The following is a 111466-nucleotide window of genomic DNA, read 5'->3' as shown; positions in this document are numbered from 1 at the left end:
AGCGAGTCGGCGGGCGCCTCTTCGGGCGTGAACTCGTGCCCGGTGGGGGCCGGTTGGGCGTAAGGCTCGGGGGAATCGGGGGAGTGCGGCCCGGAGGGGTAGGGCTCGGAGGCGTAGGGCCCGGTGCCGTAGGGCGAATGCGAATACCCGTGCGGTTCGGGCGACATGTGCGGTTCGGGTGCCTCGTACGTGTCCGGCGCTCCGGGCGTGTCCAGAGCGTCATACGTTCCGTGGGTACCCTGCGCTCCGTGCGCCTCGTGGGTCCCGTAGGCCTCGTGGGTTTCAGGGGCGCCGTACGGCTCGTGTGCCTCGGGGGTGCCGTACGCGGCTTCCTGGCCGACGGAGTTCCACGCGGTCGCGTCGTACGCGCCGGTGTCGAAGGGCTGCGCCTGCCACTGGCCTGTCTGCTGGGGCTGGTTCCAGGCGGTGGTGTCCCACTGGCCGGTGGTGTCCCACTGGCCAGTGGTGTTGTCCGGGCCCAACTGCGCCGGGATGTCGGCGGAGAGGTGCTGATAGCCGCCGGTCGACCACGCGGTCTGGGTTTCGTAGCTGCCGGTCTCGTAACCACTGGTGCCGTACGCGGCCTGGTGCTGCGCGGCGTACGGGTCGTAGGTGAGTGTCTGCTGCGTGCCCGTGGTGGACCACTGGCCGGTGTCGTACGGACTGCCGGGCATGTCGCCGAAGAGCGGATCGGCCGCGAAGCTTCCGGTGGAGTGGCCGTCGTACCCGGTGTAGCCGCCGTGTTGAGCGCCATGCTGGTCATACGCCGCGTAGGACGCATAGTCGGCGGGTGCCGAGGCCGGGGGAGTTGAGCTCCCCGACGGGGGACGGTCGTTCACCAACTTCTCTTTCGCCTCGGCAGCAGGGGCAGAGCAGTGCGGTGACTGTACCCGGCGGTAAGCGGGCACGACAATCTTCGGCAGGTTTCCCGCTCTCAGGAAACGGGCATTCGGCCGCCTTTCGGCGGACTGTGGGCACAGCTTTGGCCCTGCGTTCGAGATCCGTTCGACGGAATTCCATGAATGCGGGGTGCGGAAGCCGCTCGTCAGGCCACGGTCAGTCCGTCCACCGCGCCCGTCGCACGGGTCCCCGCGGCAGGCTGGTCGAGGGACTGGCGGATTCCGGCGGCGACCGCGGGGTGCACGGGCAGGGCGAGGTGGCCGATTCCGGAGACACGTACGTTGTGCGCGATCAGGTCGGGGTGGTTGACGCAGGCCGTCTCGAGGGGGTCCATCAGCTGGTCGAGGTCGCTCCAGAAGCTCACGAAGCGGGTGCGGCAGCCCGGTGCGGGCTCGCGCAGCTCCTCGATCACGTCCGAGCCGGGGCGCATCTGGCGCACGATCGGGTGCGCGTCGGCCAGCGGTACGACGCGGGTTCCCTCATGTGGGGTACCAAGGGTGACCAGTGTGCGGACGCGTGCGTCGCCGCCCAGGCGCTGCGCGTAATAGCGGGCTATCAGGCCGCCGAGGCTGTGCCCGACGATGTCCACCTGGTGATGGCCCGTGCGCTCGCAGATCTCCTCTATATGGCGGCCGAGCAGCTCGGCGGCGGTACGGATGTCGCACGTCAGCGGTGAGTAATTGAGGGACTCCACGTGCTGGCCGCCGTGCTGGGCCAGGGAGCGGCGCAGGAGGACGAAGACCGAGCGGTTGTCGATGAAGCCGTGCAGGAGGACGACCGGTGTCTTGCTCTCCGCCGGGAGACGGGGGGCGTCGGGCGACGGCGGTTCGGGGGCGGTCCTGCGTTCCTGGACGATGCCCGACGGGTAGAGGAGGAGATGCCCGGCGAGGATCGCCACCTCGAGTGCGGTCGCTTTCAGCAGGGTCAGGGAGAGCCCCGCCAGTCTGGCGGGCAGCTGAAGGCAGGGCGGGCGAAAGGGCAGGACCCTCATAACGGCCATGATCGACCTCCCGGTCGGCACGCCGGGGGACAACTCTGGCCCCCGTGTGCCTGTAGCGGAGAAGCGTGACGGAGGTCGTACGACGATGCGTGGTCAGCGCTGGTGGCGCCCCGTAGACCGGCGCGATCGCCGATGCGCCGCGTCACCATGCCGCGCGGCTGACGGCTCGGTGGTGCGGCGACCTCGTCACGGCTCCCCTTGCGCCGTCCCGGAGGCGGTCCGTATACCGCTGGATACGGGAGTGGCGCGCAGCGAACGTGTCCCATCGTGTGATTTCCCCCTCGCTCTCCACCGTGAAACTGCCGGGTGCGAGATGCTGGAGATAACGTTCGTTCACTTCCCCGGCCGGTGCGGCACGGGGTGCCAGTGCTCGGACAGATGGATATCGGTACATGGAGGCAGTGATGGGTGTGGCAGCCGGACCGATCCGCGTGGTGGTGGCCAAGCCGGGGCTCGACGGTCATGATCGCGGGGCCAAGGTGATCGCGAGGGCACTGCGTGACGCCGGTATGGAGGTCATCTACACCGGCCTCCATCAGACGCCCGAGCAGGTCGTGGACACCGCGATCCAGGAGGACGCCGACGCGATCGGCCTCTCCATCCTCTCCGGTGCGCACAACACGCTCTTCGCGCGCGTGATCGAGCTCCTCAAGGAGCGGGACGCGGAGGACATCAAGGTCTTCGGCGGCGGCATCATCCCGGAGGCGGACATCGCCCCGCTCAAGGAGAAGGGCGTCGCGGAGATCTTCACTCCCGGGGCGACGACGGCGTCGATCGTGGACTGGGTCCGGGCGAACGTCCGGCAGCCCGCCGGGGCCTGAGCGGGTCCGCTTTCCGGTGGGGGTGCCTACGATGACGGCACCCCCGGGTCCCCCGGATCCGCTGGGTCTCCCGGATCCGCTGGGTCTCCCGGACCCACGCCAAGCTCCGCCCGCATCGCCGCGCGCAGGCGCAACGTACTGACCAGGCGCTGGAAGGCCTCCGACCAGTAGCCGCCCGCGCCGGGCGCGGCGTCCTCCGGCTCGTCCGGTATCGCCGTCAGCACGTCGAGACGGACCGCCTCCGCCGGGTCCAGGCACCGTTCCGCGAGGCCCATCACACCGCTGAAGCTCCAGGGGTAACTTCCGGCGTCCCGCGCGATGTTCAGCGCGTCCACCACCGCTCGCCCCAGCGGTTCCGACCAGGGCAGCGCGCACACCCCAAGGAGCTGGAACGCCTCCGAGAGCCCGTGCGCCGCGATGAACCCCGCGACCCAGTCGGCCCGCTCCCCGGCCGGCAGCGCGGCCAGCAGCTTCGCGCGTTCGGCCAGCGACGCCGCGCCGGGGCCCGCCGCATCGGGGGACGCGGGAGCGCCGAGCAGCGCCCGGGACCAGATCGCGTCGCGCTGTCGCACGGCGGCGCGGCACCACGCGGCGTGCAGCTCGCTCTGCCAGTCGTCGGCCACGGGCAGTGCCACGATCTCGGCGGGGGTCCGGCCGCCGAGCCGCCGCGACCAGGTGCCGAGCGGGGTGGCCTCCACCAACTGGCCGAGCCACCAGGAGCGTTCGCCCCGGCCGGTGGGCGGCTTCGGTGTGACGCCGTCACGCTCCATGCCCGCGTCGCACTCGTGCGGCGCCTCGACCGTGAGCGTCGGCGTGCTCTTCGTGCCGTTCGTGTGGTCGATGGCCACGCAGGAGGCGGCGCGGTCCGCCATCCGTGCGGCGAGGGCGGACGCTGGGAGAGCGGAGAGGAGCTCGGCCGCCGTGGCGCGTACGTTCCGGCTGCGGTCGGTGAGGGCCTGTTCCAGAAACGGCTCGTCCGCGTCGCACAGTTGGGTACGCAGCGAATCGAGGAACATCAGACGGTCCTCCGCCCGCTCCGTGCTCCAGGTGGTGGCGAGCAGTTCCCGCGCGGCGGCCGGATCGTGAGCCCGTACCGCGCCGAGCAGGGCGACGCGCTCGGCGAACAGACCCTCTTCCCAGAGCTGTTGGACCTGGCCGGTCTCCTCCGGGGCGGGCAGGGCGACCCCACCGCCCGGCGTGGAGCGGAGTGCGAACTTCCAGTCCGGGTTGAGCCTCGCGAGCCACAGGGCTCGGGGGCCCGCGAAGGTGAGGGCCTGCGGGCGCAGGTCCGTCCGCCCGCGGGCCGCGTTCAGGAGGGCGGGCAGCAGCTCCGGCGGCGGCGCGAAGCCGCGGTCGTTGGCCAAGGCCAGCCATTGCGGGAGCAGTTCCATCAGGTCGGGCACGGCGCCGCGGCGCCCGCCGGTGCCGGCGCCGGGGTGATCGGTGAGCAGCGTGGCCAGCCTGCGCCGTGCCGTCGGCGGGACCAATGGCCTGGGGTCCTCCGCGGCAGGCTCGGGCGGGGCGGCGGCGGGCGCGGGGCGCAGGCCGGCCCTCCGCCGGACGGTCTGTACGGCGGCCGCGTCCAGCAGGGCGGCTGGCGCGTCCTTGCCCGGGGTGCGTACGGGGAACGGGCGGCGGTCGGTACCGAGGAGCGCGGCGGTGACCAGGTCTTCCCAAGGGGTGAGTTCGGCGATCCTGGTGGGTCCGGCGATCCTGGTTGATTCGGTGGGTTCGGTGGGTTCGGTGGGTTCGGTGAGTCCGGTGAGTCCGGTAGGTCCGGTGGATTCGGTGGATTCGGTGGAATCGGTCGTGCCGGTCATTTGGTCCCCTCTCTTAGAGAAGGCGGGGAGCTTGCAGCGGGCTTGGTGGTGGGTGCGGCCGTGGGTGCGGCCGTGGCCGTAGGCGCGGGCGTCGTCGTGGGTGCAGGCGTCGTCGTGGGTGCGGTCAGCACAGGGCTACCGCCTCTCCCTGGCCGCGCGGCCAGGCCGTCAGAGGGGTGAAGCCCTGGTGGCCACATTCGCCGAACACCGTCACCGGAGCGCCTCCGGAGAGTGCCATCAGGCGCCACAGCCCCGGCCGGGACGCCGCGGACGCCGTGATGGGCAGCGCCACATCGCCTCCCGCGTCCGCCAGTTGCCAGCCATGGGTGTCGGGGGTCGCGTCAGGGGTCGGTATCACTTCGCCCAGCGTCACCGGCCAGGAATCCAGCCAGGGGTCGTCCCGCAGCATCTCTCCGTAGCGCGCCGCCGCCTCCGCCGTCCGTATGCCCGGTGGCCGGGCCGCCGTCGGCGCGGGGGTGCTGAACTGTTCGCCCAGGTCCGTGCGCAGCTGCCCGCCGCCCGGGTACGCGGTCAGCTCGGCGTCGAGCGCGAGGCCGACCGGCAGCGCGAGCGCGGGTGCGCGGCCCGCGGCTCCGTAGGAGAGGAGCAGGGCCGTCCGGCCGGACCTGGCGCCGTGCAGCCAGATCCGGCGGGTGGTCAGCCTGCTGTCCGCCGTGTCGTACTGCGCGAGCACCAGCCAGTGGTCCCGCACCGGCGGGCCCGCCGCCGACGTGGGCAGACCTATGCGCGAGCGCACCGTGGCCGCCAGGTCGTCCGGAAGGTGCTCGCGGTGCAGCCAGCCCTGGTCGAGGAGGTGGAGGAGCGCGCACTCCTCCAGCATTCGCACCGGCCAGCCCGGCCCGGAGGAGGGGATCGCCCCCAACTCCCGTACACGTGCGGCAAGTCCGGGCGCCTGCGCGTCGACCATCCGGGCCGCTGTCTCCTCCCACAGCCCGTACCCAGTCTGCTCGGCGGAGGCTATGCCGCCGCGCACCAGATCGGAGAGGCGCTGCTCGAGCTCTGCCGCCCCCGCCGTGACCCGCTCGGCCCGCCGCTCCGCCCTGCGGCGCGCGGCCTCGGGATCAGCGGGCGATGAACCGGGCACCTCGCCCGAACTCCGCTTCGTATCCGCTCTCTTGCGGCGCCCTTCCAGCCACTCCGCCGCCCAGGCAGGCGGCTGCTCGTCCGGCACCGATCCGTCCGCCGCCGCCCAGAGCAGCAGCAGCCCGAGCGCGTGTTTGCACGGGAACTTGCGGCTCGGGCAACTGCACTTGTACGCCGGGCCCGCCGCGCCGGTGACGTCCGCGATGTCGACGACTGTCTGATACGGCTTGCTGCCACTTCCCTTGCACAGGCCCCACACCGTCCCCTCGCCCGAACTGCCTGCCTCCGACCATGGCCCTGCGACGCCGAGTTTGCTTCCCGCCTTGCGCGACGGGGCGTCAGGCGCCATGGCAAGGACCTGATCCGCCGTCCAGCGCACCCCCTGCTGAGTCATGTGATCGAAGGTAGGTCCCGCCACTGACAATCGACCTGACGGTCGATGTCTGCGCAGGTCAGGGGCGTGCTAGGGGCAATTGTCAGTGGCGTGGTGCACGGTTGGAATCACAGCCGGGCCAGATGCGTCCGGACAAGCTGGAGGGGGATCGCTCCATGACCGTGTCCGTCGACTCGATCGCCTCGACGACCTTGGCAACGCCGACAACCGAGAACCGGGCCGCGGGTGAGGCGGAGGTGCTGCGGCCGCACGCCGAGCACACCTTCGCCGCCGAACTGGCCGCGCTCGCCGCGCAGGACGACCGGCCCCGGCCCGCCCGCTGGCAGCTCTCGCCTTGGGCCGTCGCGACGTATCTGCTCGGCGGCACGCTGCCCGACGGGACGGTGATCTCGCCGAAGTACGTGGGCCCGCGCCGTATCGTCGAGGTCGCCGTCACCACCCTCGCGACTGACCGCGCCCTGCTCCTTCTCGGCGTGCCCGGCACCGCGAAGACCTGGGTGTCCGAGCATCTGGCGGCGGCCGTCAGCGGTGACTCGACGCTGCTCGTGCAGGGCACGGCCGGGACGCCGGAGGAGGCGATCCGGTACGGCTGGAACTACGCGCAGCTGCTCGCGCACGGCCCGAGCCGCGACGCGCTCGTGCCGAGTCCCGTCATGCGGGCCATGCGCGACGGCATGACGGCACGGGTCGAGGAGCTGACACGCATCCCCGCCGACGTGCAGGACACGCTGATCACGATCCTGTCGGAAAAGACCCTCCCCATACCGGAGTTGGGTCAGGAGGTGCAGGCCGTCCGGGGCTTCAACCTCATCGCCACGGCCAACAACCGCGACCGCGGGGTCAATGACCTGTCGAGCGCGCTGCGCCGCCGCTTCAACACGGTCGTCCTTCCGCTGCCGGAGAGCGCCGAGGCCGAGGTGGACATCGTCTCGCGCCGCGTGGACCAGATCGGGCGCTCGCTCGACCTGCCCGCAGGGCCCGAGGGAATCGACGAGATACGCCGCGTCGTCACCGTCTTCCGCGAGCTGCGGGACGGCGTCACGGCTGACGGGCGTACGAAGGTGAAGTCGCCGAGCGGCACGCTCTCGACCGCAGAGGCGATCTCCGTCGTCACCAACGGCCTTGCGCTTGCCGCCCACTTCGGGGACGGCGTGCTGCGCCCTGGCGATGTCGCCGCGGGCATCCTTGGCGCGGTCGTCCGCGATCCGGCGGCGGACCGGGTGATCTGGCAGGAGTACTTGGAGGCGGTGGTCCGTGAGCGTGACGGCTGGAAGGACTTCTACCGCGCTTGCCGTGAGGTGAGTGCGTGACGGGTGACGGGTGGCGGGTAACGGGTGCGGGCGAGTTGTGGGTGTGGGTGTGGGTGTGGGGCTGACGGTGGCCGGTAGTTAGGACAGAGAGGGGGCGGACATGAGCGATGAGGTGCGTGAGGCGCGGAAGCGGTCGGGCGAGGGGCCGTTGCTGCTCGGGGTGCGGCATCACGGGCCGGGGTCGGCGCGCGCGGTACTGGCCGCGCTCCAGGAGAGTGCGCCGAGTGTGGTGCTGATCGAGGGGCCACCGGAGGCCGACGCGCTGGTGGAGCTCGCGGCGGACGAGGGGATGCGGCCGCCGGTGGCGCTGCTCGCGCATGTGGTGGACGAGCCGGGGCGGTCGGCGTTCTGGCCGCTTGCCGAGTTCTCGCCGGAGTGGGTCGCGATCAAGTGGGCGGCGGGGGTCGGGGTTCCGGTCCGGTTCATGGATCTTCCGGCGACGCATTCGCTGGCGCGGGCGGAGGAGGGGGCAGAGGAGGAAGGGGTAGAGGAGGGGGAGTCAGGGGCGCCGGACACGGTGCGGATCGATCCGCTTGCTGTGCTCGCCGAGACGGCCGGGTACGACGACCCCGAGCGGTGGTGGGAGGACGTCGTCGAGCACCGGGGTACTGGCGGGGACGCGTTCGCGCCGTTCGACGTGCTCGGCGAGGCCATGGGGGTGCTGCGCGAGGAGTACGGGAGCGGGGGGCACGACCGTGACCTGGTGCGTGAGGCGTACATGCGGATCCAAGTGCGGGCGGCACAGCGGGAGTTCGGTGGAGGCGACGAGGTGGCTGTCGTGTGCGGGGCCTGGCATGTGCCTGCCCTGCGCCGCAAGGTGACCGTGGCGGCGGACCGGGAGCTGCTCAAGGGGCTGCCCAAGGTGAAGGTGGACATGACCTGGGTGCCCTGGACGCACCGCCGCCTCTCCAGGGCCAGCGGATACGGCGCGGGGATCGCGTCGCCCGGCTGGTACGGGCATCTGTTCAGCGCACCCGACCGCCCCGTGGAGCGCTGGCTGACCAAGGTCGCGCGGCTCCTCAGGGACGAGGACAGGCTCGTGTCGTCCGCGCACGTCATCGAGGCGGTGCGGCTCGCGGACACGCTCGCCGCGATGCGGGGTCGTCCGCTGCCGGGGCTCACCGAGACGACGGACGCGGTCCGGGCGGTGATGTGCGAGGGCTCGGACGTCCCGCTCTCCCTCGTGCACGACAAGCTGGTCGTCGGGGATGTCCTCGGGGAGGTGCCGGACTCGGCGCCGGCGGTGCCGTTGCAGCGTGACCTCACACGCCTCCAGCGGAAGCTTCGGATCAAGCCGGAGGCTCTCGAGCGGGAGTTGGAGCTCGACCTGCGCAAGGAGACGGACGCGGGGCGCAGCAGGCTGCTGCATCGGCTCCGGCTCCTCGGGATCGGCTGGGGCGAGCCCGTCGAGTCGCGGGGGAGTACGGGTACGTTCCGGGAGACCTGGCGGCTGCGGTGGGAGCCGGAGCTTTCCGTGCGGGTCGCGGAGGCGGGGGTGTGGGGGACCACGGTGGTGGCGGCGGCCACCGCGAAGGCGGAGTCCGACGCCATCGGGGCCCGTGCTCTCGCCGACGTCACCTCGCTCGCCGAGCGGTGCCTGCTGGCCGAACTGCCGGATGCGTTGCCCGTGGTGATGCGGGTTCTCGCGGACCGGGCTGCGCTGGACGCGGACGTGGGGCATTTGGCACAGGCGTTGCCCGCGTTGGTGCGGTCCCTGCGGTACGGGGATGTGCGGGGGACGGACACGGTTGCCCTCGGCGAGGTGGCCGTGGGGCTCGCTGAGCGGGTCTTCGTCGGGCTGCCGCCCGCGTGCGCGGGGCTCGATCAGGACGCGGCGCTCGAGTTGCGGGGGCATGTGGACGCGGTTCACCTGGCGGTGGGGCTGCTGGGGGAGCTTGGTGCCGGTGCCGGTGCCGGCACCGATGGCGGGCCTGCCGAGGGTGGCCGTCCGGGCGGTATGCAGGGGCGGTGGCGGGGCGTTCTGCGGGTGCTGGGGGAGCGGGACAGTGTGGCTGGGGTGGTGCGGGGGCGGTGTGTGCGGCTGTTGTTGGACGGCGGAGGGCTGGCGGAAGGGGAGGCCGCTCGGTTCATGGGGCTCGCGTTGTCCCGGGGGACCGAACCCGCTGAGGCCGCCGCGTGGATCGAGGGGTTCGTCGGTGGCGGGTCCGGGGGCGGCATGTTGCTCGTCCATGACGAGCGGCTGCTCGGCCTTGTCGATGACTGGCTGAGCGGAGTTCCGGACCGCGCCTTCATTGACGTACTGCCCCTGCTGCGGCGCACCTTCTCAGCGTACGAACCAGGCGTGCGGCGGACGCTGGGTGAGCTGGTGCGGCGGGGGGCGGGGGCCGGTGGCGGCTCCGTGTCCGTCGCCAGCGGGATACCCGGCTTCGGGGCTGAGCTTGATGAGGGGCGGGCGGATGCTGTTCTGCCGGTGCTGAGTCTGTTGCTCGAGGGAAGGGCCGGGGCCGGGGTCGGGATGGAATCCGGGGCTGGCGTCGGCGTCGGTGATGGCAGTGGCAGTGGCAGTGGCAATGAGCTTGTGGGGGCGGGCTGATGACGCAGGATGTGGCTCGGGGCAGGGCTCAGGGTCTGACGGTGGGCGTGGGTCGGGGCGTGACGGGAGATGAGGTGGTGGGCGTGGCAGAGGGCGTGAGGGCAGGTGTGGTTCGGGGAGGGGCTGCGTGTGTGGCTCAGGGGGAGGCTGGGGGCGCGGCAGAGGGTGTGACGGTGGGGGTGGCCCGGGACGGGGCCGCAGCTGTGGTTCAGACGGAAGCCGCGGGTGTGGGTCTGGGCGGGACCGCAGGCGTGGCTCAGGGCGAGGCTGGAGTTGGGGATCGGGGCGTGACGGGAGATGAGGTGGTGGGCGTGACGGTGGGCGTGGGTCGGGGCGGGACTGCAGGCGTGGCTTCGTGCGGGGCCGTAGCTGCGGTTTCGGGTGGGGCCGTAGTCGCGGGTTTGAGTATGGCGGCAGGTGGGGCTCAGGGCGTGGCTTCGGGTGCGGCAGGTGGGGCTCAGGGCGTGGCCTCGGGAGCGGTGAGTGGCCGGGCGGGGGGGCCTGCGGAGGAGCGGATGCGGCGGTGGCGGCTTGTGCTGGGGGGAGATGCGGCGGACGGTACGGGATGTGCGCTTGCCGGGCAGGATGCGGCGATGGATGGGGCGCTCGATGCGTTGTACGGGGGCGGGGGGAAGAAGGATCGGGGGCGGGACCGGTCGGCGGGGCTCGGAGCCTCCGCGCCGTCCGTCGCGCGCTGGCTCGGGGACATCCGGACGTACTTCCCTTCGTCCGTCGTCCAGGTCATGCAGCGTGACGCCATCGACCGTCTTGGGCTTTCCGCGTTGCTTCTGGAGCCGGAGATGCTGGAGGCCGTGGAGGCCGATGTGCATTTGGTGGGGACGTTGCTGTCCCTCAACAAGGCCATGCCCGAGACCACCAAGGAGACCGCACGCGCCGTCGTGCGCAAGGTGGTCGAGGACCTGGAGAAGCGGCTCGCCACGCGCACTCGCGCCACCCTCACCGGCGCGCTAGACCGCAGCGCACGCGTCAGCAGGCCGCGCCACCACGACATCGACTGGAACCGCACGATCGCGGCCAACCTCAAGAACTACCTGCCGGAGTACAGGACGATCGTGCCCGAGCGGCTCATCGGGTACGGGCGGGCATCGCAGTCGGTGAAGAAGGAGGTCATCCTCTGTATCGACCAGTCGGGCTCGATGGCCGCGTCCGTCGTCTATGCCTCGGTGTTCGGTGCCGTGCTCGGTTCGATGCGGTCGCTCAACACGCGGCTCGTCGTCTTCGACACGAACGTCGTCGACCTGACCGATCAGCTGGACGATCCGGTGGACGTGCTGTTCGGCACGCAGCTGGGGGGAGGGACCGACATCAACCGGGCGCTCGCGTACTGCCAGTCGCAGATCACCAGGCCCGCCGACACAGTCGTCGTCCTCATCAGCGACCTCTACGAAGGAGGCATACGCAACGAGATGCTGAAGCGGGTCGCGGCGATGAAGGCGTCCGGGGTGCAGTTCGTGACGCTGCTCGCGCTCTCCGACGAGGGGACGCCCGCGTACGACCGCGAGCACGCGGCAGCGCTCTCGGCGCTGGACGCGCCGGCCTTCGCGTGTACCCCGGATCTCTTTCCGGAGGTGATGGCAGCGGCGATCGAGAAATGTCCCCTTCCCATACCGGACATGAGTACCCATCGGTAACGGGGGACTTGCGCGAGGGCGGGCGCTCCATGCGAGGATCGGCGGGCTTCATTCCGCCTTGCCTCAGTGCTTGTCTCGGTACTTGTCTTGGTACTTGTCTTGGTTTGCTCAGTATCAGTAGAGGATCTACTTCGTCTTGAATCCCACAGCAGTCGCGGTAGCTCTGCCTGATGCCGTCGTGCGCATGGTGCGCGCGGTGGCCGGGCGGCGTGTGCTGCAAGTGCTGCTGCTGCTCGCCGGATTGCTCGTGCTCGGCTTCCTCTGCGGAGAGCGGGCGCAGGCGGCGGACGGGCTGTCCGCTCCCGATGGCGTGGAGCGGGTGGAGCCCGTACGTGATGCGGTGCGGGCCGGGCACGAGGTGGCGCGCGAGGCGCCGGTCAAGTCTGCCGCCGAGCCTGTCGTTCGTACTGTGCGTGGCGTTGTGCGGCCGGTCCTCGATGAGGCCACCGGAGCTCGAGTCCCCCTCCCTGTCCCCGCCCCTGACAGTGCGCCGCCTCGGGGGTTGCCCGAGGCGCCCGCCATGCCTGAGCTGCCGAGCCTGCCGAAGCCTGGTCCCGGTGATAGTGACGGTCCCAGCGCCGGTGATGGCGGCGACTCGGATGCCGGGGCCGGCGACTCCCGTACCGAACCTCAGGCACACAAGGCGCGGAAAGAGTCCGGGGCGCGGGGCGAGTTCTCGTACGGCACTGGCACCGGCACCGGCACCGGCACCACGTGTCCGGGCGGCCGGCCCGTGGGTGGCGTTGTCTCGTCCGGCGGTGACACCTCGGACGATGCGCACCGCACCGGGCACGAGCCGTTCCCCGCGCCCGGTGATCCGGGGCGGACGCTGAGCGGTCAGGCGGCCGGTGACGGCAATTCCACGCGGCACGGCGATCCGGGTGCCGCCTCGCTCGGCAGCAATGGTGCGCCGGTGCGGCTTCTGCAGGGTGCCGGGGCCTCTCAGGTCGCCGTGCCGATCCGCGACAGACACCGGGACATTCTCGAATTCCCTGGCTAGGGCAGCCCTTTCCCCGCGAAGACCTGCCGCGCGGGGGTGGCAAAGGTCTGCCCGCCGACCGGACGTCGTATGGACGTATCCGGGTCGGATTCACAGCCAGAGTTCGAAGGATCTGAAGCACGCATGAACAAGAACATCCGTCGTTCCATCGTCATAGCCGCCGGTGTCACGGGCGCGTGGGCGCTCGGTTCCGCCGTGGCCAGCGCGGACGAGCTGCCCCAGCACTCAGTCGCCCTGCCGGACAACACGTCCGACGCGGTCGCGGACGTCACCGGTGATGTAGCCGGTGATGTCACCGGTGACGTCGCCGACGTCCAGGGCAAGGCGAAGTCCACTGTCGCCGAGGCGAAGTCCACCGTGGCCGGCGCGAAGGCCGCCGCCCACAAGGCGGCAGCTCCGAAGGCCGCCGCCCCCAAGGCCGACCTCCCCCAGGTCGAAGCCCCCGACGTGACCACCCCCAACGTCACCACCCCCAACGTCACCACCCCCAACGTCACCACCCCCGACGTGACCACCCCCGTGGACTCCGTCGACTACCTCTTCGGACCTCTGTCGGCCTTCGCCCCGGAGGTCGAAGCCGCCGCGACGCAGGCCCCGGCGACCGCCACGCAGACCGCCACTCCCATCGTCGACGAGACGGCCACGGCCGTGCTGCCGCCCGTCGCCGGAACCGCCGTCGACGGTGTCGTGCCGGTCGCCGGGCAGGCGGTGAATGACGTCACCTACCTGGCGCAGGGCGTCGTGGGCGATGTGCAGCCGTTCGCCGGTGGGGTCGTCGGTGAGGTTCCGCCGTTCGCGCAGGGTGTCGTCGGCGACGACGTGCAGCCCTTCGCGGACGGTGTCGTCGGCTCGGTATCGCCGCTCGTGCAGACCGTCGCCGACCAGGTGCGGCCCGTCGCGCAGGGGGTCGGCGGCAGCGCGGACCAGCTGGCGTACGGCGTCACGGGCGACGTCCGCCCGTTCGCCGGTGGCGTCACCGGCCAGGTCTCGCCCTTCGCGCAGGACCTGACGGGCACCGTCTCGCCCGACGCGCAGTCGCTCGCCGGTAACGCCGTCACGGGCGTCCAGGGCGTGGCGGACTCGGTCGCTCCGAGCTACCTGCCGACGTACGAGCAGGCGTACAACGCGACGTACAACGCAGCGCACAACGCAGCGCACAACGCAGCGCACAACGTCTGACAGCGCGAGCTGTATCAGGTGTACCAGGTGTATCAGGCGTAACAGGTGCAAACGGGCGGTCCCTGTCACCGCAGGGGCCGCCCTCCCCATATGCGGATTCGAAGGTGGATTCGTATGCCGATTCGCGATCTGTGACAGTCATCACCGCCCAAATGTGATCTGCGATTTAGGGACCCACGGTCCACGGCGATAACCTGCGAGACGGACATGCCGCGTACCGGACTCCGTCCTACGCCTCTCTTGTGACAGCGCAGTCACGTTGCCCTCCGCGGCACGCCCACGCAGACAGCTGACCACAAAGCAGCGAGATCGCAGCGAGATCACGGAAAAGGGACGGACGCGCGTGGACCTGTTCGAGTACCAGGCGAGGGACCTCTTCGCCAAGCACGGTGTACCGGTGCTGGCCGGTGAAGTCATCGACACGCCTGAGGCGGCGCGCGAGGCCACCGAGAAGCTGGGCGGCAAGTCGGTCGTCAAGGCACAGGTGAAGGTCGGTGGCCGCGGCAAGGCCGGTGGCGTGAAGCTGGCAGCCAACCCCGACGAGGCCGTCGCTCGTGCGACGGACATCCTCGGCATGGACATCAAGGGCCACACGGTCCACAAGGTGATGATCGCCGAGCTGTCCCCGGAGATCGAGGCGGAGTACTACGTCTCGTACCTCCTCGACCGCACCAACCGCACCTTCCTCGCCATGGCGTCGGTGCAGGGCGGCATGGACATCGAGGAGGTCGCGGAGAAGACTCCCGAGGCCCTCGCGAAGGTCCCGGTCAACGCCGTCGACGGCGTGAGCATCGAGAAGGCCCGCGAGATCGTGGCCCAGGCGAAGTTCCCGGCCGACGTGGCCGAGGGTGTCGCCGAGGCCATGGTGACCCTGTGGGACACCTTCGTCGCCGAGGACGCGCTCCTCGTCGAGGTCAACCCGCTGGTGAAGACCAAGGACGGCCGCATCCTGGCCCTGGACGGCAAGGTCTCGCTCGACGAGAACGCCGACTTCCGCCAGGCCGACCACGAGGCGCTCGAGGACAAGGACGCAGCCAACCCGCTCGAGGCTGCTGCCAAGGCCAAGAACCTCAACTACGTCAAGCTCGACGGCGAGGTCGGCATCATCGGTAACGGTGCCGGTCTGGTCATGTCGACCCTCGACGTCGTCGCGTACGCCGGTGAGGCGCACAACAACGTCAAGCCGGCCAACTTCCTCGACATCGGCGGCGGCGCTTCGGCCGAGGTCATGGCGAACGGCCTGGAGATCATCCTCGGCGACCCGGACGTCAAGTCCGTCTTCGTCAACGTCTTCGGTGGCATCACCGCGTGCGACGAGGTCGCCAACGGCATCGTCCAGGCGCTTGAGCTTCTCAAGTCCAAGGGCGAGGCAGTCACCAAGCCGCTGGTCGTGCGTCTCGACGGCAACAACGCGGAGCTGGGTCGCAAGATCCTGAGCGACGCCAACCACCCGCTCGTGCAGCGTGTGGACACCATGGACGGCGCGGCCGACAAGGCCGCCGAGCTCGCGGCCGCGAAGTAAGGACGAGGGACTAAACAGCCATGGCTATCTTCCTCAACAAGGACAGCAAGGTCATCGTCCAGGGCATGACCGGTGCCACGGGCATGAAGCACACCAAGCTCATGCTCGGCGACGGCACGAACGTCGTCGGCGGCGTGAACCCGCGCAAGGCGGGCACGAAGGTCGACTTCGACGGTACCGAGGTACCGGTGTTCGGCACCGTCAAGGAGGCGATGGAGGCCACCGGCGCCAACGTCTCCGTCCTCTTCGTGCCGCCGGCCTTCTCCAAGGCCGCCGTCGTCGAGGCGATCGACGCCGAGATCCCCCTCGCGGTCGTCATCACCGAGGGCATCGCCGTCCACGACTCCGCCGCCTTCTGGGCGTACGCGAAGTCGAAGGGCAACAAGACCCGCATCATCGGCCCGAACTGCCCCGGTCTCATCACCCCGGGTCAGTCGAACGCCGGCATCATCCCGGGCGACATCACGAAGCCGGGCCGCATCGGCCTGGTCTCGAAGTCCGGCACGCTGACGTACCAGATGATGTACGAGCTCCGTGACATCGGCTTCTCCTCGGCCGTCGGTATCGGTGGCGACCCGGTCATCGGCACGACGCACATCGACGCTCTCGCGGCGTTCGAGGCGGACCCCGACACCGACCTGATCGTCATGATCGGCGAGATCGGCGGAGACGCCGAAGAGCGTGCGGCCGACTACATCAAGGCCAACGTGACGAAGCCGGTCGTCGGCTACGTCGCCGGTTTCACGGCGCCCGAGGGCAAGACCATGGGTCACGCCGGGGCGATCGTGTCGGGCTCGTCCGGCACGGCTGCCGCCAAGAAGGAGGCCCTTGAGGCCGCCGGTGTCAAGGTTGGCAAGACGCCTACCGAGACCGCCAAGCTGGCGCGGGCCATTCTGGCTGGCTGAAGCTTGACCTAGCTGTTGAAGGTGGGCCCGCATCTCACTTATGTGAGATGCGGGCCCACCTTTTTGTCTGCGGGTCGGCTGTGGCCGGGCGCGCAGTTCCCCGCGCCCCTTGCGGGGCGCCCGCCCCTCACCTCGCTTGTGGCGTCAGTCTTTCCGGGCCGCTCGACAGGTCCTCGCGGAGTTTCCTGTGGAGGAGCTGGTCCCCGTACGTCAGAGGGCCCGGACCCATCCTCGGGGGTACGCCGCTGATGGCCTTGCCGGGAGACTGGGGTGGTTCGTAGTGCGTGGGGGCCGTGCGCAGCGTCAAGGCCGTGGCGCCGACGATCAGTGCCGTGAACGCGATCGCCGCTCGGGTCCAGAAGCGGGCGCGGGTTTCGCTGCCGGTGCGTACCAGGCCCGCGTTCGGGGGGCGCAGTTTCTCGGCGCCGCAGAGTTCGCCGAGGCGCTGGTGCAGGGCTTCGGGTGTCGTCGCGACGTCGGGCAGCCTGTCGGCGATGGCGTCGCGCGCGTTCAGGAGGCGGCCCGCCGCCGCGGGTGTGCTCGCCTCCGTCTCGGCCGCGGTCTCGGGCAGGTCGAGCCCGACGCCGTCGTAGAGCAGCAGGGTGCGGCGCTGCGCGGGCGGCAGGCTCATCAGTACGGCGAGGAAGGCGCGGTCGGCCGGATCGGCGGGCGGGGCGTCCGGCTGCCGGTGGGAGCGGCGGAGGCGGTGCCAGGGGGACATCGCGTACTCGTACGCCGCCGCGCGCACCCAGCCCTCGGGGTCACGGTCGACGGCGACCTCGGGCCAGCGCTGCCAGGCGAGCTGGAAGGCGCGCTCGACGGATTCCTGGGCGAGGGTGCGGCGGCCGGTGAGCAGGTAGGTCTGGCGTACGAGGCCGGGGGCGCAGTTCGTGCAGAGCGCGTCGAAGGCTTCGGCGGGGGTGGTGACGGGGGTGGCGACGGGGGTGGTCGCGGCCGTGGGGGGCGTGGACGGCTCGGGCTGCCGTTCGGGCTGCCGTTCGGGCTGCCGTTCGGGCTGAGCGACGGCCGGGGCCCGCTCCGGCCTCGTGTGACCGTTTATCGCCGCGCCCACCGGGATGCGAGCAGGGGACTTGCGGCCCTTGGTGTCGTCGACGGGCGGGGCCAGGTCCTTGGCCCAGCTGGGGCGCCGTACGGAGCGTCTGCCCGAGACGGAGCCCGAGACGGAGCCCGAGACGGTCTGCTCGTTCGCGAGCTCGGCGAGCAGCTTCGCGTAGACGTTACGCCGTCGCCCGCGTGGTGCCGTGCGGCCCGACTCCCAGGAGCGGACCGTTTCGCGCGTGACGCCGATCTTCGCGGCGAGCTCGGCCTGGCTCAGGGACTTCGCCTCGCGCAGACGTCGGCGTTCCTTGGGGGACGGCAACGCAGTGGCAGGGCTCTGGGTCATGTCGGACTCTCCGCGCCGTGGGCCGTGGACGTGGGCCGTCGTGCGGCGGGCAGCCGGGCGTGGCTGGTCCGACGTACGAAAAAGTACATAAACGTATCTTGTGCGACACATCCGGTATTCGCCTGTTACGGGGAGAAAGCGCGTGTCGTTGGGAGCATGGCGGTGTGACTCAAATCACCGACCGCAGCTCTCCGTTGCCGCCCCTGAAGCCGCTGTTCGTGCGGGCCCGCGACCGTTCACCCGGCCTCGCGACCTGTCTGTTCGGCGGAGCCGTCGCCGCGGGGCTCGGGCTCGGCTCGTGCGCCGTCCTGGTGATGGTCCTCTGGATCAGCTCGCCGTATCCGGACAGCGGGCCCGACGGGGCGCTGCATGTCGCCGCCGCGCTGTGGCTGATCGCCCACGGCGCCGAACTGATCAGGACGGACACGCTCTCCGGGGCCCCGGCGCCGGTCGGTGTCACGCCCTTGCTCCTCATCGTGCTGCCGGGCTGGCTCGTGCACCGGGCGGCGCGGGACGCGGCGGATCCGGAGGGGCGGGGGATGGCGCCGCGGACCGCGTGGTGCGGGGTGGTCGGCGGCTATCTGCTTGTCAGCGCCGCGGCGACGCTGTACGCGGCAGGGGGCGAGCTGCGGCCGTCGTGGCTGAGCGCCGCGTCGCACCTGCCGGTGGTCGTGGCGGGGGCGGCCGCGGTGGGCGTCTGGACGGCGCTCGGACGGCCGCCGGGTTCGCTGCCTGGCCTGGTGCGGTCCGGCCTTCGCGCGCTGCCGGAAGGGGTACGTCCCTACTTCGTACGCCGATACCTCCTTGCCGTCACGCGGGCCGCGGCGGCGGGGACACTGGTGCTCGTCGGCGGTGGAGCGCTGCTGGTGACGGTCTCGCTCGGGCTGCACGCGGGGCTGATGAGAGCGTCGTTCGCGCAGGTCACGGACGTGTGGTCGGGCCGATTCGCGGTGCTGATGCTCGCCGTGGCGTTGGTGCCGAACGCGGCGGTGTGGGGCGCGGCGTACGGGCTCGGCCCCGGCTTCGCCCTGGGCACGGGGAGCGTGGCGGGGCCGCTCGGCGTGGGCTCCGGGCCGCTCCTTCCGTCGTTCCCGCTGCTCGCGGCGGTACCGGAGGAAGGCCCCGGGGTGCCGTTGACGTGGGCGGCGGGTGCGGTGCCGGTGGCGGCGGGGATCGCGCTCGCGTGGTTCACCGTGCGGGCGGCGGCGCCTGCGTCCGGGGAGTGGGACCAGGCATGGTCGAAGAGCCGGACGGCGCTGGTCGCGGGGGCGGCGGCGGTGCTGTGCGGGGCGGCTCTCGCGGGGCTCGCGGCGCTGGCGGGCGGCCCGATGGGGGTGGCCGTCCTGGCCGACTTCGGGCCGGTGTGGTGGCAGACGGGGGCGGCGGCGCTGGGGTGGACGGCGGCGGTGGGAGTGCCGGGCGCCTTGGCGGTGCGGGCCTGGCGGTTGCGAGCTCGCCGGACTGTGCCGCGGTGGGCTGCGCCCCGCTTGGCGTGGGTCAGGGTGCCGAGGCCGCGGGTTCCGCGGCTGCGTGTGCCTCGCCTGAGCCTTCCCCGGATCCTCCGCCGCCGTCAGAAGCCACCGGTTCCGGTGCCGCCTGCTCCGGAACCGTTCGAGCCGTACGACTTCCTGCCGGTCCCTACGGGCGACACGACGGACTGGGGTGCATCGACCTGGCACGACGATGCGTCCCGCGAGGCCCGCTGGGCGGCACTGCGGGACGCGAACACGGAGGAGAGGCAGCCGCCGGAGGCTTGAGGGGGCGGGGGGTGAGGGGGGTGCGGGAGGTGCGGGAGGTGCCCCGCTGGACTGGCTGAGCAGTGCATTTCCCTTGCGCGGCGCTCGCAGCCATCCCAGCGCCAGGAAGGCGAGCTGGCTCAGCCTTTCGACCTGGCCAGCCAGCCAGCCAGGCCAGTCCTCCGGCCGGCTCAGCCCTTCGAACAGCCCAGGTCAGGCCGCCTCGGCCAAGACCAGGCCGCCTCGGCCAAGACCAGGCCGCCTCGCCCAGCCCAGGCCCCTCGCCAAGACCAGGCCAGGCCCCCGGCCAGGATCAGTCGCGGTCGCCCAGCAGCGGCCGCAGCTGCTCCGGCAGGAGGCTCTCGCACTGTTGCTTCGACTGGCTCGTGAGCGCGTCGCTCACGCACGTGTAGTAGTCCCGGTACACCAGCTGTGCCGCGAACGTCGCCGCCACCATCGCCAGCGCGAGCGACGCCGTCACCAGGCCGCTGACCGCCGCCGTGGTCTGCGGCTTCGTGCTCGCGGGCTCGGCCGGGGGCCGCTGCGCCGTCGGGTCCGGCTGCTTCGGCTTCGCCCGCAGGGCGCTGATGCCCCAGTTCAGCGCGAGCGCGCCGAGGAGCAGGGCGACGTACCGCCAGCCGAAGAGCGCGAAGAAGAAGGCCCACATACCGGAGAGCAGGGCGTAGCGCGCGCGGCGCTGGGCCGGGTCGGTCGGGTCCCAGCGCATACCGGAGCCGGAACCGGGGCCCGAAGGGCCGCCTTCCTGGCCGGGGCCACCGCCCTGCTGGCCAGGCCGCTCGCCGAAGCCGCCGTCCTGGGAGCGTCCAGGCTGCCGGTCGCTCCACTGGCTGCCCCAGGGGGAATGGTCCTGGTCGTCCGGGGTGTCGCCGCCATTGCCCGGACGGGGTCGCCACGGCTGGTCCGGCGTTCCCTCCGGCGGCGGGGCGAAGGGATTGTCGTCCTTCTTCTCCTCGGAACCGGAACCGGAGCCGGACGAACCGGACCCTGACGAGCCGGAGCCCCCCGAGTCCTGGGAATCCTGCGGCGGGGACGACGGGCGGCCGTCACGCAGCAGCGTCGAGCCGCGCTCCCCTCCATGCGTCAACCCGAACGCGAAGGACAGCGGGAGGCGGAGGCTACGGTCCGGCATCAGGTGTGCGTCTTCCCCTTGGTCGAGCTTGGTCGAGCTTGGTCGAGCTTCGTCGAGCCTGGTCGAGCCTGGTCGAGCGAACTTCTGGACGGTGTGACGTCTTATCTGGACGGTGTGACGTCTTATGACGTCTTGGTGCAGACGCTACCTTCCGGCCGCGCCCCCGTCCCGTGAGGGCCCGCATCGTGTGCCGGTATCGTTGCTGACGGTCGGCCGCTTCGTAGAGTTCCCCGTATCGCGGGGCATGAAGCTTTTGTACGACCCTACAAAGACGCACCTCCCGAGAAAGGGCCCCGCTGTGGCCAAGAGCCCTGTGGCCAAGCGCCTCGTCGTGCTGGTCTCCGGATCCGGCACGAATCTGCAGGCTCTGCTCGACGTGATCGCCGCCGAGGGGGCGACCGGCTACGGCGCCCGCGTCGTCGCGGTCGGCGCCGACCGCGAAGACATCGTCGGGCTCGAGCGTGCCGAGCGCCTCGGGATCCCCACCTTCATCTGCAAGGTGAAGGATCACGCGACCCGCGCCGAGTGGGACGCCGCTCTCGCCGAGGCGACCGCCTCGTACGAGCCCGATCTGGTCGTCTCCGCCGGGTTCATGAAGATCGTGGGGAAGGAATTCCTCGCACGGTTCGGCGGCCGGTTCGTCAATACGCACCCCGCCCTGCTGCCCAGTTTCCCGGGGGCCCACGGTGTGCGCGACGCGCTCGCGTACGGCGCGAAGGTCACGGGATGCACCGTCCACTTCGTCGACGACGGCGTCGACACCGGCCCGATCATCGCCCAGGGCGTGGTCCCGGTCGGGGATGAGGACGACGAGAGCGCTCTGCACGAGCGCATCAAGGAAGTCGAGCGAAGGCTGCTCGTCGATGTCGTGGGGCGCCTGGCCCGCAACGGCTACCGCATTGAGGGACGAAAGGTATTTATCCCGTGACCGCCGAAGGTACCGAAGGTACGCAGCGCCAGATCAAGCGCGCGCTCATCAGCGTCTATGACAAGACCGGGCTCGAGGAGCTCGCGCGCGGTCTTCACGAGGCCGGCGTCGAGCTCGTCTCGACCGGTTCGACCGCCGCGAAGATCGCCGCCACCGGGGTGCCCGTCACCAAGGTCGAGGAGCTGACCGGCTTCCCCGAGTGTCTCGACGGCCGGGTCAAGACGCTGCACCCCCGCGTGCACGCCGGGATCCTCGCCGACCTGCGCCTGGAGGACCACCAGCGCCAGCTCGCCGACCTCGGCATCGAGCCGTTCCAGCTGGTCGTGGTGAACCTCTACCCCTTCAAGGCGACCGTCGCCTCGGGTGCGACGCCCGACGAGTGCGTCGAGCAGATCGACATCGGCGGCCCCTCGATGGTCCGCGCCGCCGCCAAGAACCACCCCTCGGTGTCGGTCATCACGAGCCCCGCCCGATACACGGACGTGCTCGCCGCCGTCCGTGACGGAGGCTTCGACCTGACCGCGCGCAAGCGCCTGGCCGCCGAAGCGTTCCGCCACACCGCCGAGTACGACCTCGCTGTCGCCTCCTGGTTCGCCGACGACTACGCGTCGGACGGCACGGACCACCCCGAGTTCCTCGGCAGCGCGTACGCCCGCAAGAACGTCCTGCGCTACGGCGAGAACCCGCACCAGGGCGCCGCCCTCTACGTCGACGGCAATGGCGGCCTCGCCGAGGCCGAGCAGCTGCACGGCAAGGAGATGTCGTACAACAACTACACGGACACGGACGCCGCGCGCCGTGCCGCGTACGACCACGCCGACCCCTGTGTCGCGATCATCAAGCACGCCAACCCGTGCGGCATCGCGATCGGTGGGAACGTCGCCGAGGCGCACCGCAAGGCGCACGCCTGCGACCCGCTCTCCGCGTTCGGCGGCGTGATCGCCGTCAACCGCCCGGTCTCCAAGGAGATGGCCGAGCAGGTCGCCGACATCTTCACCGAGGTCATCGTCGCGCCCGAGTTCGAGGACGGCGCGCTCGAAGTCCTCACCAAGAAGAAGAACATCCGCGTTCTGCGCGCTCACCAGGCCCCGTCCAACACCGTCGAGGTCAAGCAGATCGACGGCGGCGCGCTCCTCCAGGTCACCGACCGCCTCCAGGCGGACGGTGACAACCCCGCCAACTGGACGCTCGCCACGGGCGAAGCCCTGAACGCGGGCGAGCTCGCCGAGCTCGCCTTCGCGTGGAAGGCGTCGCGTGCGGTGAAGTCCAACGCGATCCTGCTCGCCAAGGACGGCGCTTCGGTCGGCGTCGGCATGGGTCAGGTCAACCGCGTCGACTCCGCGAAGCTCGCCGTCGAGCGTGCGGGCGAGGAGCGCGCGCATGGTGCGTACGCCGCTTCGGACGCGTTCTTCCCGTTCCCCGACGGCCTGGAGATCCTGACCGCCGCGGGCGTCAAGGCCGTGGTGCAGCCGGGCGGTTCGGTCCGTGACGAGCTGGTCGTCGAGGCCGCGAAGAAGGCGGGCGTGACGATGTACTTCACGGGTACGCGGCACTTCTTCCACTGAGCCGCAGCAGGGTCCGGCGCCGGTGGCCTCACCGCCGCCGGACCCCCGCCGCGAGGCCTGGCGTGCGGCGGGTTCAGGTGAGCTTGCCCGACTTCACGGTGCGGAGGAGACGGGCGAGAGCGGCGGGGCTGGTGGCCAGCTCTGTTGCGGGGTGGTCGCTTTCGCGGAGGTGGATGTTCTGGGGGGTGGGGGCTGCGAGTTCCACGCAGGCGTTGCCGTCGCCACCCCCGGAGAAGGTGGACTTCTGCCATTTTTTGGGAGTGCTCATGGCCTGTCTCAAAGTTCCTTCGCCATCTGGTGGATGAAATCCCGTGATCGCTCAGGGGAGAGCGACACCTTCTCCACCTTACGGAAGAGCGTTCGAAAGCGCGCTAGTTGAGCTTCCGTATCAAGGAACCCGGTGCCGTGCGGAGCATCCCGCAGGACAGTGTCCAGCTGGGGAATCGCGCCGCCCGCGTAGACCATCGCGCTGCTGGAACCGGCGAAGCCGTCCAGGTCGAACGGGATGACCCGCACGGTGACGTGCGCCGCTTCGGACAGCTCTAGGACGCGGGCGAGTTGGGCCCGGTAGGCCGGGCGATCGCCGACCCGGAACCGTAGGGCGGATTCGTGGATCACCGTCTCGTACGGGATGGGTTCGGGACCCTCAATGACGACGCGGCGCTGCGTGCGGTGGCTGACGCGGGGCTCCAGTTCACTTTGCGGGAGCGCGGGTACGCGAAATGAGAAGAGCGCGCGGGCGTAATCCTCTGTCTGTAGAAGCCCCGGAACTTGGAGGAAGTCCACGTCACGCCTCAAGGTGGCGTGCCACTCCAGCTCGGACAGGTCCAGGAACGGAGCGGGCAGGATCCCTCGGTACTCCTCCCACCAGCCGTGCGTGCGGTCGGTCGCCATACCCGCCAGCGCATCGATCAACGCTTCGTCCGCGCATGCGTAGTGAGCTGCCAGGCGACGTAGGCGCTCCTCGCTCACACCGGCGATGCCGGACTCGATCTGGCTCATCTGGGCGGAGTCGGCGCCGATCAACGTGGCTGCTTCGCGGCCCTTGAGCCCTGCGGCTTCACGTAGTTTGCGCAGCTCGGCACCCAGGCGTACCTGACGTGCTGTTGGCTGCCGTCTTCTGGCCATGATCTCTCCTTGCTTCAACAGCCTTGGAACGGTGCCTCGTTCGAGGGCAGATTAGGGCAGCGGCTTGCGTGGGTCCAAGTTTGGACCCTACTGTCAGTGACGCGTCGCAAACGCTGCGAGACCGGGAGCCCGGAAGCGCACCACGCCGTCATGCCATGACGGCCGTGACATGGCCACCGCCCGTCGACCGCCGCGAACTCCTCACACCTTCGCACCACTTGGAGTTCAGCCATGCACGGAACCGACGAAGACCACCCGGCCCATCCCGGCCCCGATCTCGAGCCCGGCCCCGAGCCCTGGGAGTACGTCCTCTCCATCCCGCACGATCCCCGGGCCGTCCCCGTCAGCCGCCACACCCTGCGCATCATCCTCACCGCGCACGGCCTCGCCCACCTCATCGACGTGGCTGAACTGCTCGCCACGGAGCTGGTCTCCAACGCCGTACGCCACACGAAGGGCCCGGCAGCCCTGCGCCTGCGCTGGTCGTGCGGCGTGCTGCGGGTCGGCGCGTGGGACGCCGACCCGACCCCGCCCGCGCCCCCGCTGAACCTGGCAGCCGGTCTCGGCGCCGAGGAGGGCCGGGGCCTTGAGCTGGTGCGGGCCTGCGCCGATGGCTGGGGCTGGCATCCGTACGCGACGAGCGGCGACACCGGCAAGTACGTGTGGTGCGAACTCGGCGCCGCGTAGCCCTTCTCCGCGCAGTTCGTTGACCATGCCGAACAGGAAGGAGAGCTGATGGTCAGCTCGTCACACGAGGCGCTGCACCGGATCTTCCAGAAGGACCCGGCGCTGCTGACTCGTGCCTGCCAGCGCCTGCTGCACATTCCGTTCCCGGAGCCGCGTGAGATCGCGGTCCTGAACGCGGATCTCACCGAGATCGAGCCGGTCGAGCGGCGGGTGGACACCCTGCTCCGGGTGGACACCGAGGAGGGGGACTATCTGCTGGTCGTCGAGTCGCAGGGGAAGAAGGACGAGGACAAGCGGGGGAGTTGGGCGTACTACCTCTCGTATCTGTACGCGAAGTACCGATGCGAGCCGGTGTTGATCGTGCTGACCCAGAGCACGGCGACGGCCCGCTGGGCGGCGCGGCCCATCCAGCTCGGACTGCCCGGCTGGCACTCGCTGACGGTGAGACCGCTGGTCCTGGGTCCGGACAACGTGCCGCTGATCACGAACGAGCGGGATGCCGCCCGCGACGTCCCGCTCGCGGTGTTCTCGGCGATGACGCATGGCAAGGGGCCGGGGGCGGCGGCCATACTGGATTCTCTGGCCGCCGCCTTGGAAACGATTGACCCCGAAAGCGCGGCGGTGTTCGCGCAGCTTGTCGAGTCAGGCCTGGTCGACCCCCAGGCGAAGCAGATCTGGAGGGACATGATGGCGACGATCAACTACTTCTTCCGGCACGAGGTCGCCGAGAAGGTGCGTGAGGAAGGCCGCGAGGAAGGCCGTGACGAAGCTCGGGTCCAGGAGCGGGTGACGATGATCCTGCGCACTCTCGTATGGCGCGGGATCCAGATCTCGGACGCCGAGCGGGAGCGAGTGCTCGGCACCACGGATCTGGGCCAGCTCGCCACCTGGCTCGACCGCTCCTACCAGGTCGCCGACGCGCGGGAACTGTTCGCCGAGGGGAGCTGAGCCGCGCGGTGAGATCCCGCAAGTGACCCCAGCGGCACGGATTCCCCAGCGGCGCGGATTGCTGGAAAGTCCCGGTTGCACCCGCCAGGACGACGGCGCGCACCGGGACTTTCCAGCAACGCAAAGACATCGGCTCAGCGTAGGGGGAGAACCCACGGGCCGTGCCCCCTCGACAGGGTGAGCACGGCCCGTGGGTGTGAATCGCGTGTGGTGCGCGGTGGTTTCTCGCCTCAGTAGCGGGGGCGGTTGAACCACGCGGTGCCGCTCGGCACGACCGGGGCGATCGTGATGATGACGGCGAAGGTGACCCAGATCAGCGGGCCGATGATCGCGGTCGCGAGACCCGAGTCGAGGCCGATGAACAGGCCGATCAGGCCCACGACTCCGCCGAGCGCGCCGTAGATGACCGTGGTGATCCGGATACCCTGGCCGCCGCGGCTGAACTTCACGCCGAGCGTGATCGAGAGGGCCGCGAGAGCGGCCGCGATCAGGGCGACCACGATGAGGATTCCGGCAATGGCGTCGCCGCCGTCGCCCACGCTGCCGAAACCGTAGTCGTCGGCGCTGTCGGAGACATCGCTCGCGATGGCGCCGATGTACAGGTAGACGATCGCGGCGAGTATCTGCACTGCCGAGATCAGGAACAGGAAGACGCGCGCGGTGACCAGGAGCCCCGGCATCGACTGCGGCATCATGTTGCCGCCCGGGTAACCGGGGTACGCCGGCTGCTGCGGATAGCCGTAGCCCTGCTGCGGCGGGACGCCGGGCGGGGCCTGGGGATAGCCGTACCCGGGAGCGGCCGGGGGCTGCTGGGGCGGCTGCCCGTAAGGGTTGTTCGGGTCGCCGTAACTCATGGCGGTCTTCCTCCGTCGGGTAATGCGGGGACGACGCGGCACATCACGGAGGAAGTTCTACAGATGCGGTCCGTCCCCCCGACACTGCCCGCGGCACTGTGTCGCATATCGTTCTTTAGGCCAGGCTTATTTGTCCAGCCGCATTCCGTATGTGTTGTGCAAGTGCAACAAGGCTGGTCAGCTCCTGGGACACGGCCGGGACATTGCCGGGACACAGGTGGGACACAGGAGCTCCGGGGGAGCGCCCGGATTGGTACCGGGCGGGGCTCATCCGGGAAGATGGAGTCATGACCGCCCAGATTCTCGATGGCAAGGCCACCGCAGCCGCGATCAAGTCCGAACTGACCGCCCGCGTGGCGGCCCTGAAGGAGAGGGGGCACACTCCCGGCCTGGGGACTGTCCTGGTCGGTGACGACCCCGGCAGCCAGAAGTACGTCGCGGGCAAGCACCGCGACTGCGCGCAGGTCGGCATCGCCTCCATCCAGCGTGAACTGCCCGCCACCGCGACGCAGGACGAGATCGAGGCCGTCGTCCGCGAGCTCAACGAAGACCCCGCCTGCACCGGCTACATCGTGCAGCTCCCGCTGCCCAAGGGCATCGACGAGAACCGCGTCCTCGAACTGATGGATCCGGACAAGGACGCCGACGGCCTGCACCCGATGAACCTCGGCCGCCTCGTCCTGAACGAGCCCGCGCCGCTGCCCTGCACGCCCTTCGGCATCATCACGCTGCTCCGTCAGTACGGCGTGGAGATCAACGGCGCCGAGGTCGTGGTCGTCGGCCGCGGTGTGACGATCGGCCGCTCGATGCCGCTCCTGCTCACCCGCCGCTCGGAGAACGCGACGGTGACGCAGTGCCACACCGGCACACGCGACCTGGCCTTTCACCTGAAGAAGGCCGACATCATCGTGGCCGCGGCGGGTGTCCCGCACCTGATCAAGCCCGATGACGTGAAGCCGGGCGCCGCGATCCTGGACGTCGGTGTCTCGCGCGACGAGTCCGGCAAGATCGTCGGCGATGTGCACCCGGGCGTCCGCGAGGTCGCCGGGTGGATCTCGCCGAACCCCGGTGGCGTCGGCCCGATGACGCGCGCCCAGCTGCTCGTCAACGTGGTGGAGGCGGCCGAGCGCGCCGCGTCCGCTGCCGCGAGCTGACCGGGAAAGGTGCAGCCCATGAGCGCGGAAGCTGATCAGGGGGCGGCGTCTTCGGGGGAGGCCCCGGATGGTGTCGAGGCCCCGAAGGCTGTCGAGGACCCGAAGGCCGAGGAGGTCCCGAAGACCGAGGAGGTCCCGAAGACCGCAGAGGTCCCGGCTACCGACTCGGCTTCGGCGACCGACGCGGCTCCGGACGCCGCCTCAGACGCGGACCCCATCGAGGACGCAGAGGCGAAGGGCGCCGTCAGCGGTCCTGGTCCTGACGGGCCGAAGAAGACCACGCGGCGCTTCCCCCTCCTCACCCGGGACACCGCGCGGCCCGAGGGCGGCGGCCGGGCCGCGGGCGGCGACGCCCCCGCGCCCGCCCGGCAGTGGCCGCTGCTCAGCGTGCTCTCGACGGTGGGACTGGGGCTGCTGCTCACGGCCTTCGACGTGTTCCGCGTCGGCACGGTGCTGATCGGCGTCGCGCTGATCGGGGGCGCCGCCATGCGGTGGGCGCTGCCCGGCGTCGGTATGCTCGCGGTGCGTTCGCGCTTCACGGACATGGTCACGTACGGGGCACTCGGCCTCGCCATCGTGCTGCTCGCGCTGATGGCGCAGCCGAATCCGCTGCTGGAGATCCCGTTCCTCGACGACACGTTGCACTTCACGATCGACAGTTAGACGGTTCCAGGTAACTAGTGCCACGGCGGTGGCCCGTCCCCTCCCCCGAGGAGGGCGGGCCACCGCCGTCGCATGTTCGTCCTGGTGCCGTCCCGTGCCGTGTACCTGGTCCAAGAAGTTACGGCGGTGAGGCGGGGGAGTCGTCCCGTGCGGGGTTGAGGTTCGCGGAGACCCTGCGCGGTAGCTCCGCGGTTCCTGCAACTTCCGCTGTACCGCGATGGTTTGACGTACCGCCGCCCGCGCCAGGGCTACGCTGCGGCGATGCGGATCCGCCCCCTCGTCGCCGATACGTCGATCGTGGTCGCTCTCACCACGGTCGCTGTACTCCTCGGGCAGGAGTCGGCACGGCAGGGGTGGCCTGAACTCGACCCGTTCGGCTATGCGTTGGTGGCGCTCGTCAATCTTCCCGTCGCCTTCCGCTCCAAGGCCCCGCTCGCGGTCCTGCTCCTGGTGCATCTGGTGTGGACCGTGTACGTCACCGCCGGCTACTGGCCCGTCGTGAACTCCTTCGCGCCCATGCTCATGGTCTATACGGTCGCGTCGCTGCGGCCCGCCCGCGTCTCCGTCCCGTGCGCCGCGCTGATGAGCGCCGTCTGGATCTACGCGGGCCTGGTGAGCGAAGGGGCGGCGATGGCGTCCGTCGTCGGGCAGGCCATCGGTTTCCCGCTGGTCATCTGGCGGTTCGGGTCCGTCGCGCGCCGGTCCGCCGAACTGGCCCGGCAGTTGAAGCGCGAGCAGGACGAGCGGGCGCGGCGCGAGGTGGCCGAGGAGCGCGGGCGCATCGCACGGGAGCTGCACGACGTGGTCGCCCACCACATGTCGGTGATATCCGTGCAGGCGGGCCTCGCGAAGTTCGTCTTCACCTCCGACCCGGCCACCGCCCATGCCGCCCTCTCCACCATTTCCGGCACCAGCGGCGAGGCCCTCGAGGAACTGCGCCGCATGTTGCGGGTGCTTCGGGCGCGGGAGGAGGGCGACGGCGTACCCGACGCGCCGATGCCGGGTCTCGCGCGGCTCGGCGAGATGGTCGAGCGGGTGCGGGCCGGGGGAGTCGCCGTCGAGCTGCGGACCGAGGGCACCCCGCGGCAGTTGGCGCCAGGGGTCGAACTCTGCGCGTACCGCGTGGTCCAGGAAGCCCTGACCAACGTACTGAAGCACGCTCCGGGAGCGGGCGCGGAGGTCGAACTGCGCTACCAGCCGCACCATGTGACGGTTTCGGTCACCGATGACGGGGAGGGGGTGATTCCGGACGGAGTGGGCACGGGGAGCGGCCACGGGTTGATTGGGATGCGGGAGCGGGCCAAGCTCTACGGCGGGTCGATCAGCATCGGCCCGCTGCGCGAGGGAGGGTTCGCCGTACGCCTGACCCTGCCGACCACCGCGCAGACCGCTTCGCAGGGGGACGACGCAACTTAGATGACCAGGGTGCTCGTGGTCGACGACCAGTTCCTGATCCGGGCCGGATTGGTGGGGCTGCTGCGCGCCGCGCCCGGCATCGAGGTCGTCGGTGAGGCGTGTGACGGGGCACAGGCCGTCGAGCTCGCCGCGACGACCCGGCCCGACGTGATCCTGATGGACATCCGTATGCCCGGCATGAGCGGCATCGTGGCCACCGAGAAGATCCTCGCCGAGGCGCACGAACCGCCGCCGCGCGTCCTGGTGCTCACCACGTTCGATCTCGATGAGTACGTGTACGGGGCGCTGCGGGCCGGAGCGTCGGGCTTCCTGCTCAAGGACTCCGGGCCCGAGCGGTTGCTCGCCGCGGTGGCCGCGGTCGGCGGGGGCGACGCGCTCTTCGCGCCCAGCGTCACCTGCCGTCTCGTCGAGGCGTTCGCCCGGCAGGCCGGATCCGGTGACTTCGCCGAACCGCCGCCCGATCTGCGGCCGTTGACGATGCGCGAGGTCGAGGTCCTGAAGCTGATCGCCGGCGGACTTTCCAACGCGGACATCGCCGACCGCCTCTACATCAGCGAGGCCACCGTCAAGACCCACCTCAACCGCACGATGGCCAAACTCGACCTGGACAGCAGGGCGCAGGCGGTGGTGGTGGCGTACGAGACAGGTCTCGTCACGCCGGGCGGCGGTGGCGGTCGCTGAAAGCAGAGACGGCGCCCGTCCTCTCCCCCGTGGGAGGACGAGCGCCGCCGGTTCGTGGGGGGCTGTTCCAACGGGAACCAGCGTCATCCCCGCGCCGTTTCCGTACAAGGGATGCCTTGCCCCTGTGGCACGGAGGTGACCATTCCGCAATGGTGTGCGAAGCCCGCAACAGGCGGCGAGCGGCACGGAGGGAACCACTTCGGGTCGTCCTGCCGTCATGTGGGCAAACTGGGCACATGCTGGGGGTGAAGCATGAGTGCTGCCTGGCAGCCGCTTCCGGAGGCACTTCCCACGGAAGTACGGCACTTCGTGGAGCAGCTGCGGCTGCTCAAGGACCGCACGGGACTGAGCCTGATCGCGCTCGGCAAGGAGACGGCCTACAGCAAGTCCTCCTGGCAGCGCTACCTCAACGCACAGCAGCCCCCGCCCCGGCAGGCGGTCGCCGCGCTGTGCCGGGTGGCGGGGGTGGACTGCGAACGCTTCTGCGCGCACTGGGAGTTGGCGGTCCGCGTGTGGCCGCGGGGCGGGAGCGGCGGGGCAGGCCGAGCGGAATCCACCCCGGGCGTCGTGCTGAGCAAGCTGAGCAAGACGGGCGATGGGGTGGGCGATGGTGTGAAAGGTGGCGTGAAAGGTGGCGTACGAAGAGCGCGGCCGAAGGTCCACCGGACCGGCCGCTCCGGCCCTGCACGGGTCCGGTCCGTCGCCGGTGTCACCGTGTTCCTCGTCCTCATGGTGCTGCTCGAAGGGCTGCTGAGGTTCCTCGCGCGCTAGGGCCTGACGGACAGACAGGACCTAGGCCCTGACGACAGGACCTAGGGCCGCCACGAGGTGACGGCCCTAGCCGGGGGTGAGGGTGGAGTCACGGGTCAGGGATCAGCCGCGCCAGTCGTACGCCGCCTTCTTCCAGTGCCCGTCGATCTTCACGTAGTACGTGCCTGCGACGCGCTTGAAGGTGACGTCGTGCTGGTAGCCGGTGTAGCTGACCCAGCCGCCGCCGCTCGGTCCGTTCAGGTAGTCGTCGGCGATGCCGAACGTCTCCTTGCCGACGATTCCGTCGATGTCCTCCGTGTCCTCGTGCTGCTGCCACCACTTGGTGGCCGACTCGGTCCTGCGGCCGAAGCTGCCGTCGATGTCCCACTTCTTGAACGTGTGCCGCTTGCCGTAGCTGTCCTTCCACTTGGCGCCGTCCGCGTACAGGACGGTCTGCCAGAGGCGCGTGGCGTTGCTGTTGGTGTGGCTGACGCGTGACAGGTCGCCCTCGTCGCCCCAGTCGTTGTACGCGGCGCCCTTGCCGTCGATGACGTGCGGCCCGGTGGCCTGCGCGAGCGACGCGGTGCCGCCGAGCGCGATCGCCGCCCCCGCCGTCACGGCGACCGCCGAGCCGAGCAGTCGTTTCGCCTTGCCCATTCTGCTGTGCATGTAATCCCCCTAGGTTGTGCGTTGGCGTGTTCGATGCTTCCTCCCCGCGGCGTTTCGTTAAAGGGTGAAGGCGCGCAATCGGGATGCTTCGGGACGTCCCGGGCCGCTACCAGGGGTTCCGCATCGTGGACCGGGACGGCGGTGGGACACTGGACGCTGGCCCGCGTGGAGTGCGACGGTGCACGCCACTGGCCCGAACGCTCCCGTGCGCCCCGGGCCCGGGAACTGACATCCTTACTTTTGGCATCCCTCTGGGTAGTCCATGACAGGAGTAGCGGGGGCTGCCCCATGGGCAGAGCGGGGGAAACCACGCGCGGGGGCAAGCAGGCACGTACGGGGGGAATAGGGGGAGTAATGCCTCGTTGGAAGGCGCTACCGGATGAGCTGGACCCGCAGGTCAGGGAGTTCGCCAGCCAGTTGCGCAGGCTCGTCGACCGCAGTGGTCTGAGCATTGCCGCGGTGTCTGACCGCACCGGGTACAGCAAGACGTCGTGGGAGCGCTATCTGAACGGGCGACTGCTCGCGCCAAAGGGTGCGATCGTCGCGCTGGCCGAGGTGACGGGCACCAACCCCGTTCACCTCATCACCATGTGGGAGCTCGCGGAGCGCGCCTGGAGCCGCTCCGAGATGCGGCACGACATGACCATGCAGGCGATCCGGATCTCCCAGGCGCGGGCCGCGCTCGGGGAGATGGGTCCGAACCAGACCAAGAGCAAGGGGAGCGGCAACGGAACCGCGGCGCGTGATGGCGCGGCGGGCGCGGCTGCCGATTCCGCCGACCGGCCCGGACGCGGTGGCAGAAGTGCCACCGGGGTCGCGGGTCCTGCGGGCGCCGCGGGTTCTGCGGGCCCCGCGCGCACGGTGCCGCCGCAGACGCCTTCGTCGGCGTCGTCGGCATCGTCGGCGCCCAGTGCGGGAGGCGAGGTCTACGGGGCGTACGGGCCTTCTTCGTCGTACGGCGAGGGCAGTGGCGGTGGCGGCGGCCTGGGGGCCGTCGGCGCGCCGCTCGGCACGCAGGAGCCGCGCCCCGGCGGGAGCTCGCCCGACGGGCAGCGGCGGCGCAGGAAGCTGACGATGTTCCTCGCGGGCATCGTCGGCGCGCTCGTCGTCATAGCCGCCGCCGTCTTCCTGACGGACTTCGGCAAGGACGACAAGAGCGACGAAGACGCCAAGCCGCCGGCGTCGCCGACCACGAGCGACAAGGGTCTGCCCGCGGGCGTCGAGTGCACCGGCAAGAGCTGCACCGGCAAGGACCCGGAGACCATGGGCTGCGGCGGCGAACTGGCCACGACGACGACACGCGCGACGATCGGCAAGGCGCTGGTCGAGGTCCGCTACAGCAAGACGTGCGGGGCGGCGTGGGCGCGGATCACGCAGGCGGCGGTGGGCGACAAGGTCACGATCGGTGCGACTGCCGGAACCGGCGGCGGAGCCAAGCAGAACGGGACCGTGAACGCGGACCTCGACGCGTACACGCCCATGGTGGCCGTCAAGGACGGTACGTCCGCGGAGGCGTGCGCCACGCTGAAGTCCGGCCTGACGGGGTGCACGAAGTAGGGGTCACCCGGGAGGTGTGGCGGCGGCCGCCACCTCAGGGGGGGGAGCGTGGCGGCCGCCCGGGGGTGTAGCCACTCCCGTGGGGGTACTGCTGCGTGTGCCCTCGCGGGCGGCGGCCATGCGTGTCGCCGGCGCTTAACTTTGGCATGGCTTGTTCTGCCCCTGTGCGGGGCACTTCGGCCAGCCGCTTCGCGGCTGATTTTCCGCCCGCCCCCTACCCGCCCGCCCACTACTCGCCCACCACCAACCCACCCGATTGCCCTGTGGCACCGCTCGGTCCACATGACCTTTGTGGGGTGGGCCACACCCACCCGGCGTTCGGGGCTCGGCGGGGCGCGATAGCCTGAGCGGCGGATCTCTCTTGATGCCAAGAGATCGATCATCGAGTGGCGTCGGTAGGGATCCAGCACAAGGGGCAGGGACCCCCACCGCCAGCTGTCTTACGGAGATCGCCATGACCCGCACTCCCGTGAATGTCACCGTCACCGGCGCGGCCGGCCAGATCGGCTACGCGCTGCTCTTCCGCATCGCCTCCGGCCACCTGCTCGGCGCGGACGTGCCGGTCAATCTGCGACTGCTCGAGATCACGCCGGCTCTGAAGGCCGCCGAGGGCACCGCCATGGAGCTCGACGACTGTGCCTTCCCGCTGCTGAACTCGATCGAGATCAGCGACGACCCGAACGTCGCCTTCTCCGGCGCCAACGTCGCCCTCCTCGTCGGCGCCCGCCCCCGCACCAAGGGCATGGAGCGCGGCGACCTGCTCTCCGCCAACGGCGGCATCTTCAAGCCGCAGGGCAAGGCCATCAACGACAACGCCGCGGACGACATCAAGGTCCTCGTCGTCGGCAACCCGGCCAACACCAACGCGCTCATCGCGCAGGCCGCGGCCCCGGACGTACCGGCCGAGCGCTTCACCGCGATGACCCGCCTCGACCACAACCGCGCGCTTTCGCAGCTGGCGAAGAAGACGGGCTCCTCCGTCTCCGACATCAAGCGTCTGACCATCTGGGGCAACCACTCCGCCACTCAGTACCCCGACATCTTCCACGCGGAGATCGCGGGCAAGAACGCCGCGGACGTGGTGAGCGACCAGGCCTGGCTCGCCGACGACTTCATCCCGACCGTCGCCAAGCGCGGCGCCGCGATCATCGAGGCCCGTGGCGCGTCCTCGGCCGCCTCCGCGGCCAACGCCGCCATCGACCACGTCCACACGTGGGTGAACGGCACGGGGGCCGGTGACTGGACCTCCATGGGTATCCCGTCGGACGGTTCGTACGGTGTTCCGGAGGGGCTCATCTCCTCCTTCCCCGTCACCACCAGCAACGGCAAGTACGAGATCGTCCAGGGCCTGGAGATCAACGACTTCTCGCGCACGCGCATCGACGCGTCGGTGAAGGAGCTCACCGAGGAGCGCGAGGCGGTTCGCGGCCTCGGCCTCATCTAGAGCCTGACTGATCCTGACTGAGGACCGCCCCCCGGCAGCCGCAAAGGCCGCCGGGGGGCGGTTTTTTGGCGCAGGGGCGAGGATTCACTGACGAATCACTGACGAGGATTCACTGACGAATCACTGACGAGGATTCACTTATTCGAGCGGCATAATCACCTTTCTGTGGCCCTTGCGTGCACGCTCAGTTACTCTCCAATTCCGCTTCATCCAGACGGAGTTGGCCATGGCAGGTAACACCGAGGCCACCCGACTGCTGTGCGCCGGGGTCCATCTGGACGCCGTGTTCCGCAGGAGGGTCGTCTCAGAACTCGTGGGGCATGCGGAGCGCCCCGTGGCGCCGCCGCTCGGTGCTGATGTGCTCCCGGTGCTCGCACACGCGCTGCGCGCCCGGCGCGAAGAGCTGGTCACCGCGCTGCTCCTGGCGGCCGTGTGGATCGGGTTCCTCGTCACCGACGCGGTGATGATCTGGGACGCCCTCGAGGACTCCAGGGGCGGCGAGTCGGGTGTCTCCGGCGGAGATCTCGCGCTGCTCGCCTTCGACCCGGACGACTTCGTCGACGCTGCCTTCGGTGGCCTGTTCAGCTCGTTCGGCGCCTTCGTGCCGGGCGGCTGGGCGATCGCGTACGCCGTGGTGGTCCTGCTGCTGTGGCTGGCGAGGGTCGTCTCCGGCCGGGGCACGGACGGCGGGGTGCTGCGGCGGGTGGAGCTCCCCGCGCCGCTCGCCTGGCTGCGGCACCGCGTCGGCTGGCTGGTGACGGCGTTCGTGTGGTGGTTCGCCGCTTGGTACGCGGTCGCCGCGATCGCCACGGTCAAGGACAACCCGTACCCCGTGATCTTCCCGCTGCTCATCGCGGCCGTGGTGTGGCGCCACCAGTTCCTGCGCAAGCGGACCCTGCGGAGCCAGCTCGCCCGGCAGACCTTCGCCGAGGTCGAACAGCCGCGCATCCCCAGGCGGTTCACCCGCATCGCCGACTGCATCCACCGCGAGCAGAACGCGCCGATCACCCTCTACGACGCGAATCGCCCCTTCGTAGGCGCCGGAAAGCCCCGCAAGCCATGGTCGGTCGTCCTGGAGCTGCAGCGCGCCGAGAAGGGGACGGAAGGCGGCGTGCCCGCCCCGCGTGCGTACGAACCGCTCTCCGCGCGCGAGGTCATCAAGATGATCGAGCCCCGCCTGAAGGGCCTCCGGCAGTCCGCCGCGGCCACCGGCGTGGACCGGCTGCGGGACCTGGAGATCGAGGAGTTCGTCTATCTCCCCGCCGGTGTGGGCCGGGACGAGCAGCTCTACACCGGGCAGGGGTACGAGACCGCGGGTCTGTACGACAACGGGCAGGTCGCCCGGCATCTCGAACGGGCGGCAGGCGAAGGCGGGGAGGCGAGACGCCACTTCCTGCGGATCCGGGTCGGCGCCTGGAACGAACAGGTCGTCGTTTCGCTCCTGGTCAGGGTGCACACGCAGGGCGGGATGCTGGTCCTCGAAGTGGTGCCGCACGTACTCGGACCGATCGTCCCGGAGTTCCGCGAGGTCGACACGATCGTGGCCCGCGCCCCGGAGGGCCCGGTGCGCGACGCCCTGCGCGCCTGCGTGGACGGCCCCGCGGTCGGCGTGGCGATCGGCATCGCCGCCCTGAGCGCGCTGCCCTCGCTCGTCCCCTCGTTCCGGCTGTGGCTGGCCCAGCCCGGAGCCTCCGAAGTCTCCGAAGGGAAGGCCCCCGCGCGTGCCCTGCGGTCCCTTTGCGCCTGGCTCGGGATCGGCCGCCCCGTACAGGCGCCGCCGGACGCCCCGCTGGTCTCCCTGCGTCAACTGGCGAGCACCGACGACCTCTCGCTCTTCCAGGAGATGGACGTCGCCCGCTACACACGCACCCTCCAGGACCGCATCGGCGAGGGCGTCCGTGACGCACTGCGGGCCGGTGGCTTCCGCACGGACCGCCTCGAACAGAACATCACGCAGATCCACAACAGCGGGGTCTACATCGGGGAGATGTCCGGCGGCGCCCTCGCCACCGGCTCCCAGGGCCAGGCCACGCACACCGAGAGGAGCACGGTATGAGCGGCGAAGGGGACGACACGGGCGGGGGCGGTGCGCACGTCCAGATCGGGTCGATCAGCGGTGGCTCGCAGGCCTTCGGCTCGCACGGCACGGCCGAGTCCACCAACCACACGGTAGTGGTGGCCGATCAGCAGCGGCAGCACCTGCTCGCCCAGGTCAGAGCACTCCGCGGCGAGCTGGCCGGGGCCGCTGAGCGTACGGCCGACGACGAGGCGCTCGATGCCGAACTGGGCGAGGTGGAACGGGAGATCGGCCGCGGCGGGCGCGCCGACACCGGGTTGCTCGGCAGGCTGCGCACCCGCCTCGAGCAGTACGGCGCCGCTGCCGCGACCGCCGCTTCCGTGACCGCCGTCCTCCAGGCCATCGCCCAGATCACGGGCTGAGGGCTGAGGGCTGAGGGACAAGGGCTGAGGGGCGAGTCGTGCGGATCTTCGACGCCGACCGGCAGGAGTGGGTCGGCCATGATCAGGAGCGGCGGATCGCCGAGCTCCACGACCGGGACGCGGTGCGCCAGGGCAAGGCACTGCGCGCCGTCGTGAGCGTCCTCGCGGCCTGTGGCCTGGTCTTCGGCGGCTGGGCACTCGGCTGGAAGGACGAGCCGCAGCCGACGGGGTACTTGACGGTGCTCGACAAGCCGCCGCCGAGCGCGGATCCGGGCACCGAGGGCGACACGGCGGCGCCGTCCCCGACAGGCGGGCCGCCCCCCTCGTACGAGGAAGTGACGGACAGCGACGAGGGCTTCCGTCTCGCCGTGCCGCGCGGCTGGACCCGCGAGGTGATCATCCCCGACGAGGGCTTCAACGTCGTCAACTACCGCAGCTCCGACGGGCATCGGCGGCTTCAGGTCTACCAAGTGGGGGAGCCGTCCCCGTACGAATCGCTGCGGACCTGGCTCGACGAGGCGCCGATGCCCGGCGGCTTCGACCAGCTCGGCTCGCTGGAGCGCTCGGACGACGAGGGCCGCCCCGCCGCCCGGCTCGAGTATCTGGCCGACAAGTTCAAGGGCGAGCCGGACGTCGGCGGGTGGCACGTCATCGACCATCGCTTCGAGGCGTCCGACGGCAAGCTCTACGCCCTGGCCGCGTACGGCTCCGAAGCGGACGGCAGGGACGACGAGGAGGAGCTCGTGTCGACGGCCCTGACGTGGTTCTGCCCGCCCGGCGAAACCTGCTCCTAACCGGTAGCCGGTAGCCGGTAGTCCGTAGCCGGTAGTTCGTAGCCGGTAGAGGGGCACCCTCCCGATTACTGTTGTCAACGTACTCACTGATGTAGTACTTCTTATACATGAGCGAGCAAGTGCACAACAGGTTGGCGATGGTGCGCGCGGAGCGAAAGGTGTCGCGCCAGAGCCTGGCCGAGGCAGTGGGGGTCCACTACCAGACCATCGGCTACATCGAGCGCGGGCAGTACAACCCGAGCCTGGACCTGGCGCTGAAGATCGCGGTGTTCTTCGGACTGCCGGTGGAGGCGCTGTTCTCCCTCGAGCCGTTCCGCCCGCTCACGGACGAGGTCTACGGGAGGAGTCAGGGATGACGGACCAACAGGTGCGGGAGGCGCGGGAGGCGCGGGAGATGACCGGGTACGACCGGCGGATGCTCGCGCTGATGAACCGGCGCGAGGCGGCGCCCATGTATGCCACCGCCGCGCGCAGGCGCGTCGCGGTCGGCGCGCACATCGTGCTGACCGTGGCGAGCGTCGCGGCCTGGCTCCTCACCGTCGTCGGCGACCAGCGCCTGGCGATGTGGGCGATGCTCGCCCTGCTACTGCCGTGGTGCTTCGCCACCGGCGTCATCAACAGCGCCACGCGCGGCCTCCTTGAGCTGCGAAACCGCGCACTCGACGAGCGTCAGCTCGCCGAGAAGGCGCGGGTCGCGGCGCGGGCGCGGGGGCTCATGCAGGGGATGCTCTTCGCGGCTGCCGCCGGTGCCGGGGTCGCCGCGCTCCAGGGATGGGACGCCAAGGGGCTGCTCTTCCCCGCGCTGTTCACCGTCTTCGTCGTGCACTGGCTGATGCCGCTGTGGGTGGCGGGATTCGCGGCGGACGACGAGCCGATGGACGACGAGCAGGTGTACGACGAGCCGATGGACGACGAGCCGATGGACGACGTGTTCGAGAAGTAGGGCCTCAGACCCGGTAGCCGTCCTGTCCGCCCTCGTCCTGCCCGCCGCCGCCCTGCAACTGCGACACGTCCACCGAGTCCTCCTTCGAAGGCGTCTTCGAAGGGACCGGCTTGTCGTAGTCGCTGAGCTTCAGTGTCGAGTTGGTCCCCGCGCCCACCGATGTGGCCTCGACGAGGTACGGCGTGCCCTTCGCCGCCACGTACAGCGTGGTCTTCTTGCCGTCGTCCCGGCCCGTGACCGGGATGACACGGGTGCCGTCGACCTTCGTGGGCTTGCCCTTCTTGAGGTCCGTGGCGCCGCCGGACTCGCCCTTGACCTGCTTCTGGATCGTGTTGAGATCGCAGGTCTCGGCGATGCTCCGAAGCATCGGGTCGTCGGTGGTGCCGTACAGATAGCGGTCCCCGATGATGTCGGCCGCGGCCTCGCCCTGACCGCCGGGGAGCTGGGCCTTCCAGAAGGCCAGGTCGGGCTTCATCCAGACCTTCTCGCCCTGTTTGATCAGCTTCAGGCTGCCGCCGCCCTCGGCCATGCGCAGGGTGCCCGCGCAGTTGCCGTCCTGGTCGAGTGCCAGGTTCATGGCGACGGGATCGCCCTTGGCGACGTCCTTGCCCTTCTGTTCGAGGTCGAGGCGAACCGACTTGGCGTCGAGCAGTTCCTGCTGCGCCTTGTCGGTGATCTCCCGCGCGCTCAGGTCTCCCGTGTCGGCGAACGCGACCGCGGGGGCGGCCAGGAGTGCGGCCGCGGTGCAGGCCGCGCTTCCCCAGGCGTGCTTGCGTCCCCATGCGTGCCTTGCGGATATTGCGCGCATATCGCCACCTCCACGGAGAAACCCCTCTTCGAGCGTACGTTTCGCCTCCAGTGCCTGCACGCGCAGTGACACAGCGCACTTTCGGTTATGTAATGCGCATGGTTTCTCCACCTCAGGGCAGGTGGACCCGGCTACCGCGAGTGACAGGCGGGGCAGATGACAGGAATGGAAGGCAAACGGGACGTGTCCGCACAACAGACCATCCATGTGGGCGGAGAGTGGCGTAACGCCCTCTCCGGCGCCACGCGCGAGATCCTCGACCCGGCTGACGCCAAGCCGTTCGCACTGATCGCCGAGGGCGGCACCGAGGACACCGACGCGGCCATCGCCGCCGCACGCGAGGCCTTCGACCACGGAGCGTGGCCTGCCACGCCCGTCGCCGAGCGTGCCGCGCTGCTCCGCCGCGTCGCCGACCTCCTCGTACGCGACCGGGAGAAGATCGGGCTCCTGGAGAGCCGCGATGCCGGCAAGACCGTCGAAGAGGGCCGCGTCGATGTCGACTGCGTCGCCGACGCCTTCCGCTACTTCGCCGACCTGGTGATCGGCGAAGGCGCGGGCCGCGTCGTCGACGCCGGGTCCGACGACATCCACAGCGTCGTCGTGCACGAGCCGATCGGCGTCTGCACGATGATCACGCCGTGGAACTACCCGCTCCTCCAGGCCAGCTGGAAGATCGCCCCCGCGCTCGCCGCGGGCAACACCTTCGTCATCAAGCCGAGTGAGGTCACTCCGCTGACGACGGTCGCGCTGATCGAGCTGCTCGTCGAGGCGGGTCTCCCGGCCGGTGTCGCGAACATCGTGACGGGGCCAGGACACACCGTCGGCGCGCGCCTCTCCGACCACCCGGACGTCGACCTGGTGTCCTTCACCGGCGGACTCGTCTCCGGCACCAAGGTCGCCCAGGCCGCGGCCCTCGGCGTCAAGAAGGTCGCCCTCGAACTCGGCGGCAAGAACCCGAACGTCGTCTTCGCCGACGCCTGCGCCACCGAAGAGGGCTTCGACACCGCCGTCGACCAGGCGCTGAACGCGGCCTTCATCCACAGCGGGCAGGTCTGCTCCGCCGGTGGCCGCCTCATCATCGAGGAGTCGGTGCGCGAGCGCTTCGTCGCCGAACTCGCCCGCCGCGCCGGCCGCATCAGGCTCGGCCGCGGCACCGAGGACGGCGTCGAGTGCGGCCCGCTCGTCTCGCAGCAGCAGCGTGAGAAGACCGAGTCGTACGTCGCGTCCGCCCTGGAAGAAGGCGCGGTCCTGCGCTCCGGCGGCAAGCGCCCCGAGCCGAGCGAAGTCCGCCCCGCGACCGGCTACTTCTATGAGCCGACCGTCCTCGACCAGTGCCACCGCGAGATGCGCGTCGTACGCGAAGAGGTCTTCGGCCCGGTCCTGACCGTCGAGACCTTCCGCACCGAGGACGAGGCCGTAGCGCTCGCCAACGACACCGAGTACGGTCTCGCGGGCGCCGTCTGGACCAACGACGCGGGCCTCGGCCGCCGCATGGCCAGGCGCCTTCGCCACGGCACGATCTGGATCAACGACTTCCACCCCTACCTGCCGCAGGCGGAGTGGGGCGGCTTCGGCAAGAGCGGCGTCGGGCGCGAGCTCGGACCCGCCGGGCTCGCCGAGTACCGGGAGTCCAAGCACATCTACCAGAACCTCGCGCCGAAGCCGGTCCGTTGGTTCGCGGGCTGAGGCCGCCCGACAGTGACGTGCGCGGGGGTGGCAGTCCCGCCCCCGCGCACGTATGTATGTCCGTACTTCCAAGCACCTGTATGTCCGTACTTCCGAGCACCCCCCGCTCAATACGCGCAAGCACTTTGCACCACACCTCGTAGGAAGAGGAGCAGCACGCATGGCTGAGACCACCGAGTACGACTACGTCATCGTCGGCGGCGGCACCGCCGGTTCGGTGATCGCATCCCGCCTGACCGAGGACCCGGACGTCACCGTCGCCGTCATCGAGGGCGGCCCCAGCGACATCGACCGCGAGGACGTCCTCACGCTGCGCCGCTGGCTCGGCCTCCTCGGCGGCGACCTCGACTACGGCTACACCACCACCGAGCAGCCGCGCGGCAACTCGCACATCCTGCACAGCCGCGCCAAGGTCCTCGGCGGCTGCTCGTCGCACAACACGCTGATCTCGTTCAAGCCGCTGCCGTCCGACTGGGACGAGTGGGAAGAGGCGGGCGCCGCCGGCTGGGGCGCCAAGGCGATGGACCCCTACTTCGGCAAGCTGCGCAACAACGTCGTGCGCGTGGCCAAGAAGGACCAGAACCAGATCGCCACGGACTGGGTCGAGGCCGCGCAGACCGCGCTCGGCATCCCCGAGGTCGTCGGCTTCAACGACAAGCCCTTCGACGAGGGCGTCGGCTTCTTCGACCTCTCGTACCACCCGGAGAACAACAAGCGTTCCTCCGCGTCCGTCGCCTATCTCCACCCCCACATGGAGGCCGGTGACCGCCCCAATCTCCGGCTGCTCCTGGAGACCTGGGCCACCAAGCTGGAGCTTGACGGCAAGACCGCGCGCGGCGTCCACATCCGTACGAAGGACGGCGAGGAGCAGCTGCTCACCGCCCGCCGCGAGGTGCTCGTCTGCGCGGGTGCCGTCGACACCCCGCGCCTCCTGATGCACTCCGGCATCGGCCCGGCCAAGGACCTCGAAGCCCTCGGTATCCAGGTCACGCACGATCTGCCGGGCGTCGGTGAGCACCTCATCGACCACCCCGAGTCGGTCATCGTCTGGGAGACGAACGGCCCGATCCCCGGCAACTCCGCGATGGACTCCGACGCGGGCCTGTTCGTGAAGCGGGACCCGGACCACAAGGGCCCGGACCTGATGTTCCACTTCTACCAGATCCCGTTCACGGACAACCCGGAGCGGCTGGGCTACGAACGCCCGGAGCACGGTGTGTCGATGACGCCGAACATCACCAAGTCCCGTGCGCGCGGCCGTCTCTACCTGACGTCGGCCGACCCGGAGGTCAAGCCCGCCCTCGACTTCAAGTACTTCGAGGACGAAGCGGACTACGACGGCCAGACTCTGGTCGACGGCGTCAAGCTGGCCCGTAAGGTCGCGCAGGCCGAGCCCTTCGCCAAGTGGCTCAAGCGCGAGGTCTTCCCCGGCCCCGACGTCACCGACGACGCCGAGATCAGCGAGCTCGTGCGCAAGGCCGCGCACACGGTGTACCACCCGGCAGGAACCTGCCGAATGGGCGCTTCCGCTGATGAACTTGCCGTGGTCGACCCGGAGCTGCGGATCCGGGGCCTCGAAGGAATCCGCATCGCGGACGCATCCGTCTTCCCGACGATGCCGGCCGTGAACCCGATGATCGGAGTGCTCATGGTCGGGGAAAAGTGCGCAGAACTGCTGACCGGGAGTGATGTCCGATGACCACCACCACTGACAAGACGCCCGCCCCCGAGGCGACGGCGCCCGTGTTCACCGTCAGGGACCTGTGGAAGGTCTTCGGGCCCAAGGCCCAGCGCATCCCGGGCAATGACGAGTACGCGAGTCTCTCCGCCGCCGAGCTGCGCGAGCGCACCGGCTGCACGGCGGCCGTGCGGGACGTCAGCTTCGACGTCCAGCGGGGCGAGGTCTTCGTCGTCATGGGCCTCTCCGGATCGGGCAAGTCCACGCTGGTGCGGACCCTGACCCGGCTCATAGAGCCGACCAGCGGATCCATATCCATGGACAGCCAGGACGTGCTCGCCATGGACAAGAACCAGCTGCGTGAACTGCGCCGCCACAAGGCCGCGATGGTCTTCCAGAACTTCGGCCTGCTTCCGCACCGCTCGGTCCTCGACAACGTCGCCTACGGCCTGGAGATCCAGGGCGTCAGCAAGGCCGAGCGCCGCGCCAAGGCCATGGAGGTCGTTGCCAAGGTCGGCCTCGAGGGCCTGGAGGACCGCCGCCCCACCCAGCTCTCCGGCGGCCAGCAGCAGCGCGTCGGCCTGGCCCGCGCCCTCGCCGTGGACCCCGAAGTCCTGCTCTTCGACGAGCCGTTCAGCGCGCTCGACCCGCTGATCCGCCGCGACATGCAGGAAGAAGTCATCCGCCTGCACCGCGAAGAGGGCCGCACGATGGTCTTCATCACCCACGACCTGAGCGAGGCGCTCCGCCTCGGCGACCGCATCATGCTGATGCGTGACGGCGCCATCGTTCAGCTCGGCACTCCCGAGGAGATCGTCGCCAACCCGGCCGATGACTACGTCCGCGACTTCGTCCAGGACGTGTCGCGCGAGCAGGTCATCACCGTGCGCCGCGCCATGCGCCCCGCCGAGGGCGACGAGGCCGAGTCCGGTGCCGCGATCGGCCCGGACACGCTGGTCGTCGACGCGATCGAGGCCGTTGCGCGCAGCGGTCGGTACTGCCGCGTCGTGGACGGCGGACGCACCCTCGGCATCGTCGACCACGAGCAGCTCCTCGCCGTGGTCGCGGGTCTCGACGGTGACCCCCAGGACAAGGAGGTGGCAGCTGTATGAGTGCCACCCCGACTCCCGTACTGGAGAAGAAGGACGGCGTGTCCCCGCCGGGCCCTCCCTCCGATGCCCCCGGGCCGCTGGCCGGGCTGCTGCGCAACCCCAAGGCGATCCTGCTGCTCTGCGCCGTACTGGTCGCGGTCGTCTCGGCGGCCGTCACCGCGAACGGCGTCTGGCCGTCCGACTGGACCTTCGACGTGCGCTCGCCGCTCGACGACGTCAACACCTGGATGGCGGAGAACCGCGACACCCATCCGATCTTCCTGTACTTCCTGCTGCACATCAGCAACACCTCAGAGTCCGCCGTGGACGGCGTGCTCAGCGGGCTCGAGGGCCTCGGCTTCATCGGTGTGACCGTCGCCGCCGTGCTCATCTCCTGGTACGCGGGCGGGGCGAATCTGCGCCGCCGCTCGCTCACCCTCGCGGGCATCGCCTTCGGCACCTTCGCCGTGATCGGCGTGCTCGACGTGTGGGAAAAAGCGATGGAGACCGTCGCCCTGATGGTCGTCTGTGTGGCCGTCGCGGGTCTCGTCGGTGTGCTCCTCGGTCTCGCGGCCGGGCTCTCGGACCGCGCGGAGCGCATCCTGCGGCCGGTCTTCGACACCATGCAGGTGCTTCCGGCCTTCTCCTATCTGCTGCCCTTCGTGTTGATGTTCGACGTCGGCACCCCGGCCGTCTTCATGGCGACCGTCATCTACGCCGCCCCGCCGATGGCCAGGCTCACCTCGCTCGGCCTGCGCGGCGCCGACGCGGCGGCCCTTGAGGCCTCCCAGTCGCTCGGCGCCAGCGCCTGGCAGCGGCTGTGGACGGCCCGCCTCCCGCTGGCCCGCAAGCCGATGCTGCTCGGCCTCAACCAGACGATCATGATGTGTCTCTCGATGGTCGTCCTTGCCACGGTGGTCGGCGCCGGCGGTCTGGGTGACCCGATCTTCACGGCGATCTCCACCCTCGACGTCGGCCTCGCGGCGCCGGCCGGCATCGCGATCGTGCTGATCGCGATCTGGCTGGACCGTACGACCGCGGGATTCGGCGAACGTGTCGACGACCCGGCACCCGCGCGCAGTGCCTTCGTGACGCGCGTCCTGTGGGCCGTCATGGCCGCCGTGGTCGCGGGCGCCGCCGTACTCGGCCAGGTGCTCGGCCGCACCGAGTGGCCGGAGAACTGGGTCGTCTCCATCACTCAGCCGATCAACGAAGTCTTCGAGTGGATCGAGCGCGAATTCGGCTCCGGCGTACCGGTCCTCGGCGGCACCCTCACCTGGGCGAGCGGCTTCACCCGCTGGGTCATCAACCCGCTGTTCGACGCCCTGCTCGCCACGCCGTGGTGGGCGATGCTCCTGGTGGCCGGTGTCCTCGCCTATCTCGCGGGACGCTGGCGCGCGGCGGTCACCGTCGTGCTCGCGCTCGGTGCGATCGGCGCGATGGGTCTGTGGAACAACTCGATGGACACCCTCTCGCAGGTCATCGCGGCCCTGGTGGTCACCCTGATCCTGGGCTTCGCCATCGGTGTGCTCGCGGCCCGCGTCGACTGGTTGGACCGGACGATCCGGCCGGTGCTCGACACCATGCAGACCCTGCCGGCGTTCATCTATCTGATCCCGATGGTCGGACTGTTCGGCAGTGGCCCCTCCGCCGGCGCGGTGGCCGCGGTCATCTACGCGCTGCCCGCCGTCATCCGCATCACGGCCCAGGGCGTCCGCCAGATCGACCCCTCCGCCCTCGAGGCGGCCCGCTCGCTGGGCGCCTCCACCGGCCAGCAGCTCTGGCAGGTCCAGCTGCCGCTGGCCAGGCCCGCGCTGCTCGTCGCCCTCAACCAGGGCGTCGTCCTGGTCCTCTCCATGGTCGTCATCGGCGGCATCATCGGCGGCGGCGCGCTCGGTGTGGACGTGATCAGGGGCCTCACCAGGGGCGACCTCGGCCTCGGTCTGACGTCCGGTATCGCGATCGTCTGCCTCGGTCTGCTGCTCGACCGCATCTCCCAGCCCGGCGCCGACGTCAAGGAACGCGCACTGCGCTGACGCACTGACGTACGCTCTCGGGCCCCGCTTCTCCTGCTACGTAAGGAACAATCTCGTGAACTACAGCAAGCGGATACGCACTTCAGTCCTCGCCGGTCTCGGCGCCGTGTCCATGGTGGCGCTCAGCGCCTGTGGCGCCGCCGACACCAAGTCCTCCGGCAACTCCGACGAGGTCACCCTCACCGTGCCCTCCTGGGTCGGCGCGCGCGCCAACGCCGAGGTCGCCAAGGTGCTCCTCGAGGACGAGATCGGCGTCAAGAAGGTCAACCTGCAGCAGCTCGACGAGCCGATCGCCTGGGACGCGCTGAACAACGGCAAGGCCGACGCGATCCTGGAGGACTGGGACGGCCAGCCCAAGAAGCAGAAGCTCTACATCGACCAGAAGAAGACGGTCGTCAAGGGCGGCGACCTGGGCGTCACCGGCCACATCGGCTGGTTCGTCCCGAAGTACTACGCGGACAAGCACCCCGAGATCCTCGACTACAAGAATCTCAACAAGTACGCCAAGGACTTCAAGAGCGACCGCAGCGGCGGCAAGGGCGAGTTCATCGGCGCGGCCCCCTCGTACACCACGTACGACGCGCCCCTGATCAAGAACCTCAAGCTGAACTACAAGATCAAGGACACCGGCAGCGAGGCGGTGCAGATCAAGGAGATCCAGCGCAAGTACGCCGCCAAGCAGCCGTTCATCAGCTACTGGTGGGAGCCGCTGTGGGCGAACGCCGACATGGACATGGTCGAGGTGAAGCTGCCGCCGTTCAAGGAGGGCTGCAACGAGCCCGAGGCCAAGACCGCGTGCGGCTACGCCAACACCCCGCTGCAGAAGTACTTCAACGCCGACTTCGCCAAGGACGGCGGCGACGCCGCGAAGTTCCTGAAGAACTTCAAGTGGACGACCGAGCAGCAGAACGAGGTCGCCATGTCCATCGCCAAGGACAAGATGAGCGGCGAGGAAGCAGCCAAGAAGTGGGTCAAGGAGAACAAGGCGACGTGGGAGAAGTGGGTCCCGAAGAAGTGACGTCGCCGATCTCAGTCAACGGCTGAACGGCTGAACGGCTGAACGGCTGGTACGACGGTGCCGGGCGACCTCTGCGGAGGGCGCCCGGCACCGTCACGTCTACTTCAGCTACTTCAGCTACTTCAGATTCAACTACTTCAGCTACTTCAGACTTTCGGCGATCTCCCGCAACGCCTCCGTTGCCCGGATCAGCAGCCCGGGGCCGAAAGTGATCCGCGTGGCGCCCAGCGCCCCCAGCTCCCGCAGAGACGCCCCGTCCGGCTTCGCGACCATGTTGACGGGCCCGTCGATGCCCGCCCGCAACGCGGGAAGCACCGCTGCCGGCGCGCCGATCGGGTAGACGCAGTCCGCGCCCGCGGCGACGTACAGGCGGGCCCGCTCGATGGCCGCCCCGGGGTCGGCGACGCCCCGGATGAACGTGTCCACCCGGGCGTTGACGAATACCCGGTCGCCCGCGACCGCACGTACCTCCGCCAGCCAGTCCGCCTGCTCGCGCGGATCCTTGAGCGCACCGCCCGACGAGTCCTCCAGGTTGCACCCCACCGCACCGGTCTCGAGCAGCCGCTCCACCAGCTCCTTCGGAGCGAGGCCGTAGCCGTCCTCGATGTCCGCGGACACCGGCAGGGAACCGGAGACCGACCGCACGATCCGGGCCACCGCCGCGAACATCTCGTCCGGCGGCACCTCGCCGTCCGCGTACCCCAGCGACGCCGCGACCCCCGCACTCGGCGTAGCCAGAGCAGGGAACCCGGCGTCCGCGAAGACGCGCGCGCTTGCGGCGTCCCACGGCCCGGGAAGGACCAGCGGATCACCCGGCGCACGCCCGTGATGCAGGGCGCGGAAGTCATCGACAAGGCTCATGGCACGTACCCACCCGGCTCGATGCGGCGGCTGACCATCAGCCGGTTCCAGCTGTTGATGACGGTGATCACCCCGATGAGATGGGTGAGTTCGGCCTCGTCGAAGTGCTTGGCGGCCGTCTCGTACACCTCGTCCGGTACGAAGCCGTCCGTGAGGACGGTGATCGCCTCGGTCAGCGCGAGAGCCGCCCGCTCACGCTCACTGAAGAGCGGGCCCGCCTCCGCCCAGGCGTTGAGGAGCGCGATCCTCTTCAGTGTCTCGCCACCCTTGACGGCGACGTCCACATGCATGTCCAGGCAGAACGCGCACGCGTTGATCTGCGAGGCCCGCAGCATCACCAGCTCGGCGAGCACAGGATCGCCGAGCCCCTTCTTGGCGGCGGCGCTCAGCGCGACCATCGCCGACCCGACGCCGTTGTCGAGGTGGGTGGTCCGAGCGCTCACTTGTGCTCTCCGGCCTTGTAGTGGCCCGGCACCATACGCGTCGAGACGGCGAAGCGGTTCCACGCGTTGATCACCGTGATCGCGGCGATGAGCTGCGTCAGCTCCTGCTCGTCGAAGAGGGCCGCTGCCCTCCCGTACACCTCATCCGGTACGAAGCCGTCCGTGAGGACGGTGATCGCCTCGGTCAGCTCGATCGCGGCGACCTCCTTCGCCGTGTAGAAGTGCCGCGACTCCTCCCAGGCGCTGAGCTGGATGATCCGCTCGACGCTCTCGCCCGCCGCGATGGCGTCCTTGCTGTGCATGTCGACGCAGAACGCGCAGTGGTTGACCTGCGAGGCCCGGATCTTGACGAGCTCCAGGATCACCGGGTCGACGCCCTTACGGGCGGCCGCGTCGAGCCGGACCATGGCCTTGAAGACCTCGGGGGCGTGCTGGTTCCAGTCGAGGCGGGGCGTGTGCTCGTGAACGTATTCCGTTTCTTCTTCCTTGGTCATGACATCGACCTTACGGTCGGATTAGCCCAGGGGTATGGTCCATTCCTATGGAAGATTCCTGGGCCACTTTGGGCGTCGATCTCCATCTGGAGACCGGGGGAGAGGCCACGCGCTCCGGCGTGCGCAAGGGCCTCACGGACGCCCTGCGCGAAGCGGTACGCGGCGGCAGGCTCGCCCCCGGCACCCGCCTCCCCTCATCCCGTTCCCTCGCCGTCGACCTGGGCATCGCCCGCAACACCGTCGCCGACGCGTACGCGGACCTCGTCGCCGAAGGGTGGCTCACCGCACGCCAGGGCTCGGGCACCCGCGTCGCCGAACGCGCCGTGCCGCGCCCCGCGGAGCCCGCGCCGCGCCGCAGGGCGGTCGGCGGCCCGACGTACGACCTGATGCCGGGCACCCCGGACCTCGCGTCCTTCCCGCGAGCGGAGTGGCTCAAGGCCGCTCGCCGCGCCCTGTACGCCGCACCGAACGACGCCCTCGGCCATGGCGACCCGCGCGGCCGCATCGAGCTGCGCACCGCCCTCGCCGACTACCTCTCGCGCGCGCGTGGAGTGCACGCGGATCCGGGCCGCATCGTCATCTGTGCCGGGTTCGTGCACGGTCTGGTGCTGCTGGGGAGTGTGCTGCGGGCGCGCGGTCGGCGGGAGGTGGCGGTCGAGTCGTACGGGCTCGACTTCCACTGGAATCTCCTGGAGCGGGCGGGGCTGCGGACGAGTCCGCTGCCCTTCGACGAACTGGGCACGTCCACGGCGGAGTTGGGGTCGAGGGCGGCGGTGAAGGTGGCTCTGCTGACGCCCGCCCACCAGTTCCCGATGGGGGTGCCGCTGCACCCCGACCGGCGCGCGGCCGCCGTCGACTGGGCCCGGCGCGAGGGCGGTCTGATCCTGGAGGACGACTACGACGGGGAGTTCCGCTACGACCGCCAGCCGGTGGGCGCGCTCCAGGGCCTCGACCCCGACCGCGTGGTCTACCTCGGCACAGCCAGCAAGTCCCTCGCCCCCGGGCTGCGGCTCGGCTGGATGGTGCTGCCCGCGCCCCTCGCCGCGGAGGTCGTCGAGGCGAAGGGGGGTGCGGACTTGAACTGCGGGGTGCTCGACCAGCTGACGCTCGCGGAGTTCATCACCTCGGGGGCGTACGACCGTCATGTGCGGGGCGCGCGGCTCCGCTACCGGCGCCGCCGGGACCAGTTGGTCGCCGCGCTCGCCGAGAGGGCGCCGGAGGTACGGGCCACGGGGATCGCCGCGGGTCTGCACGCGGTGCTCGAACTCCCGCCGGGCACCGAGAGGTCGGTGGTCCAGGCGGCGAGCTGGCAGCGGCTCGCCGTGCAGGGGCTCGCGGGCTTCCGGCATCCCGCGGCGCGGGTTCCGGAGCGGGACGCGCTGGTGGTGGGGTACGGGACGCCGCCGGATCATGCGTGGGCGGGGGCGTTGGAGGCCTTGTGCAGGGTGCTGCCGTAGGGCGCGGGGGCCTTGCTTGCCGTCGATCACCGGCTTCGCCGAGTTCGTCCTCAAACGCCGGACGGGCTGAATCTTTTCAGCCTGTCCGGCGCTTGAGGACATCTTGTACGGGGTCTGGGGCGGAGCCCCGCCGCGGCGGAGCCGCTAATGGATGCAGCCGGGAAGGGGCGGGACTGGGGAAGCCCCGCAGGGACCGCCCCTACGGCGCCACCTCCTCCGCCGTCCCCTCCGCCGCCGCCTCCCCGAACCGCGCCAACGCCAACGCCCCCACCACAGCCACCACAAAACCCAGCACCGCGAGCCACTCCATGCCGCCCCGAGTCCGATCCCCGAGCCACACCACCCCCACCACCGCAGGGCCGATCGTCTCCCCGATCACCATCCCAGCGGTAGCGGTGGTCACCGACCCCCGCTGCAAGGCAGAGGTGAGCAGCAGAAACGCCGCACCCCCGCCCACCAGCAACGCGTACGTCGCCGGATTGCGAAGCAGATCCCCCACCGCGACGGAGTCGATGAGCCGCACGGTCACCTCCACCACCCCGAAGCCGAGTCCCGCCCCCAAGCCGAGGGCCAATGCCCGCCCCCGCCCCGGCAGCCGTCCCGCCACAGCCCCGAGCACCAACACCCCGACCGCCACGCCCAGCATCACGTACCGCAGAGCCGTCGGCCCGACCCCTTCCCCCTCGTCCCCGGAGGCGAGCCCCAGCATCGCGAGCCCCGCGCACACCACCCCCACGGCCCCCCACTCCACCCCGCTCAGCCGCACCCGCAGCATCCGCGACGCCACCACCGCCGTGACGGCGAGGCTCGCGGCGAGCGCCGCCCCGACGGCGTAGATCGGGATGGAGCGCAACGCCACGATCTGGAGCAGAAAGCCGAGCCCGTCGAGCCCGAGCCCCACGATGTACCGCCACTGCTTCACCGCGCGCAGCAGCAACGCGGGGTCGACGCCCGACCCAGTCCCCGGCGCCGTGGCGCGCGCGGCGACCGCTTGGAAGACCGAGGCCGTGCCGAAGCAGACCGCTGAACCGAGTGCGCAAAACATCCCAAGAGACACGAAGTGACTGTAGAGGAGAGGGGTTCGGCTGAGCCGGTTGGCATGGCGCACGGGCCCTTACCTACGCTGATCACCGATCACGTACGGCAGATCACGTACGACAACGGGGGAGCAGCACAGCAGATGACAGCTGAGCAGGAGAAGAAGACACAGCGGCGAAAGCTGCGGTCCAGCACGGTTGTGCTCGGCGGAATGGGCGTACTCGCGGCGGCCCTGACCTCGTGCGGCTCGGAACCGGACAAGCGGTGCGTGGACCGGGACAGTTACGACGCCCTCACCGGTTACAAAGTAGTCAGCGACAAGAACTGCAAGAGCGGTACGTCCTCCTCGTACGGCACCGGAAAATCGAGCCGCACGGAAGCCGCCTGGTACTACGACGCCGACACCGAAGGCCGCCGCGCCGACTACGGCACCTTCAGCCGCAGCGAGGCAGTGGACCGCGACGGCTTCGGCTGCTCGGGCAGCGGCGGCGGCTGAGAACATGGAACGCCGCACCCTCACCCCCCGCCCCGGCTGGCAGCGGACCGTCGAGGAGCAGGGGCTCATCTACCCCCTCACGCGCTACCCCGACGACTCCCTCCGCCCCTACTGGGACGAGTCCGCCCACTACGTCTTCTCGCTCCCCGAGGTCGAAGCCCTCGAAGAGGTCGTCGAGGAGCTGCACGCGATGTGCCTGGCGGCGGCCGAGCACATCGTCACGCACGGCCGCCTCGCCGACCTCGGCATCACCGACCCCCGAGTGGCCGAAGCGGTCACCGAGGCCTGGCGTCGGCGTGCTGAACTCCCGTCCCTCTATGGGAGGTTCGACCTGCGCTACGACGGTACGGACGGCCGCCCGGCCAAGATGCTCGAGTACAACGCCGACACCCCCACCTCCCTGGTCGAGGCCGCGAGCCCGCAATGGTTCTGGATGGAGGAGCGCTTCCCCGGCGCCGACCAGTGGAACTCCCTCCACGAGCGCCTCGTCGACGCCTGGAAGAAGCAGGCATCGCTGCTCCCGCCCGGCGGCCCGCTGTACTTCGCGCACTCCGCGGGGGACGAGCTCGGCGAGGACCTGATGACGGTCGCGTATCTGCGCGAGACCGCGCAGCAGGCCGGGCTCGACACCGAGGTGATCTCCATGGAGGACATCGGCTGGGACCGGCTCTCGGGGCGCTTCGTCGACAAGAAGCTCGGCTTCATACGCAGTTGCTTCAAGCTCTACCCGTGGGAGTGGCTGACCACCGACCGTTTCGCCCCGCACGTCCTGGAGACCCTGGACAACGGCGGCGGCACCGGTTCCACACTGTGGATCGAGCCCGCCTGGAAGATGCTGCTCTCCAACAAGGCGCTGCTCGCGGTCCTTTGGGAGCTGTATCCGGACCACCCCAACCTTCTCCCCGCCTACCTGGACGGCCCTCGGGAGCTGGCTTCCGCTTCCGGCCGGGGGTACGTCACCAAGCCCCTCCTCGGCCGCGAGGGCGCCGGAGTGACCATCCATCCGCCGGGCGCCGAACCCCTCGTACGCGAAGAGCCGTGCTGCTACCAGGAGTTGGCGCCACTTCCCGACTTCGACGGCAACCGTGTGGTCCTCGGTGCGTGGGTCGTCGAGGACGAGGCGGCGGGGCTCGGCATCCGGGAGTCGGCGGGCCCGATCACGGACGAGTACGCGAGATTCCTGCCGCACGTGATTCTCTGATGTCCGGGCGAGGCTCTGCCCGCCAAGCGACCCGCTGGTCCTCACCACGCGCGGGCCCTGCTCACCAGCACCCCCGAGGGGAAGACCGACTACCTGGACGAGGATCTGCGCAACGTGGACGCGATCCTCGAACACGCCGCCAAGGCACTGGACTTCGACCAGCCGGTCGCGCTCGTCCTGCTCGGAGTCGTCATCTTCACCGACGACGACTCCGAGGCGTACGGCAATCGTGCGCCGTCTGCTCGACGCACTGCCGGCCGGCAGCCATCTCGTCCTCTCGCACACGATCACAAGACCGGCGATGCCCGACGTCGACGATGCGGTGGAGCCCGGTCGCCCGAACCCCTCAGTATCCGACCTCTCAGTAACTGAACTAGCTCAGCACCCCCCGCAGTTGATCAAGCCCCCAGTCCAGGTCCTCCTTGCTGATCACCAGCGGCGGAGCGATCCGGATCGTCGACCCGTGGGTGTCCTTGACCAGCACCCCCCTGTCCATCAGCTTCTCGGAGATCTCGCGGCCCGTGCCGTGCGACGGGTCGATGTCGACGCCCGCCCACAGACCACGGCCCCGCACTTGCGTCACCGCTCCCGTACCGGCGAGCAGCGCCAGCTCGGCGTGCAGATGCTCGCCGAGCTCGGTGGCCCGCTGCTGGAACTCGCCCGTGCTCAGCATGTCCACCACCTCGAGCGCGACGGCACACGCCAGCGGATTGCCGCCGAACGTCGACCCGTGCTCACCCGGCTTGAACACCCCGAGCACATCGGCGTCCGCCACCACCGCCGACACCGGCACGACACCACCGCCGAGCGCCTTGCCCAGGATGTACACGTCCGGCACCACCCCGTCGTGCTCGCACGCGAACGTCCTGCCCGTCCTGCCGAGCCCCGACTGGATCTCGTCCGCCATGAACAGGACGTTCCGCTCCCGCGTCAACTCCCTTACACCCGCGAGGTATCCGGCCGGCGGCACCAGGACCCCGGCCTCGCCCTGGATCGGCTCCAGGAGCACGGCCACGGTGTTCTCGGTGACCGCGTCCCGCAGCGCCGTCAGATCGCCGTACGGCACGATCTCGAAACCCGGCGTGTACGGACCGAAGTCCGCCCGCGCCTCGGGGTCCGTCGAGAAGCTGACGATGGTCGTGGTCCGCCCATGGAAGTTGTCGCGCGCGACAACGATCTTCGCCCGTCCGTCGGGCACCCCCTTGACCTGGTACCCCCACTTCCTGGCGGTCTTCACGGCTGTCTCCACCGCCTCAGCCCCGGTGTTCATCGGGAGCACCATCTCCTTGCCGCACAGCTCCGCGAGCCGCGTACAGAAGTCGGCGAACCGGTCGTGGTGGAAGGCCCGCGAGGTGAGCGTCACCCGTTCGAGCTGCGCCTTGGCGGCGTCGATCAGGCGGCGGTTGCCGTGCCCGAAATTCAGCGCCGAGTACCCGGCGAGCATGTCGAGGTAGCGGCGCCCCTCGATGTCCGTCATCCACGCACCCTCCGCCGACGCCACCACGATGGGCAGCGGGTGGTAGTTGTGCGCGCTGTGTGCTTCGGCCGAGGTGATGAACTCTTCGGTAGTCGACACGGGGTCTCCGTTCGTCCTGCGGCATGGGGCGGGTGTGGCGCCCAGTTCTATCGTCGCTCGGATCGTGGGCGAAGAAACCTGCCGACCCGGCGTGCCCGATAGGCTGGCCTCTACAGCACGGCGACTGGCGCACGGGGAACGGACCCCGAGGAAGCCGTGCGAGGCAGAACCTTCGAGGTGCCGAACGCCTGGGCACCCCGGGACCACGACCGGACACTCACCGCTCGCCCCGGAGGACGCCATGACCCACCCCTCTTCCCCGAGTTCCCCGAGCTCGGATCTCCCGGACTCCCCGAACACCCTCAGTCACCCCGCGCTCGCCGCACAGGACCCCGAACTGTCCGCACTCATCGGCGCCGAGGAACAGCTCCAGGCCGACACCCTGCGCCTGATCCCCAGCGAGAACTACGTCTCCACCGCCGTCCTCGAAGCCTCCGGCACGGTCCTGCAGAACAAGTACAGCGAGGGCTATCCGGGCCGCCGGTACTACGAGGGCCAGCAGAACATCGACCCCGTCGAGCGCCTCGCCGTCGCCCGCGCGAAGTCCGTCTTCGGCGTCGAGCACGCCAACGTCCAGCCCTACTCCGGCTCCCCGGCCAACCTCGCCGTCTACCTCGCCTTCGCCGAGCCCGGCGACACCGTGATGGGCATGGCCCTCCCCATGGGCGGCCACCTCACCCACGGCTGGGGCGTCTCCGCCACCGGCAAGTGGTTCCGCGGCGTCCAGTACGGCGTCCGCCACGACACGGGCCTCATCGACTTCGACGAGGTGCGCGACCTGGCCCTCAAGGAACGCCCCAAGCTGATCTTCTGCGGTGGCACCGCCCTCCCCCGCACCATCGACTTCGCCGCCTTCGCCGAGATCGCCCGCGAGGCGGGGTCCGTCCTGGTCGCCGACATCGCGCACATCGCCGGGCTGATCGCGGGCGGCGCCCACCCCTCACCGGTGCCGCACGCCGACGTGATCTCCACGACCACCCACAAGACCCTGCGCGGCCCTCGCGGCGCGATGCTGATGTCCCGCGACGAGCACGCCAAGGCCATCGACAAGGCGGTCTTCCCCGGCCTCCAGGGCGGCCCGCACAACCAGACCACCGCGGCCATCGCCGTGGCCCTGCACGAGGCGTCGCGGCCCTCCTTCCGTGACTACGCCCACGCGGTCGTCGCCAACGCCCGCGCCCTCGCCGAAGCCCTGCTCGCCCGCGGCTTCGACCTCGTCTCCGGCGGCACCGACAACCACCTGATCCTGATGGACCTCACCCCCAAGGACGTCCCCGGCAAGATCGCCGCCAAGGCCCTCGACCGGGCCGGGATCGTCGTCAACTACAACACCGTGCCGTACGACCCGAGGAAGCCGTTCGACCCCTCCGGCGTCCGCATCGGCACCCCCTCGCTCACCTCCCGCGGTCTCGGTACGCAGCACATGCCGACCGTCGCCGACTGGATCGACCGTGGCGTCGCAGCGGCCGGCGCCGGTGACGAGGACGCCCTGACGAAGATCCGGTCCGAGGTCGCCGACCTGATGGCCGCCCATCCGGCCCCGGGCCTGCCGACCCACTGACCAGCCGGACGCAGTGTGTTTCTCGTCTCATCGGCGTCTCATCGGCGTCTCATCGGCGACGATCGGCAACCCGAGCGGACCGCCCCGATCGTCGCCGACCCGATCACGAGATCGCGGCACACCCGTCACACGCCTGTTTCCGAGCAATGAGAGTCACCTGAGAGAATGAGTCTCATGGCCTCTGATCGTCCTCGCGTGCTCTCCGGAATCCAGCCCACCGCCGGCTCGTTCCACCTCGGCAACTACCTTGGCGCGGTCCGCCAGTGGGTGGCGCTGCAGGAGTCCCACGACGCGTTCTACATGGTGGTGGACCTGCACGCGATCACGCTTCCACAGGACCCGGCCGACCTGCGCGCCAACACCCGCCTCGCCGCAGCCCAGCTCCTCGCGGCCGGACTCGACCCGGACCGGTGCACGCTCTTCGTCCAGAGCCATGTGCCCGAGCACGCCCAGCTCGCCTGGGTCATGAACTGCCTCACAGGCTTCGGCGAGGCCTCTCGCATGACGCAGTTCAAGGACAAATCGGCCAAGCAGGGTGCCGAGCGCGCCTCCGTCGGCCTCTTCACGTACCCGGTCCTCCAGGTGGCGGACATCCTGCTCTACCAGGCCAATCAGGTCCCGGTCGGCGAGGACCAGCGCCAGCACATCGAGCTGACCCGCGACCTCGCGGAGCGCTTCAACGGCCGGTTCGGTGAGACGTTCACCGTCCCGGCGGCGTACATCCTCAAGGAGACGGCCAAGATCTACGACCTTCAGGACCCGTCGATCAAGATGAGCAAGTCGGCGTCCACGCCGAAGGGCCTGATCAACCTCCTCGACGAGCCCAAGGCCACCGCCAAGAAGGTCAAGAGCGCGGTCACCGACACCGACACGGTCGTGCGCTACGACACCGAGAACAAGCCGGGTGTCAGCAACCTCCTCACGATCTACTCGACCCTCACGGGCACCGGTATTCCGGAACTGGAGCAGAAGTACTCCGGCAAGGGCTACGGTGCGCTGAAGACGGACCTCGCCGAGGTCATGGTCGAGTTCGTGACCCCCTTCCGGGACCGTACCCAGGCGTATCTGGACGACCCGGAGACGCTCGACTCGATCCTGGCCAAGGGTGCGGAGAAGGCGCGCGCCGTCGCCGCGGAGACCCTCGCCCAGGCGTACGACAAGGTGGGCTTCCTGCCCGCCAAGCACTGAGCCACACCACCTCCGGTACCGACCCCGGTACAGCAGCGCCCTCTGCCCGCCACCCGACCGACAGGAGTACGACGTGGGGACCGTAACGATCGGTGTGTCGATCGCGGTCCCGGAGCCTCACGGCAGCCTGCTCCAGGAGCGGCGCGCGGGCTTCGGGGACCCCGCGGCGCACGGCATCCCCACCCACGTCACGCTGCTGCCGCCGACCGAGGTGGACGCCACGGCGCTGCCCGCCGTCGAGGCGCACCTGGTGGCCGTCGCGGCCGCCGGGCGCCCCTTCCCCATGCGGCTCTCCGGTACGGGCACGTTCCGTCCGCTGTCGCCTGTCGTCTTCGTACAGGTGAGCGCGGGCGGATCGGCCTGCGGCTGGCTTCAGGAGCGGGTGCGGGACGCGTCCGGGCCCATGCCGCGCGAGCTGCAGTTCCCGTACCACCCGCACGTGACCGTGGCGCACGGCATCTCCGAAGAGGCCATGGACCGGGCGTACGCGGAGCTGTCGGAGTACGAGGCCGAGTGGCCCTGCACCGGCTTCGCGCTCTACGAACAGGGCGCCGACGGAGTGTGGCGCAAGCTGCGCGAGTTCGTCTTCGGAGGCGGCGGCCCTGTCGTACCCCCGCAGGCGGCGGCCCCGGTCACGCACGGCACGCTGCCCGCCCGCTGACCTGAGCGCCGCCCTCCGGAGGGCCTCACACCGGAAGGCGCCGGAACACCGTCCGCGGCACGTGACGCAGCGCCGACATGACCACCCGGAGCGCGCCGGGCACCCACACCGTCTCCGAGCGCCGCCGCAGGCCCGTCTCGATGGCCAGCGCGACCGCGTCCGGAGTGGTCGCCATCGGGGCCTCCTCCAGGCCCGCCGTCATCTTGGAGCGTACGAAGCCGGGGCGGACGACCATCACGTGCACCCCCGTGCCGTGCAGCGCGTCACCGAGGCCCTGGGCGAAGGCGTCGAGGCCCGCCTTGCTCGACCCGTAGATGAAGTTCGAGCGGCGGGCCCGCTCGCCCGCGACCGACGAGAGCACCACCAGGGAGCCGTGCCCCTGGGCCTGCAGCGACCGCGCGCACACCAGGCCCGCCGAGACGGCGCCGGTGTAGTTCGTCTGGGCGACCCGCACGGCGGACAGCGGCTCGTCCTCGTCGCGTGCCTGGTCGCCGAGGATCCCGAAGGCCAGCAGGACCATGTCGATGTCACCCTCGGCGAAGATCTTGCCGAGCACGGACTCGTGGGACTCGGAGTCGAGCGCGTCGAAGGCGACGGTGCGGACGTCCGCACCCATGTCGCGCAGGCCCTCGGCGGCCTTCTCCAGGCCCGGGGACGGCCGTCCGGCGAGCCACACCGTGCGGGTGCGCCGGGCGACGAGACGGCGGGCGGTGGCGAGGCCGATCTCGGAGGTGCCGCCGAGTACGAGCAGGGACTGGGGGGTGCCGAAGGCGTCCTTCATGGGGCCAACTCCTGGAAGTGCTAGAGGGCGAGGCGGCGCGAGAGGTCGGAGCGGAACAGGCCGTGCGGGTCGAGGTCCGCCCGCAGTGCGCGGAAATCGTCGAGCCGCGGATACATCGCGGCGAGCATCTCGGGCCGCAGGCGTGAGTCCTTGGCCAGATAGACGCGACCGTCGGTGGCGGCCACCTCCTCGTCAAGTTCGTCGAGGAAGGCGCCGAGGCCCGGCAGGTTCGCCGGGATGTCCAGGGCGAGGGTCCAGCCGGCCATCGGGAAGGAGAGCCAGCCCGGATCGCCCTCTCCGAAGCGCTTCAGTACGGCGAGGAAGGACGGGCAGCCGCGCTCCGAGATGCGCCCCACGATGCGCCGCAGGGCCTCTTCCTTGCCGTACCCGACGACGAATTGGTACTGCACGAAACCGCCGCGTCCGTAGACGCGGTTCCAGTGCGGGACGCCGTCGAGAGGGTGGAAGAACGTCGAGATCTTCTGGAGCTCGCCCATCCGGATGCGGGGCGCCTTGCGGTACCAGAGCTCATTGAAGAGGCCCACCGACTTCCGCCCGAGCAGCCCTTCGGGCAGGAAACGCGGGGCGGGCGGCAGCTGGCCGGGGCGGAACGTCAACGGGGCTCTGCGCGCGCGTGGCGGAAGGGCGTCCAGGGGAGCGTGGTCGCCGCGCGTGAGGACCGAGCGCCCCATCGCCGCACCGCGCGCGAGGAGGTCGATCCAGGCCACGGAGTATCGGTAGCGGTGGTCGGTGGCGGTGAGGCGGGCCATCAAGTCGTCCAGGTCGGTGGCGCGTTCCGTGTCCACCGACATCAACGATGTCTCGACGGGCTGTAGTTGAAGCGTCGCCGCGAGGATCACGCCGGTCAGGCCCATGCCGCCCGCCGTCGCGTCGAACAGGGCGCTGCCGCGCTCGACCGCGCGCACCGTGCCGTCGGCGGTGAGCAGTTCCACCGCCATGACGTGCCGCGAGAACGAACCGGAGCCGTGGTGGTTCTTGCCGTGGATGTCCGTGCCGATCGCGCCGCCGACGGTCACATAGCGGGTCCCCGGTGTCACCGGCACGAACCAGCCGAGCGGGAGCAGGACTTCCATCAGGCGGTGCAGAGAGACCCCCGCGTCGCACAGGACGGTGCCCGCGTCCGCGTCGATGGCGTGCACACGGTCCATGCCGGTCATGTCGAGGACCGCGCCGCCCGCGTTCTGCGCGGCGTCCCCGTAGGCCCGTCCAAGGCCCCTGGCGATGCCACCACGCTCCCCGCAGGCCTGGAGGGCGGCCACGGCCTCCTCGGGCGAACGGGGGCGGATCAGACGGGCGGTGGACGGCGCGGTGCGCCCCCAGCCCGACACGGACACGGCCTCGGACGTCGTCACGGTCGCTGAGTCGGCAGGCGGAGCGGAGTCGGCAGGCATAGGCGTGACCGTATCGCCCGAGCAGGGATAGTTTGCCCCAATTCATCCGAGCCCTCACCGAAATGGGTGATTGATGGAGTGTCGTCCTATATTGCCGTAAATATTTAGATGTTGCCTAGAAGAGTCGGAAGGCGGAGTCCCTGAAGCCATCGGAGAAGTCACCGGAGAAGTCACCGGAGATGTCGCCGGAGAAGTCATCGGAGAAGGAGGCCACATGCACGACATGGACCAGCGGCTGCTGTCGGCCCTGCGCGACTGCGGCTCCGACGCGCGCGTGGCGACCACCGCACGCGCCCTGTCCTGGACCGGCGAGCACGGCGCCCTCTGGATCATCGCGGGGTTCGCGGGCGCCGCGGCCGACCGCGAACGGCGCGGCGCGTGGCTGCGCGCCACGGCGCTGACCGCGGCGGCACACCTCGCCAGCATGGGCGTCAAGCGGATCGTGCGGCGTCCGCGCCCCGGCGGCGAGGCGGGCGTGGAGCCCCTCGTCAGGACCGCGGGGCGGCACTCCTTCCCCAGTTCGCACGCCACTTCGGCCGCCGCGGCCACCGTCGCGTACGGCGCGCTGAGCCCCGTCGGAGCCCGCATCGTGCCGCCGCTCGCCGCCGCGATGTGCGTGTCCCGGATGGTCGTCGGCGTCCACTACCCGAGCGACGTGGCCGCCGGAGCAGCCCTCGGCGCCCTCACCGCGCGCGTGGGCACCGCCTGGCTGAACGGGGGCCGCGGCAATGGCTGACCCCGCCGCCCTGCTCGAACGCCCCCGCCCGCCCCAGCCGCCGGACACCGGCCCGCTCGCCCTGTCGCGGGGCCTCCTGAAGACCGCGCGGCCCCGCCAGTGGGTGAAGAACATCCTGGTCGTCGCCGCCCCCGCCGCCGCGGGCGAGCTCTTCTCGCGCCACTCGCTGACCCAACTCGCCGTAGTCTTCGCCCTGTTCACGGCCGCCGCGTCCGCCGTCTACCTCATCAACGACGCGCGCGACGCCGATGCCGACCGCGCCCACCCCACCAAGTGCCGCAGACCGGTCGCCGCGGGTCAGGTCCCGGTGCCGGTCGCCTACGCGGTCGGCGGGCTGCTCGCCGTGCTCGCTCCCGTGGCCGCCGCCGCGCTCTGCACGCCCCTGACGGCGGCGCTGCTCGCCGCCTACGTAGTGATGCAACTGGCCTACTGCGTCAGCCTCAAGCACGTCCTCGTCGTCGACCTCGCCGTCGTCACCACGGGCTTCCTGATGCGGGCGATGATCGGGGGAGTGGCACTCGGCATCCCGCTCTCGCGGTGGTTCCTGATCACCACGGGCTTCGGCGCGCTCTTCATGGTCTCCGCCAAGCGCTACTCCGAAGCCGTCCAGATGGCCGGGAGCTCCGAGAAACCGGGCGCCACGCGCGCGTTGCTCACCGAATACACCACCGGCTACCTCCGCTTCGTCTGGCAGCTGGCAGCGGGCGTCGCCGTCCTCGCGTACTGCCTGTGGGCCATGGAGAGCGGCGGCACCGCCAACGGCAGCCTGCTGCCCTGGCGGCAGCTGTCGATGGCGGCCTTCGTCCTCGCGGTCCTGCGGTACGCCGTCTTCGCGGACCGGGGCACCGCGGGCGAGCCGGAGGACGTCGTGCTGCGCGACCGGGCGCTGGCCGTCATCGGTCTGGTGTGGCTCGCGATGTACTGCCTCGCGGTCGCCGACTGGTGAGCACACTCAGGGAGCGGGCGCGGGCCATGGGCCCCGAACTGCTCGGCTTCGCCACGGCAGGGATCTGCGCGTACGCCGCCGACCTCGGCCTCTTCATCTGGCTGCGCGGACCGGTCGGCCTCGACCCGCTGACCGCCAAGGCGCTGTCCTTCGTCGCCGGTTGCACGGTCGCGTACGCGGGCAACGCGCTCGGCACCTACCGGCGCGCGGCGGCCGAGGTCCCGCGCCTTCGCCAGTACGGGATCTTCTTCGCGGTCAACATCGCGGGCGCCCTCGTGCAGTTGCTCTGCATCGCCGTCTCTCACTACGGTCTCGGCCTCACCTCGCAGCGCGCGGACACCATTTCCGGGGCGGGAATCGGTATGGCGCTCGCCACTGTTCTGCGTTTTTGGGGTACCCGGACCTTGGTCTTCCGTACAGCGGGCAGGGAGGCGACATGGACTGGCTGAAAAAGCTCCCCGGAATCGGGCCGCTGGTGGAGCGGCTGATGCGCACGCACGCGTGGAGCGCGTACGAGCGCCTCGACAACGTGAAATGGGCCCGTCTCGCGGCAGCGATGACGTTCATCAGCTTCCTCGCGCTCTTTCCGCTGATCACCGTCGCCGCCGCGATCGCGGCCGCGACGCTCTCCAGCAGTCAGCAGGACAAGATCGAGGACACCATCTCCAAGCAGGTCCCCGGCATCTCCGACCAGCTGGACCTGGACGCCCTGGTCGCCAACGCGGGCACCATCGGGCTCATCGCGGGCGCCCTGCTGCTCTTCACCGGCATCGGCTGGGTCGGTTCGATAAGAGAGTGCCTGCGGGTCGTCTGGGAGCTGCCGGACGAGGAGGAGAACCCCTTCCTGCGCAAGGTCAAGGACGCCGGGGTGCTCGTCGGACTCGGTGGCGCCGGGCTCGCGTCGGTCGTCGCCTCGACCCTCGCGTCGACCGCCGTCGGCTGGAGCGCCGACCTCCTCGGGGTCTCCAAGGACGGCTGGGGCGGTGTGCTGCTGCAAGGCATCGCGTTCGCCATCGCCGTCCTCGCGGACTTCCTGCTGCTGCTCTACGTCCTGACACTGCTGCCCGGCGTGGAGCCGCCGAGCCGTCACCTGATCACCGCCGCTCTGATCGGCGCGGCCGGGTTCGAGCTGCTCAAGCTGCTGCTCGGCGGCTACATGAAGGGCGTCGCCTCGAAGAACATGTACGGCGCCTTCGGAGTGCCCGTCGCGCTGCTCCTGTGGATCAACTTCACCGCGAAGCTACTGCTGTTCTGCGCCGCCTGGACGGCGACGCGGAAGCAGGAAGATACAGAAGCCGAGCAAGAAGAAGGGCAGGAGGAGCCTGACAGGGTCAGCGACGGCCCTTCCGGCGCACCAGGTCCGGCAGCGGCAGCCGGCGGCTGATCACGAACCACCCGGCGGCCAGGAGCGCCAGGACGCCACCCACGACCGCGAGCGCGACGCCGACACCGCCCGAGTCCTTGTCGGAGGCGTGTGCCACGCTCTTGGCCGCTCCCGACCCGCCCTTGCCCGCGCCGGGCGCACCCTTGCCGCTGCCCGTACCGGCACCCTTCGGAGCGACCAGTTCGCCCACCGGGTCGACCTTGCCCGAGGCCTTGAAGCCCCAGTCCAGGAGGCGCTCGGTCTCCTTGTAGACCGCGTGCTGCTCCCCGGAGTCGGGGTTCATGACGGTGACAAGGAGCACCTTGCCGTCGCGCTCGGCGACACCGGTGAAGGTGTTGCCCGCGTTCGTGGTGCTGCCGTTCTTGACGCCCGCGATGCCCTTGTAGGCATCGAGACCGATGTCCCCCGTAAGGAGTCGGTTGGTGTTCTGGATCGCGAAGGACTCGCGCTTCTTCTTGCCCTTGTCCTTGCCCTTCGTGACCTTCTTGGTCTCGCCGGGAAACTGGGCGGTGGCCGTCGAGCAGTACTCGCGGAAGTCCTTCTTCTGTAGCCCGGAGCGGGCGAAGAGCGTCAGGTCGTACGCGGAGGAGACCTGCCCCTTCTCGTCGTAGCCGTCCGGGCTGACCACGTGGGTGTCGAGGGCCTGTAGTTCCTCGGCATGCGACTGCATGTTCTTGACGGTCTCCGGGACACCGCCGTTCATCGCGGACAGGACGTGCACCGCGTCATTGCCCGACCGCAGGAAGACGCCGAGCCACAGGTCGTGGACCGAGTACGTCTCGTTCTCCTTGACGCCGACCAGGCTGCTGCCCGCGCCCATGCCCGCCAGGTCGGAGAGCTCGACCTTGTGCTTCTGCGTCTTGGGGAACTTCGGCAGGACCGTGTCCGCGAAGAGCATCTTCAGGGTGCTCGCCGGGGGCAGCCGCCAGTGCGAGTTGTGCGAGGCGAGCACCTCGCCCGTCTCGGCGTCGGAGACCATCCAGGAGCGCGCCGAAAGCTCCTTGGGGAGCACGGGAGCGCCCGCCTTCAGGCTCACCTGGGTGCCTGGCTCGCCGAGCTTGGCGCCGCCTACGGTCGACATGGACGCGGGTGGCTTGGGCTTGCTCTCGCCCCCCGGCTTGCCGTCCGCCAGCGCGGGCGCTGCGGTGGACATGGTCAGCAATGCGGCGGAAGTGACCAACAAGGCGGTCTTTTTTACGGCAGGCACGGACGAGAACGTACAGGGCGTCGCTGTGGAAGTCGTCGGCGAGGTGGCCTGTGTCCCGGGCTCCCCACCCCGGCGGCGGTGCGGAAGAGAGGCTCGCGATACTGAACGTATGAAGCTCAGCCGCCCGGTCTCCTGGTTCCTGCTCGCCTTCGGTGTGTGGAGCTGGTTCATCTGGATCACTTTCGTCAAGAACCTGTGGAAGGACGGCAGCGGGCTCGCCTTCGACGATGCCGGCGACCCGACGGCGTACTTCTGGGTGCATCTGACGCTCGCCGTAGCCTCCTTTGTCTTGGGGACGGTCGTAGGGACCATCGGGTTGCGCGGAGTGCGTGCTCTGCGCCGTACGTCATAGCTGACCGGTCACTGTCGAGGAGCGCGCACCGTGGTCATCCTGTTCGTGCTGGCCGGTATCGCCGCGCTCGCGGCCCTCGCCGGGATGCAGTGGTACGCGTGGCGGCGGCTGGTGCGGGACACGACGGCCGGGCCCGGGTTGGCCCGCCGCGCGGGCGCCGTGGTCTTCGCCGCGGGGCCGCTGCTGATGTTCGCGGCGGTCGCGGGTGAGCGGGCCGGGGCGCCGTTCTGGCTACAGAAGGTGCTTGCCTGGCCGGGCTTCATGTGGATGGCGCTGTCGATCTACCTCGTGCTCGCGCTTCTTGTGGGTGAGCTTGTACGCCCCTTCTTCTTGAAGAGGCGAGCGAACCCCGTTGCTACGGAGCCCCCCACTCCTACGGAGGGCACCGGTTCCGTGGCGGCCCTCTCCGTAGCGGTCCCTTCCGTAGTGGCACCCTCCGTAGCGGCCCCCTCGCGACGTCTCTTCGTCTCCCGGATCGTGGGCGGGACCGCCGCTACCGTCGCCGTCGGGACGGTCGGCTACGGAACGTACGGCGTCCTGCGCGGCCCCCGGGTGAAGCGCGTCACCGTGCCGTTGGCCAAGCTGCCGCGCGGGGCGCACGGGTTCCGGATCGCCGTGGTCAGCGACATCCACCTGGGGCCGATTCTCGGCCGCGGCTTCACCCAGCGCGTGGTCGACACGATCAACGGCACACAGCCCGACCTCATCGCGGTCGTCGGCGACCTGGTCGACGGCAGCGTCGAAGACCTGGGGCCCGCCGCGGCGCCGCTCGCACAGCTCCGCGCGCGGCACGGAACGTACTTCGTGACCGGCAACCACGAGTACTTCTCCGGAGCCGAGCAGTGGGTCGATCACGTACGCGAACTCGGCCTGCGCCCCCTGGAGAACGCCCGCACCGAACTGCCCGGCTTCGACCTCGCCGGTGTGGACGACGTGGCGGGCGAGAGCGAGGGGCACGGTCCCGACTTCGCCAAGGCGCTCGGCGACCGGGACCGCTCGCGGGCCTCCGTGCTCCTGGCCCACCAGCCGGTCGTCATCCACGACGCGGTCAAGCACGGTGTCGACCTCCAGCTCTCCGGGCACACCCACGGAGGACAGCTTTGGCCAGGCAATTTCATCGCCGACCTGGCCAACCCGACGCTCGCGGGCCTGGAGCGGTACGGCGACACGCAGCTGTACGTGACGCGTGGCGCCGGTGCGTGGGGGCCGCCGGTACGGGTCGGTGCGCCGTCCGACATCACGGTCGTGGAACTGGCCTCCCGCCAGGCGTAACCGCATAGGCGTTCGATGTACGGCGGGCCTGGCCGGATATTGCCGGGCCGTGAGGTGACGGTGTGACACCGGACGTTTCCTCTGCGCAGCATTAAGTGTAGGAAGCGTGTGCGGTTTCGGCGCGCGGGTGTGCCATCGGGTGTGCCATAGGGGGAAGAGGATTGTTGCGACGCCATGCCTTCCGGCTGCCACCGCATCCGGCTTCCGTCTCGCTCGCCCGGATCCGCGTGAGCGATCACCTGGCGGAGTGGGGTCACGCGCAGGAGAGCCGGACGCTGCACGACGCCGTACTTCTTGTCTCGGAACTCGTGACGAACGCCGTCTGCCACGGTGTGGTTCCCGGACGGGATTTCGAGGTGGCGGTCACGGTGCTCGCCGACGGCGACTGCTTCATAGAGGTCTCCGACGAGAGCCCGACAACCCCTGAGCTGCGGGAAGCGGACCCCTGGCAGGAGAACGGCCGCGGCCTGCGGCTCCTCGACGAGCTCGCCGAGGCGTGGGGCGTCTGGCAGCGGGGGCGGCACGGGAAGACGGTCTGGGCGCTGGTGCGCAAGTGAGGCCCTGAGCTCTGCCGGGCACGCGCATCCCCGCATTCCCTCCCTGCATCCCCGCGTTCCCGCATCCCCGCATCCCCGCATCCCCGCGTTCCCGCGTGCGGCGCCCTCAATTCGCTCTGTGCGCAGGCAACGTCACCGTCACCGTGAGCCCCGCCCCCGGCGCCGTCTCCACCCCCACATCGCCGCCGTGCGCCGCGACGACCCCCTGCACGATCGCCATGCCGAGCCCACTCCCCGCGCCCCCGCCCGCCCGGAAGAACCGGTCGAACACCCGCGTCGCGTCCTCCTCCGCGAGGCCGGGCCCCTCGTCGGCGACGCGTAGCCGCACTACGCCGTTCTCGCGCGCCACGCCCAATGTGACCGGTGTGTCGGCGGGCGTGTGGACGCGTACGTTGGCAAGGAGATTGCCGAGCACCTGGCGCAGCCCCGACTCGTCCGCGCGGATCAGCACCGCCCCGTCGGCGCGGACCGTCAGCGGGCGCTCCGGCTCCTGCACCCGCAGATCGTCGGCGGCGTCTCGTACCAGGCGGCTCAAGTCGACGCTCCGCAAGCGGAGTTCCGGCTGCTGGTCCAGGCGGGCCAGGGTCAGCAGCTCGTCGACGAGGTGTCCCATCCGGTCGGTCTCCGAGATGACGCGGCTCCACGCGCGCGTGCGTTCCGCCGGATCGCGGAGCATCCCCTTGTCCCACAGCTGGAGATATCCGCGGATCGCCGACAAGGGCGTACGCAGCTCGTGCGAGGCATCGGCGACGAAGCGGCGCAGCTGTGCCGAGCTGCGCTCGCGGGTCTCGAAGGCCGACTCGACCTGGTGGAGCATGGAGTTGAGGGCGAGCCGCAGCTGCTCGGTCTCCGTCGCCGGGGCGCGGCTGGACGGCACGCGCCGGGTCAGATCGCCCTCGGCGATCGCGGACGCCGTCTCGACCATGTCCTCCAGGGGACGGAGCCGGTGGTGCGCGGAGATCATCGTCAGGACCGCGAGCAGCCCCAACAGGACCACTCCGAAGGCGGCGTCGAGTTTGAGCGCCTTCTTGATGCCCGATTCCACGTTCTCCGTGGCCGCCGCCATCAGGACCGTCGTGCCGTCGTCGAGCCGCGCGCCCACCATGCGGTGGGCGTCGCCGTCCAAGGAGACGTCCTGCGGATCGGACTCGGAGGCGACCTCTTCGGGGTCGTCGACGGCGGCGGCCAAGGCCCGCTGGCGCGGGGTCGGTGCGAGCGCGCCGATGGCGACGGGCTCGCCGCCCTTGTCTATCGCCACGAACACCGTGTCCCCGCGCGGGAGTGCGCTCGCGCTCTCCTTGCTCCCTGGCGAGAGCTTGTCGAGTGCGATGCCCAGTTCGCTGAGCCGCTCGATGTCCTTCATGGTGAGCCCGGTGCTCAGCAGGGAGAGGCGCGACTGCGTCAGTTCGGCGTCCACTTTGTCGAGCAGATAGTGGCGCATGCCCATGACGCTCACCCCGGTCGCCACGATGATGCCGAGGGCAAGGAGCGCCACGTTCACCCATGTGAGCTTGGCGCGCAGCGAGCTCATGCCGCGGTGCGCACGCCTCATGCGAGGCCGTACCCGACACCCCGCCGGGTCGTGATCACCGGCGGGCCGAGCGCGTCCAGCTTGCGCCGCAGATAGCTGATGTAGGTCTCCACCACGGTCGACTCGGCCGTGTGCTCGTACTGCCACACATGGCGCAGGAGCTGCTCCTTGGGCACCACACGGCCGCCGTTGCGGACGAGGAAGCGCAGCAGGGCGTACTCGGTCGGCGTGAGCTGCGCCGTGCGGCCCGCGCGGCGCACCACGTAGGTCACCTCGTCCAGTTCCAGGTCTCCGTAGCGCAGGGGCGGACGCTGGGGGAGTACGTCGCCCGCCCTGGTGCGGCGCAGGACCGCGCCGATACGGGCGACGACCTCGTCGATGTTGAACGGCTTGGTGATGTAGTCGTCGCCGAAGCCGAGCGCGCCCACGACCTCGGCGGGCGAGTCCCGCGCGGTCAGGAACACCAGTGCCAACTCGGGCTGCCGGGAACGCAGTTCCCTGGCGAGAGCACGGCCGTCGCCGTCCGGGAGCATCACGTCAAGGAGCGCCGCGTCGGGCCGGGTGCGCTCGGCGAGCGCGAGGGCCTCGTGCACGGTGCCCGCCACCATCACATCGAAGTGGTGGTAGCGCAGAGCGATGGCGAGTACGTCGGCGATGCTCGGCTCGTCCTCGACGACGAGCACGGTGGCCCCGGCGGTGGCCCCGGCACTCCGGTCGGGCCGCCGCACTCCGACATCTGTTCCCTGCTGGCCTTCGGCGTGGCTCATGCCCCCAGTATCGGCGCGCGCGTTGTACGAAGTCCCGGACGGTGCTTTGGAGTTCCTTGAGAATCATGGCCGCGTCGGCCCTCAGGGGCGCCGTGCCGCCGATGCTGAGGCTTCTGAAGGCACGGACCCGGGGGACCCGGCGACGCGGAGGAGGAGTGGATCGTGGCGGCATTGGCGCGATGGTGCTATCGGCACCGTCTGGTGGTCCTTGTGCTGTGGGTGGGGGCACTGTTCGGTCTGGGCGCGGCGGGGACATCGGCGGGCACCGACTACTCGAATGTGTTCTCTCTGCCGGACACGGATTCCAAGACTGCGTACGACCTGATGACGAAGGCGTTCCCGGAGCGCTCCGGAGACACCGACACGGTCGTCTGGCGCGTCGACGAAGGAGCGTCGGCCCGTGACGCGGGCGTACGCTCCCGTATCGAGCCCGCGCTCAAGGAGATTGCAGGCATGAAGGGTGTCGGCGAGGTCGAGAGCCCCTACGCGTCCAAGGAGGCGGGCGCGGCCCAGATCAGCCGGAACGGACGGATCGCGTACGCCCAGGTGACCTTCACCGAGCAGGCGAACGAGGTCCCCAAGGGCCTGGTCCAGGACGTCGTGGACACCGCCCAGCAGGCCGAGAAGGCGGGCCTGAAGGTCGAACTGGGCGGCCAGGCGATCGCCCGCATCCAGGAGCCGCCCACCGGCACCTCCGAGCTGGTCGGCATCGCGGCCGCCGCCGTCGTGCTCTTCCTGGCCTTCGGCTCGCTCTTCGCGATGGTCCTGCCGATCGTCATCGCCGTCTTCGGTGTAGGCATGGGCATGTTGTCGACGATGCTGCTCAGCCACGTCACGGCCATCCCCGAAGTGGCCCCGCTGCTCGGCTCCCTGATCGGCCTGGGCGTCGGCATCGACTACGCGCTCTTCATCGTCACCCGGCACCGGCGCGGCATCCTGCGCGGTATGCGGCCCGAGGAGTCCGCGGTGCAGGCCCTGAACACCTCGGGTCGTGCGGTGCTCTTCGCGGGCGGCACGGTGTGCATCGCGCTCGCCGGGATGCTGGTGATGAACATGCGCTTCCTGGACGGCGTGGTCATCGCGGCCTCCCTGACAGTGGTCCTGAGCGTCCTCGCCGCCATCACCCTGCTGCCCTCGCTCCTCGGACTGCTCGGCCCCCGAGTGCTCAGTCGCAGGCAGCGGCGCCGACTCGCGGCCACAGGACCCGAACCGGCCGAGACGAGCGGCCTCGCGGCGCGCTGGTCCTCGTACGTCCAAAAGCGCCCGCGCTCGATCGCGGCACTCGCCTTCGTAGTGATGGCCTTCCTGGCCGTGCCGCTCCTGTCCCTGCGGCTCGGCGCGACCGACCAGGGCAATCACCAGGAGTCGACGACGACCCGGCAGGCGTACGACATGCTCGCCGACGGATTCGGTCCGGGATTCAATGGCCCCCTCCAAGTAGTGGCTGAAGAAGGCGACACCGGAGGCCTGGTGGCGACCATCCGCGAGACGGAGGGCGTCGCGAGGGTGGCCGCGGCGCCACCCTCGGACGGCATCTCGGTGATCAACGTCATCCCGACCACATCGCCCCAGTCCGAGGAGACGGACCAACTCATCGACCGTCTACGGGGAGACGTGATTCCGGCAGCCGGAGTCGATGCCCATGTGGGCGGCGTCACGGCCGTCTTCAAGGACTTCGCCGCGGTGACTGGCGACCGACTGCCCTACTTCGTAGGAGCGATCATCGCGCTCGGCTTCCTCTTGTTGCTGATCGCGTTCCGCTCCCTGGTGGTGCCGCTGACGGCTGCCCTGATGAACCTGATCGCGGCGGCGGCGTCCTTCGGCGTACTGGTGGCGGTCTTCCAGTGGGGCTGGGGCACGGAGCTGCTCGGCATCGGCAAGGAGGGCCCGATCACGGCCTTCCTGCCCGTCATCATGCTGTCGCTGCTCTTCGGGCTCTCGATGGACTACCAGGTGTTCCTGGTGAGCCGTATGCACGAGGAATGGGTGCATACGAAGGACAACGCCCGCGCGGTCCGCGTGGGCCTCGCCGAGACGAGCAGGGTCATCAACTGCGCGGCCCTGATCATGATCTGCGTCTTCTCCGCGTTCGTCCTGAGCGGCGACATGGAGGGCGCGATGGCGGGCATCGGTCTCGCGGCCGCGGTGGCCCTTGACGCGTTCATCCTGCGCACCGCCCTGGTCCCGGCGGCCATGCATCTGCTCGGCCGCTCCAACTGGTGGCTCCCCGCGGGCCTGGAGAAGCGCCTGCCGCACCTGGCGGTGGAACCGCGGGAGGCACCGGAGGAGACGGGACCCGTGCCCCACGCGCGCGTGGCGGAGTCCGACGGCGAAGGCGTCACCTCCGCCTCCGTAGTGCACGGTTTCATCCGTACCGCGGAAGGCGAACCGATAGAAGGCGCGACCCTGACCCTCCTCTCCAAGGCGGGCCGCCAGCAGGACCGCGTCACCTCCCTCGCGGACGGTTCGTACATCGTCGCGGCCCCGTCGGCGGGCGCCTACCTGCTGGCCGTCACGGCCCCCGGCTACGCGGCCCGCGCGCGGCACATCGCGGTCGCGGGCGAACCGCTGGTGTACGACGTGGAGCTGGCGGCGGGTGAGGTGGACGCGGTCAACTAGCCGGCCAGGACCTGGGTCAGACGGTCCTGACCCTCGGCAGCCCCGTCACGGACATCACCAACGAGTAGAGCGAGGTCGTCGCCGCGATGAAGAGCCGGTTGTTCTTCGGCCCGCCGAAGGCGATGTTGGCGACGGCCTCGGGGACGGTGATCCGTCCGATGAGGGTGCCGTCGGGGTCGTAGCAGTGCACACCGTCGTCGAGGGCGGCGGCCCACAGCCGCCCCCCGTCGTCGAACCGGATGTTGTCGAAGCCGGAGCTCTTCGATTCGGCGAAGACGGTGCCGTCCGAAAGGGTCCCGTCATCGCGTACGTCGAAGACGCGGATCGCGGCGGCGCGCGAGTCAGAGACGTACAACTGCCGCTCGTCAGGGGAGAAGACGAGTCCGTTCGGGCCCTCGAACTCGTCCGCGACGAGCTTCACCGCCCCTGTCACCGGATCGATCCGATAGACGTTGCAGGCGCCGATCTCGGGGGTCGCCCGGAACCCTTCGTAGTCACTGGTGATCCCGAAGTCCGGGTCGGAGAACCAGACCGACCCGTCGGAGCGGACCACGGCGTCGTTCGGGCTGTTGAACCGCTTGCCTTCGTAGCGGTCGGCGAGGACGGTGACGCGACCGTCGTGCTCGGTACGGGTGACGCGCCGGTTGCCCTGTTCGCAGCAGATCAACCGGCCTTCGCGGTCAAGGGTGTTGCCGTTGACGTTCCCGGCGGACGACCGGAAGACGCCGACGGCACCGGTCGCCTCGTCCCAGCGCAGCAGCCGGTCGTTGGGTATGTCGCTCCAGATGAGCTGCCGCCAGGCGGGCAGGTAGAGCGGCCCTTCGGCCCACCGGCAGTCGTCGTGCAGCACTTCGAGCTTGCTGTCCCCGTTGGCGCACCTTCCGGTGCGGAAGCGCTCGTCCAGGATCTCGTACGACGTCGGGAACTTCTGGGAAGACATGGTGGGCCCCTGCCTGAAGTATGAACGGGTCAACGAATCACATTCGGTGGTGAGACGATATCGCAGTACGAGATATGGTCTACAGCAAAGATGCCGAACGATGGGTGAGTGCACGTGCTGGACGACACCGACCGGGAACTACTGGCGCGGCTGCAACAGGACGCGGGCCAGTCGTACGCGAACCTCGGCAAGGCGGTGGGGCTTTCGGCGGGCGCGGCTCATGAGCGCGTACGCAAACTGCGCGAGCGCGGCGTCATCCGCCGCACGACGGTCGACGTCGACCCGGCGGCCGTGGGGCAGGGTGTGCTGGCCTTCGTCATGGTCGACTCGACGGCGTGGATGGGGGAGCGGGCGGCGGACTTCGCGGCGATCCCCGAGATCCAGGAGGCGCACGTCATCGCGGGCGCGGCGAGTGTGCTGGTGAAGGTCCGCACGGGGACGACGGAGCAACTCCAGGACGTGCTGCGGCGGCTGTACGCGATCGACGGGGTGAGCGGGACTCAGGCGACGGTGTCCCTTGAGACGTTCTTCGAGAGGCCGGTGTCGCCGGGGGCGGGCTGAGGGTCGCCTGCGCTCGCTCCGAAGCGGCGCACTCCCGGCGCCGCCGTCGTCCCCGCGCACGCGACTCCCACCACGGCCGCCGCGATCCACAGCGGGGTCGCCGTGCCCCACGCGTCCGCCGCGAGTGGCCCGAGAACGTACGCCACGGGCATCGCGGCCAACGACAGCAGCCAGTCGTACGAGGTGACGCGGGCCAGCACGCCGGACGGTATCGCCGCTTGCACCGAGGTCTCCCAGATGGGGCTGAGGAAGCCGAGCCCCGCCTGCGCGAGGCCGTACGCGGCGATCACGGCCGACGCGGGGGCCTCGGCCGCGAGCAGGGCCAGGGGCAGGGCGTACGTCGCGAGGCCGAGGTTGGCCACGAGGATCGGCCGCTTCGGTCTCGCCCGCCCGGCGAGCAGGGAGCCGGCAAGCAGTCCGACGGCGCCCGCCTGGAGGATCGCGATCCAGGTGCCCTCTCCGCCCAGCTCCTCGACGGCGATGACGGGTCCGAGTGTCATGAGGACTGCGGCGGCGCCGTTCCACGCGGAGTGCGCGACGAGGCTGGTCCAGTACCAGTCGCGGCTGCGCACCTCGTGCCAGCCCTCGACGAGGTCCTTGCGCAGCGAACGGCGCGCGGTGGGTTCTTCGTCCGTGTGGTGGACGCGGACGGCGGAGAGGAGACATGCGCTGACGGCGAAGGACGCGCCGTCCAGGACGAACGCCCAGCCGGGGCCCGCGACCCAGATCAGCAGCCCGGCGAGCGCGGGGCCGCCGACGCGGGCACCGCTGTTGACCACGCCCAGAAGGGCGTTGGCGGCGTGCCGGTCTTTCGCGGCGACCGTCCCTGTGATGAGCGGAGACAGGGTCGGCATGGCGAAGGCGGACGCGGCGCCGCCGACTGTTTCGGCGAGGGCGATGTGCCACAGCTGGGGGTCGCCGCCGAGTAGCTGGACGCCGACGAACAGCTGGGTCACGCACCGCACCAGGTCAGCGGTGAGGGCCACCGTGCGGGCGTTGAACCGGTCGCCCACCACACCGCCCAACGGCAGCAACAGAAGCTTCGTCCCTATCGCACAGCCGAGTACGAGCGCGAGCGCGGAGCTGGAGCCGGTGGCGCGGAGCACGGCGAGGGCGAGGGCGGCCGGGATGACGGCGTCGCCGATGAGGGACAGGGAGCGGCCGAGGAAGAACAGCCGGAAGGAGCGGTTGCGCAGGAGGGGGTGCGACGGCATGGAGAGGACTGTATTTCGTTGTCGAACTATTCGCCACCGAAGTATCTGAGACCGAAGCAAGCCCGAAGTAGGCTGCTGCGTATGGCGAGGAAGCACGAGAGCAACGACATCGGCGGGCCGCAGCCGCAGCGCGACTGGACCGACGGCCACGTGGAGCGTTGGCTCCCCGTCCTCCCCGCCCTCGACCCGGACATCGAGGGCGCGGTCACCCGCATGAAGAAGCTCACGGTCCATCTGCGCCGCGTCCGGGAGCAGTCCCTGGTCGACTTCGCCCTGGAGCGCCACGAGTTCGACACCCTCCACAAACTGGCAGGCCGCGGCGGTCGCGCGACCCCCTCCGAACTCGCCGCGGACCTGGACCTGGCCCCCGCGTCCGTGACGGGACGCCTGGACGGTCTCGAGAAGCGCGACCTGGTCCGCCGCACCCCGTCAAAGGCGGACCGCCGCCGGGTGGACGTGGAGCTGACCGCGTCCGGCCGCTCGATCTGGCTGGGCGCGATGGACGTCCTGGGCCACGAGGAGTACCGCCTCCTCGGGGTGCTCTCCGGGGAGGAGCGCGCTCAGCTCTCGGACATGCTGCGGCGGATCATGGTGGTGGCGGAGGAGGGCGGCGGGGCGCAGTGGCAGTGACGCGCGCCCCACTGATCAACTCCGCGCCAGCTCGGGGCGCTTGCGGTAGTCGGTGAACCCGACGACGTTGCCCCACGGATCGGCGAACTCCACGGTGTACCCGGTGGCGACGGAGAAGGGCGGGGCCAGGAGCTTGACCCCGGCGGTGTCCAGCGCCCGTCCGGCGGCCCGCGCGTCCCCCACCTCGATCCACACCCGGGGCGTGGCCCACGCCGAAGGCCGATGCTCGACCCCGTCCTCCACGCGCAGCAGAATCCCGGGCGTCTCCTTGCCGACCTTCAGGATCGCGAGCCCGATCTCGTCGATCCGGTGAGCCACGGGGAACCCGGCACGCTCGTAGAAGTCGACGGCCTCGCCGAGGTCGCCGACGGGGAAGAGGATGTTGTCGAAGCCGAGCAGCTCGGTCGACTGCTCACCGGATTGACGAACGGACTGGTCAACGGACAGGCCGACCGACTGGTTGTCTGACATTTCGTCAGAGTAGGTCGGCCGGACCGAATTCAGCCTTACTGTCACTGTTTGGCCGCCACATGGCCGTTGACGTCACCCGGCCGGGGCGCTCAGCGGTTGATGGACTGGATCTCCTGGACGTCGATGTCCTGCGTTCCGTCGAAGGTGCCGTCCGGGAGGTCGCCGCCGGTGCCGCCAGAGCCCTTCCAGGCGATCTCCCAGGTGATGGATGCCTTCAGCTGGTACGGGTCACCGCCGGTCGCCCGCAAGTAGGAGATGCCGCACGGCGGGTCTTCCTTGGAGGAGCCTTTCGTGTAGGGCGTGCCGATGCTGCCGTCGTCGTTGACCTTGCACTCGGCGGATGCCGGGAAGGTCGTGGCGTCCGCTGTGCCGGGCTCCAGGTGGAGGCTGACCGGCTTGGCCGTGGTCTCCGCCCACAGACCTGTGCCAGGCAGTTCGGCGCGGACCTTGACGTCCTCGAAGGTGCCCTTGTCCAGCCAGACCCAGGTGGGCAGGTTCACCGTCGACTTGCCTTCCGGCTTCAGCTCGACCTTGGTGTCCGGGACCTTGATCTTGTCGTACGCGTACGAGGCGAGGACCTTGGGCGTCGGTGCGTTGGCGATCTTCGGGATGATCCCGGCGTCCTGCCAGAAGAGGATCTCCTCGCATTCGTACGCCGCCGGATCGCCCTCCATGTCCGGGTTGACGACACCGCGCCAGAACTTGCCGTCCTTGCCGAGGTTGAAGTTCTTGTAGCTCTTGATGCCGTCGCCCGGCGACTTGCCCTTCTCGAAGGTGTCCACCATCAACTGCTCGCCCCAGCTGAGCGAGGGAGTGACCGGGACCAGGTTCTCGTTGGGGGTCTTCTTGAGCTGGTCCGTCGCGGCCTTCACCTGCTCGGACGTCGCTGCGGGCTCGTACCAGCAGGCCGGGGGCTTCCAGTTCGGGTCCACCGAGCCGAGTCCCTTGCCGGAGGAGCCGCCCTTGCCGCCGCTGACCTGTGAGACCTTGATGTTCGTCTTGCCGACCCCGGCGTTCAGCATGTTGTTGTCCGCGCCACCCGAAGGTCCCGGCGGGTTCTGGTTGTTCTTGTCTCCGATGGCGTGGGCCGCCGTCGAGGAGAAGCCAAGGGCGAGAGCCGTGGCGAGCAGGAGGGCGCCTGCCTTCGCAGTGGTCCGCATTACTTGCACCCGCCCGGGACAGTCTCCAGGGAGACGGTCTGCCACACGCCCTGCTCGGACTTGGTGAGCCTGGCCCTGTACTGCAACACGGACTCGGGGGTGTCGGGGGTGGCCGTGACCTTCTTGGTCTTGCTGTTCTTCGTGGACGCCTTGCGCTCGTCGACGCAGTAGAAGAACACTGCCGCGTCCTTGCCGCTGACGTTGACCTTGGGGCTGTAGGCCTTGATCGATCCGATCAGGCTGTCGTCGGTGTCGGTGAAACCCTTGATCCACTTGCGGGCCGTGGTGAGAGAGGCGCCCGAGTCGTAGAACGCCACCGCGTCCGAATCCGGGTTCGCCTCGATGATCGCCGCGTACTTCGCCCGCAGTTCCTCCTTGCCGTCGTCCAGCACCCCCTGGAGCTTCGGGTCGCTGTTCGTCCAGCCCGCGAAGTTCGCCTCGAACTCGGCCGGGAGCTTGATCTCCGGACGCTTGGCTCCGTGGGGCTTCTCCGACGGACTGGCGGAAGCCTTCGAGCCGCCGCCACCCGCCCCTTCGATCTTGTCCGAGGAGTCCTTGTCGCCGCCCCCCGAACCGCAGGCGGTCAACAGCAGGGCCGCGGACGCGGCAAGGGCGGCCGTCATGAGACGGATGGGGCGGTTCACTCTGGACTCCCGGTGAGGTGGGGGTAGCGCAAGCTGAGGTGGGGGTAGCGCAAGCTAACCAACGTTATCCCTGGGGCTTGTGAGGACACCAGGCGGGATTCCGGCGGTGTGCTGGGGTTTGCGCCGGTTAAGCCTCATTGCTTGAGTACGTCCTAGCAGGCCGGGGCGCGGCGTTGTTTGCCGTCGCAGGCTTCGCTGAACTCCGCGCGGCTTGTGGGGTACCTCTCCCGTTGCCTACGCCTCTTGGCTTCCGAGGGTTCCTTCGCGTATCGCCCCCAGGAGAGAAGTGAGGGCGGCTGTCCGCAGGGTGAGGTTGATCGCCGGTTCGTCGGATTCGCGCAGGCGTGTCGTGTCGTCCGGTGCGGTGGCGAGTTCGACGCAGTTACGGACTGGGAGTACGCCCTCCGCATCCCCCACACCCCCCTCGGCCCCGGCATCGTCCGGGCCCACGTGCGCGCTGTCCTCAGCCGTTATCGCGTACGCCCCGCCGTCCTCGACAACGTCCGGCTGGTGGTCTCGGAGTTGGTTACCAACTCCCTTGCCTGTACGCGCGATTCCGTCGCCGTGCGCCTTGCCCGCACCCGGAGTGGACTCCGCCTCAGCGTCTGGGACAGCAGTCCGCAGCTGCCGCCGTCACCCCTCGGCATCAGTGACGCCGACTCCGAGCGCGGGCGCGGCCTCTGGCTTCTCCGCAGCTGTGCCGACGACTGGGGGCACTACGTCCTCGTCAATGGGCGCCGCAGCGTCGGCGGCAAGGAGGTCTGGGCGGAATGGCGCGCCCCGTACACATAGCTCGCGAAGCGCATGGCCTCCGACGCACGTGGGCCCCGCTCCTCAAAGGAGCGGGGCCCACGTCAACGTACGGACGAAGAAGAACTCAGAAGCGACGCGTGATCAGCGCCCGCTTCACTTCCTGGATCGCCTTCGTGACCTCGATGCCACGCGGGCACGCGTCCGTGCAGTTGAAGGTGGTCCGGCAGCGCCAGACACCGTCCTTGTCGTTCAGGATCTCCAGGCGCTGCTCGCCCGCCTCGTCACGCGAGTCGAAGATGAAGCGGTGGGCGTTCACGATCGCCGCCGGGCCGAAGTACTGGCCGTCGTTCCAGAAGACCGGGCACGAGGACGTGCAGGCCGCGCACAGGATGCACTTCGTCGTGTCGTCGAACCGCGCGCGGTCCTCCGGCGACTGGAGGCGCTCGCGCGTCGGCTCGTTGCCGGTGGTCACCAGGAACGGCATGACGTCGCGGTACGCCTGGAAGAACGGGTCCATGTCGACGACCAGGTCCTTCAGGACCGTCAGACCCTTGATCGCCTCGACCGTGATCGGCTTGGCCGGGTTGAGGTCCTTGATCAGGGTCTTGCAGGCCAGGCGGTTGCGGCCGTTGATGCGCATCGCATCCGAGCCGCAGATGCCGTGGGCGCAGGAGCGGCGGAAGGTCAGCGACCCGTCGAGCTCCCACTTGATCTTGTGGAGGGCGTCGAGGACACGCTCCTTGGGGTCGATCTCAATCTGGAAGTCTTCCCAGGTCGCGTCCGCCGAGATCTCCGGGTTGAAGCGGCGGATGCGGAACGTGGCCGTGATGTACGGGGAGTCGGCGAAGCCGGCCTCGGGCTTGGCGTCTTCCTTGTCGAGGGTCGGGGTTGCCATCAGTACTTACGCTCCATCGGCTGGTAGCGGGTCTGCACGACCGGCTTGTAGTCGAGCCGGATCGACTCGGCGCCGTCGTCGCCTACCTCGCGGTACGCCATGGTGTGGCGCATGAAGTTGACGTCGTCGCGGTTCGGGAAGTCCTCACGGTAGTGACCGCCGCGCGACTCCTTGCGGGCCAGGGCCGACTGCGCCATGACCTCGGCCAGGTCGAGCAGGTTGCCCAGCTCGATGGCCTCCAGGAGGTCGGTGTTGAAGCGCCGGCCCTTGTCCTGGATCGAGACGTTGAGGTAGCGCTCGCGGAGCTCCGCGATCTTCTCTACCGCCGTCTTGATCGTCTGCTCCGTGCGGAACACCATGACGTTGGCGTCCATGGTCTCCTGAAGCTCCTTGCGGAGCTCGGCGACCCGCTCGTTGCCCGTGGCGTCACGCAGGCGCTCGACCTGGGCGACGACCAGCTCCTCGGCGTTCTCCGGGAGCTCGACGAAGTCGTTCTTCGCCGAGTACTCCGCAGCCGCGATACCCGCGCGACGGCCGAAGACGTTGATGTCCAGGAGCGAGTTCGTGCCCAGGCGGTTGGCGCCGTGGACCGAAACGCAGGCCACCTCGCCCGCCGCGTACAGACCCGGGACGACCGTGGTGTTGTCCGCGAGGACCTCACCCTGGACGTTCGTCGGGATGCCGCCCATGGCGTAGTGCGCGGTCGGCTGGATCGGGATCGGGTCCGTGTAGGGCTCGATGCCGAGGTACGTGCGCGCGAACTCCGTGATGTCGGGCAGCTTCGCGTCCAGCTGCTCCGGCGGGAGGTGCGTCAGGTCCAGGTACACGTGGTCGCCCTCGGGGCCGCAGCCGCGGCCCTCGCGGATCTCCGTGTAGATGGAGCGAGAAACGACATCGCGGGACGCCAGGTCCTTCATGACCGGCGCGTACTTCTCCATGAAGCGCTCGCCGTCCTTGTTACGGAGGATGCCGCCCTCACCACGGGCGCCTTCCGTAAGAAGGATGCCCATGCGCCAGATGCCGGTCGGGTGGAACTGGAAGAACTCCATGTCCTCCAGCGGCAGACCGCGGCGGTAGCAGGCCGCCTGGCCGTCACCCGTCAGCGTGTGCGCGTTCGACGTCACCTTGAAGAACTTGCCGGTGCCGCCCGACGCGTAGACCACGGACTTCGCCTGGAAGAGGTGGATCTCGCCGGTCGCGAGTTCGTACGCGACCACGCCCGCGCTCTTCTTGACGCCGTCGATCTCCACCAGGAGCTGGTCGAGGACGTAGAACTCGTTGAAGAACTCCACGCCCTCCTTGATGCAGTTCTGGTAGAGCGTCTGGAGGATCATGTGGCCGGTGCGGTCGCCCGAGTAGCAGGCACGGCGGACAGGAGCCTCGCCGTGGTTGCGGGAGTGACCGCCGAAGCGGCGCTGGTCGATCTCGCCGGCGGGCGTACGGCCGAAGGGCAGGCCCATCTTCTCGAGGTCGAGGACCGCGTCGATGGCCTCCTTCGCCAGGATCTCGGCGGCGTCCTGGTCGACCAGGTAGTCGCCGCCCTTGATCGTGTCGAAGGTGTGCCACTCCCAGTTGTCCTCCTCCACGTTGGCGAGCGCGGCGGCCATGCCGCCCTGCGCCGCGCCCGTGTGGGAGCGAGTCGGGTAGAGCTTCGTCAGGACCGCGGTCCGGCTGCGCTTCGTCGACTCGATGGCCGCGCGCATGCCCGCGCCACCGGCGCCGACGATGACAGTGTCGTACTTGTGAATCTTCACTGGGTTCGCCTCGGCTTTAGCGGATGTTCGGGTCGAAGGTGAAGATCACCAGCGTGCCCAGAAGGATGGTGAACACCGTGGCGGTGTACAGCAGGCCCTTGAGCCACAGGCGCGTGTTGGCGCGCTCCGCGTAGTCGTTGATGACCGTGCGCAGGCCGTTGGCCCCGTGCAGCATCGCGAGCCACAGCATCAGCAGATCCCAGACCTGCCAGAACGGCGAGGCCCAGCGGCCCGCGACGAACGCGAAGCCGATCTTGCTCACGCCCCCGTCGAGCACCAGCTGGATCAGCAGGTGGCCGAGGACCAGGACGACCAGAACGACGCCGGACAGGCGCATGAAGAGCCATGCGGCCATCTCGAAGTTGCCGCGGGTCGAGCGCGGGGTCTTGGAGGTGCGCTTGCGTGGCGCCTCGATGAGGGGAGCCGGGTGGTCGACGTCGTAGAGCGACGCGCCTTCGACGGGACCCACTCCGGACTTCTCGAGTGTGGTGTCTGTGTCGGACATGTCTGGCGTCAGCTCCCGAAGACTTCGCGGACGGCGTGGCCGAGGACCGGGTAGAGCGCCCCCACCATCAGGACGACCCAGATGCCTACGACGGTCCAGAGCATCTGCTTCTGGAAGCGCGGGCCCTTGGACCAGAAGTCGACGGCGATGACACGCAGGCCGTTCAGGGCGTGGAAGAGGATGGCGGCGACCAGGCCGTACTCAAGGAGTGCGACGAGGGGCGTCTTGTAGGTGCTGACGACATCGTCGTACGCCTCGGGGGAGACGCGGACGAGAGCGGTGTCCAGCACATGCACGAACAGGAAGAAGAAGATGAGGACGCCGGTGACTCGATGAGCCACCCAGGACCACATTCCTTCCCGGCCGCGGTACAGCGTTCCAGCCGGCACGGCAGAACCCTCCGGGAGCGGGGATTGGGGCCAGCCGGCTTGGGTGGTCGGACGGGCCCGGCCGGGTACGGTCCACCGGCCGCTCGTCATCGTATCGACGAGTTGTCGGTTCGTTCGCGCGGGGTGGCCCGGTGTGATCAAACAGGCAATCAAACAGGCACGTACGGGCTATTCAGGTCGTGGACCAGCCGGGTGAGTCGCCCGCGGGCGAGCTTGCGCAATTCCTCGGCCGCGATGACCCGCTCTTCCTCCGGGTCGTTGCCGAGCCGGGCGCGGATTCCGGCCAGCAGGTGGTTCAGGGCCTGGCTCGGCGGGACGTCGTCCAGGCAGATCACGAAGACGTGACCGAACCGGCTCTCGTACGCGGCATGCGCGGCGCGCAGGGCCGTGTGGGCGGCGGTGTACGTGGCCTGGCGGGGGACGGTCGATCGCAGAGGTTCGCAGGCCAGGGCCTCGCTGAGGTCCGCGGGCGCAAGGTCGTACGCCGCTTCGTCGGATGCGGCGAGCAGCGTGTCCAGGTCGGGGTAGGGCCGGTGCGCGACCAGGCGACGCGCCCAGGAGTGGCTGCCGCAGCAGCTGAGGAAGGCGGCCTCGGCCGCCGCCGGCTCGGCGGTGTTCAGCTGCTCGGGGGTTCGGGGCGAACTTTGCGGGGGCAGCGGGGGCTCCTGGGCAGGGGGCATCTGTGAGGGGGTGATGGGGGATGTGTCGTAACGCTAGCGAGGTGGGGTGGGGACTGTCTGACGGATGCGTGAATTTCACCCGGATGGGAGAGTTTCGCTTCGCGTGGTGGACGGTATGGCCGCGGGCCCCGTTTTAACGTGGGCCGCATGACTGCCGCTCGTGCCGCCCGGTGGGGGGTCTTCGTTGCCACCGCTTCGCGGTGGATCTCGCCCACCCGCCCACTCGTTTGCCCCGCAGCGCATTGCCCGGTGAAGGGCGGCTCCCAGTGATCTCCCGCCCCCTCGCCATCGCCGCCGGAGTAGTCGCCGCCGGGGCCGTCGCCCTGACCGTCGCCGTCTGGCCCGACGGCGGGGACGAGGCGCCCTCGTCCAGCGCCTCGCCCCCCTCCGACAACAAGTCCGCCGTCTCCCCCACTCCCTCGCCCACGAAGTCGTACCCCCTCTCCAAAGCCCCCGCCACCATCCCCGCCGTACGTGAGCACAGAGCCGCTCGCGGTCCTGGATGGAAGCCGAAGGGCGGTGGGCGTGTCGTCGTCGCCGACGACGACCTCGCGGACGAGGGCCAGCTGCTCGCCGGGGAGCTGAAGCTCGCGTACGCCGGTGATGCCGAACCCCGTAAGGGCGACGTGGAGCTCGCGCTCACCCCGGAGAAGGCCGATGCCTCCGGCGGCAGGGACGAGTCGTACACCCTCTCCGTGAAGGGGCAGCGGGTGAAGATCAGCGCCCCCGAGGAAGCGGGCGTCTTCTATGGGACGCGCACCCTGAAGCAGGAAGTGCGCGGCGATCGGACCGCGCCCGAAGGCGTCGTACGCGACCGGCCTGCCAAGCCCCAGCGCGGCTTCATGATCGACATCGCGCGCAAGCACTTCGACTCGGCGTGGATCGAGGACCGGGTCCGGGAGCTCGGCGACCTCAAGTACAACCAGCTCGGCCTGCACTTCTCCGACGACCAGGCCTTCCGCATCGAGTCGAAGTCGCACCCCGAGATCGTCTCGCGCGACCACCTCAGCAAGGCGCAGGTCCGCCGCATCCTGAAGCTCGCGGCCAGTCGCCACATCACCGTCGTGCCCGAGATCGACTCGCCGGGCCACCTCGGCGCGGTCATCGCCGCGCACCCCTCGCTCCAGCTCCGCGACACTCGTGGCGTGGCGGCGCGCGGCGCGGTCGACATCTCCAAGCCGCAGGCCGCGGAGATCGTCGACGACTTGCTGGAGGAGTACGCGGACCTCTTCCCCGGCCGCTACTGGCACCTCGGCGCCGACGAGTACCGCGCCCTCACGGTCGAGAATCCGGAGGCCAGCTATCCGCAACTGGCCGCCGCCGCCCGCGAGAAGTACGGGTCCGACGCCCGCGTCCAGGACCTGGCGACCGGCTGGCTCAACGACCGGGCCGAGACGATGCGCCCCTTCGAACGGGGGCTCAAGGCCTGGAACGACGGGTTCTTCCGCGGCGGGGTGGAGAAGGCCGACGACGACCTCGAAGTCGCGTACTGGACGGGCAAGGAGATCGGCGCGAGGGAGCCCGTCGAGTATCTGAAGGAGGGCCGGAACGTCGTCAACTACAACGACGAGTACCTGTACTACGTCCTCGGCCAGCCCAACACCTTCCGCTATCCCACCGGGCAGCGGATCTACGAGCAGTGGACCCCGCGGGTGATCCGCGGGACGAAGCCGGTGAACGCGAAGTACGACGACCAGATCCTCGGCGGCGTGTTCGCGGTGTGGTGCGATCTGTCCGGTTCGCAGACGCCGGAGCAGGTGGCGAAGGGGATCCGGATGCCGCTGCGGGCGACGGCCCAGAAGCTGTGGGACGAGCGGAAGCCGGGCCTGTCCTGGGGCGACTTCGTGAAGCTTGCCGATCAAGTGGGATAGGCCTGGTGGGATAGGCCTGATGGGACAGGCCTGGCGGGATAGGTCTAGTAGGGGCCACTTGCGATCTGTTTTCGGCTTTTGGTGGCGAACTTGCTTACGTCTGTGGTGTATTCGGCCCAAAGCCGATCGCAGCCGTCGAGCGCCTTCGAGCGCAGTTGAGCAGAGCAGAGTCGAGTACTACGGGGGGACGCGGGCATGGGCTACTGGGGTTACTACGTCGTGGGCAGGAGCGAGCAGCCGCTCGTCGACCTTTCGGCGGTAGCGGGAGTGCGGGACGAGCTCAGCCTTCTCGTCCAGCGGGACGACGGCTGGCAGGTGTGGGAGGTGCCGGGCGGCGGCGACGGCGCGCGCGACGTCGGCAGCATGAACACCCTGGCCCTGGAGACGGGTTCGCCCGCACTCTTCGGCTACGTCATGGACAGCGACTGCGTGGTCGTCGAGGCGGCGGCCCCGGAGAGCGGGGCATGGACGACATGTCTCGCGAGAGAAGCGATGGCCGGATATCTCGGTGACGACGGCCTCAGCCTCGACGACTACTTCCTCGAACCGCGCGACGCCGCGACCAGAGCGGTGACGTGGGCGGCTGAGTCGGGCAGGACGGTGCAGGCCGCGCCGCTGCTCGACGTCCTGAACGCGGCTGCGGAGCCGTCGGCGGAGCAGCTCTTCTTCCGCTTCCTCGACCGGCTCGGAGTCGTGCCGCAGTGAGCCGATGAGGGCGGCGCGGGAGGGCCGTTGCCGCTCACCGGCGGCCTGATAGTGACGTTCCTGAGGGCCCGCACGCAGTAGTGGACGTGCATAGTCCGCAACGGGAGGCGTACGTCATGGGCGGCCCGAGTCTGGTCGAGTTGATCGCTGAGGCCGACGAGAGAGGTCTGGCCGCGAGCGGCCTCGCCTGCCTCGACCGGTGTGTGCCGCTCCTCGGGGGCGGCGACGAGGTGCTGCGGCCGTTGTGGGGCAGCCTCGCGGAGGGCGGGGCGTGGGGTGCGGCCCTCGCCGAGGCCCGCGCGATGCTGGGGGGTGCGGACGTCCTGGAGGAATCCTCCGGGGACGAGGCCGCCACCCTCGTGTACCGAATGCTGGGCGCCGTGCCGTCCGTGCGTACGGCCGCCGAACTGCGGGAGTGGGCCGACGCCTGCTCCGTCGCCGCGCTCCAGGTCCACCGGTTGCTCGATACGGCGCCGGACGGCAGCGCCCGGTCGTCGGCCCTGCGCGCGCGGCGTGAGGGGAATGCGGGTCGTACGGACGGCATGTCGCCGCTCGTCGCCGCCGAGTTGCGGCGGCAGGTGCGGATCCTGGAGATCCTTGCCCACCAGGGCTCCGGTGCGGCCGTCGGCCTGCGGCAGGCGCTTGACGTGTCCACCGAGGGACGGCGCGTACTGCGGGCCGTCGTCTCACGCCGGGAGCGGGGCAGCAGGGTGTAGCGGCCGGCGGCTTCCCGGATGCGGGCGTTGCGGGAAGTCGCAAGGAAATCCCGCGAAAATCGGCGTTCCGCGGGATTTCCTTGCAGTCCGTGGCTATCTGTGGCTGTCCGTGGCTATCTGTGGCTGTCCGTGGCCCTGTCCGTGGCTACTTGACGCCGAACACGGCTGCCAGTGGCTGCTTGGCCTTGAAGACGGTGGACGGGGCCGTCACGTGCTCGCCGCCGATGTAGAGGCGGTCGCCCGCGAAGAGCACGCGGCGCTCCGTCGTGAACCTCGCCTCCATCTCGTACGTGGCGGACGGGTTCTGCTGGAGCTTCGTCTTCTTGTACGTCTTCGGGTCCAGCTCCCAGACCGCGCCGCCCGCTTCGTCGACCACGTCGGCCTCCTGGTACGCGATGACCTTGCCGTCGTCCGCGACGCCGACCGGGGTCAGCGGGCCGCCTTCGACTCCCTCGGCCTTCCCCTTCTGCTTACCGGTCTTCAGGTCGAGGGCGACCAGGTCGTTCTCGGCTTCGGACGACGGGCTGCTCGGCTCCGAAGTCCCCAGGAAGAGCGTGTCCTCGGTGACCGCGACCTGCTGGCAGCCGACGACCTCGGTGGCGGGGCAGTCGAGCTTGTACTTGCCGTACTTGCCGCCCACCGTGCTGATCGTGCTCAGCAGCTTGCCCCGCGCCGCGCTGTCGTCGACCGTCAAGAACTCCGAGGCCCCGGACGAGCCCTTCTTGGAGTCGCCGCCGTCCGCCGCGACGACCAGTGGGTCGACCGAGACGACGTGGGCGTACTCGGTTCCTGCCGGGAGCTTGTACGCCGACTTCACCGCGCGCGTGGCGGGGTCGATCGTCTGGAGCGTCAGCTGAGGGTTGTCGACCTCGCCGCAGTCGCGGAGCGCGAGGAGCTTCTCGTCGCCGCCCGCGTAGCCCTCGACGGGGCATTTGTCGTCCGCGGGCTTCCACAGGGGCTCACCGCTGACTTTCCAGCCCGCGTCCGCGCTGGTGCCCGCGGCGGCGACCGTGCCGCCGCCGATGGTCACCTCGTCGAACATCTGGGCGGAGCCGTACTCGTCGGTCGCCTGCTTCTGCCAGAGCAACTTGCCCTTGTTCAGGTCGACGAGCCCGACCTCCGTACAGACGGACGGATCCTTCTTGGCATCCTGGAAGAGGACGGCCACGAGGCCCTCCTTGGTGGGCTCCGGCGACGACCAGCAGATTTCACCGGAGAGCGGTATCTGCCACTCGGGCTTTCCGCCGCCGGTCAGCGGGTGTCCGGATATCTTCTTCAGATCGGCCTTCACGAAGTTCTTGTCGGTCGTCCACATTCCCATGGCGCCCGACATCTCCTTGACCTTCGCCATGGGTACCCGGCCCAGCAACTTCGCTTCCGGCGCCGCCGATTCCGTCCCGCCGTCCCCGCTCCCGCTCCCGCCCGCCCCGTCGTCGCTCTCGCCGCAGCCGCTGAGCAGGAGCGCGGCCGCGAGTAACGAGCCGAGGGCTGCCGCTTTGCGTGACATGTGAATCTCCTTGTGCGCATGGGTCATTTTTGGTTCGGTTGGCGATCCTCCCTTTTGGGTAGGGGAATTACAACTCGGAATTCCTTATCTCTACTTCAGTTGAAATGTTCTCGAGGGCATTACTAAGGATTACTGAGGATTACTGGGTATGGCTCGGGGATATTGGCGGTGCGGGTGGCCCGGCGGTGTACGCCGAGCGCCGTGCCGCTCCCCTCGATTCCAGGGAGCGGCACGGCGCATAGACGGGAATGGCAGAGCGCGGTTACGGCGTCAGCGTCTGCCCCAAGTGGGCCGCCGCCGGAGTGCCCAGCTGCGTACGGCCGTAGTAGACGCCGGTCGACGTCGAGACGCCCGACGAGCCGCTGTCCAGCTGGAGGATCGTGCCGTTGCCCTCGTCCTCGCCGTCCACGCCGATCGCCAGATCCGCGCGGCCGAAGCCCGACAGGTCTGTCAGGGCCACCGACGAGCCGAGGCGGTCCGCCGACTCCGTGGAGCCGGTGATGCCCTCCGTGTCCTGGGAGAAGGCCTGCGCGCCCGTGCCCGTCAGGCCTGACGACGTGCCCTTCAGGAGGAGCGACGTGCCTGCGTCCTTCTTCGCCGAACCGGACCGCGTGATGTCCTCGTTCGGGGCGCCCGTCAGGACGTCCGCGTAACCGTCCAGGTTGTAGTCGCCCGCCGAGACCGACCAGCCCATCGCGTCGCCCGACTCGGCGGCGCCCGGGACTCCGGTCGTGTCCTGGTGGATCGTCTTCATGCCGGTGGTCGTGAAGCCGGTCGAGGTGCCGGGGATCACCGTCACCTGGCCGCCCGCGTGCGCGCCCGACTCGGCCGTGTACGGCTGGCCGATGACCAGGTCGTCGTAGCCGTTGCCGTTCACATCGCCCACGGCCAGCGAGCGACCGCCCTTGACCGAGAGTGAACCGACCCTGCTCAGGCCCGACTTGGTGCCCTTGAACCACTGGACGCGGGAGATTCCCGACTGGTCGCGGTAGTTCAGGGCCACGTCCGCGTAACCGTCACGGTTGAAGTCGCCGGACGCCGCGTCGGCGTACGAGATGGCCGTGTCGCCCGATGTCAGGGTGCCGCCCACCTCGTTGCCCGCCTTGAAGCGCGCCGCCCAGGTGCCGCCGGTGCCGGTGGACGCCGAGAAGACGTCCGCCTTGCCGTCCGCGTTGAAGTCGCCGACCGTCACCGCGGAGCCGAACTTGGCGCCCGCGTAGTGGAAGTCGTCCGCCAGCTGCATGTCCGTGCCGGAGTTGAAGGCCGGGCCGTAGAGGATCGTGACCGCGCCGCGGTCCGCGTTGGTGGCGTCGTCCTCGCCGGGGGTGCCGATCGCCAGGTCCGCGTAACCGTCGCCGTTGATGTCGCCCCAGGCGGTGGCCGCGGCCCAGTTGTCGCCCGCCTCGGAGGCGCCGGGCACGCCGGGGCTCGACTGGGTGAGGGTCTTCTTCGATCCGCCCACCGGTCCGTCGAGGCCGCCGGGGACGATCGTCAGGCTGCCTACGCCGCCCGATGCCTTGGGGGTGCCTGCCACCAGGTCCGTGATGCCGTCGCGGTTGAAGTCCGCGGTCGGTATCGCGGAGTTCTTGCCCGCGCTCGAGGCGTACCTGATGATCTCGCCCAGCTTCGGGTACAGGTTCTTGCCGGGGCACTCGGTGGCGAAGCCGTCCTTGTGGCCGGAGATCGTGTTGAGCGTCGCCTCCTCGCCCTTGTCCCAGACGCCCGTGTCGTCGCCCGCGGTCAGCGTGACCTTGCCGGCCGGGTCGCCGCCGTACTGGCCGAGCTTCCAGGCCGCGACGCGCCCCACCGACTCGAGAGTGGCGCGGGTCGGCTTGCCCGCCTTCTTGTACGTCTCGCCGGGCTCCGGGTTCTCGTTGCCGTGGAAGTCGCCGAGGACCGCGATGCCCGCGGAGTCGCCGTTGAAGCCGTACGTGTGCGCGCCGCGCACCGGCAGATCGGTGCCGCCGCCGCGGCCCTCGAAGACCTGGCCGCACTTGTCCACGAGGAAGTTGTAGCCGAGGTCGTTCCAGCCCTCGGTCTTCACGTGGTACGTCATGATGCCGCGGACCAGGGACGCCGACTGGGCGCAGCTGTAGTCGTTCGTGCCGACCGTGTGGTGGACGAAGACCGCCTTGACCTTCTCGATGTACTCCGGCGGGTCGTCGACCATGGACTCGTCGGCGCCCCAGGCCGCCCGGCTGATCATGGGCGGCTTGGTGACGGTGGAGGGTGGAGCGGGCGGGACCGTGGGCTCCGGGTCGGGGGAGGCGGTGGGGGACGGTGAGCCCGTGGGGGCGGGGGACGTGGGCGGCTCGGTGCCGGGGTCCGATGCGGTGGGGGCCGGTGACGTGGGGGTCTCGGACGGGGCATCCGACGGCGCGGGCGATCCGGAACCGCCACCCGACTCCGGGTCGGGCGGCACCGGCGTCTCGTCGGCCGCGAACGCCACGGGCGCCATCGCCGAACCGTCGAGCGCCGGGTTGTCCGCCTCCTTGGAGGTCACACCCGGGTCCACGAGATTGACCTCAAGTCCCGTGGGCAGTGCCGTACTTGAGGTGCCGTCGGCCGCGACCACGCGGACCTCGACGCCGTCGGACGGGCCGACCCACAGGGGCTCGGACGCCGCCCTCATGCCCGCTTCCGCCTTCTCCGGCAGATGCAGCTCCAGGTCCAGGTTCTGCCAGCCGGTCCACTTGTCGCTCTCGATGGAGCGCGTACGGACCTGTGCCGTGCCCTCGAGCTCCTTCGTCACGCCGGTCCACGAGACGCCGAGCAGCGAGAACTGCTTGGTCGATGTGCGCGGCAGCTCCCTCTCCTTGGCGCCGTCGGCGTTGAGCGCGATGTCGTGCACGCTCACCGGGCGCTTGCCGCGTGAGGCGGCATCCGACTGATCCCCCGCCGAGGGATCGGCCATCGCGTACGTGACGGCCCCCGCGCCCCCCAGCACGACGGCTCCGATCGTCAGCCACGCCCTGCGCTTGAGACTCAGCGGTCTGTACGCGTGCGTGGTTCGCGATGATTCGCGTGGTTTGCGCGGGCTCAAGTGCCCCACCCCTTAGCGGAATTGCCGGTTGACCAAACGAGTCCGTACGACCGGCCGAGAGGGCAAAGGGTTGTACGTACGAGGGGGTGAAACGGCGTGATGTATACCGCACTTCAGAGGTGTGACATATGGCCTGAGCATTGCGCTGGGTCACGTGACAGCTGTGGATGAAGAGTGGACGAGAAGCGAGGGTGGGGACCGTGGTTCTTGGGGTGGGGAAGCGGAGACGGTGGCTGCGAGCAGCCGTCTGCTGTCTTGTGGTGGGGACGCTCGCGTCCTGCGGGTCGGAGGGGAAGGTCTACAGAGGGCTGGTCGAGCGGACGCCGCCGGAACCGCCGAGGCCCGCCGACGAGGTGCGCGGCGAGCGGCTCTCCGTGGAGGCCATGGAGCTGCTCAAGAACGCCGACACCGTGCGCATCGCCGTCGAGATAACCGCGCCCGGCAAGCACCAGAAGATCTCCGTGCACATGGACCGCCACAACAGATGCACCGGAACGTTCGACGACGGGCCCACCAAGAACGGCGACCTGATCATGATCAACGCCAAGGAGGCCTACTTCCGGTTCTCGGACGGGGCGCTCGACGCGATGAGTGCCGCGGGCGTGGCGGCCGGCCCGGAAGCCGCGGCCAGGGCCAGGGAGCGGACGGCCCTCGCGCGCGGCAAGTACATGAGGATCCCGACGGAGCGCCGGGCGCCGAGCGGGGCGTCGCCCACCCAGATGTGCGACCTGGGTACAGCGCTGGGAGGGCTGGACAGCGGCTCGGTCACCGATCTGAGCGGGGCGCGGGCGCTGCCGGAGAAGCGGTGGCACGGCCGCCGGGTGACGCCGCTCGTCGAGACGGACGGCGGCCAGGACATGACGGTCTATCTGGCGACGGGCGACAAGCCGTACGTCGTCGGCATGACGCAGACGAAGGGCACCGAGCACATGGAGATGGAGATGTCCGACTACGACAAGCCGGTCGTCGCGCGGGCCCCCGACCCGTCCCTGGTCCTCGACCTGGCGGACATCGGCCTCGGCGGTGGCGGCGGTCTCTTCGCCGTCTGAATCCTGCCCCCTAGGACCTGTGACATTTCCGTGTGCCCTGACGCAGCTCAGCGTGGGGGCACGGACACGATGAGCTGTGTCGTATCAGTACGAATGGGAGAACGTGGGCCGAGGAGGAGAACCGCGTCGCGCGCAGCCGTACGACGAGGAGCTTGGCGCGGCTGTCGCGCGGGCACAGGAGGGCGACGAGGCCGCCTTCGCGGTCGCCTATCGCCTGGTGCAGCCGGGGATTCTCGGCTATCTGCGGGGCCTTGTCGGCCATGACGGTGAGACCGCGGAGGACGTCGCGGCCGAGGCCTGGCTGGAGATAGCCCGCGATCTGGGACGGTTCCGCGGGGACGGCGCGGGCTTCCGCGGCTGGACGGCGACCATCGCGCGGCACCGGGCCCTCGACCATCTGCGGCGGCAGAAGGTCCGGCCGCGGCCCACCGTCCTGGAACAGGACATCCTCGAACTCCCCGGACCGCACAGCACATCGGGCCAGGCGTTGGAGGCGATCTCCACGGAGGAGGCACTGGCGCTGATCGCCGGGCTGCCGCGCGAGCAGGCGGAGGCCGTGCTGCTGCGCGTCGTCGTCGGCCTGGACGCCCCGGCCGCGGCACGGGTGCTCGGCAAGCGGCCGGGCGCGGTGCGTACCGCGGCGTATCGCGGCCTGAAGCGGCTCGCCGAGCAGCTCGGTGAGCAGCTCGGCGGCGCGCGGGGTGTGACGGATGACGGGACCGGTCCGCTGGGGGATTCGAGATGACCGGGGAGTCAGGATGGACGTGAACGAGCGCGTGGACGCTCTGCTGGGTGAGGCGGTGCGTTCCGGCACCGTCGACGCCGAGGCGCAGCGCCGTGCGGTCGCGGCGTTCCGCTCCTCGTGGGACGAGGGGGACGAGGGCGGCCACCGGGCACGTACCCGGCGCCGCGACGACTGGCGCCCGCGCGGACGCCGCCGCACCTTGGGTTCGCTGCGGGCGATGGTGGGCATGGTGCTGGCGGGCCTGCTCCTCGGCGGGGTCGCCGTCGCCTCCATCGCTACGACCGGCACGGGCGCCCCCGACCCGGCGAAGGAAAGCCCACGCTCGGTACATCCCTCCCCGGCGGCTCCGGCGGCTCCGGCGGCTCCGGCGCCTCCGCTTCCGCAGAGCTCCACCACGTCGCGGTCACCGTCGCCGACGGCTGCGCCGAGCGACAGGGCGAGCGCCAAGGATGCCAAGGGCGCCAAGGGGAAGGGCGCTGACAAGGGCAAGGGCAAGGACAAGAAGAAGGGCGCGGGGAACGCCAAGGGAAACACCCGGGGCCGCCCCACAGACTCGCCGCCGAAGGCATCCGAGCCCCGAGGCAAGAACTGAGCACTCCAGGGACTTGGCGCCCCGAAGGGGGCGCGGGGAACTGCGCGACCAGCCACAGCGGACCCGCAGACGTAGGGCCCCCATTCCCGCCAGGCCCCCGCCAAAGGTGAGCGGCCGGGGTCGCCACCCCCCACAGGAGAGACCCCGGCCGTCACACGGCACGGACCGCGTGCGGCCCGTACTCCCTTCAGCGCCGTGCGTGCGTTTTCTGTCACACCGCGTTCCGTCACCCGCTAGTTGCGCGTTGTACCAAACATGGACGTGGGACCACTTCAGCCCGTAGCGTGCTCATTCGCGCCAGGCTGCGGGGGCAGGACCGCGACCGGTGTAGGCGCATAGGGAGAAGTTGTGCTGGGGGACGACGCGGAACTGACCGCCGCGGTGCTTGCGGCGCAGGACGGGGACGAGACCGCGTTCCGGACTGTGTACCGCGCCGTGCACCCGCGGCTGCTCGGCTACGTACGGACGCTGGTCGGCGACCCGGACGCGGAGGACGTCGCGTCCGAGGCCTGGCTGCAGATAGCCCGGGACCTCGACCGGTTCAGCGGCGACGCGGACCGGTTCCGCGGCTGGGCCGCGCGCATAGCGCGCAACCGGGCGCTCGACCACATACGTATGCGGGGCCGCCGCCCGGCGATAGGCGGCGACGACACCGAGCTGACCGGAAAGCCGGGCGAGGCGGACACCGCGGACGAGGCGATGGAGTCCCTCGCGACCGGCGACGCCCTCGCCCTGATAGCTCAGCTCCCGCAGGACCAGGCGGAAGCCGTCGTGCTCCGGGTGGTCGTCGGCCTCGACGCCAAGAGCGCCGCGCAGACCCTCGGCAAGCGCCCCGGCGCGGTCCGCACCGCCGCGCATCGCGGCCTGAAGCGGCTCGCGGAGCTGCTCGGTGCGGAGGGCCCGCTGAACGAGGGCGCGCTGGACGCCGTACCGCCCCAGAGGGAGCCGCGCGGGCGTGCGGTGACGTCCGCCGGTGTGACGCATTCGCGTTCCCGGGCGCAGAAGGACATGTGATGGCCGACGAGGATTACAGGTGGCTGGACCGCGACGCGGCGGAGCGTTTGCTGAGCGGTGAGCCCTTCGACGGCACCGACCATCACGCACGGGAACGGGCCGCTCACCTGGCCAAGGCCTTGGCCGCGCTGGCAGCGGACGACCGCGCCGGCTCCGTCGTACCCGCCGACATCTCCAGCGAACTCCCTGGTGAGGCAGCCGCGATGGCGGCGTTCCGGCAGGCCAGAGGCCCTTCCGCAGGGGCGGCTTCTACGCGCGTGGGAGCGGGCCGAACGGTAGCTATCGGTCGCACCGCGGAGCCTCCGCGGCAGGCCCGCTGGGCCCGCCCGGTGCGCTTCGGTCTCGCCGCCGTGCTGGCAGGCTGCATGATCGGCGGCGTCGCCGTCGCGGCGGGTACGGGCGTGCTGCCCTCGCCGTTCGGCGGCCACGACAAGCCGGGCCCCGCGGCTTCCGCGTCGTCCGTAGCCTCGCCCGAGCCGCTCGCCTCCCCGTCGGGCGGTGAGAGCAGCGCCCCGGACGTGGAGCCTGACGACGTGACGAGCGCTCCGGACGATTCCTCGCACGAGCCCGGCAGCAGCGCGCCGCCGCAGGACACCGAAGGAACGTCCAAGGACACCGCGGGCGGCGCCACGCACCCCGGATCCGACGGTTCGCAGCGTGATGACGAGGCCGCCGGCTTGTACAGCAAGGTGGTCAAGGCCTGCCGCGACTACCGCAGCGGAGAACTCCAGGGCGAGAAGAGGCGCCGTCTGGAGGAGGCGGCCAAGGGCCCCCAGCGGGTGACCGAGTTCTGCGGTCGCGTCCTGGACGGATCGGGCAGCGGCAGCGGGCAGAACAGCGGCAGCGGCGGCAGCGGTGGCAGTGGCGACGACGGTGACGGCGGCGACGGCGGCGACGACGGGAAGGACGACGGGGCCTCCGGCGGCGGCAACAACCACGAAGGCAACGGCGGCGGCGGCCCCGTCCCGCCGATAGCCTCGCCGACCGTGCCGCAGGCCACCCCCACCGCCTCCTACAGCGCCCAGCCCGAGCTGCCCACGACCGCGACCGTGTCCCCGACCGGCTCCTGACTGGCTCCTGGCCTGCGCTCCGACCGGCTCCTGACCTGCTCGAATGCACCGCCCGCCCCTGGTGTGACGTTTTTCGGAGCAGTGACGCAGTAAGAAGTGAGCCGACTGGTCATCGGCCCGCGCACGAGCCGGGGGTTCCCCCCGTACCTTCGGCTCCGTGCCACCAGCGTGGGCGGGAGACGTTCCCCCGATCCCGCCCACGCTGATTAATCCTTGTAGACGACGACCTTGTCGCCGTTCTCGACCTGCGCGAACAGGCTCGCGATCTTCTTCTCGTCCCGTACGTTCACACAGCCGTGCGAGGCTCCGTTGTAGCCCCTCGCCGCGAAGTCCGACGAAAAGTGCACCGCCTGGCCGCCGCTGAAGAACATCGCGTACGGCATGGCCGTGTGGAACAGCGTCGAGACGTGGTGCCGGGACTTCCAGTACACGGTGAACGCGCCGTCGCGGGTAGGCGTGTACTGCGAGCCGAAGCGCACGTCCATCGTCGAGACGGCCTTGCCGTCGACCATCCAGGTCAGCGTGCGGCTCGCCTTGCTGATGCACAGGACGCGGCCCGTCAGGCAGCGCTTGTCGGGCTTCGACGGGGGGATGCCGCCGCCCGAGTAGAGCTCGAACCGCGTCGGCTCGCGCGTCATGCCGAGCAGCCGCTGCCAGGTGACCGTGTCCGTGGTGCCCGTGCGGGGCAGGCCGCGCTTGGCCTGGAACCCCTTGACCGCGGTGCTCGTGGAAGTGCCGTACGTGCCTGACGGATTCTCGAAGAACCACGCGATCTGCCGCAGCCTGGCCTGCAGCTCCCGCACCTGGTCGCCGCGCTGGCCAGGGGCCAGCACCGTCTTGGGGGCGGGCCTCTGCGGTGTCTGCCTGGCCCCGGCGGTCCCGGACGGCGCATCCGACCCGTCCGGCTTCGTCTCCTTCGCTCCCTTCGTCTCCGTAGGAGAGGCGCGCAGGGGCGGAGACGCCTTCCCGTCCGCGTCGACGGCCTGTGCCTTGCACCCGCCGACCAGGGCGACCGCGACCACGGCCCCCACGGCTATCGCACCTTTGCCCACAATGACCCCCGCTGTACCTCGATGAACCCCGTAGGAGTGCTTCCCGCGAGTGACCGTCCCTGAACGTTGCCTCATGCTGGAGGCAGCCCACCAGTAGCTGGACGCAGCCCACCAGTAGGAGGCGCAGAGCGATGGCGCGTGAGTCGGAGTCGGGACTGCCGATCGAGCCCGTGTACGGCCCTCAGGCCCTGGACGGCTGGGATCCGGCGGAGAAGCTGGGCGCCGCCCCCGGCGCGTACCCCTACACGCGCGGCGTCTACGGCTCCATGTACACCGGCCGCCCCTGGACGATGCGCCAGTACGCGGGCTTCGGTACGGCTGTCGAGTCCAACGCCCGCTACCAGCAGCTGATCGCCAACGGCACGACGGGCCTCTCGGTCGCCTTCGACCTGCCCACCCAGATGGGCCACGACTCGGACGCCCCGATCGCCTCCGGTGAGGTCGGCAAGGTCGGCGTCGCGATCGACTCGATCGACGACATGCGGGTCCTGTTCGGCGGCATCCCGCTGGACAAGGTCTCCACGTCGATGACGATCAACGCACCGGCCGCCCTGCTGCTCCTGATGTACCAACTGGTCGGCGAGGAACAGGGAGTCGACGCCGGGCAGCTCACGGGCACGATCCAGAACGACGTCCTGAAGGAGTACATCGCACGCGGGACGTACATCTTCCCGCCCAAGCCCTCGCTGCGTCTGATCGCCGACATCTTCAAGTACTGCCGGGCCGAGATCCCGAAGTGGAACACGATCTCGATCTCCGGCTATCACATGGCCGAGGCGGGCGCGACGCCCGCGCAGGAGATCGCCTTCACCCTCGCCGACGGCATCGAGTACGTCCGCACGGCGGTCGCGGCGGGCATGGACGTGGACGACTTCGCACCGCGCCTGTCCTTCTTCTTCGTCGCGCGTACGACGTTCCTGGAGGAGGTCGCCAAGTTCCGTGCGGCCAGGCGTATCTGGGCCCGCGTGATGCGGGACGAGTTCGGAGCGAAGAACCCCAAGTCGCTGATGCTGCGCTTCCACACGCAGACGGCCGGAGTTCAACTCACCGCCCAGCAGCCCGAGTTGAACCTGGTCCGGGTCGCGGTCCAGGGCCTCGGCGCGGTCCTTGGCGGCACGCAGTCCCTGCACACCAACTCCTTCGACGAGGCGATCGCGCTGCCGACCGACAAGAGCGCGCGCCTGGCCCTGCGTACGCAGCAGGTCCTCGCGTACGAGACGGATGTGACGGCCACGGTCGATCCGTTCGCCGGGTCGTACGTCATCGAGAAGATGACGGACGACGTCGAGGCCGCGACCCTCGAACTCATGGAGCGCGTCGAGGACATGGGCGGCGCGGTGGCCGCCATCGAGAACGGCTTCCAGAAGGGCGAGATCGAGCGCAGCGCCTACCGCATCGCCCAGGAGACCGACTCCGGCGAACGTGTCGTGGTCGGCGTCAACCGCTTCAGGCTCGACGAGGAAGAGCCCTACGAACCCCTCCGCGTCGACCCCGCCATCGAGGCTCAGCAGGCGGCCCGCCTCGCGAAGCTGCGGGCGGAGCGTGACGAGGTCGCGGTGGACGCGGCGCTCTCCTTGCTGACGGACGCGGCGCGGGGGGAGGCCAACGTCCTCTACCCGATGAAGGACGCGCTGCGGGCGCGGGCGACGGTGGGTGAGGTGTGCGATGCGTTGCGGGGGGTGTGGGGGGCGTACGTGCCGACGGACGTGTTCTGACGTTCTGACGGGGGTCCGCCTGGGCGCGTCGGGGTCCCCTCATGTCCGCCGGTGTCCGCTGGGCGGACACTGCGTCCCCCATTCCGTACACGCGTGCGAGACTCCGCCCCATGCTGGGTGTCACCGATCTTCCGACCTATCTCGCGGGCCTCGCCCTGATCATTCTGCTGCCGGGGCCGAACTCGCTGTACGTGCTCTCCGTCGCCGCGCGCCGCGGCGTACGCACCGGCTATACGGCCGCCGCGGGCGTCTGGTGCGGGGACACCGTCCTGATGACGTTGTCGGCCGCCGGTGTCGCCTCGCTCCTTCAGGGCAACGCCGTGCTGTTCGGGATCGTGAAGTACGCCGGTGCCGGATATCTGACCTGGCTCGCGGTGGGGATGCTGCGGGCGGCCTGGGGGCTGTGGCGGTCGCGTCGGCAGCCGGTGGCCGAGGGCGGCGCGGGGGTGCAGGAAGGTGCCGGGGAGCGGCCGTTCCGCCGGGCGCTGGTGATCAGCCTGCTCAACCCGAAGGCGATCCTCTTCTTCATCGCCTTCTTCGTGCAGTTCGTCGATCCCGGATACGCCTATCCCGCGCTGTCCTTCGTCGTGCTCGGCGCCTTCGCCCAGCTCGCGAGCTTCCTCTATCTCACGGCTCTGATCTTCAGCGGCACCAAGCTGTCGGCCGCCTTCCGCCGCCGCAAGCGGCTCTCGGCGGGAGCCACTTCGGCGGCGGGTGCGCTGTTCCTCGGGTTCGCGGTGAAGCTGTCGCTCGCCGGTGGGTGAGCGGTACTGAGAACGGGGCGGGGGTCGGCGGGGGTCGGTTCTCAGTGGTGCCAGGCTTCCCCTCCCACGTTGTGGATCATGCGCTGAAGCACCTTGAGCGTGCGGATGTACTCCTCGTCCGTGACGCCCTCATGGATCTCCGCCCGGGTCTTCTGCTGGCGCCCCGCGGTGTCGTCCCGGAGCTTGCGGCCCTCGGCGGTGAGGCGGAGGCGGCCGCCGGTGTCCTCGGTGAGCAGGGCGCGGTCGTGCAGGGCGCTGATGTCGTGGTGCAGGGAGCCGTCGCCCACGTTCAGATAGCCGCGCAGGGTGGCCACCACGTCTGCCTTGTCACGGCCGTCGTCGGCGATGATCTGGTTCAGGATCCACCACTCGGGCTGGGTGAGCCCCGACTCGGCCAGCATGGTGCGGATGTGGTGGACGACTGCCGCGCCCGCGGCCGATGCCCAGTAGCCGATGGGCTGGTCGATGAGGTCTGCGTCGCTGTGGGAGTACGTGAAAGTGTCCATGCCCAGAACGTAGAACCTGAAGTTTGGTTGAGGTCAACTGCCTCGGGGTGACTTTCTCATGGGTGGAGCGATGCGGGAAACGGAGTCTTGGCCGCGGTGGCGGCGGTGGCGGCGTACGACACCGCCGACACCACGGCGGGAGACACCGCCGACACCACGGCGGGAGACACCGCCGACACCACGGCGGGAGACACCGCCGACACCACGGCGGACCTCACTTCCGGATGAGAAGCCCGTTCCGTATCAGCGGCGTGAGCCGCTCCTCGACGAAACGGTTCAGCAGCCACGCCAGGATCAGCATCGCCGCGATCGTCAGGCCGAACGTCGCGTACGACGGAAGGCCGAGCTTCCGGTGAAGGACCGCCACCGTCACCCAGCCCAGGTGTTCGTGCACCAGGTAGAAGGGGTACGTCAGCGCCCCCGCCACCGTCAGCCACTGCCAGTCCACCCGGTGCAGCGCGCCGAGCGCGATGAGGAGCACCGCCGCGAAGCCTGCCGTCACCACCGCGATGATGCCGAAGGACGTGCGGTAGGAGAAGAAGTCGGGGTTCGGCGCGTGCCACAGCCGTGAGACGGCGTAGTGCTGGCCGATCAGCCAGCTCACCCCCACGATGCCCCAGGCCGTGAGGTCCCTGCGGTCGCGGTGGAGGAGGTAGATGCCGATGCCGCCGATGAAGAAGGGGGCGTACTCGGGCATCAGGACGAGGTCGAGCAGCGGCTCGTTCGCGCCCTCCGCGATCACCGCCGCCAGGGTCCACACCGCGCAGAACAGGATCACGCGGGCCCGGTTCGCGCCCGGCAGGACCACGCAGAGTGCGAAGAGGGCGTAGAAGCGCAGCTCGGCCCAGAGTGTCCAGCAGACGCCCAACACCCGGTCCACGCCGAGCGGTTGCTGGAGCATGGTCAGGTTCACCAGGGCATCGCTGGGCGAGACGGCCTCGTACGCCACGACGGGAAGCGCGAAGACCGCCGTCACGAGCACGATCGCCGCCCAGTAGGACGGCAGCAGCCGCGACGCCCGCGAGGCGAAGAACGCCCGCAGCGGACGGCCCCAGCCGCTCATGCAGATCACGAAGCCGCTGATGACGAAGAAGATCTGCACGCCGAGGCAGCCGTACGCGAACCAGCTGTGCGCCGTGGGGAATTGAAGCCGCGGCGAGCTGCCCCAGGCCTCGGTGATCTCGCCGTCGCGCCCGCCGTAGTGGTAGGCCGCGACCATCAGGGCCGCGATGAGCCGCAGCCCGTCGAGGGCCCTGAGGCGTGGCCGCGCACGCTTGGCCGCCGGGGCCGCGATCGTGCGCGTGAGGGAGTCCGCCTCGTCCGCTCCCGGGGTGTGCTTCGGGAGTGTGGTGCCGGGAGAACTCATCCGAGCGCGGTCCGCTTGATGGAGCGCTTGACCGAGCGGGCCCGGCGCGCGACCCGGCGTACGGCCGCGTTGCGCGGGATGAACGACAGCTGCGAGGGCAGCGCGCCCGGCAGGGCGAGGGCGGTGAGGCGGCGCCGCTTGAAGTAGCGCCAGGTATGCGGGGTGAGGCGGGTCGAGAGGTAGCGCTCGGCGGCCTCGCGCAGGCGCGGGTAGATCTGCGGCTGCATCGAGAAGCCGACGGCGATGAGCAGTTCGCCCAGGTCGGCGGCGTGCATACCGGGTTGGCGGCCGGTGACCGCGCCCTTGTCGGAGAGGTCGGGAAGCAGCGCGTCGACGATCGTGACCGGGACGCGGTTGCTGTTCTGGTAGGGCGAGAGACGCTCGAGGAGGGTCTCGGTGCCGGTGCGCGCGACCGGCAGGTTGTACAGGGCGGACGCGGTGAGCAGCGCCGTCGAGAAGCAGCCGATGACGAGCGCGGGGCGCATCCGCTGGTACAGGACCTCGGCGAGTACCGGCGAGTCGAGGACGGTCAGCTCGACGCCGATCGCCTCCGCCTCCTTCTCCAGCATCCGCGACCAGCGGGCCGGAGCGGTCGGGTGCGGCTTGAACACCACGCGGGTGTGCCCGAGTTCGGCGGCGCCGCGCACCATGCGCACGTGCAGCTCTTCCTCCTCCTCGGCGGTCAGGATGCCGAGTGCGGAGAGGTACTGGCCCAGGAGCAGGGCCGGTTCGGCGATGTCCGGGATGTCCCTCTCCCCGTCGGCCAGCTGCCCGAGCACCTTCACGAACGCCTCGGTCGGCACGATCTCCGGCTCCACGCCGAACTCGGTCAGGAGCAGCGGAGTCAGGCCGGGTACGAGTTCCAGGTGCAGCAGGCGGCGCACCCGCGTGCCGACCAGCGGGTCGATCTTGCTGCGGGTCGGGCCGTAGCTCATCAGGCCGTCCGCGTAGACGTCGACGGGCGCGCCCGTGAAGATCTGCGCGAGAGCCAGGGCAGGGTTGACCTGGATCGACTCGACGGCCAGCTCGATGTCGTCGTCACCGAGGTCCCACAGGAGCCGGATGTACCGCTCCCACATCGGGATGTCGTCCGCCCGTGGGCCCCAGCCGCCCGGATGAAAAGGGGAGATGGCCTCGTTCCAGGAACGTACGTCGTCGAAACGGTCCCGCAGGCGCCCGAAGCCCGGCATCTCGTCCACGGCGACCGTCGTCTCCGGCGTCGCCGCGTTGTTGCTGACCAGCAGCAGCCGCCGGTCGGCGGGGCCGAAGCGGTCGGCGTCGATCGCCGCGGCCAGCGTCGCCGTGCCGTACAGCGTGGACGCGAAGAAGATCTGCGTCGTCGCCATTACGCGGCCACCTCCGCGGACACCGGGCGCCTGCGCAGTCGCCGAAGGCGCGTCGCCCGCTGTATGTCCATGGAGTCGAGTGCCTCGTCGAGGACGCCCTGCGGCATCCGCTTCAGTGCGGCCGCGCTCAGTGACTTCAATTTCCGCGCCACTTGTGGCTCGAACCTTTCGATGGATCCCAGATGGTGGGAAATGATCGCGCAGTAAGTACGGACGGCCTTCGGCAGGAGTTTGTCCGCGTCGCGGTCCTCGGCGGTTTCACGGACCACCTGGTCGAATGCCCGGATGAAATCGAGCTGCCGTACGTCACCGATCTGGGTCAGTGACGATGCGACCCCGCGGCGGTAGAACACCCCGAGAAGACCCACCGCGGCGAAGGATTCCGCCTCCCGGTGCAGCCGCCAGATCCACGGCCGGTCCTCCGCGGTGCGCAGACCGTCCGTGAAGTGCAGGATGCCCTGGTCGGCGAGGCGCCGGTGGTAGATGCCCGCCCAGGCGTAGGCGTAGTCGACGGACGTCGACCGGTCGGCGGGCAGGATGACGTCCCGCGGCGGCATGACGACACCGCGCCTGCCGTGCGGGACCCGGTGGATGCTGCGGGCCCGTGCGGTGCACTGCACATGGTCCGTGCGCACGAAGTCGCAGCCCAACTGCTCGATGGCCGCGACGAGTTGGGCGTAGTATCCGGGCGCGAGCCAGTCGTCACCGTCCAGGAAGGTGAGGTACTCGCCGCGTGCCGCGTCGAGGCCCGTGTTGCGGGCGGTCGCCAGACCGCCGTTCGTCTCATGTCTGAGATGGACGGCGCCGGGCAGTTCGCGCGCGGCACGCTCCAGGATCTCTGGAGTCTCATCCTTCGAACAGTCGTCGACGAGAATGAATTCGAAGTCGTCGCGTGCGTTCGCTCGCAGACTCTTCAAGGTGTCGGGCGCGTATTGCTGCACGTTGTAGAACGGCACGATGACGGAGAGCTTAACCACGTGGGTGACGTTAGGTGTCGGCCCGGCATTCGTCTTGGCCGAAGGTGAGATGTCAGGTGAACGACGCATGGCGGAATGGTTAACCAGGCTGCATACCGGCGGTTTCCCGGGCTGATTCGCCATTCGTCGGCGTGCTGTTAACCGTTTGTTGCACCTGAGTTGGGCCGCCAATCTCAATGCCTTCCTAGCGTCCTTCCTGTGCCAGTAAGCAACAGCGGGACGACACGGATCACCGTGCTCGCCGACTCCGACACCCGGTGGAAATGGGGTGCGCTCACCGCGAGCCGCCTCGCGGGTGAGGGAGCGGACACACGCCTCGACGGGCGCCTCCTGAGGGGCCGGGCCACGCCCACCGTCCGACAGCTCGAAGAGGTCGGAGTGCGCGCGGACTCGCTCCGTGAGGTCACCGCGGTCGAATTCCTGCGCGAGGTGGAGCGCGAAGCGCCCGACGTGATCGTGCTCGCCCTCGTGGGCGGCGCGGTCCAGGCGGTGCTGCACGGACTCGCCCGTATAGCGGGTACAGCGGTGTCCTCCGCCGGCTCAGGCAAGCGCCCCGTAGTCGTCACCGGCTATGTCGGCGTCGTCTACGAGAAGCTCGCCGACGGCCTGCTCCTGCGGCACGGAGCGGACGTCGTCCTCGCCAACTCCCGTCAGGACGCGGAGCGTTTCCGCGCGGTGTACGAGGGTGTGGGCGCCGACGCGTCGGGCGTAGTGGAGAGCGCACTGCCGTTCCTCGGCGGCACGGCGTACGAGAAGCGCGACCCGAACACGGCCGACCCGTACACGGTCGTCTTCGCCGCGCAGCCCTCCGTACCGGACAGCCGCGCACACCGCACGTACTTGCTGAACCGCATGGTCCAGCACGCGCAACTGCACCCGGACCGCGAGGTCCTGATCAAGCTGCGCAGCAAGCCCGGCGAACACACCACGCACATCGAGGAACTGCCCTACCAGAAGCTCGCCAAGGGGCAGGACCTGCCGCCCAACTGCCGTCTCGTGTACGGGAACATGGGCGAGGTTCTCGACCGCACCGACCTGCTCGTCACGGTCAGCTCCACCGCCGCGCTCGAATCCCTCCACCGCCGCATCCCCACCGCGGTCCTCACCGACCTCGGGGTGCGCGAGGCGCTCGGCAACCACCACTTCATCGGCTCCGGATGCCTGGCGTCCTGGGACGAGATCGACGCGGGGTACAGCCCCGAGGCCGCTCCGGAGTGGGTCGCACGGCAGGGCGTCGCGCCGGACGGGACGTACGAGAAGGCGTTCGACGCGGCACGTGAGCGCGTCGCGAGCCTCCTCGCGCAGCACCGGCTGCCGCCCATCGCCCCGTACTACAGCCTCACCACCGCCCCCGGATACCTCCCCGGCATCCTGGCCCGCCACCACCTCGGTCCGGACGGCGCCCCGCTGCCCGGAGCCCCCGCGGCCGACCGCGAGCCGGGCCCGGTGCGCCAGGCCGTCCGCAGCGCGGCGCGCGGCGCCTACCGGCACGGGGTGCAGCGCGTCGCCCCGGTGATCCGGCGGATGGGCGAGCTGTGAACCGCGGGCGAGCCGTGAACCGCGGGCGAGCCGTGATCCCCCACCCCCCTCAAGGAGCCCCCATGTCCCACCCCGCCCCAGGGAGCGCGCCCGTACGCCGCGTCCTCGCCGTCATCCCGGCCCGCGGCGGCTCCAAGGGCGTGCCCGCCAAGAACCTGGCCCCGGTCGGCGGTGTGCCCCTGGTGGCGCGCGCCATCCGGGAGTGCCTGGCCGCGCGGCTCGTCACGGACGTCGTCGTCTCGACGGACGACCACGTGATCGCCGAGGCCGCGCGTGCGGCGGGCGCCGAAGTGGTCCTGCGCCCCGCGGCGATCGCGGGGGACACCGCGACCAGTGAGGCGGCGGTGCTGCACGCGATGGACGCGCACGAGTCGCTGCACGGCACGGCGGTGGACGTGGTCCTGCTCGTGCAGTGCACAAGCCCCTTTATCGTCCGCGAGGACATCGACGGCGTGGTCGGCCCGATCGTGGACGGCGGCGCGGACACGGCACACACGGTGGCGCCCTTCCACGGCTTCGTCTGGCGCGACGCCGACGACGAGCCCAAGGCCCTGGACGCGCGCCGCACCGGCGAGGTGGGCGGCACGACGAAGCTCGCCACGGCCACCGCCACAGATGGCGGCTACGGCATCAACCACGACAAGTCCTTCCGCCCGCGCCGCCAGGACCGCCCCCAGGACCTCCTGGAGACGGGCGCGGTCTACGGCATGGACGTGACCGGCTTCCGCGAGCACAAGCACCGCTTCTTCGGCCGCACCGAGCTCGTCCGTACGGACCCGGCGCGCGTCCTGGAGATCGACGACCCGCACGACCTCGCGCGCGCCCGCGCCCTGGCCCCGCTCTTCGACTCCGGCCGGGCCGACGCCCTTCCGACCCGCGACGACATCGACGCGGTCGTACTCGACTTCGACGGCACCCAGACCGACGACAGGGTGCTGATCGACTCCGACGGACGGGAGTTCGTCTCCGTGCACCGCGGGGACGGACTCGGCATCGCGGCCCTGCGTGATTCGGGCCTGCCGCTGCTGATCCTGTCCACGGAACAGAACCCGGTCGTCGCCGCGCGCGCCAGGAAGCTGAAGCTTCCCGTCCTGCACGGCATCGACCGCAAGGACCTCGCACTCAAGCAGTGGTGCGAGGAGCAGGGCATCGCTCCCGAGCGCGTGCTCTACGTCGGCAACGACGTCAACGACCTCCCGTGCTTCGGCCTCGTCGGCTGGCCCGTGGCGGTCGCGAGCGCCCACGACGTCGTACGCGGCGCCGCACGTGCGGTCACCGCTCTCCCCGGTGGTGACGGCGCGATCCGAGAGATCGCCGCATGGATCCTCGGCCCCTCCCTCAACAAGTAAGGAAAGTTCCTGCCATGAGCTCTACGATCTCCAACTCCCGTCTGCGCACCTTCGGTTCGAAGACGGCCGGACCCGGTCAGCCCGTGTACATCACCGGTGAGATCGGCATCAACCACAACGGCGACCTCGAGAATGCCCTCGCCCTGATCGACGCGGCCGCCGACGCCGGCTGCGACGCGGTCAAGTTCCAGAAGCGCACCCCGGAGATCTGCACCCCGCGCGACCAGTGGGACATCGAGCGCGACACCCCCTGGGGCCGGATGACGTACATCGACTACCGCCACCGCGTGGAGTTCGGCGAGTCCGAGTACCAGGCCATCACCGAGCACTGCGCCAAGCGCGGCATCGACTGGTTCGCTTCCCCGTGGGACACCGAGGCCGTCGCCTTCCTTGAGAAGTTCGACGTCCCGGCCCACAAGGTCGCCTCCGCCTCCCTGACGGACGACGAGCTGCTGCGCTCGCTGCGCGCCACGGGCCGTACGGTCATCCTCTCCACGGGCATGTCGACCCCGAAGCAGATCCGCCACGCGGTAGAGGTGCTCGGCTCCGACAACATCCTGATGTGCCACGCCACGTCGACGTACCCGGCGCAGGCCGAGGAGCTGAACCTCCGCGTCATCAACACCCTCCAGCAGGAGTTCCCGAACGTCCCGATCGGCTACTCCGGCCACGAGACGGGCCTGCAGACCACCCTCGCCGCGGTCGCGCTCGGCGCCACGTTCGTGGAGCGCCACATCACCCTCGACCGCGCCATGTGGGGCTCGGACCAGGCCGCGTCGGTGGAGCCCCAGGGCCTCACACGCCTCGTCCGCGACATCCGCACCATCGAGGCCTCCCTCGGTGACGGCGTCAAGAAGGTCTACGAGTCGGAGCTCGGCCCGATGAAGAAGCTGCGCCGCGTCGCGGGCGTCGTGGCGGAGGCGGAGTCGGCCGAGCGTGAGCCGGTAGCGGTCTGAGGCTGCTGACGCACTTACCGGGAATTCCCACCGGGACCCCCACAAGGACAGGACACGGTCATACGACGATGAGCCCCCGACCCGGGCCGACGGCCCCCACCGCTGCGGCGCCCACCACTCTGGCGTTCGTAGAGAGCCCTGTGCAGCTCCTCAACGTCCTTGAGTGGGCGCATTCGGCAGGGGCGACAGGCCCGGCCGGGGGACTCACCGTCGTCGTCCTCTCCCCGAACGACCCGATGACCCGTGGCCAGTTGCGCCGCATGGCCCAACTGGCCCGTGACGAGGGCCTGAGCATCCGCTGGGAGGAGGCGCGCGGCGGCGGGGCTGCCCCCTTCCAGACGGTCGGCGGCCTGACGGGCGCGCTGCGGGCGGCGGACCGGATAGTGATCGGCGACCCGTTCTCACGCTACGTACAGCTGTTGTTGACCATTACCAGGGCCCGCTCCCTGGTGGTCGTGGACGACGGCACGGCCACGATGGAGTTCGTGGCGCAACTGGCGGCCGGGGAACGCCTGGTGCGCTGGCACCGCAGGGGCGGTCGCCCCGGAGTACGCGACATCGCCTTCGCCCCGATCTCGGGCGTCGCCCGCCGCCGCCTGACGCCTGGCGGCAAGCGCACGGTGGAGGTCTTCTCCTCCATGCCGATCGACTCGGCACCGGACGGGGTCCGGGTGACGCCGAACACCTTCGCCTGGACGAGGGACCGATTCGGCCCTCCCCGAGTCTCGAAGGGCGCGGACCTGGTAGGCACGTCCCTGGTGGAAACGGGCGTGGTGGACCCGGACCGCTACGTGGAGGCGGTCCGCTCGCTCTCCCGGGCCCACGGCGCGACGCGCTACTTCGCACACCGCCGAGAGAGCTCGGAGAAGCTGCATCGCTTGGCGGTGGAGACGGGCCTACAGGTGGTCCGCCCAGACCTCCCCCTGGAACTGATCGCCCGCCGGGGCCCGATCGGCCGAACGATCCTCAGCTTCCCCTCCACGGTGGTGCACACCCTCCCCCTGGCCTTGGCGGGCACGGAGGTCCGGGTAGCGGTCTGCGACATCGACCCGGCGTGGCTGACGGAAACTGCCTCCCCCCGGGCCCAGGGCTTCCTGTCAGGCGTCACGGGAACGGCGCGCGATGTACACCGCCTGGCCTCGGTGGCCTCCCCGACACAGGGCATCGCGGCTACGGCGTGAGACCGGCCTGCGCCGCGCCCTTGACCACCGCGATGAGAGCGCGAAGCTGAGGCCGCCCGGTGGTGAGGATCTCCTGCGGCGTGTCGCTCTCGCGGAGGTGGATGGTGTTGTGGGGGCTGCGGCTGGTGGCGGAGTGGGCGACAGCGTGGGGCGGCTTCCCCCTGGGCGATGACTTGTTCGGCCAGCGGGGGAAGGTGCTGTGGGTCGAGTGCCGTAGCCCGGCGGCACGGGGGCTGCACCACACCGGCGGCTGATTCGGCACCGGGGCCGCCCGGTTGTCCTGAGGCTGGCGGTTCCGGGCCGGGAGTAAAGGGCGCTCCTACGTCGCGTCGGCTACGTCGATTCCGCTGCGCTCCACCCTTGACACCCGCCCCTCCACCACGCGAGGGAAGACGACTGGACGGCCCGAGGGGCGGGACTCTCGACCACTCCCGTGGGACGGCCGACGCTCACTGTCGACTGCGGACCGAATGTTCCGGCGTGAGCGCCGGGCGATGAAGCGCGGCCCGGGTGACGGGCCTATTCCGGTGGCAGTGCGGGATGTCGTGCCGCCTGCGGACGGGTTCTTCTTGTGCGAACGCCACGGGGAGGGGCGAGGGGGTGCGCGGGCGCTCCGGGGATCAGGCGGGTCGCGTCATGCGTGTGGCGGGCGGGACCTCGCCCCTCTCCCAAGCTGGCCATGCCGGTCATCTCGGGAGCCAAGAGGGCCGATTCGGAGCGCATTGCGAGAGATTCCCATGGAGGTGCTCCTGTGGGCGGCGGGCGGGGGATTTCCCTGCATTGCTGCAATCGGCGATGCTTCCACCCCGCCGCGACGGCCGACGGATGCGCGTATGCGCATGATGCTGGCCCTCCGTGGTATCTGTGGAGGGCCCAGGGGAGTCGGCGCAGGTGGCCAGCGTGTCGCCCCCTCAAAAGTCGGGAAGTTTACCCACCTCAACTAGCGTCCATGCGCCACGCGGCCATTTTTTCTTACCCTATCGGGCTGAACTTTTGTTGATCGTGGGTCAGTTGGCCCATGCGTCGCCCTACCCTTCAGAGGGTGAACCAACTGATGTCACGAGAGTCCGAGCGAGGGTCCGGGGCTGATCTGCCCGGGGAAGCAGCGGGGGACGCACCCGGGGAAGTACTCCCCGGTGCGCTCACAGAAACCCTGCGCGCCGAACTCATCGCCTTCCGCCGCGACTTGCACATGCACCCGGAGCTCGGCAACCAGGAGTTCCGTACGACCGCCGCCCTCAAGGCGCGGCTCGAGCGCGCCGGCCTCAAGCCGCGCGTACTCGACATCGGCACCGGACTCGTCTGTGACATCGGCACCGAGCAGAGCGAGCAGGGCGAACAGAGCGAGCAGCGTGAACAGAGCGAGCAGGGTGAACCGGCTGAACACGGGGGCCGCGCCCGCCCCATGCTCGCCCTCCGCGCCGACATCGACGCACTCCCCATCCCCGACACCAAGCTCGGCGTCCCGTACCGCTCCACCGTGCCCGACCGTGCCCACGCCTGTGGGCACGACGTGCACACCACCGTCGTGCTCGGCGCCGGGCTCGTCCTCGCCGAGCTCGCCGAGCAAGGGCAACTCCAGCACCCCGTACGGCTGATCTTTCAGCCCGCCGAAGAGGTGTTGCCCGGCGGTGCCCCCGATGCCATCGAGTCCGGCGCGCTCGACGGCGTCGGCCGCATCATCGGCGTGCACTGCGATCCTCGCGTCGACGCCGGGAAGATCGGGCTGCGGCACGGCGCCATCACCTCCGCCTGCGACCGCCTCGAAGTCTCGCTCGACGGGGCGGGGGGCCACACCGCCCGCCCCCACCTCACCACCGACCTCGTCACCGCCGCCGCCAAGGTCGTCACCGAGGTCCCCGCCCTGGTCGCCCGTCGTATCGACGCCCGCTCGGGCCTCGCGGTGACCTGGGGTCGCATCGAGTCCGGTCACGCCTGCAACGTCATCCCGCAGCACGCCGAACTCTCCGGCACCGTCCGCTGCCTGGACCTCACCGCCTGGCGGAAGGCGCCCGACCTGGTCCACGGTGCCATCCAGGAGATCGCCGATCTCTACCGCGCGAAGTCCGTCGTGAACTACATCCGTGGCGTGCCGCCGGTCGTCAACGACCCCGACACCACCGACCTGTTGCGCGACGCCATGGAGCGGAGGCTCGGCCCGCACTCCGTCGAGGACACCGAACAGAGCCTGGGTGGCGAAGACTTCTCCTGGTACTTGGAGCACGTGCCCGGCGCCATGGCTCGCCTCGGCGTCCGCCCGCCCGGCGAGCGCACCGTCCGCGACCTCCATCAGGGGGACTTCGACGCCGACGAGTCGGCGATCACGGTGGGCGTCGAGCTCTTCACCGCCGCCGCGCTGTTGGACAGCACCCGTTAGACAGCACCCGTTAGGCAGCACCCGCTAGACAGCAACAGTGAGGCGACGACCGCTATCGGCCGGTTACGACGGACCCGTTCATCCGGACGTAACCGGCCCTCGGCACGAATAGGTAACAGCAGTGCGAAACCCCGTTCCCCTCCCTTTCTACGCGCGTTACTGTGCGCCGAAATCAGCGCCATCAACGGCGCGTTGGGGAACGTAAGGGGTGCGTCCTATGCGTTTGCGTCGTGGATCTTATGGATCTCACGGATCTCGTGTGTCTCACGGATCTCGCGGATCTCGTGGATCGAGGCTTTCCCAAGTTGCCGTCGTAGTGGCGTCTCTCGCCCTCGCGGCATCGGCATGTGGCAAGACCAGCAACGAAGCGTCCGACGGCGGCTCGGACGACAAGAGCGGCGGCTCGTCCTCCGAGTACAAGGGCAAGGGCATCGGCCTCGCGTACGACATCGGCGGCCAGGGCGACCAGTCGTTCAACGACGCCGCCTACTCCGGCTACGCCAAGGCCCGCAAGGACTTCAAGATCGGTGGCGTGGACATGGAGCCGGGCGACGGCGAGTCCAGTGCCGACAAGGTGCAGCGGCTCGAACAGCTGGCGCGGCAGGGCTACAACCCCGTCGTCGGCGTCGGCTTCGTCTACGCGCCCGCCGTGAAGGAAGCCGCCAAGAAGTTCCCGAAGACCCACTTCGGGATCATCGACGACAACACCGTCAAGGCCGACAATGTCGCCGACCTCGTGTTCCATGAGGAGCAGGGGTCCTATCTGGCGGGTGTCGCCGCCGCCAAGACCACCAAAGCCGATCATGTCGGATTCATCGGCGGCGTGGACATTCCGCTGATCCACAAATTCGAGGCGGGCTTCGTGCAGGGCGTGAAATCCGTCGACCCGAAGATAAAGATCGAGAAGCGCTATCTGACCGAGAAGCCCGAAGAGGGCGGCTTCGCGAGCCCCGACAAGGGGCAGAACGCGGCGAGCGGTCAGATCGAGGCGGGCGCCGACGTGATCTACCACGCGGCGGGGCTCTCCGGGCAGGGTGTCATCCAGGAAGCCGGGTCCAAGAAGGTGTGGGCGATCGGCGTCGACTCCGACCAGTACAAGCAGAAGGCCCTCGCCAAGTACAAGAGCCACATCCTCGGCTCGGCGACCAAGGACGTCGGCGGCGCCGTCTACGACCTGACGAAGTCGGTCGTCGAGGGCAAGCCGATGCAGGGCGAGCAGCGGTACGACCTGAAGTCGGGGCGTGTCGGGTTCGCCGACACGAACCCGAAGTACACGGCGATGAAGGACGTCGTCGCCGCCGTGGAGAAGGCCAAGAAGGACATTGTTGACGGAAAGGTCACGGTCAAGACCGTTCCGTAACCGGATCCGGGAGAGGTGGGGGGCCCCCCCCCGGGGGGGGGGCCCCCCCCCCCCCAAAAACACCCCCCCCCCCCCCCCCCCCCCCCCAAAAACCCGCGGGCACGAAGGGGTGGTTTTGAGGGGGAACCCCGGTTACGCGGG

The 111466-nt window shown here is 70.0% G+C and carries 104 protein-coding genes, 1 pseudogene and 1 riboswitch (1 of these 106 cut by a window edge); of the genes and pseudogenes, 65 read left to right on the top strand and 40 right to left on the bottom strand.

Annotation, left to right across the window (positions count from 1 at the left end; genetic code table 11):
- Both ACGFSB_RS16925 and ACGFSB_RS16920 read right to left on the bottom strand, forming a co-directional pair.
- Positions 1-839, bottom strand: the 5' portion of a protein-coding gene (locus ACGFSB_RS16925) for a peptidoglycan DD-metalloendopeptidase family protein (protein WP_393399406.1). Its footprint begins 844 nt before the window's first position; 839 of the gene's 1683 nt are visible here — the first part of the coding sequence; its start codon is at positions 837-839; the stop codon falls past the left edge of the window.
- Between the two features lie 206 nt (positions 840-1045).
- Positions 1046-1900, bottom strand: coding sequence for an esterase/lipase family protein (locus ACGFSB_RS16920; protein WP_393399404.1), 855 nt, complete (start codon positions 1898-1900; stop codon positions 1046-1048).
- A gap of 404 nt (positions 1901-2304) precedes the next feature.
- Here ACGFSB_RS16920 and ACGFSB_RS16915 point away from each other — a divergent pair, with 404 nt between their 5' ends.
- A complete protein-coding gene (locus tag ACGFSB_RS16915) occupies positions 2305-2721 on the top strand; it encodes a cobalamin B12-binding domain-containing protein (protein ID WP_160506729.1) in 417 nt (138 codons plus the stop codon).
- Between the two features lie 26 nt (positions 2722-2747).
- Here ACGFSB_RS16915 and ACGFSB_RS16910 read toward each other — a convergent pair whose 3' ends face one another.
- Both ACGFSB_RS16910 and ACGFSB_RS16905 read right to left on the bottom strand, forming a co-directional pair.
- On the bottom strand, positions 2748-4541 hold the full coding sequence (locus ACGFSB_RS16910) for a DUF5691 domain-containing protein (protein WP_393399402.1): 1794 nt from the start codon (positions 4539-4541) through the stop codon (positions 2748-2750).
- Positions 4542-4665: 124 nt separating this feature from the next.
- A complete protein-coding gene (locus ACGFSB_RS16905; protein ID WP_393399400.1) occupies positions 4666-6039 on the bottom strand; it encodes an SWIM zinc finger family protein in 1374 nt (457 codons plus the stop codon).
- Positions 6040-6194: 155 nt separating this feature from the next.
- Between ACGFSB_RS16905 and ACGFSB_RS16900 the strand changes: the two genes are divergently transcribed.
- From ACGFSB_RS16900 to sucD, 7 genes are all read left to right on the top strand, one after another.
- A complete protein-coding gene (locus ACGFSB_RS16900) occupies positions 6195-7349 on the top strand; it encodes an AAA family ATPase (protein WP_393399398.1) in 1155 nt (384 codons plus the stop codon).
- A gap of 100 nt (positions 7350-7449) precedes the next feature.
- Positions 7450-9903 carry a DUF5682 family protein gene (locus tag ACGFSB_RS16895; protein ID WP_393399396.1) on the top strand — a complete coding sequence of 818 codons (2454 nt, stop codon included), beginning with the start codon at positions 7450-7452 and terminating at the stop codon, positions 9901-9903.
- 515 nt (positions 9904-10418) lie between these two features.
- The gene (locus ACGFSB_RS16890) at positions 10419-11555 is read left to right on the top strand and encodes a vWA domain-containing protein (RefSeq protein ID WP_393399394.1); all 1137 of its coding nucleotides are present in this window, start codon (positions 10419-10421) and stop codon (positions 11553-11555) included.
- Between the two features lie 136 nt (positions 11556-11691).
- On the top strand, positions 11692-12555 hold the full coding sequence (locus tag ACGFSB_RS16885; protein WP_393399392.1) for a hypothetical protein: 864 nt from the start codon (positions 11692-11694) through the stop codon (positions 12553-12555).
- Positions 12556-12678: 123 nt separating this feature from the next.
- Positions 12679-13734, top strand: coding sequence for a hypothetical protein (locus ACGFSB_RS16880; RefSeq protein WP_393399389.1), 1056 nt, complete (start codon positions 12679-12681; stop codon positions 13732-13734).
- 343 nt (positions 13735-14077) lie between these two features.
- Positions 14078-15256: an ADP-forming succinate--CoA ligase subunit beta gene (gene sucC / locus ACGFSB_RS16875; RefSeq protein WP_393399386.1), complete on the top strand. Its 1179-nt coding sequence runs from the start codon at positions 14078-14080 to the stop codon at positions 15254-15256.
- A gap of 20 nt (positions 15257-15276) precedes the next feature.
- Complete coding sequence (gene sucD, locus ACGFSB_RS16870) at positions 15277-16161, top strand: succinate--CoA ligase subunit alpha (RefSeq protein WP_393399383.1); 885 nt, start codon at positions 15277-15279, stop codon at positions 16159-16161.
- A gap of 127 nt (positions 16162-16288) precedes the next feature.
- On the opposite strand, the gene ACGFSB_RS16865 is transcribed toward sucD, so the two are convergent.
- Positions 16289-17566 (bottom strand): helix-turn-helix domain-containing protein, encoded by a 1278-nt coding sequence (locus ACGFSB_RS16865; RefSeq protein WP_393399380.1) that lies wholly within the window; start codon positions 17564-17566, stop codon positions 16289-16291.
- 164 nt (positions 17567-17730) lie between these two features.
- Between ACGFSB_RS16865 and ACGFSB_RS16860 the strand changes: the two genes are divergently transcribed.
- Positions 17731-19323: a DUF6350 family protein gene (locus ACGFSB_RS16860; RefSeq protein WP_393399378.1), complete on the top strand. Its 1593-nt coding sequence runs from the start codon at positions 17731-17733 to the stop codon at positions 19321-19323.
- A gap of 292 nt (positions 19324-19615) precedes the next feature.
- Here the strand turns inward: ACGFSB_RS16860 and ACGFSB_RS16855 are convergent, their stop codons facing one another.
- Positions 19616-20452, bottom strand: a complete 837-nt coding sequence (locus ACGFSB_RS16855; RefSeq protein ID WP_393399376.1) for a hypothetical protein — start codon at positions 20450-20452, stop codon at positions 19616-19618.
- A gap of 298 nt (positions 20453-20750) precedes the next feature.
- Here ACGFSB_RS16855 and purN point away from each other — a divergent pair, with 298 nt between their 5' ends.
- Positions 20751-21380 carry a phosphoribosylglycinamide formyltransferase gene (gene purN, locus ACGFSB_RS16850; protein ID WP_393399374.1) on the top strand — a complete coding sequence of 210 codons (630 nt, stop codon included), beginning with the start codon at positions 20751-20753 and terminating at the stop codon, positions 21378-21380.
- The gene (gene purH, locus ACGFSB_RS16845) at positions 21377-22945 is read left to right on the top strand and encodes a bifunctional phosphoribosylaminoimidazolecarboxamide formyltransferase/IMP cyclohydrolase (protein WP_393399371.1); all 1569 of its coding nucleotides are present in this window, start codon (positions 21377-21379) and stop codon (positions 22943-22945) included. The genes purN and purH overlap by 4 nt, the downstream gene beginning before the upstream one ends.
- 73 nt (positions 22946-23018) lie before the next feature.
- On the opposite strand, the gene ACGFSB_RS16840 is transcribed toward purH, so the two are convergent.
- Both ACGFSB_RS16840 and ACGFSB_RS16835 read right to left on the bottom strand, forming a co-directional pair.
- Complete coding sequence (locus ACGFSB_RS16840) at positions 23019-23213, bottom strand: DUF397 domain-containing protein (RefSeq protein ID WP_393399369.1); 195 nt, start codon at positions 23211-23213, stop codon at positions 23019-23021.
- 8 nt (positions 23214-23221) lie between these two features.
- Positions 23222-24073, bottom strand: coding sequence for a helix-turn-helix domain-containing protein (locus ACGFSB_RS16835; RefSeq protein ID WP_393399367.1), 852 nt, complete (start codon positions 24071-24073; stop codon positions 23222-23224).
- A gap of 231 nt (positions 24074-24304) precedes the next feature.
- On the opposite strand from ACGFSB_RS16835, the gene ACGFSB_RS16830 reads away from it, so the two are divergent.
- Entirely contained in the window at positions 24305-24760 is a 456-nt protein-coding gene (locus ACGFSB_RS16830; protein ID WP_393399365.1) for an ATP-binding protein, read from the top strand.
- 48 nt (positions 24761-24808) lie between these two features.
- The gene (locus tag ACGFSB_RS16825) at positions 24809-25708 is read left to right on the top strand and encodes a hypothetical protein (RefSeq protein WP_393399362.1); all 900 of its coding nucleotides are present in this window, start codon (positions 24809-24811) and stop codon (positions 25706-25708) included.
- Between the two features lie 230 nt (positions 25709-25938).
- Here ACGFSB_RS16825 and ACGFSB_RS16820 read toward each other — a convergent pair whose 3' ends face one another.
- Positions 25939-26562, bottom strand: a complete 624-nt coding sequence (locus ACGFSB_RS16820) for a hypothetical protein (protein WP_393399360.1) — start codon at positions 26560-26562, stop codon at positions 25939-25941.
- 287 nt (positions 26563-26849) lie between these two features.
- Here ACGFSB_RS16820 and ACGFSB_RS16815 point away from each other — a divergent pair, with 287 nt between their 5' ends.
- From ACGFSB_RS16815 to ACGFSB_RS16795, 5 genes are all read left to right on the top strand, one after another.
- The gene (locus tag ACGFSB_RS16815; protein ID WP_393399358.1) at positions 26850-27716 is read left to right on the top strand and encodes a bifunctional methylenetetrahydrofolate dehydrogenase/methenyltetrahydrofolate cyclohydrolase; all 867 of its coding nucleotides are present in this window, start codon (positions 26850-26852) and stop codon (positions 27714-27716) included.
- Between the two features lie 18 nt (positions 27717-27734).
- Positions 27735-28379 carry a DUF3017 domain-containing protein gene (locus ACGFSB_RS16810; RefSeq protein WP_393399356.1) on the top strand — a complete coding sequence of 215 codons (645 nt, stop codon included), beginning with the start codon at positions 27735-27737 and terminating at the stop codon, positions 28377-28379.
- A gap of 261 nt (positions 28380-28640) precedes the next feature.
- Positions 28641-29795: a sensor histidine kinase gene (locus ACGFSB_RS16805; protein ID WP_393399354.1), complete on the top strand. Its 1155-nt coding sequence runs from the start codon at positions 28641-28643 to the stop codon at positions 29793-29795.
- Complete coding sequence (locus tag ACGFSB_RS16800; RefSeq protein ID WP_393399351.1) at positions 29796-30476, top strand: response regulator; 681 nt, start codon at positions 29796-29798, stop codon at positions 30474-30476.
- 252 nt (positions 30477-30728) lie between these two features.
- Positions 30729-31247, top strand: coding sequence for a helix-turn-helix domain-containing protein (locus tag ACGFSB_RS16795; protein ID WP_393399349.1), 519 nt, complete (start codon positions 30729-30731; stop codon positions 31245-31247).
- Positions 31248-31349: 102 nt separating this feature from the next.
- On the opposite strand, the gene ACGFSB_RS16790 is transcribed toward ACGFSB_RS16795, so the two are convergent.
- Complete coding sequence (locus ACGFSB_RS16790; RefSeq protein WP_393399346.1) at positions 31350-31895, bottom strand: peptidoglycan-binding protein; 546 nt, start codon at positions 31893-31895, stop codon at positions 31350-31352.
- A 354-nt stretch (positions 31896-32249) separates the two neighbouring features.
- Between ACGFSB_RS16790 and ACGFSB_RS16785 the strand changes: the two genes are divergently transcribed.
- The 7 genes from ACGFSB_RS16785 (at position 32250) to ACGFSB_RS16755 (ending at position 39072) form a co-directional block, all read left to right on the top strand.
- Positions 32250-33452 (top strand): DUF2690 domain-containing protein, encoded by a 1203-nt coding sequence (locus tag ACGFSB_RS16785; RefSeq protein WP_393399344.1) that lies wholly within the window; start codon positions 32250-32252, stop codon positions 33450-33452.
- 454 nt (positions 33453-33906) lie between these two features.
- Positions 33907-34896, top strand: a complete 990-nt coding sequence (locus ACGFSB_RS16780; RefSeq protein WP_393399341.1) for a malate dehydrogenase — start codon at positions 33907-33909, stop codon at positions 34894-34896.
- A 226-nt stretch (positions 34897-35122) separates the two neighbouring features.
- Complete coding sequence (locus tag ACGFSB_RS16775; protein WP_393399339.1) at positions 35123-36952, top strand: hypothetical protein; 1830 nt, start codon at positions 35123-35125, stop codon at positions 36950-36952.
- Positions 36949-37335, top strand: a complete 387-nt coding sequence (locus ACGFSB_RS16770; protein ID WP_393399337.1) for a hypothetical protein — start codon at positions 36949-36951, stop codon at positions 37333-37335. The genes ACGFSB_RS16775 and ACGFSB_RS16770 overlap by 4 nt, the downstream gene beginning before the upstream one ends.
- A gap of 38 nt (positions 37336-37373) precedes the next feature.
- The gene (locus ACGFSB_RS16765; RefSeq protein WP_393399334.1) at positions 37374-38129 is read left to right on the top strand and encodes a hypothetical protein; all 756 of its coding nucleotides are present in this window, start codon (positions 37374-37376) and stop codon (positions 38127-38129) included.
- A 107-nt stretch (positions 38130-38236) separates the two neighbouring features.
- Positions 38237-38485, top strand: coding sequence for a helix-turn-helix transcriptional regulator (locus ACGFSB_RS16760; RefSeq protein ID WP_160506754.1), 249 nt, complete (start codon positions 38237-38239; stop codon positions 38483-38485).
- Positions 38482-39072 (top strand): hypothetical protein, encoded by a 591-nt coding sequence (locus ACGFSB_RS16755; RefSeq protein ID WP_393399330.1) that lies wholly within the window; start codon positions 38482-38484, stop codon positions 39070-39072. The genes ACGFSB_RS16760 and ACGFSB_RS16755 overlap by 4 nt, the downstream gene beginning before the upstream one ends.
- A gap of 4 nt (positions 39073-39076) precedes the next feature.
- Here the strand turns inward: ACGFSB_RS16755 and ACGFSB_RS16750 are convergent, their stop codons facing one another.
- Positions 39077-39880, bottom strand: coding sequence for a hypothetical protein (locus tag ACGFSB_RS16750; protein WP_393399327.1), 804 nt, complete (start codon positions 39878-39880; stop codon positions 39077-39079).
- 165 nt (positions 39881-40045) lie between these two features.
- Between ACGFSB_RS16750 and ACGFSB_RS16745 the strand changes: the two genes are divergently transcribed.
- The 5 genes from ACGFSB_RS16745 (at position 40046) to ACGFSB_RS16725 (ending at position 47389) form a co-directional block, all read left to right on the top strand.
- On the top strand, positions 40046-41566 hold the full coding sequence (locus tag ACGFSB_RS16745; protein ID WP_393400158.1) for an aldehyde dehydrogenase family protein: 1521 nt from the start codon (positions 40046-40048) through the stop codon (positions 41564-41566).
- Between the two features lie 160 nt (positions 41567-41726).
- Positions 41727-43265: a GMC family oxidoreductase gene (locus ACGFSB_RS16740; RefSeq protein ID WP_393399324.1), complete on the top strand. Its 1539-nt coding sequence runs from the start codon at positions 41727-41729 to the stop codon at positions 43263-43265.
- On the top strand, positions 43262-44356 hold the full coding sequence (locus ACGFSB_RS16735) for a glycine betaine/L-proline ABC transporter ATP-binding protein (protein ID WP_393399321.1): 1095 nt from the start codon (positions 43262-43264) through the stop codon (positions 44354-44356). The genes ACGFSB_RS16740 and ACGFSB_RS16735 overlap by 4 nt, the downstream gene beginning before the upstream one ends.
- Positions 44353-46371 carry an ABC transporter permease gene (locus tag ACGFSB_RS16730; RefSeq protein WP_393399318.1) on the top strand — a complete coding sequence of 673 codons (2019 nt, stop codon included), beginning with the start codon at positions 44353-44355 and terminating at the stop codon, positions 46369-46371. Before ACGFSB_RS16735 ends, ACGFSB_RS16730 begins: the two co-directional genes overlap by 4 nt.
- 55 nt (positions 46372-46426) lie before the next feature.
- The gene (locus tag ACGFSB_RS16725; protein WP_393399316.1) at positions 46427-47389 is read left to right on the top strand and encodes an ABC transporter substrate-binding protein; all 963 of its coding nucleotides are present in this window, start codon (positions 46427-46429) and stop codon (positions 47387-47389) included.
- 141 nt (positions 47390-47530) lie between these two features.
- Here the strand turns inward: ACGFSB_RS16725 and ACGFSB_RS16720 are convergent, their stop codons facing one another.
- Genes ACGFSB_RS16720 through ACGFSB_RS16710 form a run of 3 tightly spaced genes read right to left on the bottom strand, consistent with a single transcriptional unit; the run spans position 47531 to position 49187 of the window.
- Entirely contained in the window at positions 47531-48250 is a 720-nt protein-coding gene (locus ACGFSB_RS16720; protein ID WP_393399313.1) for an isocitrate lyase/phosphoenolpyruvate mutase family protein, read from the bottom strand.
- Positions 48247-48693 carry a carboxymuconolactone decarboxylase family protein gene (locus tag ACGFSB_RS16715; protein WP_393399311.1) on the bottom strand — a complete coding sequence of 149 codons (447 nt, stop codon included), beginning with the start codon at positions 48691-48693 and terminating at the stop codon, positions 48247-48249. The genes ACGFSB_RS16720 and ACGFSB_RS16715 overlap by 4 nt, the downstream gene beginning before the upstream one ends.
- Entirely contained in the window at positions 48690-49187 is a 498-nt protein-coding gene (locus ACGFSB_RS16710; RefSeq protein ID WP_393399309.1) for a carboxymuconolactone decarboxylase family protein, read from the bottom strand. The genes ACGFSB_RS16715 and ACGFSB_RS16710 overlap by 4 nt, the downstream gene beginning before the upstream one ends.
- Positions 49188-49234: 47 nt before the next feature.
- Between ACGFSB_RS16710 and ACGFSB_RS16705 the strand changes: the two genes are divergently transcribed.
- The gene (locus tag ACGFSB_RS16705) at positions 49235-50644 is read left to right on the top strand and encodes a PLP-dependent aminotransferase family protein (RefSeq protein WP_393399307.1); all 1410 of its coding nucleotides are present in this window, start codon (positions 49235-49237) and stop codon (positions 50642-50644) included.
- Between the two features lie 199 nt (positions 50645-50843).
- Here the strand turns inward: ACGFSB_RS16705 and ACGFSB_RS16700 are convergent, their stop codons facing one another.
- The gene (locus ACGFSB_RS16700; RefSeq protein ID WP_393400156.1) at positions 50844-51689 is read right to left on the bottom strand and encodes a hypothetical protein; all 846 of its coding nucleotides are present in this window, start codon (positions 51687-51689) and stop codon (positions 50844-50846) included.
- 135 nt (positions 51690-51824) lie between these two features.
- Between ACGFSB_RS16700 and ACGFSB_RS16695 the strand changes: the two genes are divergently transcribed.
- From ACGFSB_RS16695 to ACGFSB_RS16685, 3 genes and pseudogenes are all read left to right on the top strand, one after another.
- Entirely contained in the window at positions 51825-52178 is a 354-nt protein-coding gene (locus ACGFSB_RS16695) for a hypothetical protein (protein ID WP_393399304.1), read from the top strand.
- Between the two features lie 4 nt (positions 52179-52182).
- Positions 52183-53379, top strand: coding sequence for a glutathionylspermidine synthase family protein (locus tag ACGFSB_RS16690; RefSeq protein WP_393399302.1), 1197 nt, complete (start codon positions 52183-52185; stop codon positions 53377-53379).
- 25 nt (positions 53380-53404) lie between these two features.
- Positions 53405-53704, top strand: a pseudogene (locus ACGFSB_RS16685) (SAM-dependent methyltransferase); the annotation flags it as partial.
- A 48-nt stretch (positions 53705-53752) separates the two neighbouring features.
- On the opposite strand, the gene rocD reads toward ACGFSB_RS16685, so the two are convergent.
- A complete protein-coding gene (gene rocD, locus ACGFSB_RS16680; RefSeq protein ID WP_393399300.1) occupies positions 53753-54955 on the bottom strand; it encodes an ornithine--oxo-acid transaminase in 1203 nt (400 codons plus the stop codon).
- Between the two features lie 110 nt (positions 54956-55065).
- Positions 55066-55156: riboswitch (ZMP/ZTP riboswitch) on the top strand.
- 40 nt (positions 55157-55196) lie between these two features.
- On the opposite strand from rocD, the gene glyA reads away from it, so the two are divergent.
- The 3 genes from glyA (at position 55197) to ACGFSB_RS16665 (ending at position 58365) form a co-directional block, all read left to right on the top strand.
- Positions 55197-56516, top strand: a complete 1320-nt coding sequence (glyA, locus tag ACGFSB_RS16675) for a serine hydroxymethyltransferase (protein WP_393399298.1) — start codon at positions 55197-55199, stop codon at positions 56514-56516.
- 174 nt (positions 56517-56690) lie between these two features.
- On the top strand, positions 56691-57704 hold the full coding sequence (trpS, locus tag ACGFSB_RS16670) for a tryptophan--tRNA ligase (RefSeq protein WP_393399296.1): 1014 nt from the start codon (positions 56691-56693) through the stop codon (positions 57702-57704).
- Positions 57705-57777: 73 nt separating this feature from the next.
- A complete protein-coding gene (locus ACGFSB_RS16665) occupies positions 57778-58365 on the top strand; it encodes a 2'-5' RNA ligase family protein (protein WP_393399294.1) in 588 nt (195 codons plus the stop codon).
- A 25-nt stretch (positions 58366-58390) separates the two neighbouring features.
- Here ACGFSB_RS16665 and ACGFSB_RS16660 read toward each other — a convergent pair whose 3' ends face one another.
- Positions 58391-59146: a decaprenylphospho-beta-D-erythro-pentofuranosid-2-ulose 2-reductase gene (locus tag ACGFSB_RS16660; protein WP_393399291.1), complete on the bottom strand. Its 756-nt coding sequence runs from the start codon at positions 59144-59146 to the stop codon at positions 58391-58393.
- Between the two features lie 20 nt (positions 59147-59166).
- On the bottom strand, positions 59167-60558 hold the full coding sequence (locus ACGFSB_RS16655; protein ID WP_393399288.1) for an FAD-binding protein: 1392 nt from the start codon (positions 60556-60558) through the stop codon (positions 59167-59169).
- Positions 60559-60772: 214 nt separating this feature from the next.
- On the opposite strand from ACGFSB_RS16655, the gene ACGFSB_RS16650 reads away from it, so the two are divergent.
- From ACGFSB_RS16650 to ACGFSB_RS16635, 4 genes are read left to right on the top strand one after another with little or no spacing between them, the layout of a single operon-like run.
- Entirely contained in the window at positions 60773-61294 is a 522-nt protein-coding gene (locus tag ACGFSB_RS16650) for a phosphatase PAP2 family protein (RefSeq protein WP_393399285.1), read from the top strand.
- On the top strand, positions 61287-62240 hold the full coding sequence (locus ACGFSB_RS16645; protein ID WP_393399282.1) for a decaprenyl-phosphate phosphoribosyltransferase: 954 nt from the start codon (positions 61287-61289) through the stop codon (positions 62238-62240). The genes ACGFSB_RS16650 and ACGFSB_RS16645 overlap by 8 nt, the downstream gene beginning before the upstream one ends.
- A 26-nt stretch (positions 62241-62266) precedes the next feature.
- The gene (locus ACGFSB_RS16640) at positions 62267-62689 is read left to right on the top strand and encodes a GtrA family protein (RefSeq protein ID WP_393400154.1); all 423 of its coding nucleotides are present in this window, start codon (positions 62267-62269) and stop codon (positions 62687-62689) included.
- Positions 62677-63624 carry a YihY/virulence factor BrkB family protein gene (locus tag ACGFSB_RS16635; RefSeq protein ID WP_393399279.1) on the top strand — a complete coding sequence of 316 codons (948 nt, stop codon included), beginning with the start codon at positions 62677-62679 and terminating at the stop codon, positions 63622-63624. Before ACGFSB_RS16640 ends, ACGFSB_RS16635 begins: the two co-directional genes overlap by 13 nt.
- Here ACGFSB_RS16635 and ACGFSB_RS16630 read toward each other — a convergent pair.
- Positions 63572-64831: a D-alanyl-D-alanine carboxypeptidase family protein gene (locus ACGFSB_RS16630; RefSeq protein ID WP_393399276.1), complete on the bottom strand. Its 1260-nt coding sequence runs from the start codon at positions 64829-64831 to the stop codon at positions 63572-63574. The two genes, ACGFSB_RS16635 and ACGFSB_RS16630, sit on opposite strands and share 53 nt — an antisense overlap.
- Before the next feature lie 109 nt (positions 64832-64940).
- Between ACGFSB_RS16630 and ACGFSB_RS16625 the strand changes: the two genes are divergently transcribed.
- From ACGFSB_RS16625 to ACGFSB_RS16615, 3 genes are all read left to right on the top strand, one after another.
- Positions 64941-65183, top strand: coding sequence for an SCO4848 family membrane protein (locus ACGFSB_RS16625; protein ID WP_249588213.1), 243 nt, complete (start codon positions 64941-64943; stop codon positions 65181-65183).
- A 30-nt stretch (positions 65184-65213) separates the two neighbouring features.
- Positions 65214-66455, top strand: coding sequence for a metallophosphoesterase (locus tag ACGFSB_RS16620; protein WP_393399272.1), 1242 nt, complete (start codon positions 65214-65216; stop codon positions 66453-66455).
- 161 nt (positions 66456-66616) lie between these two features.
- Positions 66617-67012, top strand: coding sequence for an ATP-binding protein (locus tag ACGFSB_RS16615; RefSeq protein ID WP_393399269.1), 396 nt, complete (start codon positions 66617-66619; stop codon positions 67010-67012).
- A gap of 106 nt (positions 67013-67118) precedes the next feature.
- Here ACGFSB_RS16615 and ACGFSB_RS16610 read toward each other — a convergent pair whose 3' ends face one another.
- Positions 67119-68564, bottom strand: coding sequence for an ATP-binding protein (locus ACGFSB_RS16610; protein WP_393399266.1), 1446 nt, complete (start codon positions 68562-68564; stop codon positions 67119-67121).
- Positions 68561-69226, bottom strand: a complete 666-nt coding sequence (locus ACGFSB_RS16605) for a response regulator transcription factor (protein WP_393400151.1) — start codon at positions 69224-69226, stop codon at positions 68561-68563. Before ACGFSB_RS16605 ends, ACGFSB_RS16610 begins: the two co-directional genes overlap by 4 nt.
- Positions 69227-69481: 255 nt before the next feature.
- Here ACGFSB_RS16605 and ACGFSB_RS16600 point away from each other — a divergent pair, with 255 nt between their 5' ends.
- A complete protein-coding gene (locus tag ACGFSB_RS16600) occupies positions 69482-71929 on the top strand; it encodes an MMPL family transporter (protein WP_393400149.1) in 2448 nt (815 codons plus the stop codon).
- A gap of 16 nt (positions 71930-71945) precedes the next feature.
- Here ACGFSB_RS16600 and ACGFSB_RS16595 read toward each other — a convergent pair whose 3' ends face one another.
- Positions 71946-72869: an SMP-30/gluconolactonase/LRE family protein gene (locus ACGFSB_RS16595; RefSeq protein ID WP_393399263.1), complete on the bottom strand. Its 924-nt coding sequence runs from the start codon at positions 72867-72869 to the stop codon at positions 71946-71948.
- Between the two features lie 117 nt (positions 72870-72986).
- On the opposite strand from ACGFSB_RS16595, the gene ACGFSB_RS16590 reads away from it, so the two are divergent.
- On the top strand, positions 72987-73430 hold the full coding sequence (locus ACGFSB_RS16590; protein ID WP_393400147.1) for an Lrp/AsnC family transcriptional regulator: 444 nt from the start codon (positions 72987-72989) through the stop codon (positions 73428-73430).
- On the opposite strand, the gene ACGFSB_RS16585 is transcribed toward ACGFSB_RS16590, so the two are convergent.
- A complete protein-coding gene (locus ACGFSB_RS16585; protein ID WP_393399260.1) occupies positions 73370-74644 on the bottom strand; it encodes an MFS transporter in 1275 nt (424 codons plus the stop codon). The two genes, ACGFSB_RS16590 and ACGFSB_RS16585, sit on opposite strands and share 61 nt — an antisense overlap.
- An 81-nt stretch (positions 74645-74725) precedes the next feature.
- Between ACGFSB_RS16585 and ACGFSB_RS16580 the strand changes: the two genes are divergently transcribed.
- The gene (locus tag ACGFSB_RS16580) at positions 74726-75274 is read left to right on the top strand and encodes a MarR family winged helix-turn-helix transcriptional regulator (RefSeq protein WP_393399257.1); all 549 of its coding nucleotides are present in this window, start codon (positions 74726-74728) and stop codon (positions 75272-75274) included.
- A 15-nt stretch (positions 75275-75289) separates the two neighbouring features.
- Here the strand turns inward: ACGFSB_RS16580 and ACGFSB_RS16575 are convergent, their stop codons facing one another.
- The 4 genes from ACGFSB_RS16575 to ACGFSB_RS16560 form a co-directional block, all read right to left on the bottom strand.
- Complete coding sequence (locus ACGFSB_RS16575; protein WP_393399255.1) at positions 75290-75745, bottom strand: VOC family protein; 456 nt, start codon at positions 75743-75745, stop codon at positions 75290-75292.
- Between the two features lie 89 nt (positions 75746-75834).
- Complete coding sequence (locus tag ACGFSB_RS16570; protein ID WP_393399252.1) at positions 75835-76905, bottom strand: hypothetical protein; 1071 nt, start codon at positions 76903-76905, stop codon at positions 75835-75837.
- Complete coding sequence (locus ACGFSB_RS16565) at positions 76905-77549, bottom strand: hypothetical protein (RefSeq protein ID WP_393399250.1); 645 nt, start codon at positions 77547-77549, stop codon at positions 76905-76907. The genes ACGFSB_RS16570 and ACGFSB_RS16565 overlap by 1 nt, the downstream gene beginning before the upstream one ends.
- A gap of 234 nt (positions 77550-77783) precedes the next feature.
- The gene (locus tag ACGFSB_RS16560; protein WP_393399247.1) at positions 77784-77999 is read right to left on the bottom strand and encodes a DUF397 domain-containing protein; all 216 of its coding nucleotides are present in this window, start codon (positions 77997-77999) and stop codon (positions 77784-77786) included.
- Here ACGFSB_RS16560 and ACGFSB_RS16555 point away from each other — a divergent pair, their 5' ends adjacent.
- On the top strand, positions 78000-78341 hold the full coding sequence (locus ACGFSB_RS16555; RefSeq protein ID WP_393399244.1) for an ATP-binding protein: 342 nt from the start codon (positions 78000-78002) through the stop codon (positions 78339-78341). It abuts the gene before it with no gap.
- A gap of 85 nt (positions 78342-78426) precedes the next feature.
- Here the strand turns inward: ACGFSB_RS16555 and ACGFSB_RS16550 are convergent, their stop codons facing one another.
- The 5 genes from ACGFSB_RS16550 to ACGFSB_RS16530 form a co-directional block, all read right to left on the bottom strand.
- On the bottom strand, positions 78427-79197 hold the full coding sequence (locus ACGFSB_RS16550; protein ID WP_393399242.1) for a succinate dehydrogenase iron-sulfur subunit: 771 nt from the start codon (positions 79195-79197) through the stop codon (positions 78427-78429).
- A complete protein-coding gene (gene sdhA, locus ACGFSB_RS16545; protein ID WP_393399239.1) occupies positions 79197-80951 on the bottom strand; it encodes a succinate dehydrogenase flavoprotein subunit in 1755 nt (584 codons plus the stop codon). Before sdhA ends, ACGFSB_RS16550 begins: the two co-directional genes overlap by 1 nt.
- Before the next feature lie 16 nt (positions 80952-80967).
- Complete coding sequence (locus ACGFSB_RS16540) at positions 80968-81456, bottom strand: succinate dehydrogenase hydrophobic membrane anchor subunit (protein ID WP_393399237.1); 489 nt, start codon at positions 81454-81456, stop codon at positions 80968-80970.
- A gap of 8 nt (positions 81457-81464) precedes the next feature.
- Positions 81465-81845 carry a succinate dehydrogenase, cytochrome b556 subunit gene (sdhC, locus tag ACGFSB_RS16535; RefSeq protein ID WP_283779093.1) on the bottom strand — a complete coding sequence of 127 codons (381 nt, stop codon included), beginning with the start codon at positions 81843-81845 and terminating at the stop codon, positions 81465-81467.
- Positions 81846-81994: 149 nt separating this feature from the next.
- Positions 81995-82525, bottom strand: coding sequence for a 2-oxo-4-hydroxy-4-carboxy-5-ureidoimidazoline decarboxylase (locus tag ACGFSB_RS16530; protein WP_393399235.1), 531 nt, complete (start codon positions 82523-82525; stop codon positions 81995-81997).
- A 266-nt stretch (positions 82526-82791) separates the two neighbouring features.
- On the opposite strand from ACGFSB_RS16530, the gene ACGFSB_RS16525 reads away from it, so the two are divergent.
- The 3 genes from ACGFSB_RS16525 (at position 82792) to ACGFSB_RS16515 (ending at position 85817) form a co-directional block, all read left to right on the top strand.
- Complete coding sequence (locus ACGFSB_RS16525; protein ID WP_393399232.1) at positions 82792-84396, top strand: glycoside hydrolase family 20 protein; 1605 nt, start codon at positions 82792-82794, stop codon at positions 84394-84396.
- 195 nt (positions 84397-84591) lie between these two features.
- A complete protein-coding gene (locus ACGFSB_RS16520) occupies positions 84592-85101 on the top strand; it encodes a hypothetical protein (protein WP_393399230.1) in 510 nt (169 codons plus the stop codon).
- 116 nt (positions 85102-85217) lie between these two features.
- The gene (locus ACGFSB_RS16515; protein WP_393400145.1) at positions 85218-85817 is read left to right on the top strand and encodes a hypothetical protein; all 600 of its coding nucleotides are present in this window, start codon (positions 85218-85220) and stop codon (positions 85815-85817) included.
- A gap of 145 nt (positions 85818-85962) precedes the next feature.
- Here ACGFSB_RS16515 and ACGFSB_RS16510 read toward each other — a convergent pair whose 3' ends face one another.
- Both ACGFSB_RS16510 and ACGFSB_RS16505 read right to left on the bottom strand, forming a co-directional pair.
- Entirely contained in the window at positions 85963-87324 is a 1362-nt protein-coding gene (locus ACGFSB_RS16510; protein WP_393399227.1) for a hypothetical protein, read from the bottom strand.
- 262 nt (positions 87325-87586) lie between these two features.
- The gene (locus tag ACGFSB_RS16505; protein WP_393399224.1) at positions 87587-90376 is read right to left on the bottom strand and encodes an FG-GAP-like repeat-containing protein; all 2790 of its coding nucleotides are present in this window, start codon (positions 90374-90376) and stop codon (positions 87587-87589) included.
- Positions 90377-90579: 203 nt separating this feature from the next.
- On the opposite strand from ACGFSB_RS16505, the gene ACGFSB_RS16500 reads away from it, so the two are divergent.
- The 5 genes from ACGFSB_RS16500 (at position 90580) to ACGFSB_RS16480 (ending at position 94837) form a co-directional block, all read left to right on the top strand.
- Complete coding sequence (locus ACGFSB_RS16500; protein ID WP_393399222.1) at positions 90580-91416, top strand: hypothetical protein; 837 nt, start codon at positions 90580-90582, stop codon at positions 91414-91416.
- Positions 91417-91519: 103 nt separating this feature from the next.
- The gene (locus tag ACGFSB_RS16495) at positions 91520-92161 is read left to right on the top strand and encodes an RNA polymerase sigma factor (protein WP_393400142.1); all 642 of its coding nucleotides are present in this window, start codon (positions 91520-91522) and stop codon (positions 92159-92161) included.
- Positions 92162-92174: 13 nt separating this feature from the next.
- Positions 92175-92753: a hypothetical protein gene (locus tag ACGFSB_RS16490; RefSeq protein ID WP_393399219.1), complete on the top strand. Its 579-nt coding sequence runs from the start codon at positions 92175-92177 to the stop codon at positions 92751-92753.
- A 348-nt stretch (positions 92754-93101) separates the two neighbouring features.
- A complete protein-coding gene (locus ACGFSB_RS16485) occupies positions 93102-93767 on the top strand; it encodes an RNA polymerase sigma factor (protein WP_393399216.1) in 666 nt (221 codons plus the stop codon).
- Positions 93767-94837: a hypothetical protein gene (locus ACGFSB_RS16480; protein ID WP_393399213.1), complete on the top strand. Its 1071-nt coding sequence runs from the start codon at positions 93767-93769 to the stop codon at positions 94835-94837. Before ACGFSB_RS16485 ends, ACGFSB_RS16480 begins: the two co-directional genes overlap by 1 nt.
- A 206-nt stretch (positions 94838-95043) precedes the next feature.
- Here the strand turns inward: ACGFSB_RS16480 and ACGFSB_RS16475 are convergent, their stop codons facing one another.
- Positions 95044-95874, bottom strand: a complete 831-nt coding sequence (locus ACGFSB_RS16475) for a L,D-transpeptidase family protein (protein WP_393400139.1) — start codon at positions 95872-95874, stop codon at positions 95044-95046.
- Between the two features lie 146 nt (positions 95875-96020).
- Here ACGFSB_RS16475 and ACGFSB_RS16470 point away from each other — a divergent pair, with 146 nt between their 5' ends.
- Positions 96021-97604 (top strand): methylmalonyl-CoA mutase, encoded by a 1584-nt coding sequence (locus ACGFSB_RS16470; protein ID WP_393399211.1) that lies wholly within the window; start codon positions 96021-96023, stop codon positions 97602-97604.
- Between the two features lie 110 nt (positions 97605-97714).
- Entirely contained in the window at positions 97715-98368 is a 654-nt protein-coding gene (leuE, locus tag ACGFSB_RS16465) for a leucine efflux protein LeuE (protein ID WP_393399209.1), read from the top strand.
- Between the two features lie 41 nt (positions 98369-98409).
- Here leuE and ACGFSB_RS16460 read toward each other — a convergent pair whose 3' ends face one another.
- A complete protein-coding gene (locus ACGFSB_RS16460) occupies positions 98410-98874 on the bottom strand; it encodes a MarR family winged helix-turn-helix transcriptional regulator (protein WP_393399207.1) in 465 nt (154 codons plus the stop codon).
- Between the two features lie 87 nt (positions 98875-98961).
- On the opposite strand from ACGFSB_RS16460, the gene ACGFSB_RS16455 reads away from it, so the two are divergent.
- Complete coding sequence (locus ACGFSB_RS16455; RefSeq protein ID WP_393399205.1) at positions 98962-99102, top strand: hypothetical protein; 141 nt, start codon at positions 98962-98964, stop codon at positions 99100-99102.
- Here the strand turns inward: ACGFSB_RS16455 and ACGFSB_RS16450 are convergent.
- From ACGFSB_RS16450 to ACGFSB_RS16440, 3 genes are read right to left on the bottom strand one after another with little or no spacing between them, the layout of a single operon-like run.
- Positions 99089-100240 carry an acyltransferase family protein gene (locus ACGFSB_RS16450; protein ID WP_393399202.1) on the bottom strand — a complete coding sequence of 384 codons (1152 nt, stop codon included), beginning with the start codon at positions 100238-100240 and terminating at the stop codon, positions 99089-99091. The two genes, ACGFSB_RS16455 and ACGFSB_RS16450, sit on opposite strands and share 14 nt — an antisense overlap.
- Entirely contained in the window at positions 100237-101586 is a 1350-nt protein-coding gene (locus ACGFSB_RS16445) for an alpha-2,8-polysialyltransferase family protein (RefSeq protein WP_393399199.1), read from the bottom strand. The genes ACGFSB_RS16450 and ACGFSB_RS16445 overlap by 4 nt, the downstream gene beginning before the upstream one ends.
- The gene (locus ACGFSB_RS16440; protein WP_393399196.1) at positions 101586-102563 is read right to left on the bottom strand and encodes a glycosyltransferase family 2 protein; all 978 of its coding nucleotides are present in this window, start codon (positions 102561-102563) and stop codon (positions 101586-101588) included. The genes ACGFSB_RS16445 and ACGFSB_RS16440 overlap by 1 nt, the downstream gene beginning before the upstream one ends.
- Before the next feature lie 198 nt (positions 102564-102761).
- Between ACGFSB_RS16440 and ACGFSB_RS16435 the strand changes: the two genes are divergently transcribed.
- From ACGFSB_RS16435 to ACGFSB_RS16420, 4 genes are all read left to right on the top strand, one after another.
- Positions 102762-104102 carry a DUF6716 putative glycosyltransferase gene (locus ACGFSB_RS16435; RefSeq protein WP_393399194.1) on the top strand — a complete coding sequence of 447 codons (1341 nt, stop codon included), beginning with the start codon at positions 102762-102764 and terminating at the stop codon, positions 104100-104102.
- Positions 104103-104164: 62 nt separating this feature from the next.
- A complete protein-coding gene (locus tag ACGFSB_RS16430; protein ID WP_393399192.1) occupies positions 104165-105451 on the top strand; it encodes a cytidylyltransferase domain-containing protein in 1287 nt (428 codons plus the stop codon).
- A 26-nt stretch (positions 105452-105477) separates the two neighbouring features.
- Positions 105478-106407, top strand: coding sequence for an N-acetylneuraminate synthase family protein (locus tag ACGFSB_RS16425; protein WP_393400137.1), 930 nt, complete (start codon positions 105478-105480; stop codon positions 106405-106407).
- 68 nt (positions 106408-106475) lie between these two features.
- Positions 106476-107588 carry a hypothetical protein gene (locus ACGFSB_RS16420; protein ID WP_393399189.1) on the top strand — a complete coding sequence of 371 codons (1113 nt, stop codon included), beginning with the start codon at positions 106476-106478 and terminating at the stop codon, positions 107586-107588.
- Here ACGFSB_RS16420 and ACGFSB_RS16415 read toward each other — a convergent pair.
- On the bottom strand, positions 107578-107850 hold the full coding sequence (locus tag ACGFSB_RS16415) for a hypothetical protein (RefSeq protein WP_393399187.1): 273 nt from the start codon (positions 107848-107850) through the stop codon (positions 107578-107580). The two genes, ACGFSB_RS16420 and ACGFSB_RS16415, sit on opposite strands and share 11 nt — an antisense overlap.
- A 792-nt stretch (positions 107851-108642) precedes the next feature.
- Between ACGFSB_RS16415 and ACGFSB_RS16410 the strand changes: the two genes are divergently transcribed.
- Both ACGFSB_RS16410 and ACGFSB_RS16405 read left to right on the top strand, forming a co-directional pair.
- Positions 108643-109965 (top strand): M20 family metallopeptidase, encoded by a 1323-nt coding sequence (locus tag ACGFSB_RS16410; RefSeq protein ID WP_393399184.1) that lies wholly within the window; start codon positions 108643-108645, stop codon positions 109963-109965.
- A gap of 316 nt (positions 109966-110281) precedes the next feature.
- The gene (locus ACGFSB_RS16405) at positions 110282-111325 is read left to right on the top strand and encodes a BMP family protein (protein ID WP_393399182.1); all 1044 of its coding nucleotides are present in this window, start codon (positions 110282-110284) and stop codon (positions 111323-111325) included.
- Positions 111326-111466: the final 141 nt, after the last annotated feature.

The sequence above is a fragment of the Streptomyces sp. NPDC048441 genome (genome assembly GCF_043200235.1).
Taxonomy (GTDB): Bacteria; Actinomycetota; Actinomycetes; order Streptomycetales; family Streptomycetaceae; genus Streptomyces.
This window is presented reverse-complemented; position numbering and strand designations above follow the sequence as displayed.

Excerpts from the sequence above, each read along its gene's own strand:
- ACGFSB_RS16810 (WP_393399356.1), top strand. The coding sequence starts at position 27,735 with ATGAGCGCGGAAGCTGATCAGGGGGCGGCGTCTTCGGGGGAGGCCCCG.
- ACGFSB_RS16710 (WP_393399309.1), bottom strand. The coding sequence starts at position 49,187 with ATGACCAAGGAAGAAGAAACGGAATACGTTCACGAGCACACGCCCCGC.
- sucD (WP_393399383.1), top strand. The coding sequence starts at position 15,277 with ATGGCTATCTTCCTCAACAAGGACAGCAAGGTCATCGTCCAGGGCATG.
- ACGFSB_RS16625 (WP_249588213.1), top strand. The coding sequence starts at position 64,941 with ATGAAGCTCAGCCGCCCGGTCTCCTGGTTCCTGCTCGCCTTCGGTGTG.
- ACGFSB_RS16720 (WP_393399313.1), bottom strand. The coding sequence starts at position 48,250 with ATGAGCCTTGTCGATGACTTCCGCGCCCTGCATCACGGGCGTGCGCCG.
- ACGFSB_RS16635 (WP_393399279.1), top strand. The coding sequence starts at position 62,677 with ATGGACTGGCTGAAAAAGCTCCCCGGAATCGGGCCGCTGGTGGAGCGG.
- ACGFSB_RS16895 (WP_393399396.1), top strand. The coding sequence starts at position 7,450 with ATGAGCGATGAGGTGCGTGAGGCGCGGAAGCGGTCGGGCGAGGGGCCG.
- ACGFSB_RS16820 (WP_393399360.1), bottom strand. The coding sequence starts at position 26,562 with ATGAGTTACGGCGACCCGAACAACCCTTACGGGCAGCCGCCCCAGCAG.
- ACGFSB_RS16890 (WP_393399394.1), top strand. The coding sequence starts at position 10,419 with ATGCGGCGGTGGCGGCTTGTGCTGGGGGGAGATGCGGCGGACGGTACG.
- ACGFSB_RS16835 (WP_393399367.1), bottom strand. The coding sequence starts at position 24,073 with ATGGCCAGAAGACGGCAGCCAACAGCACGTCAGGTACGCCTGGGTGCC.
- ACGFSB_RS16780 (WP_393399341.1), top strand. The coding sequence starts at position 33,907 with ATGACCCGCACTCCCGTGAATGTCACCGTCACCGGCGCGGCCGGCCAG.
- ACGFSB_RS16800 (WP_393399351.1), top strand. The coding sequence starts at position 29,796 with ATGACCAGGGTGCTCGTGGTCGACGACCAGTTCCTGATCCGGGCCGGA.
- ACGFSB_RS16755 (WP_393399330.1), top strand. The coding sequence starts at position 38,482 with ATGACGGACCAACAGGTGCGGGAGGCGCGGGAGGCGCGGGAGATGACC.
- ACGFSB_RS16490 (WP_393399219.1), top strand. The coding sequence starts at position 92,175 with ATGGACGTGAACGAGCGCGTGGACGCTCTGCTGGGTGAGGCGGTGCGT.
- ACGFSB_RS16705 (WP_393399307.1), top strand. The coding sequence starts at position 49,235 with ATGGAAGATTCCTGGGCCACTTTGGGCGTCGATCTCCATCTGGAGACC.
- ACGFSB_RS16865 (WP_393399380.1), bottom strand. The coding sequence starts at position 17,566 with ATGACCCAGAGCCCTGCCACTGCGTTGCCGTCCCCCAAGGAACGCCGA.
- ACGFSB_RS16695 (WP_393399304.1), top strand. The coding sequence starts at position 51,825 with ATGACAGCTGAGCAGGAGAAGAAGACACAGCGGCGAAAGCTGCGGTCC.
- ACGFSB_RS16880 (WP_393399389.1), top strand. The coding sequence starts at position 12,679 with ATGAACAAGAACATCCGTCGTTCCATCGTCATAGCCGCCGGTGTCACG.
- ACGFSB_RS16480 (WP_393399213.1), top strand. The coding sequence starts at position 93,767 with ATGGCCGACGAGGATTACAGGTGGCTGGACCGCGACGCGGCGGAGCGT.
- ACGFSB_RS16775 (WP_393399339.1), top strand. The coding sequence starts at position 35,123 with ATGGCAGGTAACACCGAGGCCACCCGACTGCTGTGCGCCGGGGTCCAT.
- ACGFSB_RS16530 (WP_393399235.1), bottom strand. The coding sequence starts at position 82,525 with ATGCCCCCTGCCCAGGAGCCCCCGCTGCCCCCGCAAAGTTCGCCCCGA.
- ACGFSB_RS16735 (WP_393399321.1), top strand. The coding sequence starts at position 43,262 with ATGACCACCACCACTGACAAGACGCCCGCCCCCGAGGCGACGGCGCCC.
- ACGFSB_RS16795 (WP_393399349.1), top strand. The coding sequence starts at position 30,729 with ATGAGTGCTGCCTGGCAGCCGCTTCCGGAGGCACTTCCCACGGAAGTA.
- ACGFSB_RS16690 (WP_393399302.1), top strand. The coding sequence starts at position 52,183 with ATGGAACGCCGCACCCTCACCCCCCGCCCCGGCTGGCAGCGGACCGTC.
- ACGFSB_RS16815 (WP_393399358.1), top strand. The coding sequence starts at position 26,850 with ATGACCGCCCAGATTCTCGATGGCAAGGCCACCGCAGCCGCGATCAAG.
- ACGFSB_RS16920 (WP_393399404.1), bottom strand. The coding sequence starts at position 1,900 with ATGGCCGTTATGAGGGTCCTGCCCTTTCGCCCGCCCTGCCTTCAGCTG.
- ACGFSB_RS16580 (WP_393399257.1), top strand. The coding sequence starts at position 74,726 with ATGGCGAGGAAGCACGAGAGCAACGACATCGGCGGGCCGCAGCCGCAG.
- ACGFSB_RS16610 (WP_393399266.1), bottom strand. The coding sequence starts at position 68,564 with ATGAGGCGTGCGCACCGCGGCATGAGCTCGCTGCGCGCCAAGCTCACA.
- ACGFSB_RS16655 (WP_393399288.1), bottom strand. The coding sequence starts at position 60,558 with ATGCCTGCCGACTCCGCTCCGCCTGCCGACTCAGCGACCGTGACGACG.
- ACGFSB_RS16515 (WP_393400145.1), top strand. The coding sequence starts at position 85,218 with ATGGGCGGCCCGAGTCTGGTCGAGTTGATCGCTGAGGCCGACGAGAGA.
- ACGFSB_RS16770 (WP_393399337.1), top strand. The coding sequence starts at position 36,949 with ATGAGCGGCGAAGGGGACGACACGGGCGGGGGCGGTGCGCACGTCCAG.
- ACGFSB_RS16650 (WP_393399285.1), top strand. The coding sequence starts at position 60,773 with ATGCACGACATGGACCAGCGGCTGCTGTCGGCCCTGCGCGACTGCGGC.
- ACGFSB_RS16660 (WP_393399291.1), bottom strand. The coding sequence starts at position 59,146 with ATGAAGGACGCCTTCGGCACCCCCCAGTCCCTGCTCGTACTCGGCGGC.
- ACGFSB_RS16825 (WP_393399362.1), top strand. The coding sequence starts at position 24,809 with ATGGTCAGCTCGTCACACGAGGCGCTGCACCGGATCTTCCAGAAGGAC.
- ACGFSB_RS16790 (WP_393399346.1), bottom strand. The coding sequence starts at position 31,895 with ATGCACAGCAGAATGGGCAAGGCGAAACGACTGCTCGGCTCGGCGGTC.
- ACGFSB_RS16575 (WP_393399255.1), bottom strand. The coding sequence starts at position 75,745 with ATGTCAGACAACCAGTCGGTCGGCCTGTCCGTTGACCAGTCCGTTCGT.
- ACGFSB_RS16740 (WP_393399324.1), top strand. The coding sequence starts at position 41,727 with ATGGCTGAGACCACCGAGTACGACTACGTCATCGTCGGCGGCGGCACC.
- ACGFSB_RS16750 (WP_393399327.1), bottom strand. The coding sequence starts at position 39,880 with ATGCGCGCAATATCCGCAAGGCACGCATGGGGACGCAAGCACGCCTGG.
- ACGFSB_RS16760 (WP_160506754.1), top strand. The coding sequence starts at position 38,237 with ATGAGCGAGCAAGTGCACAACAGGTTGGCGATGGTGCGCGCGGAGCGA.
- ACGFSB_RS16550 (WP_393399242.1), bottom strand. The coding sequence starts at position 79,197 with ATGGCAACCCCGACCCTCGACAAGGAAGACGCCAAGCCCGAGGCCGGC.
- glyA (WP_393399298.1), top strand. The coding sequence starts at position 55,197 with ATGACCCACCCCTCTTCCCCGAGTTCCCCGAGCTCGGATCTCCCGGAC.
- ACGFSB_RS16420 (WP_393399189.1), top strand. The coding sequence starts at position 106,476 with ATGAGCCCCCGACCCGGGCCGACGGCCCCCACCGCTGCGGCGCCCACC.
- ACGFSB_RS16585 (WP_393399260.1), bottom strand. The coding sequence starts at position 74,644 with ATGCCGTCGCACCCCCTCCTGCGCAACCGCTCCTTCCGGCTGTTCTTC.
- ACGFSB_RS16570 (WP_393399252.1), bottom strand. The coding sequence starts at position 76,905 with ATGCGGACCACTGCGAAGGCAGGCGCCCTCCTGCTCGCCACGGCTCTC.
- ACGFSB_RS16430 (WP_393399192.1), top strand. The coding sequence starts at position 104,165 with ATGTCCCACCCCGCCCCAGGGAGCGCGCCCGTACGCCGCGTCCTCGCC.
- ACGFSB_RS16540 (WP_393399237.1), bottom strand. The coding sequence starts at position 81,456 with ATGTCCGACACAGACACCACACTCGAGAAGTCCGGAGTGGGTCCCGTC.
- ACGFSB_RS16520 (WP_393399230.1), top strand. The coding sequence starts at position 84,592 with ATGGGCTACTGGGGTTACTACGTCGTGGGCAGGAGCGAGCAGCCGCTC.
- ACGFSB_RS16900 (WP_393399398.1), top strand. The coding sequence starts at position 6,195 with ATGACCGTGTCCGTCGACTCGATCGCCTCGACGACCTTGGCAACGCCG.
- ACGFSB_RS16450 (WP_393399202.1), bottom strand. The coding sequence starts at position 100,240 with ATGAGTTCTCCCGGCACCACACTCCCGAAGCACACCCCGGGAGCGGAC.
- trpS (WP_393399296.1), top strand. The coding sequence starts at position 56,691 with ATGGCCTCTGATCGTCCTCGCGTGCTCTCCGGAATCCAGCCCACCGCC.
- ACGFSB_RS16905 (WP_393399400.1), bottom strand. The coding sequence starts at position 6,039 with ATGACTCAGCAGGGGGTGCGCTGGACGGCGGATCAGGTCCTTGCCATG.
- ACGFSB_RS16915 (WP_160506729.1), top strand. The coding sequence starts at position 2,305 with ATGGGTGTGGCAGCCGGACCGATCCGCGTGGTGGTGGCCAAGCCGGGG.
- ACGFSB_RS16855 (WP_393399376.1), bottom strand. The coding sequence starts at position 20,452 with ATGCCGGACCGTAGCCTCCGCCTCCCGCTGTCCTTCGCGTTCGGGTTG.
- ACGFSB_RS16510 (WP_393399227.1), bottom strand. The coding sequence starts at position 87,324 with ATGTCACGCAAAGCGGCAGCCCTCGGCTCGTTACTCGCGGCCGCGCTC.
- ACGFSB_RS16805 (WP_393399354.1), top strand. The coding sequence starts at position 28,641 with ATGCGGATCCGCCCCCTCGTCGCCGATACGTCGATCGTGGTCGCTCTC.
- ACGFSB_RS16645 (WP_393399282.1), top strand. The coding sequence starts at position 61,287 with ATGGCTGACCCCGCCGCCCTGCTCGAACGCCCCCGCCCGCCCCAGCCG.
- ACGFSB_RS16830 (WP_393399365.1), top strand. The coding sequence starts at position 24,305 with ATGCACGGAACCGACGAAGACCACCCGGCCCATCCCGGCCCCGATCTC.
- ACGFSB_RS16445 (WP_393399199.1), bottom strand. The coding sequence starts at position 101,586 with ATGGCGACGACGCAGATCTTCTTCGCGTCCACGCTGTACGGCACGGCG.
- ACGFSB_RS16730 (WP_393399318.1), top strand. The coding sequence starts at position 44,353 with ATGAGTGCCACCCCGACTCCCGTACTGGAGAAGAAGGACGGCGTGTCC.
- ACGFSB_RS16745 (WP_393400158.1), top strand. The coding sequence starts at position 40,046 with ATGGAAGGCAAACGGGACGTGTCCGCACAACAGACCATCCATGTGGGC.
- ACGFSB_RS16470 (WP_393399211.1), top strand. The coding sequence starts at position 96,021 with ATGGCGCGTGAGTCGGAGTCGGGACTGCCGATCGAGCCCGTGTACGGC.
- ACGFSB_RS16840 (WP_393399369.1), bottom strand. The coding sequence starts at position 23,213 with ATGAGCACTCCCAAAAAATGGCAGAAGTCCACCTTCTCCGGGGGTGGC.
- ACGFSB_RS16700 (WP_393400156.1), bottom strand. The coding sequence starts at position 51,689 with ATGTTTTGCGCACTCGGTTCAGCGGTCTGCTTCGGCACGGCCTCGGTC.
- ACGFSB_RS16410 (WP_393399184.1), top strand. The coding sequence starts at position 108,643 with ATGTCACGAGAGTCCGAGCGAGGGTCCGGGGCTGATCTGCCCGGGGAA.
- ACGFSB_RS16640 (WP_393400154.1), top strand. The coding sequence starts at position 62,267 with ATGGGCCCCGAACTGCTCGGCTTCGCCACGGCAGGGATCTGCGCGTAC.
- ACGFSB_RS16595 (WP_393399263.1), bottom strand. The coding sequence starts at position 72,869 with ATGTCTTCCCAGAAGTTCCCGACGTCGTACGAGATCCTGGACGAGCGC.
- ACGFSB_RS16460 (WP_393399207.1), bottom strand. The coding sequence starts at position 98,874 with ATGGACACTTTCACGTACTCCCACAGCGACGCAGACCTCATCGACCAG.
- ACGFSB_RS16910 (WP_393399402.1), bottom strand. The coding sequence starts at position 4,541 with ATGACCGGCACGACCGATTCCACCGAATCCACCGAATCCACCGGACCT.
- ACGFSB_RS16785 (WP_393399344.1), top strand. The coding sequence starts at position 32,250 with ATGCCTCGTTGGAAGGCGCTACCGGATGAGCTGGACCCGCAGGTCAGG.
- leuE (WP_393399209.1), top strand. The coding sequence starts at position 97,715 with ATGCTGGGTGTCACCGATCTTCCGACCTATCTCGCGGGCCTCGCCCTG.